At 66.5% G+C, this 112,624-nt stretch carries 110 protein-coding genes, 2 tRNA genes, 1 pseudogene and 2 riboswitches (2 of these 115 running past the window's edge); of the genes and pseudogenes, 52 read left to right on the top strand and 61 right to left on the bottom strand.

From position 1 onward, the window contains the following. The 3 genes from AB0L60_RS19795 to AB0L60_RS19785 all read right to left on the bottom strand — a co-directional run. Positions 1-756 carry the 5' portion of a glyceraldehyde-3-phosphate dehydrogenase gene (locus AB0L60_RS19795; protein ID WP_364615750.1) on the bottom strand. 726 nt of this gene lie to the left of the window's left edge, so 756 of the gene's 1,482 nt are visible here — the first part of the coding sequence; its start codon is at positions 754-756; its stop codon lies off the left edge, out of view. Positions 757-1,161: 405 nt separating this feature from the next. Beyond that, complete coding sequence (locus AB0L60_RS19790; protein ID WP_364615747.1) at positions 1,162-1,338, bottom strand: hypothetical protein; 177 nt, start codon at positions 1,336-1,338, stop codon at positions 1,162-1,164. Between the two features lie 112 nt (positions 1,339-1,450). Continuing rightward, entirely contained in the window at positions 1,451-1,693 is a 243-nt protein-coding gene (locus tag AB0L60_RS19785) for a hypothetical protein (RefSeq protein WP_364615744.1), read from the bottom strand. Positions 1,694-2,059: 366 nt separating this feature from the next. Here AB0L60_RS19785 and AB0L60_RS19780 point away from each other — a divergent pair, with 366 nt between their 5' ends. After that, a complete protein-coding gene (locus AB0L60_RS19780; RefSeq protein ID WP_364615741.1) occupies positions 2,060-2,692 on the top strand; it encodes a hypothetical protein in 633 nt (210 codons plus the stop codon). A gap of 106 nt (positions 2,693-2,798) precedes the next feature. Here AB0L60_RS19780 and AB0L60_RS19775 read toward each other — a convergent pair whose 3' ends face one another. Next, on the bottom strand, positions 2,799-3,215 hold the full coding sequence (locus AB0L60_RS19775) for a VOC family protein (RefSeq protein ID WP_364615738.1): 417 nt from the start codon (positions 3,213-3,215) through the stop codon (positions 2,799-2,801). Between the two features lie 54 nt (positions 3,216-3,269). Next, entirely contained in the window at positions 3,270-3,776 is a 507-nt protein-coding gene (locus AB0L60_RS19770) for a hypothetical protein (protein WP_364615736.1), read from the bottom strand. 191 nt (positions 3,777-3,967) lie between these two features. Between AB0L60_RS19770 and AB0L60_RS19765 the strand changes: the two genes are divergently transcribed. Further along, entirely contained in the window at positions 3,968-4,273 is a 306-nt protein-coding gene (locus AB0L60_RS19765) for a hypothetical protein (RefSeq protein WP_364615733.1), read from the top strand. Positions 4,274-4,383: 110 nt separating this feature from the next. Here AB0L60_RS19765 and AB0L60_RS19760 read toward each other — a convergent pair whose 3' ends face one another. Continuing rightward, on the bottom strand, positions 4,384-5,997 hold the full coding sequence (locus AB0L60_RS19760) for a DUF222 domain-containing protein (RefSeq protein WP_364615730.1): 1,614 nt from the start codon (positions 5,995-5,997) through the stop codon (positions 4,384-4,386). Positions 5,998-6,319: 322 nt separating this feature from the next. Here AB0L60_RS19760 and AB0L60_RS19755 point away from each other — a divergent pair, with 322 nt between their 5' ends. Further along, the gene (locus AB0L60_RS19755; RefSeq protein WP_364615727.1) at positions 6,320-7,276 is read left to right on the top strand and encodes a hypothetical protein; all 957 of its coding nucleotides are present in this window, start codon (positions 6,320-6,322) and stop codon (positions 7,274-7,276) included. Between the two features lie 162 nt (positions 7,277-7,438). Further along, positions 7,439-7,576, top strand: coding sequence for a hypothetical protein (locus tag AB0L60_RS19750; RefSeq protein WP_364615724.1), 138 nt, complete (start codon positions 7,439-7,441; stop codon positions 7,574-7,576). Between the two features lie 47 nt (positions 7,577-7,623). On the opposite strand, the gene AB0L60_RS19745 is transcribed toward AB0L60_RS19750, so the two are convergent. The 3 genes from AB0L60_RS19745 to AB0L60_RS19735 all read right to left on the bottom strand — a co-directional run bounded on the left by AB0L60_RS19745 (position 7,624) and on the right by AB0L60_RS19735 (position 9,892). Next, complete coding sequence (locus tag AB0L60_RS19745) at positions 7,624-8,058, bottom strand: nuclear transport factor 2 family protein (protein WP_364615721.1); 435 nt, start codon at positions 8,056-8,058, stop codon at positions 7,624-7,626. A gap of 192 nt (positions 8,059-8,250) precedes the next feature. Then, a complete protein-coding gene (locus AB0L60_RS19740; RefSeq protein ID WP_364615718.1) occupies positions 8,251-9,453 on the bottom strand; it encodes a lipid-transfer protein in 1,203 nt (400 codons plus the stop codon). After that, positions 9,446-9,892, bottom strand: a complete 447-nt coding sequence (locus AB0L60_RS19735) for an OB-fold domain-containing protein (protein ID WP_354838229.1) — start codon at positions 9,890-9,892, stop codon at positions 9,446-9,448. The genes AB0L60_RS19740 and AB0L60_RS19735 overlap by 8 nt, the downstream gene beginning before the upstream one ends. A gap of 132 nt (positions 9,893-10,024) precedes the next feature. On the opposite strand from AB0L60_RS19735, the gene AB0L60_RS19730 reads away from it, so the two are divergent. The 5 genes from AB0L60_RS19730 (at position 10,025) to AB0L60_RS19710 (ending at position 14,390) form a co-directional block, all read left to right on the top strand. Continuing rightward, positions 10,025-10,798 (top strand): GTP-binding protein, encoded by a 774-nt coding sequence (locus AB0L60_RS19730; RefSeq protein WP_364615714.1) that lies wholly within the window; start codon positions 10,025-10,027, stop codon positions 10,796-10,798. 296 nt (positions 10,799-11,094) lie between these two features. Next, positions 11,095-11,316, top strand: coding sequence for a hypothetical protein (locus AB0L60_RS19725; protein WP_364615711.1), 222 nt, complete (start codon positions 11,095-11,097; stop codon positions 11,314-11,316). A gap of 207 nt (positions 11,317-11,523) precedes the next feature. Beyond that, positions 11,524-12,132, top strand: a complete 609-nt coding sequence (locus AB0L60_RS19720; protein WP_364615708.1) for a hypothetical protein — start codon at positions 11,524-11,526, stop codon at positions 12,130-12,132. A 913-nt stretch (positions 12,133-13,045) separates the two neighbouring features. Beyond that, on the top strand, positions 13,046-13,459 hold the full coding sequence (locus tag AB0L60_RS19715) for a DUF732 domain-containing protein (protein WP_364615705.1): 414 nt from the start codon (positions 13,046-13,048) through the stop codon (positions 13,457-13,459). Between the two features lie 478 nt (positions 13,460-13,937). Then, complete coding sequence (locus AB0L60_RS19710; protein WP_364615702.1) at positions 13,938-14,390, top strand: hypothetical protein; 453 nt, start codon at positions 13,938-13,940, stop codon at positions 14,388-14,390. A 151-nt stretch (positions 14,391-14,541) separates the two neighbouring features. Here AB0L60_RS19710 and AB0L60_RS19705 read toward each other — a convergent pair. Beyond that, positions 14,542-14,615 (bottom strand) — tRNA-Ser (locus AB0L60_RS19705). A 376-nt stretch (positions 14,616-14,991) separates the two neighbouring features. Here AB0L60_RS19705 and AB0L60_RS19700 point away from each other — a divergent pair. From AB0L60_RS19700 to AB0L60_RS19685, 4 genes are read left to right on the top strand one after another with little or no spacing between them, the layout of a single operon-like run. After that, complete coding sequence (locus AB0L60_RS19700) at positions 14,992-15,453, top strand: SAV_915 family protein (protein WP_364615699.1); 462 nt, start codon at positions 14,992-14,994, stop codon at positions 15,451-15,453. Continuing rightward, positions 15,450-15,752: a DUF6317 family protein gene (locus AB0L60_RS19695; protein WP_364615696.1), complete on the top strand. Its 303-nt coding sequence runs from the start codon at positions 15,450-15,452 to the stop codon at positions 15,750-15,752. Before AB0L60_RS19700 ends, AB0L60_RS19695 begins: the two co-directional genes overlap by 4 nt. A gap of 21 nt (positions 15,753-15,773) precedes the next feature. Next, entirely contained in the window at positions 15,774-17,114 is a 1,341-nt protein-coding gene (locus tag AB0L60_RS19690) for a hypothetical protein (protein WP_364615693.1), read from the top strand. After that, positions 17,111-17,650 carry a hypothetical protein gene (locus AB0L60_RS19685; RefSeq protein ID WP_364615690.1) on the top strand — a complete coding sequence of 180 codons (540 nt, stop codon included), beginning with the start codon at positions 17,111-17,113 and terminating at the stop codon, positions 17,648-17,650. Before AB0L60_RS19690 ends, AB0L60_RS19685 begins: the two co-directional genes overlap by 4 nt. Positions 17,651-17,668: 18 nt before the next feature. On the opposite strand, the gene AB0L60_RS19680 is transcribed toward AB0L60_RS19685, so the two are convergent. Next, positions 17,669-18,316: a hypothetical protein gene (locus tag AB0L60_RS19680; RefSeq protein ID WP_364615686.1), complete on the bottom strand. Its 648-nt coding sequence runs from the start codon at positions 18,314-18,316 to the stop codon at positions 17,669-17,671. Between the two features lie 1,252 nt (positions 18,317-19,568). On the opposite strand from AB0L60_RS19680, the gene AB0L60_RS19675 reads away from it, so the two are divergent. The 5 genes from AB0L60_RS19675 to AB0L60_RS19655 all read left to right on the top strand — a co-directional run bounded on the left by AB0L60_RS19675 (position 19,569) and on the right by AB0L60_RS19655 (position 31,292). After that, positions 19,569-19,769 carry a hypothetical protein gene (locus AB0L60_RS19675; RefSeq protein WP_364615683.1) on the top strand — a complete coding sequence of 67 codons (201 nt, stop codon included), beginning with the start codon at positions 19,569-19,571 and terminating at the stop codon, positions 19,767-19,769. Positions 19,770-19,990: 221 nt separating this feature from the next. After that, positions 19,991-23,491, top strand: a complete 3,501-nt coding sequence (locus AB0L60_RS19670) for a helicase-related protein (RefSeq protein WP_364615680.1) — start codon at positions 19,991-19,993, stop codon at positions 23,489-23,491. 158 nt (positions 23,492-23,649) lie between these two features. After that, a complete protein-coding gene (locus tag AB0L60_RS19665) occupies positions 23,650-26,427 on the top strand; it encodes a DUF1156 domain-containing protein (protein ID WP_364615677.1) in 2,778 nt (925 codons plus the stop codon). 2 nt (positions 26,428-26,429) lie between these two features. Beyond that, positions 26,430-29,825, top strand: a complete 3,396-nt coding sequence (locus AB0L60_RS19660; protein ID WP_364615674.1) for a Swt1 family HEPN domain-containing protein — start codon at positions 26,430-26,432, stop codon at positions 29,823-29,825. Positions 29,826-30,617: 792 nt separating this feature from the next. After that, positions 30,618-31,292, top strand: a complete 675-nt coding sequence (locus tag AB0L60_RS19655) for a hypothetical protein (RefSeq protein ID WP_364615671.1) — start codon at positions 30,618-30,620, stop codon at positions 31,290-31,292. 87 nt (positions 31,293-31,379) lie between these two features. Here AB0L60_RS19655 and AB0L60_RS19650 read toward each other — a convergent pair whose 3' ends face one another. From AB0L60_RS19650 to AB0L60_RS19570, 17 genes are all read right to left on the bottom strand, one after another. Then, on the bottom strand, positions 31,380-31,586 hold the full coding sequence (locus AB0L60_RS19650) for a hypothetical protein (RefSeq protein WP_364615668.1): 207 nt from the start codon (positions 31,584-31,586) through the stop codon (positions 31,380-31,382). Between the two features lie 163 nt (positions 31,587-31,749). Beyond that, positions 31,750-31,926: a hypothetical protein gene (locus AB0L60_RS19645; protein ID WP_364615665.1), complete on the bottom strand. Its 177-nt coding sequence runs from the start codon at positions 31,924-31,926 to the stop codon at positions 31,750-31,752. Beyond that, the gene (locus AB0L60_RS19640; RefSeq protein WP_364615662.1) at positions 31,923-32,312 is read right to left on the bottom strand and encodes a hypothetical protein; all 390 of its coding nucleotides are present in this window, start codon (positions 32,310-32,312) and stop codon (positions 31,923-31,925) included. The genes AB0L60_RS19645 and AB0L60_RS19640 overlap by 4 nt, the downstream gene beginning before the upstream one ends. After that, positions 32,312-32,746 (bottom strand): hypothetical protein, encoded by a 435-nt coding sequence (locus AB0L60_RS19635; protein WP_364615659.1) that lies wholly within the window; start codon positions 32,744-32,746, stop codon positions 32,312-32,314. The genes AB0L60_RS19640 and AB0L60_RS19635 overlap by 1 nt, the downstream gene beginning before the upstream one ends. Further along, complete coding sequence (locus tag AB0L60_RS19630) at positions 32,710-33,312, bottom strand: hypothetical protein (protein WP_364615656.1); 603 nt, start codon at positions 33,310-33,312, stop codon at positions 32,710-32,712. Before AB0L60_RS19630 ends, AB0L60_RS19635 begins: the two co-directional genes overlap by 37 nt. 58 nt (positions 33,313-33,370) lie before the next feature. Beyond that, complete coding sequence (locus AB0L60_RS19625) at positions 33,371-33,712, bottom strand: hypothetical protein (protein ID WP_364615653.1); 342 nt, start codon at positions 33,710-33,712, stop codon at positions 33,371-33,373. Between the two features lie 2 nt (positions 33,713-33,714). After that, positions 33,715-34,182: a single-stranded DNA-binding protein gene (ssb, locus tag AB0L60_RS19620; protein ID WP_364615650.1), complete on the bottom strand. Its 468-nt coding sequence runs from the start codon at positions 34,180-34,182 to the stop codon at positions 33,715-33,717. Positions 34,183-34,454: 272 nt separating this feature from the next. Continuing rightward, the gene (locus tag AB0L60_RS19615; RefSeq protein WP_364615647.1) at positions 34,455-35,369 is read right to left on the bottom strand and encodes a hypothetical protein; all 915 of its coding nucleotides are present in this window, start codon (positions 35,367-35,369) and stop codon (positions 34,455-34,457) included. Next, positions 35,359-35,745 (bottom strand): hypothetical protein, encoded by a 387-nt coding sequence (locus AB0L60_RS19610; protein ID WP_364615644.1) that lies wholly within the window; start codon positions 35,743-35,745, stop codon positions 35,359-35,361. The genes AB0L60_RS19615 and AB0L60_RS19610 overlap by 11 nt, the downstream gene beginning before the upstream one ends. 27 nt (positions 35,746-35,772) lie before the next feature. Then, positions 35,773-36,228: a hypothetical protein gene (locus AB0L60_RS19605; protein WP_364615641.1), complete on the bottom strand. Its 456-nt coding sequence runs from the start codon at positions 36,226-36,228 to the stop codon at positions 35,773-35,775. Continuing rightward, a complete protein-coding gene (locus AB0L60_RS19600) occupies positions 36,225-37,118 on the bottom strand; it encodes a helix-turn-helix domain-containing protein (RefSeq protein WP_364615638.1) in 894 nt (297 codons plus the stop codon). Before AB0L60_RS19600 ends, AB0L60_RS19605 begins: the two co-directional genes overlap by 4 nt. Then, the gene (locus tag AB0L60_RS19595) at positions 37,115-37,291 is read right to left on the bottom strand and encodes a hypothetical protein (protein ID WP_364615635.1); all 177 of its coding nucleotides are present in this window, start codon (positions 37,289-37,291) and stop codon (positions 37,115-37,117) included. Before AB0L60_RS19595 ends, AB0L60_RS19600 begins: the two co-directional genes overlap by 4 nt. Further along, positions 37,288-39,369, bottom strand: coding sequence for a hypothetical protein (locus tag AB0L60_RS19590; protein WP_364615632.1), 2,082 nt, complete (start codon positions 39,367-39,369; stop codon positions 37,288-37,290). Before AB0L60_RS19590 ends, AB0L60_RS19595 begins: the two co-directional genes overlap by 4 nt. After that, on the bottom strand, positions 39,366-40,103 hold the full coding sequence (locus AB0L60_RS19585) for a hypothetical protein (RefSeq protein ID WP_364615629.1): 738 nt from the start codon (positions 40,101-40,103) through the stop codon (positions 39,366-39,368). The genes AB0L60_RS19590 and AB0L60_RS19585 overlap by 4 nt, the downstream gene beginning before the upstream one ends. 17 nt (positions 40,104-40,120) lie before the next feature. Further along, a complete protein-coding gene (locus tag AB0L60_RS19580) occupies positions 40,121-40,363 on the bottom strand; it encodes a hypothetical protein (RefSeq protein ID WP_364615626.1) in 243 nt (80 codons plus the stop codon). Then, the gene (locus AB0L60_RS19575) at positions 40,360-40,524 is read right to left on the bottom strand and encodes a hypothetical protein (RefSeq protein WP_364615623.1); all 165 of its coding nucleotides are present in this window, start codon (positions 40,522-40,524) and stop codon (positions 40,360-40,362) included. Before AB0L60_RS19575 ends, AB0L60_RS19580 begins: the two co-directional genes overlap by 4 nt. Continuing rightward, complete coding sequence (locus tag AB0L60_RS19570; protein ID WP_364615620.1) at positions 40,524-40,751, bottom strand: helix-turn-helix domain-containing protein; 228 nt, start codon at positions 40,749-40,751, stop codon at positions 40,524-40,526. Before AB0L60_RS19570 ends, AB0L60_RS19575 begins: the two co-directional genes overlap by 1 nt. 265 nt (positions 40,752-41,016) lie before the next feature. Between AB0L60_RS19570 and AB0L60_RS19565 the strand changes: the two genes are divergently transcribed. Beyond that, positions 41,017-41,619, top strand: a complete 603-nt coding sequence (locus tag AB0L60_RS19565) for a 2'-5' RNA ligase family protein (RefSeq protein ID WP_364615617.1) — start codon at positions 41,017-41,019, stop codon at positions 41,617-41,619. Here AB0L60_RS19565 and AB0L60_RS19560 read toward each other — a convergent pair. Then, positions 41,612-42,910 (bottom strand): hypothetical protein, encoded by a 1,299-nt coding sequence (locus AB0L60_RS19560; protein ID WP_364615614.1) that lies wholly within the window; start codon positions 42,908-42,910, stop codon positions 41,612-41,614. The two genes, AB0L60_RS19565 and AB0L60_RS19560, sit on opposite strands and share 8 nt — an antisense overlap. A 169-nt stretch (positions 42,911-43,079) precedes the next feature. Here AB0L60_RS19560 and AB0L60_RS19555 point away from each other — a divergent pair, with 169 nt between their 5' ends. Then, entirely contained in the window at positions 43,080-44,183 is a 1,104-nt protein-coding gene (locus tag AB0L60_RS19555) for a tyrosine-type recombinase/integrase (protein WP_364615611.1), read from the top strand. Here AB0L60_RS19555 and AB0L60_RS19550 read toward each other — a convergent pair. The 5 genes from AB0L60_RS19550 to AB0L60_RS19530 all read right to left on the bottom strand — a co-directional run bounded on the left by AB0L60_RS19550 (position 44,176) and on the right by AB0L60_RS19530 (position 46,932). Beyond that, positions 44,176-44,859 (bottom strand): hypothetical protein, encoded by a 684-nt coding sequence (locus tag AB0L60_RS19550; RefSeq protein ID WP_364615608.1) that lies wholly within the window; start codon positions 44,857-44,859, stop codon positions 44,176-44,178. The genes AB0L60_RS19555 and AB0L60_RS19550 overlap by 8 nt on opposite strands. A 224-nt stretch (positions 44,860-45,083) precedes the next feature. Continuing rightward, positions 45,084-45,155 (bottom strand) — tRNA-Val (locus AB0L60_RS19545). 63 nt (positions 45,156-45,218) lie between these two features. Then, complete coding sequence (locus AB0L60_RS19540; RefSeq protein WP_354838203.1) at positions 45,219-45,683, bottom strand: peroxiredoxin; 465 nt, start codon at positions 45,681-45,683, stop codon at positions 45,219-45,221. Positions 45,684-45,791: 108 nt separating this feature from the next. Then, positions 45,792-46,214 carry a DUF3052 domain-containing protein gene (locus AB0L60_RS19535; RefSeq protein WP_354838512.1) on the bottom strand — a complete coding sequence of 141 codons (423 nt, stop codon included), beginning with the start codon at positions 46,212-46,214 and terminating at the stop codon, positions 45,792-45,794. A gap of 160 nt (positions 46,215-46,374) precedes the next feature. Further along, positions 46,375-46,932: a hypothetical protein gene (locus AB0L60_RS19530; RefSeq protein ID WP_364615604.1), complete on the bottom strand. Its 558-nt coding sequence runs from the start codon at positions 46,930-46,932 to the stop codon at positions 46,375-46,377. A gap of 243 nt (positions 46,933-47,175) precedes the next feature. Here AB0L60_RS19530 and aceE point away from each other — a divergent pair, with 243 nt between their 5' ends. The 6 genes from aceE (at position 47,176) to AB0L60_RS19500 (ending at position 55,702) form a co-directional block, all read left to right on the top strand. Further along, entirely contained in the window at positions 47,176-50,043 is a 2,868-nt protein-coding gene (gene aceE / locus AB0L60_RS19525; RefSeq protein WP_364615960.1) for a pyruvate dehydrogenase (acetyl-transferring), homodimeric type, read from the top strand. 15 nt (positions 50,044-50,058) lie between these two features. Next, positions 50,059-51,390, top strand: a complete 1,332-nt coding sequence (locus AB0L60_RS19520; protein ID WP_364615601.1) for a helix-turn-helix domain-containing protein — start codon at positions 50,059-50,061, stop codon at positions 51,388-51,390. A 127-nt stretch (positions 51,391-51,517) separates the two neighbouring features. Next, positions 51,518-52,432, top strand: a complete 915-nt coding sequence (locus tag AB0L60_RS19515; protein WP_364615598.1) for an ACP S-malonyltransferase — start codon at positions 51,518-51,520, stop codon at positions 52,430-52,432. 99 nt (positions 52,433-52,531) lie between these two features. After that, a complete protein-coding gene (acpM, locus tag AB0L60_RS19510) occupies positions 52,532-52,837 on the top strand; it encodes a meromycolate extension acyl carrier protein AcpM (protein WP_033086997.1) in 306 nt (101 codons plus the stop codon). Positions 52,838-52,848: 11 nt separating this feature from the next. Continuing rightward, the gene (locus AB0L60_RS19505) at positions 52,849-54,099 is read left to right on the top strand and encodes a KasA/KasB family beta-ketoacyl-ACP synthase (RefSeq protein ID WP_364615593.1); all 1,251 of its coding nucleotides are present in this window, start codon (positions 52,849-52,851) and stop codon (positions 54,097-54,099) included. 172 nt (positions 54,100-54,271) lie between these two features. Then, positions 54,272-55,702 (top strand): carboxyl transferase domain-containing protein, encoded by a 1,431-nt coding sequence (locus tag AB0L60_RS19500; RefSeq protein ID WP_364615590.1) that lies wholly within the window; start codon positions 54,272-54,274, stop codon positions 55,700-55,702. Between the two features lie 152 nt (positions 55,703-55,854). On the opposite strand, the gene AB0L60_RS19495 is transcribed toward AB0L60_RS19500, so the two are convergent. From AB0L60_RS19495 to AB0L60_RS19480, 4 genes are all read right to left on the bottom strand, one after another. Next, positions 55,855-56,256: a hypothetical protein gene (locus tag AB0L60_RS19495; protein ID WP_364615587.1), complete on the bottom strand. Its 402-nt coding sequence runs from the start codon at positions 56,254-56,256 to the stop codon at positions 55,855-55,857. Between the two features lie 14 nt (positions 56,257-56,270). Then, the gene (locus AB0L60_RS19490) at positions 56,271-56,804 is read right to left on the bottom strand and encodes a DUF3145 domain-containing protein (protein WP_364615584.1); all 534 of its coding nucleotides are present in this window, start codon (positions 56,802-56,804) and stop codon (positions 56,271-56,273) included. A gap of 120 nt (positions 56,805-56,924) precedes the next feature. Then, complete coding sequence (locus AB0L60_RS19485; protein WP_364615581.1) at positions 56,925-57,737, bottom strand: serine hydrolase domain-containing protein; 813 nt, start codon at positions 57,735-57,737, stop codon at positions 56,925-56,927. A gap of 150 nt (positions 57,738-57,887) precedes the next feature. After that, positions 57,888-59,327, bottom strand: coding sequence for an amino acid permease (locus AB0L60_RS19480; protein ID WP_364615578.1), 1,440 nt, complete (start codon positions 59,325-59,327; stop codon positions 57,888-57,890). 162 nt (positions 59,328-59,489) lie between these two features. Between AB0L60_RS19480 and AB0L60_RS19475 the strand changes: the two genes are divergently transcribed. Then, positions 59,490-60,680: a serine hydrolase domain-containing protein gene (locus AB0L60_RS19475; protein ID WP_364615574.1), complete on the top strand. Its 1,191-nt coding sequence runs from the start codon at positions 59,490-59,492 to the stop codon at positions 60,678-60,680. A 387-nt stretch (positions 60,681-61,067) separates the two neighbouring features. Here the strand turns inward: AB0L60_RS19475 and AB0L60_RS19470 are convergent, their stop codons facing one another. Further along, a complete protein-coding gene (locus AB0L60_RS19470; RefSeq protein WP_364615571.1) occupies positions 61,068-62,123 on the bottom strand; it encodes a phosphotransferase family protein in 1,056 nt (351 codons plus the stop codon). A gap of 91 nt (positions 62,124-62,214) precedes the next feature. On the opposite strand from AB0L60_RS19470, the gene pabB reads away from it, so the two are divergent. Beyond that, entirely contained in the window at positions 62,215-64,347 is a 2,133-nt protein-coding gene (gene pabB / locus AB0L60_RS19465; RefSeq protein ID WP_364615568.1) for an aminodeoxychorismate synthase, read from the top strand. 26 nt (positions 64,348-64,373) lie between these two features. On the opposite strand, the gene AB0L60_RS19460 is transcribed toward pabB, so the two are convergent. Further along, positions 64,374-64,862 (bottom strand): hypothetical protein, encoded by a 489-nt coding sequence (locus AB0L60_RS19460; RefSeq protein ID WP_364615565.1) that lies wholly within the window; start codon positions 64,860-64,862, stop codon positions 64,374-64,376. A gap of 87 nt (positions 64,863-64,949) precedes the next feature. Here AB0L60_RS19460 and AB0L60_RS19455 point away from each other — a divergent pair, with 87 nt between their 5' ends. Continuing rightward, positions 64,950-66,560, top strand: coding sequence for an HNH endonuclease (locus AB0L60_RS19455; protein ID WP_364615562.1), 1,611 nt, complete (start codon positions 64,950-64,952; stop codon positions 66,558-66,560). A 200-nt stretch (positions 66,561-66,760) separates the two neighbouring features. Beyond that, positions 66,761-67,531 (top strand): SDR family oxidoreductase, encoded by a 771-nt coding sequence (locus AB0L60_RS19450; RefSeq protein ID WP_364615559.1) that lies wholly within the window; start codon positions 66,761-66,763, stop codon positions 67,529-67,531. An 82-nt stretch (positions 67,532-67,613) separates the two neighbouring features. Here AB0L60_RS19450 and AB0L60_RS19445 read toward each other — a convergent pair whose 3' ends face one another. Then, positions 67,614-68,372, bottom strand: a complete 759-nt coding sequence (locus tag AB0L60_RS19445) for a hypothetical protein (protein ID WP_364615556.1) — start codon at positions 68,370-68,372, stop codon at positions 67,614-67,616. A 109-nt stretch (positions 68,373-68,481) separates the two neighbouring features. On the opposite strand from AB0L60_RS19445, the gene AB0L60_RS19440 reads away from it, so the two are divergent. The 3 genes from AB0L60_RS19440 (at position 68,482) to AB0L60_RS19430 (ending at position 71,819) form a co-directional block, all read left to right on the top strand. Further along, the gene (locus AB0L60_RS19440; protein WP_364615553.1) at positions 68,482-69,723 is read left to right on the top strand and encodes an MFS transporter; all 1,242 of its coding nucleotides are present in this window, start codon (positions 68,482-68,484) and stop codon (positions 69,721-69,723) included. A 4-nt stretch (positions 69,724-69,727) separates the two neighbouring features. After that, on the top strand, positions 69,728-70,093 hold the full coding sequence (locus AB0L60_RS19435; protein ID WP_364615550.1) for a metalloregulator ArsR/SmtB family transcription factor: 366 nt from the start codon (positions 69,728-69,730) through the stop codon (positions 70,091-70,093). Between the two features lie 118 nt (positions 70,094-70,211). Further along, a complete protein-coding gene (locus AB0L60_RS19430) occupies positions 70,212-71,819 on the top strand; it encodes an NAD(P)/FAD-dependent oxidoreductase (protein WP_364615547.1) in 1,608 nt (535 codons plus the stop codon). A 65-nt stretch (positions 71,820-71,884) separates the two neighbouring features. On the opposite strand, the pseudogene AB0L60_RS19425 reads toward AB0L60_RS19430, so the two are convergent. Both AB0L60_RS19425 and AB0L60_RS19420 read right to left on the bottom strand, forming a co-directional pair. Continuing rightward, positions 71,885-72,857, bottom strand: a pseudogene (locus tag AB0L60_RS19425) (alpha/beta hydrolase family protein). A 277-nt stretch (positions 72,858-73,134) separates the two neighbouring features. Continuing rightward, positions 73,135-74,172, bottom strand: a complete 1,038-nt coding sequence (locus tag AB0L60_RS19420; RefSeq protein WP_364615544.1) for an alpha/beta hydrolase family protein — start codon at positions 74,170-74,172, stop codon at positions 73,135-73,137. A gap of 301 nt (positions 74,173-74,473) precedes the next feature. Here AB0L60_RS19420 and AB0L60_RS19415 point away from each other — a divergent pair, with 301 nt between their 5' ends. After that, a complete protein-coding gene (locus tag AB0L60_RS19415) occupies positions 74,474-75,859 on the top strand; it encodes a serine hydrolase domain-containing protein (protein WP_364615541.1) in 1,386 nt (461 codons plus the stop codon). Positions 75,860-75,955: 96 nt separating this feature from the next. On the opposite strand, the gene AB0L60_RS19410 is transcribed toward AB0L60_RS19415, so the two are convergent. From AB0L60_RS19410 to AB0L60_RS19395, 4 genes are all read right to left on the bottom strand, one after another. Then, positions 75,956-78,520 (bottom strand): FHA domain-containing protein, encoded by a 2,565-nt coding sequence (locus tag AB0L60_RS19410; RefSeq protein ID WP_364615538.1) that lies wholly within the window; start codon positions 78,518-78,520, stop codon positions 75,956-75,958. Positions 78,521-78,562: 42 nt separating this feature from the next. After that, a complete protein-coding gene (locus AB0L60_RS19405; protein ID WP_364615535.1) occupies positions 78,563-79,456 on the bottom strand; it encodes a class I SAM-dependent methyltransferase in 894 nt (297 codons plus the stop codon). Between the two features lie 104 nt (positions 79,457-79,560). Next, a complete protein-coding gene (locus tag AB0L60_RS19400; RefSeq protein WP_364615532.1) occupies positions 79,561-79,908 on the bottom strand; it encodes an NAD(P)-binding domain-containing protein in 348 nt (115 codons plus the stop codon). 154 nt (positions 79,909-80,062) lie between these two features. Next, positions 80,063-83,200, bottom strand: coding sequence for a BTAD domain-containing putative transcriptional regulator (locus AB0L60_RS19395; protein ID WP_364615529.1), 3,138 nt, complete (start codon positions 83,198-83,200; stop codon positions 80,063-80,065). A gap of 232 nt (positions 83,201-83,432) precedes the next feature. Here AB0L60_RS19395 and AB0L60_RS19390 point away from each other — a divergent pair, with 232 nt between their 5' ends. Further along, positions 83,433-83,855 (top strand): PaaI family thioesterase, encoded by a 423-nt coding sequence (locus tag AB0L60_RS19390; RefSeq protein WP_364615526.1) that lies wholly within the window; start codon positions 83,433-83,435, stop codon positions 83,853-83,855. A gap of 12 nt (positions 83,856-83,867) precedes the next feature. Here the strand turns inward: AB0L60_RS19390 and AB0L60_RS19385 are convergent, their stop codons facing one another. Continuing rightward, entirely contained in the window at positions 83,868-84,482 is a 615-nt protein-coding gene (locus AB0L60_RS19385) for a helix-turn-helix domain-containing protein (protein WP_364615523.1), read from the bottom strand. A gap of 98 nt (positions 84,483-84,580) precedes the next feature. On the opposite strand from AB0L60_RS19385, the gene AB0L60_RS19380 reads away from it, so the two are divergent. From AB0L60_RS19380 to AB0L60_RS19365, 4 genes are all read left to right on the top strand, one after another. Then, positions 84,581-85,474, top strand: coding sequence for a metal-dependent hydrolase (locus AB0L60_RS19380; protein ID WP_364615520.1), 894 nt, complete (start codon positions 84,581-84,583; stop codon positions 85,472-85,474). 155 nt (positions 85,475-85,629) lie between these two features. Beyond that, positions 85,630-86,649 (top strand): PDR/VanB family oxidoreductase, encoded by a 1,020-nt coding sequence (locus AB0L60_RS19375; RefSeq protein WP_364615957.1) that lies wholly within the window; start codon positions 85,630-85,632, stop codon positions 86,647-86,649. 39 nt (positions 86,650-86,688) lie between these two features. Continuing rightward, the gene (locus AB0L60_RS19370) at positions 86,689-88,164 is read left to right on the top strand and encodes an NAD(P)/FAD-dependent oxidoreductase (protein WP_364615517.1); all 1,476 of its coding nucleotides are present in this window, start codon (positions 86,689-86,691) and stop codon (positions 88,162-88,164) included. Then, on the top strand, positions 88,164-89,153 hold the full coding sequence (locus AB0L60_RS19365) for an SDR family oxidoreductase (protein ID WP_364615514.1): 990 nt from the start codon (positions 88,164-88,166) through the stop codon (positions 89,151-89,153). Before AB0L60_RS19370 ends, AB0L60_RS19365 begins: the two co-directional genes overlap by 1 nt. Before the next feature lie 298 nt (positions 89,154-89,451). Here AB0L60_RS19365 and AB0L60_RS19360 read toward each other — a convergent pair whose 3' ends face one another. Then, a complete protein-coding gene (locus AB0L60_RS19360; protein WP_364615511.1) occupies positions 89,452-89,661 on the bottom strand; it encodes a DUF397 domain-containing protein in 210 nt (69 codons plus the stop codon). Beyond that, the gene (locus AB0L60_RS19355) at positions 89,658-90,605 is read right to left on the bottom strand and encodes a helix-turn-helix transcriptional regulator (protein WP_364615508.1); all 948 of its coding nucleotides are present in this window, start codon (positions 90,603-90,605) and stop codon (positions 89,658-89,660) included. The genes AB0L60_RS19360 and AB0L60_RS19355 overlap by 4 nt, the downstream gene beginning before the upstream one ends. 162 nt (positions 90,606-90,767) lie before the next feature. Between AB0L60_RS19355 and AB0L60_RS19350 the strand changes: the two genes are divergently transcribed. Then, on the top strand, positions 90,768-91,127 hold the full coding sequence (locus tag AB0L60_RS19350; RefSeq protein WP_364615505.1) for a hypothetical protein: 360 nt from the start codon (positions 90,768-90,770) through the stop codon (positions 91,125-91,127). After that, the gene (locus tag AB0L60_RS19345; protein WP_364615502.1) at positions 91,114-91,434 is read left to right on the top strand and encodes a hypothetical protein; all 321 of its coding nucleotides are present in this window, start codon (positions 91,114-91,116) and stop codon (positions 91,432-91,434) included. The genes AB0L60_RS19350 and AB0L60_RS19345 overlap by 14 nt, the downstream gene beginning before the upstream one ends. A 42-nt stretch (positions 91,435-91,476) precedes the next feature. On the opposite strand, the gene AB0L60_RS19340 is transcribed toward AB0L60_RS19345, so the two are convergent. After that, positions 91,477-91,953, bottom strand: a complete 477-nt coding sequence (locus AB0L60_RS19340; RefSeq protein ID WP_364615499.1) for a Fur family transcriptional regulator — start codon at positions 91,951-91,953, stop codon at positions 91,477-91,479. 122 nt (positions 91,954-92,075) lie between these two features. Between AB0L60_RS19340 and AB0L60_RS19335 the strand changes: the two genes are divergently transcribed. Beyond that, entirely contained in the window at positions 92,076-93,197 is a 1,122-nt protein-coding gene (locus AB0L60_RS19335; protein ID WP_364615497.1) for a HoxN/HupN/NixA family nickel/cobalt transporter, read from the top strand. 48 nt (positions 93,198-93,245) lie between these two features. Here AB0L60_RS19335 and AB0L60_RS19330 read toward each other — a convergent pair whose 3' ends face one another. The 4 genes from AB0L60_RS19330 to AB0L60_RS19315 all read right to left on the bottom strand — a co-directional run bounded on the left by AB0L60_RS19330 (position 93,246) and on the right by AB0L60_RS19315 (position 95,405). After that, complete coding sequence (locus AB0L60_RS19330) at positions 93,246-93,449, bottom strand: zinc transporter Slc39a7 (protein ID WP_364615495.1); 204 nt, start codon at positions 93,447-93,449, stop codon at positions 93,246-93,248. Between the two features lie 231 nt (positions 93,450-93,680). After that, entirely contained in the window at positions 93,681-94,331 is a 651-nt protein-coding gene (locus AB0L60_RS19325; RefSeq protein WP_364615492.1) for a histidine phosphatase family protein, read from the bottom strand. Continuing rightward, positions 94,328-95,167 carry a CbtA family protein gene (locus tag AB0L60_RS19320; protein WP_364615489.1) on the bottom strand — a complete coding sequence of 280 codons (840 nt, stop codon included), beginning with the start codon at positions 95,165-95,167 and terminating at the stop codon, positions 94,328-94,330. The genes AB0L60_RS19325 and AB0L60_RS19320 overlap by 4 nt, the downstream gene beginning before the upstream one ends. A 22-nt stretch (positions 95,168-95,189) precedes the next feature. Then, the gene (locus AB0L60_RS19315) at positions 95,190-95,405 is read right to left on the bottom strand and encodes a CbtB-domain containing protein (RefSeq protein ID WP_354838114.1); all 216 of its coding nucleotides are present in this window, start codon (positions 95,403-95,405) and stop codon (positions 95,190-95,192) included. A gap of 38 nt (positions 95,406-95,443) precedes the next feature. Continuing rightward, positions 95,444-95,586: riboswitch (cobalamin riboswitch) on the bottom strand. Positions 95,587-95,722: 136 nt separating this feature from the next. After that, positions 95,723-95,952, top strand: a riboswitch (cobalamin riboswitch). Positions 95,953-96,088: 136 nt separating this feature from the next. On the opposite strand from AB0L60_RS19315, the gene metE reads away from it, so the two are divergent. From metE to AB0L60_RS19290, 5 genes are all read left to right on the top strand, one after another. Continuing rightward, the gene (gene metE, locus AB0L60_RS19310; protein WP_364615485.1) at positions 96,089-98,347 is read left to right on the top strand and encodes a 5-methyltetrahydropteroyltriglutamate--homocysteine S-methyltransferase; all 2,259 of its coding nucleotides are present in this window, start codon (positions 96,089-96,091) and stop codon (positions 98,345-98,347) included. A gap of 215 nt (positions 98,348-98,562) precedes the next feature. Then, positions 98,563-100,065, top strand: coding sequence for a 2-methylcitrate dehydratase PrpD (prpD, locus tag AB0L60_RS19305; RefSeq protein WP_364615482.1), 1,503 nt, complete (start codon positions 98,563-98,565; stop codon positions 100,063-100,065). Then, positions 100,065-100,979 (top strand): methylisocitrate lyase, encoded by a 915-nt coding sequence (gene prpB / locus AB0L60_RS19300; protein WP_364615479.1) that lies wholly within the window; start codon positions 100,065-100,067, stop codon positions 100,977-100,979. The genes prpD and prpB overlap by 1 nt, the downstream gene beginning before the upstream one ends. Next, complete coding sequence (locus tag AB0L60_RS19295) at positions 100,979-102,103, top strand: bifunctional 2-methylcitrate synthase/citrate synthase (RefSeq protein ID WP_364615476.1); 1,125 nt, start codon at positions 100,979-100,981, stop codon at positions 102,101-102,103. Before prpB ends, AB0L60_RS19295 begins: the two co-directional genes overlap by 1 nt. Positions 102,104-102,181: 78 nt before the next feature. Continuing rightward, on the top strand, positions 102,182-103,054 hold the full coding sequence (locus AB0L60_RS19290; RefSeq protein ID WP_364615473.1) for an alpha/beta hydrolase: 873 nt from the start codon (positions 102,182-102,184) through the stop codon (positions 103,052-103,054). Between the two features lie 57 nt (positions 103,055-103,111). Here AB0L60_RS19290 and AB0L60_RS19285 read toward each other — a convergent pair whose 3' ends face one another. From AB0L60_RS19285 to AB0L60_RS19265, 5 genes are read right to left on the bottom strand one after another with little or no spacing between them, the layout of a single operon-like run. Then, positions 103,112-103,411 carry a muconolactone Delta-isomerase family protein gene (locus tag AB0L60_RS19285; RefSeq protein WP_354838102.1) on the bottom strand — a complete coding sequence of 100 codons (300 nt, stop codon included), beginning with the start codon at positions 103,409-103,411 and terminating at the stop codon, positions 103,112-103,114. 29 nt (positions 103,412-103,440) lie between these two features. Then, on the bottom strand, positions 103,441-104,559 hold the full coding sequence (locus AB0L60_RS19280) for an LLM class flavin-dependent oxidoreductase (RefSeq protein ID WP_364615469.1): 1,119 nt from the start codon (positions 104,557-104,559) through the stop codon (positions 103,441-103,443). After that, positions 104,556-105,581 (bottom strand): MsnO8 family LLM class oxidoreductase, encoded by a 1,026-nt coding sequence (locus tag AB0L60_RS19275; protein ID WP_364615466.1) that lies wholly within the window; start codon positions 105,579-105,581, stop codon positions 104,556-104,558. The genes AB0L60_RS19280 and AB0L60_RS19275 overlap by 4 nt, the downstream gene beginning before the upstream one ends. Beyond that, positions 105,578-106,621, bottom strand: a complete 1,044-nt coding sequence (locus tag AB0L60_RS19270; RefSeq protein WP_364615464.1) for a phosphotransferase family protein — start codon at positions 106,619-106,621, stop codon at positions 105,578-105,580. The genes AB0L60_RS19275 and AB0L60_RS19270 overlap by 4 nt, the downstream gene beginning before the upstream one ends. Further along, complete coding sequence (locus AB0L60_RS19265) at positions 106,590-107,684, bottom strand: methyltransferase (RefSeq protein WP_364615461.1); 1,095 nt, start codon at positions 107,682-107,684, stop codon at positions 106,590-106,592. The genes AB0L60_RS19270 and AB0L60_RS19265 overlap by 32 nt, the downstream gene beginning before the upstream one ends. A gap of 162 nt (positions 107,685-107,846) precedes the next feature. On the opposite strand from AB0L60_RS19265, the gene AB0L60_RS19260 reads away from it, so the two are divergent. Further along, a complete protein-coding gene (locus AB0L60_RS19260; protein WP_364615458.1) occupies positions 107,847-108,701 on the top strand; it encodes an NAD(P)H-binding protein in 855 nt (284 codons plus the stop codon). A gap of 20 nt (positions 108,702-108,721) precedes the next feature. On the opposite strand, the gene AB0L60_RS19255 is transcribed toward AB0L60_RS19260, so the two are convergent. Beyond that, on the bottom strand, positions 108,722-110,254 hold the full coding sequence (locus AB0L60_RS19255; protein ID WP_364615455.1) for an MFS transporter: 1,533 nt from the start codon (positions 110,252-110,254) through the stop codon (positions 108,722-108,724). A 200-nt stretch (positions 110,255-110,454) separates the two neighbouring features. Here AB0L60_RS19255 and AB0L60_RS19250 point away from each other — a divergent pair, with 200 nt between their 5' ends. From AB0L60_RS19250 to AB0L60_RS19235, 4 genes are all read left to right on the top strand, one after another. Then, positions 110,455-110,790, top strand: coding sequence for an antibiotic biosynthesis monooxygenase family protein (locus tag AB0L60_RS19250; RefSeq protein ID WP_364615452.1), 336 nt, complete (start codon positions 110,455-110,457; stop codon positions 110,788-110,790). Next, entirely contained in the window at positions 110,787-111,689 is a 903-nt protein-coding gene (locus AB0L60_RS19245; RefSeq protein WP_364615449.1) for an MBL fold metallo-hydrolase, read from the top strand. Before AB0L60_RS19250 ends, AB0L60_RS19245 begins: the two co-directional genes overlap by 4 nt. A gap of 173 nt (positions 111,690-111,862) precedes the next feature. Beyond that, positions 111,863-112,525, top strand: coding sequence for a TetR/AcrR family transcriptional regulator (locus AB0L60_RS19240; protein WP_364615445.1), 663 nt, complete (start codon positions 111,863-111,865; stop codon positions 112,523-112,525). A gap of 47 nt (positions 112,526-112,572) precedes the next feature. Beyond that, a protein-coding gene (locus AB0L60_RS19235) for an AfsR/SARP family transcriptional regulator (RefSeq protein WP_364615442.1) crosses the window boundary here: on the top strand, positions 112,573-112,624 show its 5' portion. Its footprint extends 806 nt past the window's final position; the window shows 52 of its 858 coding nt (coding positions 1-52); its start codon is at positions 112,573-112,575; its stop codon lies beyond the right edge, outside the window.

The following is a 112,624-nucleotide window of genomic DNA, read 5'->3' as shown; positions in this document are numbered from 1 at the left end:
CTTCGCGATACCGGGACGCAGGTGCTGCTCGAGGCCCGCGCGGTCGCGCCACTTGCCGGTGTTGTCGATCAGGATCGCGTCGTTGATCCCGTACTCGGTGTAGTCGATCTGCGCCGGGGAGTCGCTGTAGATGAACCGAATCACGTTGCCGTTGGCGATGATCGTGTTGTTCTCGGCATCGACCTTGATGGTGCCGTTGAACTGCCCGTGCACCGAGTCCCGGCGCAGCAGCGACGCGCGCTTGACCAGGTCTTCCTCGCCACCCTTGCGCACCACCACGGCCCGCAGGTTCAGCCCGTTTCCGGAGCCGGCCTTCTCGATGAGCAACCGGGCCACCAGGCGGCCGATCCGGCCGAAGCCGTACAGCACCACGTCCCGCGGGCCCGGCGCCACGGCCTTGTTCCCGTCGAGCACCTCCGCCAGCACCGTCGCGGTGAACTCGGGGATCGACAGCCCGCGGTCGTCGGCGCGGTAGGCGTGGACCAGGCGGCCGAGGTCGATCTTGCTCGGTCCCAGATCCAGCTCGCTGAGCACCTCGAGGAAGGGCAGCGTCTCGTCGATCGACAGTTCCTCGCCCTCGATCTGCCGCGCGAACCGGTGCGTCCGCAGAATGCTGATCACCGACTTGTTCACCAGCGACCGGCTGTGCAGGAGGATCGTCACCCCCTTGTCGCGATACAGCCTGCCGATAATCGGAATCATCGCCTCCGCGGCAGCCTCGTGAGCGTTCCAGCGGTCAAGATGGTCGGTAGTCAACACAAATCCTCGGGGTTGCCTCGATGCGTACGTGCACCGATGCTATCCAGCCCCGCGGTATCACAAACCGCGGCTACCCGCATGTGAGATCCAGGTCGCGCCGGGGGCCCGCGAGGACGGCCCAGGCGCCGGCCCAGCCGAGTCCGTCGTGATCCAGATCCGCGGCGGTGAGCACGCGCGGGCTCCGTGGAATCGAGTCGACGCCCTCGGTACCACCTGCGCCCAGGCCCGCTCCAGCCAGGCCCGGCCATCCGGTTCGGCGAGCTCGATACCCTGGTCGTCCGGAGCGAAGTTCTCGAGCCCCTCGAGCGTGCGTTCCTCGATGAGCACCGGCCACAGCCCGGTCCGTGAATGCGCGGCGCGCACCCGCTCCCACGCATCGGCCGCCGGGTACCCCGCCTCGACCTATCCCACCCAGATCGCCCGGCCCGCAACCGTTCTACCCGCGAATGTCAGCTGCGGGACCTGCACGCCCGGCGCGGCCAGCAACCCGGTCGGGCCCTCCTCCCCGACCAGCATGGCAACCGCGTCGGCAGTATCCCGATCCGCCCGGAACGGCGGTACACCAATCGAATTCAGCACTCCCGAATCCACTCAGCCCGGACCGACAATCCGCCGCTGCCGGGTTCCGAACCGGAGGCGGTCGCCGCGACGACGACCGCCCGCTGTCCGATTCGCCGCTGCGCTGGGCGCCTCAGCGCTGTGCGGAGAGGCTGCTGAGCACCCCGCCCGCGTAGCCGCCGCCGAAGGCGCTGCCGAGCGCCGCCGCCGCACTACCGGCATCGACCGACCCGGCGCCCACGGCATTGCCCAGATCGGCGGCCGAGCCCGGCGTGATGTCGACATCCGTCAGCGGGAGCCCGTCCGCCGCGGCCGTCCCGATGCCCGCTCCGAACAGAGCGCAGGCCACCGCACTCACAAGAATGGTTCGTTTCATGAAGCTGTTCCTCTTATCCACGTCGCGAAGCAGGTGCAGTCTTCCCCTGCTCCGCGCGCCAGAGCATATGAAATATTTGTAATTCAGATGAGCGTTTTGGACCGTTTGGTATGCCTACCTCGCCCGACGCTCGATCGGCCCGCGTGGATAACACTGATTTGCGAATAGATCGCCGAGGCGCGTGCCCTGCGATTCCGAGACGTGAAGACCGTGGTTCCGGCGGCACGCCCCTGACGCGGAGTCGTTGCCCTCGGCGAATACCCATAGCCGCCAGCGCATTTTGGGACGGCGGTCACATTCGTGTTGTGCCGCGCCGGCCGCCGACGATGGGGGTGTGACAGCGGACGCTTGGAAAGGCGGATAGACATGGCAGGTCGGCATCGTGTGGTGAGCAAGCCCAGCAGAGTGCTGCGCGGACTTCCGGTAGCCGTGGTCGTCCCCGCCGCGGTCGGCGTCGCCGGGGTGGGGACGGCCGCGGCCGAGCCCGCCGCCCCTCGGGTCATCGAGCCCACTGCGATGGTGAACACCGTCGCGGGCGTCGCGACCGACAGCCCGGTCGCCGAGCCGATCGCGCTCGCCGCGGCCGCCCAGCCGTCCGTGCCGGTGGCCTTCGTCCCCGACGCCGCCGCCTCCGCCCCGGTCGTCGATGCCTCCGCCCCGGTCGTCGATACCCTCGAACCCGTTGCGTCCCAGCCCATTCCGTCCGCCGCACCGATCGCCACGGCAACCCCGATCGCGAGCCCCATCGAGAACGGCACCTACATCGGCCAGACAGCGGGCCAGATCCTCGGCGGCATCTCCGGCGCGATCCTCGGCGGCACCGCGGGCAGCGCCCTCGCCACCGCCCTCACCGCCGGCGCGGCACTGCCCATCGGTGCGATCGGCGGCGGCATCATCGGCGGTGTGGCGGGCACCTACATCGGCTACTACGCAGGCTCTTTCATCGGATCCTGGGTGGCCGAACAGGCCCCGCAACTGATCCCGAACGTCCTCCCCTGACCCGGTTCACCACCGGACGCGATAGTCGTTGCGTTGGAACCGAATACCATCGCAGCCGCAGTGGAAGAACTGCCCGAGGGTTGAGCGCCGCGATCCTCTCGCCCGCTCAGCCGCGGCCCGCGCGGTCGGGTTCGGGTGGCCCGAGCAGGTCCCATCGGTTTCCGGAGATGTCGAGGAAGACGGCAACCTGACCGTAGGGCTCGGAGCGCGGCTCGGTCACGAACTTCACACCGGCACCGACCATCCGGCGATACGTCCCCGCGAAGTCGACGACCCGGAGAAAGAACCCGACTCGCCCAGCGACCTGATCTCCGACAGCGCCGCGCTGCCTGTCCCCGTCCGCTTGCGCAAGCAGGATTCCGGTAGTCCCGGCGGGTGGGCGAACGACGACCCACCGTTTCGGACGTCCGTCATTGGTGAGCGACGGGGAGTCCTCGATCAGATCGAAACCAAGTGTCTCAACGAAGAACTCGATGGCGGAGTCGTACTCCTCGACGATGATCGTGATCAGCTCCAGATGCACGCCGTGAGCCTAGATGAGTGATTCCAAGGGGTGTGGTGGATCTCCAGCTGCTAGTCAGGACAGCGGCCGTTGCGGCAGTTTGTCGGTCCATTCGCGTTGCTCGGGGGTGTCGGGGACGGTGAGTCCACGAGCTTGTTCGAGTCGATTCCATGCTGTGTCGGGGTCGGTGCCGTTGAGGACGAGGAGCGCGGCGGCCAGCAGCGATGCGCGGCCGATGCCGAATCGACAGTGGGTGAGGACGTGTGCACCGTCGTTCAGTTCCGCCGCGAGGTGCTGGAGAGTCGGCAGCACGCTGGCCCGGTCGGGGACGCCACGGTCGACGATCGGGATGGAAACGAACCGCAGGCCCGCCTCGCGTGCTGTGCGCTCTTCGGCTTCAAGGTCGCACTCGTAGAGTTCAGCGGCGGTGAGCGCGCAGACCAAGTGGTCGACGCCGGACGCCTTCAGAGCAGTCATCTCGTCTTCGAGCCACTCTCCGCCGCGTGGCTTGGCCATGATGCTCAGCCGTCCGGGACCCCGATGGTCAACGGTGTAAAAGTTGGGGTGCATGCGCATGTTCATTGCCTCAGGTTGTGGTGGGTGCTTGCGGACAAGAACTACTTCGGCGCCGGGTTCGAGACCGGGCGTTCGGGTGAAATGCGTCAGCGGAAGTACTCGAACGGCGTATCGGCTACGAGATCTGCCGTCGGCGTGGCCGGAGGCCTTCACCGAGACGACGACCAGGTCGACCTCGGGGTGCGCGGCGAGTTCGCGTGCGTCGGCGAAGGCGTGCGCCCCATGGTTGCCTGTGCGTCAAGACCGTTCAAGCCTCAGGACCCGACGCACACGCCGTACGCCAGGAGGCCACCACCGCACGAAAAGCCGCCGAGGCCGCGCTACGCAGGCGGCTCGAGCAGGCCACCGACCTGCCGTCGAGCCACGAACCGGCCACCCTGGCCGCACTCGTCCACACGATCTCCGACGGCATCGCCGTCCAGGCCGCAGCCGGGCGCAGCCGCGACGAACTGCGACAGATCGGCGACTCGGCGCTGCGCGCCCTGCTGGACGAGGCCACCTAGACCACGCCGCCAAAAGTTCCGCGGCCCGAACAGCAGCCTTTCGCTGTCTGAAACGACCACGGGCCCCACTGGAAATTCAAACAACATAGATCATCTCGGACGGCCACGGGTCAGAAGGGCGGATCCTCATCACGCTGGGTAGCCGTGCGGGTGAGTGAGGCGATGGGCTTGGATGTGCGGTGGGCGCGGATGCGTGTTCGTGCTGTCCGTCGCTGGGCAGGCGTGCAGTAGACGTGCACCAGTTCGGTCATGGCGTTGGTCACCGGGCCCGGATCGATCAACGGCTGCACGGGTTCGACGTCGGGGAAGCCGGTGGCGCTGAGCGGTGGCACACGCAGTCGCGGGAACAGGAACTTCGCGCCCTCGGGGGTGGTGGTGACGGATCCGCCTGTGGGCGTGCGCCATTCGACGGTTCGGTCGGGGTGGTGGAGGACCTGCCAGCCATTGACTCCGTTGTCGGCCAGGGTCTTGAGCCGGTGATGTCGGCGGCACCGGCAACCCAGATTGGCTTCGACTGTGCGGCCGCCGTTTTCGGGGTTCGCGTGGTCGAATCGGTCTTGGTGGTCGAGATCGGTGGCGACGGCGGGCACCGCGCAGCCGGGCGCACGGCAGCCCCCATCCAGCGCCCGCACCCGTGCGGCGACCCGTGCACCGGGGCGGTACCGCAGTTCGCTGTCGACGCTGGGCTTTTCGGCGGTTGCGGCCGGGTCGACGGGAGCGCTGGTGCCTCCATCGGCGCGGGCGTCGGCACCGGAGCCTGTGCCGGTGGCGGCGGGGAGGGTGTCGGTGTCGGTGTCGGTGTCGGTGTCGGTGTCGGTGTCGGTGATGATGGTGAAGCGGGCGTGGCGAGCGATCTGGCGTGCCAGGTCCGCGTCGATGGCCCCGAACCCGGCCAACAACGCCGGATTGTCACGCAACCCGGCCAGGGTTTCAGCCGACACACCCACCTGCACCAACGCTTTACGCGCCAAGCGCGGTGGGTCACCGGCCGAGCCGCGCGGGCAGTCGGGCTGCCCGCAGCGGCAGGTGAGTTGGCCGCTGCCGTCGGCCAAGGCCACCAACGCATCGGCACGACGCTGGCTGCTGGTCCGCGGATCACGGCCGCAGCACTGGGTGACCGCCATCTCCCGCAACCGCTCATAGAGGGCTTGCCCGCCGGCGGCGGGCAGCACCGCCTCCACCTGTGCGGTGCCGTCGTCGGCGGCGGTGACCTTCACATACCGGTCGGCTTCGGCGGCCTTACGGCGGGCGGCCTGCCCGGCCGGGTCGGCCTCGAGCAACCACCGCCGCAGCGTGCGCCGCACCCGCTGCGGCTCAGCGGTTTCCGCGTATGCGGCGATACGTGGCTCCAGCGCCGCGACCAGGTCGTCGGAGGTGTTGGTGAGAACGTCGCTGATCGCACGCACCCGCGCCAGGTCCAGGCGCCCGGCTTCGAAACCGGCCCGGGTCACCGGATACCGGTGCGCCAACCCCAGCCCCACCCCGATCAACCCGTCCGCCGAGCGCTGTGACACCCGCAGCGCGATCCCGATCTCGGTGGCCGCATCCTCCCCCGCATACCGGGCTCCGACCCCGAGCGCGAGCTGCTGCGCGCGACGCAACCGATACAGCCGTGTCATCAAGCCGATCTCCTCGGCTTGGGCCATGGCAATCATCGAGTGCACGACCTGAAGCCGCTCCACCACCTCGGCGGCAGCAAGCATGTCATCAGCGGACTCGACCATGCATTCGATCATAGTTTCGAATCAAACGACACGACAGCAAGATCTACCCAACACGCGCGGTAAATCATTGGCTAACAGAAGATTTGGTCCACTGCGCACTGATCGACCGTCCCGACATGCGCGACCCGCGCGGTCCAACGCACCCACACGGGCAGCCCGGACAGTTCCAGGCCTCAGCCCATCTCGAGACGCAGCCAGCCGTCGGCAAGGCGCCATACTGCCGTATTTCATGCGCTTGCAGCCGAGCGGGAGGTCTGAACCGCAAACCTGTCCGAACCGGCCGCTACGGTGGTCGGTACACAATCGCTCATGGGGGCCAAATATGGGTTATGACATCAGCTTTCATCCTGTGGACATGCGGCTGGTCGAGGAACGGGTCATACCGTTTCTGGCCGGCCGGGGCAGCGACGCTGATCTGGACGATCTGATCGCCGACGCAGTGCGACAGGCGAAGGTTCGGTTTCGTGCGAACGCGTGGGGACTCGGCGTTCTGAAGGCATCCGGCAGCGGCGATTTCGACAGCGGCCTCTACCTCTGGGGCCGGCCGTTCTTCGTTACCGCCGATGATCCGGCGTCCGTCGCCGAAACCGTTGTGCGCTATTGCAATTCCGCTCTCGACGAGGTCGACGACCTGGCCCGCAGTCAGATCGACCTGCTCGATCCGGCCCTGTCGAAACACGTCGAGCCCGACATGGCAGGCACCCTGCCCGCCGGCCATCAGCTGGCCAAGGGCTTCCGCTGGAAGCTCGACCTGCTGCGGGTAGCGACGTCCGCAGTCCGCGCCGGCCGCCCGACCATCCGCAATGGCGATGGCGACGAGATCTCCGCCGCGAACGCATTGACCGGCAATATCCAATTCGTCTTGATCGAATTCCTCGCCGCGCTACTTCCCGGCTGGATCGAGCGCGGCCGGGTATGGCCCACCGAACTGGCCGAACAAGCCACAACCAACGGCTATCCGCCACTGGCCGACAACACCCCGTTGTTCGGTTCCTTCCCGGCCGAATTCCCGTCGCTGGATTGGGAATCCAACTGGACCATTCCCTCCAACTACGCGATCGGCGGCTACGCCGCGCCCTCGAACATCCAGCCCTTGCGAAACTGGCTGTCCCAGAATGTCGAAGCACTCGCCGCGGTGGGCGACCAATGGGACGATCGCCCCTACGTCCGCAAGGCCCTCCGCAAGTTCGACGAAGCCTTGGCCCTGGCCGAACTGACCGGCTCCGCCTTCGTCGAAGCCGCCGAGATCTACTGCCCCGGGATGGGCACCGTCAACTGACGCCCCAGGCCGTGGCTTTGTCCGTGGCACAGCCCCCACCCGCAGGTCACTGCGGGATACGCGCGACGCTGCCCTGCTGGCGGGCGATGGCCGGGTGTACACGAGCAGGTGCCTCACCGGAAACTGCGGCGTGGCACTTCCCAGATCACCGCGCTCGCAACCGTGAGCAACGACCACCGGTGGGAGATGCTGTTCCAGCTGCACCGTGAGAACCTGCGCGCCGTCGTGGTTCTCGACGGCGCGCTCGTCACACTCGCGGAGCTGCTCCCGATGCGGTGGCAGGAGCTTTGGGACGACTGATCCACCGCTCGCTCACATCCGATGGTCCTCGGGTAGAACGCCGCACCTCAGGCGGTCGCGAGGCGGGTGGGCAGGGGTGCGAGGGAGAAGTTCTGCCAGATGTAGGTGTCCATCTGGTGCTGGTCGAGGGTCAGGTTGTCGACGCGGTCCACCTTGCCGTCGGAGTCGAAATGCCACACCAGCGCCCACAGGGTGTCGACCCGGCCCTCGCCTTCGGTCGAGTAGCCGCGATGGATATCGACGACGTATTCGGCGTTGGCTTCGAGGAAGAACGTCTCGGCCTTCATGCCCGCCTTGGCCAGCTGGGCGAAGAAGGCCAGGACCTCGTCGAGTCCGTGCTTGGTTCCCGAGAGCGCGTGGTGCCCGGGCACCGTCCAGGCGATGTCGTCGGCGAGTACCGCCCTCATGCCGTCCAAGTCGTAGCGTGCATACGCCTCGAAGAAGTCGCTGATCGCCTGGATCTTCGGGTCCTGCTGTGTCACCGCGTGATTCCTTTCGGAGAGGGGAATCCGCAGTCTGCGTCCGGTCGCTGACAGAACACTGTCAGGGGTTGACAGCGACGGACACCCACATCACGACCCGAGCGGCGGCCCTCGAATGAAAAACCGGCAGATACCGTGCGGTACCTGCCGGTTCAGCGTCAGTGCGACGAGTCGACCCGGATGCCTTCGAGGTCAGCGAGTGGCGATGATCGCCGAGCCGTGACCGAACAGACCCTGGTTCACCGCGATACCCGCGCGCGCGTTCTCCACCTGCCGCCCGTCGGCCTGGCCCCGCAACTGCCAGGTGAGCTCGCAGATCTGAGCGATGGCCTGTGCGGGGATGGCCTCACCGAAACAGGCCAGGCCACCACTGGGGTTCACCGGGACCCGCCCGCCCAACGTGGTTGCGCCACTGCGCAACAGCGCCTCGGCGCCGCCGGTTTCGCAGAGCCCGATGTCCTCGTACCAGTCCAGTTCCAGCGCGGTGGACAGGTCGTAGACCTCCGCGAAGGACAGTTCGTCGGGCCCGAGCCCGGCCTCCTCGTACGCGGCCTGCGCGATGGCGGAGCGGAACGCGTGCGGCGGGGCCTCGACCGCCACCGCGGAATCGGTGGCGAAATCCGGCAGATCGATGACGGTCTTCGGGAACGTCGGTGTGACCGTCGACAGCGCCCGAATGCGGACCGGGTCGGCGATGCCGTGCCGGCGCGCGTAGTCCATCGACGTCAGCACCAGCGCGGCGCCGCCGTCACTGGTCGCGCAGATGTCGAGCAGCCGCAAGGGATCCGACACGATCGCCGAGGCCGCGACCTCCTCGGCCGCCACCTCCTTGCGATACCGGGCATACGGGTTGTTCAGGCCGTGGCGGGCGTTCTTCACCTTGACCGCGGCGAAATCCTCGAGCGTGGCACCGTGCAGCGCCATCCGGCGGCGGGCGTAGAGCGCGAAGTAGATCGGGTTGGTCGCGCCGAGCAGGTGGAAGCGCAGCCAGTCGGGATCATCGCGGCGTTCACCGCCGACCGGCTGGAAGAAGCCCTTCGGGGTGGTGTCGGCGCCGATCACCAGCGCCACATCGGTCAATCCGGCCAGGATCTGCGCACGCGCATTGGCAATGGCCTGCGCACCCGAGGCGCAGGCGGCGTAACTGCTCGAGATCCGCGCACCCGACCAGCCCAGTGCCTGAGCGAAAGTCGCGCCCGCGACGAAGCCGGGGTACCCGTTGCGGATGGTGTCCGCGCCGGCGATGTACCCGACATCGAGGTGGTCCACCCCGGCATCGGCCAGCGCCGCACGCGCCGCGACCAGCCCGTACTCGACGAAGTTCCGCCCCCACTTGCCCCACGGGTGCATGCCCGCGCCGAGGACGGCGATGTCCCGATCGTTCGTGTCAGTCATTGACCGGCCTCCACATCCACACCGTGTGCTCTGCCTCGTCGTCCTCGTACAGCGTGCCCACGGCCAATTCCACCGGCATGCCCACGGCCAGATCGTCCACGGTGAACCCGCGCACGACCTGTCCGAGAATCACCATCTGCTCGACCTCGAGCTCCACCGCCGCAACGACGTACGGCTCGAACGGATCCGCCGAGACATAGGGCGCGGGCGGCTTGTACCGGGCGTCCGCGTACGACCAGATCCGGCCACGCGTGGAAAACAGGTATTCGGCCAGCTCGGAGCCGTCCTTCGCACCGGCACAGCGCGGGTTGCGACAGGCCAGCGTGTTCCGCGGGAAGTACGGTGTGCCGCAATCCTTGCACCGGCTCCCCTTGAGCCGCACCACACCGTCGTCCGCAGTGAACCAGTCAGCCACAGCGGGGCGTTGTTCTTTCTGCACAACCCCGACGGTATAGGAACACGTTCTACTTTGGGGCCGAATTCCACTCCGCGAATCCGCGCCCGGAGGTACGGTGACTCCAGATGGAGGATGCCCCGACACCCTCGAGTCGATCTGGAGTACCACAACGCGATGGGCACCAAAGCCATTGACCCACAGTCGATCCGCAACGTCACCCTCCTCGGCGACCCCGCCGACACGGCCCGACTGGCCCACCACCTGCGCCGCGGTTCCGGCAACCCCACCTCCAGCCCCGCGACCACGCTCCACTGGGCAACAGACGGCATCGAGCACACGATCCGCCTCGCTGAACTGTCCACCCAAGCCCCCATCGCAGCCCTGCAGCGCTCCATCCGAGTAGCCGACGGCGTGATCGCCGTGGTCGACGCCGCCGCAAACCTCGCCCCGCGCCTCGAAACCATGCTCCGAATAGCGGACGACCACCAGGTCGCCCGCCTCTGCCTCATCACCGGCCTGGACCACCCCGACGCCGACTTCGATCGCTGCGTCCGCACCATCGCCGACACCCGCGGCGCGGTCCCGCTGCCCCTGCAACTCCCCATCGGCACCGGCACCCACTCCGAAGGCGTCATCGACCTGATCTCGCTCTGGGCCCTGGCACCGCTGGCCGCCGACATCTACGGCCCCCAATGGCAACTCGCCGAACAGCAATACCGCACCCTCGTGGCCACCGTGATCGAACCGAACGCCACCCTCGGCCCGCACGAGTTCCCGCTCGAATACCTGCATCACCGCATCCGCCACCTCACCCGCATAGGCGACATCGCACCCATCCTGTGCAGCCCCACCCCCACCAATGACCCCGCCCATCTCCTCGACGCCATAACCCGCTACCTCCCTTCTCCACTGACCGTCTGCCAGCCGGAACACGCCCTCGACTACTGACCGGGGCGGGCCTGTCGGGTCAGCCGACGCTCATCCGGGCCGGGCACGGTCGGGTGAGTTCACGCAGGGTCCGGTGGCAGGCCGACGCCGCCGCACATGACGGCGGCACGGTTCGTCGCCCACCCTCTGCCCGACCGAAGATTGCCACACGAAAAACATTGGCCGACATGCGTTTTCAAGAGGCATCCCAACAGATCTCGGCTCCGATCCCGCCGTCGAGATCGGGCTCGCCCACATAGCCATCGAGCGCAAACTCGAGGCCCCCACACGGGCTCGGGATTTCCGGGAGCGCACGCGTGGTTGATCCCGATTCATGCGTCATCGCAGGCGGACTGTTCGCGGGGCTGTACAGCGCATCCAGCCGACAACTGGGCACAAGTGCTTTACAGATCCCAATCGGTTACACCCAGGACGGCAACATTCTTACCCGACTCGAACAGGCCACCTCTCCATCAAGCCCTTTCAGCACCTCGGCGGCCAATCACCGCGTGCCGAATTCTCAATATCGCGTAGGCTGAAAGCGACGCGCCGTACTGGTCACGCGGCGCCCGGAAACTACTCGCATCGAGGTGAAAGAAGCATGGCCTCCGATGTTTTACTACGGCCCAGGTGAACCTGGTCCAGCTAATTGTTTCGCCGGCAGACGAAAACGCCAGTAGTTTCTGGTTATATCCTGCTCGGGCCGGGCCGAACCCGGAGGTAAGAACAAAGAAGAAAGTACGATCATGCGTAGAGCAACGGCGCTCTTCGCCGCATTACTGTTGGCCATCCTCTTTTCCATCACGTACGCGATCAGCCCGACGACCCGGGCCGCCGGCTGCACCGGCAACTGGGCCATAGGAATCGGCGGCTCAGGTGATCCGTCGGTGTTCGCTCCGTACGTCGATCAGTCCGTCGGCTACGATTTCGCCGATCCGATGTCGGCGTTGAACGAAATCGACCGGCTCTTCTGGTCACACCGCAACGAATGTCCACGCGACCATATCCGGTTGATCGGGCACAGCGAGGGTGCGGGCATACTCCATGCCTGGGTCACCGCCCACCAGAATGTCGGCAATGCGAACGCCATCTTGTTGTCGGATCCCAAGCGCGCTCCGGGACCCGGTTCGGGTGGACTGTCGTCGACTCCTTGGAATTGGATCGTCGGTTATCCACTGGCCGGCGTCGACGATTGGTTCGGCAACACCCCGGTGCTCACCGTCTGCAACCACGACGACCAGATCTGTGACACATCAGCTGGTTGGGTGGGCTACGCGTTCGCGGGTGCGCACGATCGCTACGATTTCAACGTCTGGGACTACGGCGATCAGGATTCCGGCGTCTGGTACCGGTAGTCGCTCATTCGCGATATCGGAATCGCCAGATGCATCCGGTGGCTTAAATGGAACGAAATTCGCTATCCGCAAATTGAATTGATTTCAGCGCCCATCGCCCCACGACGCGCTCCGCAGGGACACGAATGTCCGGTGATGCGGTCAAGGAAGTGACAAGCGAGTTGCGGCGGGGCTGATACCCCGCCGGCACCAGCCGTCGTGGTGACGACACCGGTCGCCGAGGCAGGCGCACCTGGACTCGGCGAGCTGTCCACAGTGGTGCCGCAGCCCGCGACCAGCATGACGGCTCCACATGCGATGGCCGCGAGATATCGCCCGGGCGCAAACCTATCCCGCATCGAGAGCTGTTGAACCTTCTGGGTTTTCGGACTCATGGTCTGTTCGTCGGATGATTCCCCGGACTCCATTAGCGAAACTAACTGCCCCCAAAAGTCGGGGCTTTGACCGTGGGAGCCGAGCCCCGGCCGAGCAGAGTGGGCAGCCACCCGGGCGGTGCTGATCCCAGGAGACCCTCGCCCACGGATGGACGATCAGTATCGGCGGCGGTTCGTCCATGGTGTCCAGGCTCCCGACCATCAACGGGCGAGCCTGGACCACCGTTCGCGTGCGAATTGGCGGGTCATGCACGCATGTCCGGAAGGCGGTGTCCGAAAGATGGGCGCCGGCAGGCGCTTCGACCCCACGAGTGATGGAGCCGGCAGGTATGCAGTTGCTTGTCCGACACACCCTGCACAAGCCGCTCGGTCGAGGGAAGCTCCTCGAACATCGAGGGGACCGCCGATGGAACGGATGGCGACTTCGGTCACCCGATCCAACTCCCGGGTGGAGGGCCAGCAGCGATAAAGTCGCGCTTACTGTAGCGGTTATCCGCGCATGACGTGATCGTGATGTGCCCGTATGTATGGTCCGGGCCATGCACAAGATTGCGGTGGGGATTGCCTTCCTGATCCTGATTTCGGGTTGCGACAGATCCGATGATGCGCAGAATCTGCCGGTAACGGCATCCCATAAACCCATCAAGCCGGTCATCCCCACCATTGTCGATCTTCTTCCGGACGGCCCTGAATCGGAGAATCTCTATATATCCACCCTACAAAAGGACGGAATCCAGTTCCAGGACAGGACCAAAACGGTGTCCATGGGCCGAACGGTATGCGCCGCACTGCAAACGAACACGGTCCTGGGCGTGACCGCCGACCGGCGATCGCTGGATCACATTTCCGATCGAATCATAAAGGGCACGGATTACACGCTCGACCAGTCCGCCCTCATCATCGGCGCATCCATCGGCGCATTCTGCCCGGAGTTCTCCTATCTGGGGAATTAGCGCCTTTCCCGGCGATTACTGTAGCGCCGGATTTCACTCCTCTGGCCGTCACGCCCCTACCCCGACAGGGACGACCACCGGCAACTGAATGCCGTGCGGAAGTGCCGTCGACGACTACCTGTTTTCGCGCGACGCTGAGACGCAAACCTTTTCGTAGAGTTACCGGCGAGAATTCCCCTTCCCACCGGTAACCGGGGTCGGCCACTCCACGGTGAGCCGCAGATGGCCGTATCGGGCTCGGGCGGCGCCGGCGGTCAAGGGGTTGAGGGACAAATCTGCGAAAAATCACGCTGAGCAGCCATCTGAACAAGAACTCCGTCGGTGGGCGGCCCTGTGCTGCCAAACCCGCCGCCTCACCGACCTGAAAGCTACTTTGCGGCTGGGATGGCTTCCAGAGTCCTGGGCCTCGTCGCCGGTCCCCTTTACCGACAGCGTGTTTCCCGGCGCCCTCCGCCGATGAAATTCATCGTCTGGCCACATGGCGCCGCGGCTGGGCGCGCTCGCCCCGGCGGCAAATGCCACAGACCTGGCCGAAGGGGTGTCGTGCAACGATCGCAGTTGCCGCAACGACACCGACGACATCTACCGCGTGCAGGCCCGGGTGCGGTGCACGGACACCGTTGGCCCACACGAGATCTCGGTCTTCGTCAACAGCCACTCCACCCAACATGTCAGTGCCTCATGCCCGGATGAGCGGCCCGGGACCGGCGGAATCATCGATTGGAACGACGTGAGGGGTATCGACTACTCGAGCGCCACGGTCGACAACAGCAGCCGTCGCCCGCTCCAGCACCCACCGGGCCCTGATGCCTCCCCCATCGCATCCGATGGAGGAGGCCCGGAGTTGTCTGTACGAATCGCTCCGGGCCGCCCGCACTGCGGCGACGTCTCGGCGGTCATGAACACGCGGCCAGCTCCCGCGCTGGACTGATTCACGGGTTTGGCGGTGGTGATGAAGGTTTCGAGCTTCTCGCGGACCCACTGCACATCAACATCAACAAGCCGCCCTCACCCACACCACGCACGACCGGCGTCGGCTGGACAAGGTCCGCGGCATGGCCGATTGACCTGTACGAATAAAGTGGGCGCAGAGGGGATCGAACCCCCGACCGCTGGTGTGTAAAACCAGTTTGACGAGTCCAGCTCATCCATGCCCTTGACGTGCTGATCGTCTGTCGTCTCCAGGCGCAGGTCAGGCAGTTCGCAGTATGAGGGGATCGGACAGGACTGGACTTGAGAATCCATGTCTAGACACCTGTCTGCAACATGTTTCGCTACATTCGATTCGCCTGCTGCTACACGCCAGCAGGCGAGAAGATGCCATCGCAGAGACCTCAGTAGGCCGGTTCGGTGGTCACAGGCACTCTGCGAGACCTGAATCTTGCGACCGCAATCCATTCGGCAAACTGCCCCGTTGTTCTGGCGATCAACTGCCTGACCTGCGGGTTCGACAACTCGCCATGTCTCGTGAGATTGTCCGCAACCTGGTCAGCTGATACGTTATCGCGAGTTCGCATCAGGGTTTCAGGGGGTTGTTCGACGCGATGGCGATTCACTACTCGAACTTCGGCAACTTTGACGATGACTGGGATGACGAACCGGCACCTGCACCACGCCCGGTCAAGCCCGCCGAGGTAGAACCACCGACCAGGATCGGAGTCGGACTTCCCGCAGTTGTCGTAGTCCCGGTACATCCACGGTTGGACGACGGCGGCATCTCGATCGAACTCAGCGCGGAAGTCTCCGGAGATCCTGTCGCGATCATCTTCTCGACAGTCGAGCGGCTGATCGAACGGTTGGGACGACATCAGCCCTGGGTGATGATTCCCGCGGTGGCACTACCCGAATTGCTTGGTACGCCGGCCATCTCGATCGTGCTCGATCCTCTGCCGAAGACATGTCGCATCTGGTGGACCAGCGATCGGCTCAAGCAGCTGGACTTCCACCAGGACGAGATAGAGGAACCCGAGCTCAGAGGGGACATCCGCGCATGAGTGCTGGATTCGAAGTCATTCTCGATGACTTGAAATCCATGGCCAAGACCTTCGGCGACGAGGCCACCGCGTACGAAGGACTGGTGCCCAGTTTCCTCCCGGCGGCAGTGGATTCCGGTGATGCCGTACTGAACGAGGCGATGAAGGGTGGGCTCGAATTGTTAGAGCTCCTTCATCATCAGATGGTTCGAGCTATTCAAATCCATGCGGAAAAGCTCGCGTATGCTCGGGACTCCTACGAGCGTCATGACATCGACAATCGCAAGCTCTTCGACGATCTCACCAAGGATCTGGACTAACTAGCGAGAAAGGAACACCGGATGAGTTGGATCGGTGGCGATCTCGCCGGTCTTCAGGCCATGGGCACGGCAATGAAATCCGCAACGGATTCCACCGATCCCGTTGTAAAGGCTTTGAGCTCCAAAGTCGACACAATTGTCGGCGATGTAGGCTGGTCCGGGGGCGCAGCGGATTCGTTCCGCAAGGCATGGACAGAGACATCGATACAAGTCGGCGCACTGGCCACAGTCAATAGCAACTGCGGGAAGATTCTCGGGGATCTGGGCGACAATCTGCAAAAAATCGAGGCTGACCTTGTCAATGCCGCACATGAAGCCCAGCAGAAGGGCGCACAGATCGGTGATGACGGCAAACCGGGCACTCTCGTCATCACCGGGGACCCCGATTCCCAAGCCGCCAAGGACGCTCGCCAGGCCCAAACCGACTACACCAACACCTATAACGCCGCACTCAAGCTTGCCCGCGGATATCGACTACAAGCCGCCAAGGAATTCACTGGCGCGATCAACCTGATCAAACCTACTGGCAATGAAAGCGATTTCAGCTGGGACAAGCGCGTCACCCTAGCGGACTACATCCGCGGCCTGTACGTCATACCCAACGAGAAGAACAGCGAATGGGCGAATAAACTTCCCGACAAAATCAAGGCCGCCGAATCCGATCTCGACCAGGCTTTCAAAGACTACACCAAAGCACACGACGAGTACCTAACCAAGGGTGAGCAGATCCCATTCGACGATCCCCGCTTTACCGCCACATTCGATGCCACCAAGGATCTATCGCAGCTGGAATCGAAATTGTCTGCAGTGGAGGCCGGGAAGGGCGAAGCTCCTTTATCCAACGTCCTCAATATCAAAATCAAGGATGCGGACAAGCTGATCCCGGCGCTCGAGAAGGTCACGCCGAAAGGACTCAACTTCCTGAAGGAGATCCCGGTTGTCGATGTCGCGGCTTCCGGCGTGGTCGCCGAACTTCAAGCGCAGGACGACATCCAGAAAGGCCAGAACCCCACCTCTGCCCGCGCATACGACTACGGTGCCGCAGCAGCAGGTCTTGCGGCAGGTGCCGGTGTCGTCGCCGGTGCTGCCGCATTGTCGGCCGCCGGCGTGGTCAGCGCGCCCGTGTGGGCGACAGCCGTCGTGGCGGGCGGGGTGGTTGTCGGTGTCGGCGATGTCTTCTACGAGGGATTCCACGAGCACTGGGCCGAAGATATCCACGATCGAGGAGTTATCAGCGGCATCACGCACGGAACAGGAAGCATGTTCTCCAACACCGGACATGACATCAAAGACCTAGGCACTAGCGCCTGGGATGCTACGAGTAAAGTCACGTCCAAACTCTGGCATGGAGTCTTCGGATGACCGATCACACAACCGATTTTCAGCCACCGATCCCAACGATCCCTCTGTTCGGACAGTCCTGGTACGAGCGAGGTTTCGGGTACTGGACGAAGCGAGCGCTGATCTCGATCGCCCTCGGGCTCTTGCTACTGCTGTCGGTCGTCTTCATCTGGGCCGTTGTAGCAACGATCATCGATAAAGCAAGCTCCTGGCCACGAATTGCGCTGGTGCTGCTTGTAACCGCAGGCATCGCGTGGAGTCACTACATCGGCTTCAAACAGGTTCGGGCACGCAATATCAATCCAACTTTGAACACCGCAGCTGGATCGGCAGGGCTCGTAACCGGTGCCGCCGCATACGGCGGTTCGGGCCTTGCCGGAGGTCTCATTCTCCTTGGCCAAGTCTTTGTAGTCGGATGGGTCACGGCGAATTTCGTTTACTCACTTCGACGCTACGTAAGCCCCTTCGAGGTTCGCGCGGTGCGGCAAATGCAGGAATGGTTCACACAACACCCAGAATTGCCAAATAGCCAGCGCCCTAAGCAATTTCAGAAATAGGTGTACCAAACAATTTGATCACCGCGCCAATCGTTCGCTTTCCGTAAAAGCACTTCCGCATATTCCGCATTCGATTGGTCCGGCGTCGTAGACGGTGCGTGATAGTCGGATTTTTCGGCCACAATCGCATTCTGCGGTCAAACCGTTGTTGCTGGACTTGCGTCCGCCTCGTCGTTCAGGCTCGCGTCGGCGGTAGGCGACCAGTGCGAAGGCCAGCTCGTCCAGCTCGTAGCGGTATTGCTCGCGCGTCGCGTCGCGGACAGTGGTGATCGACCATCCGATTTTTGGATGGTACGTGACGTCGAGCCCGAGCTCTTTGCCGAGTTCGCGGTATCGCTCATTGTGCCATCGGCCCTGGCGGCTGGTGTCCTTGATCCCGCGCACGACGGCGATACCGTGGGCCGCCTCGTGCAGCAGGGTGGCCAGCAAGTCGACTGCGCCGCGCTGAAGTCCTTCCCCGCCGACGAACAGCTCGTGTAGCTCGTACTCGCCGCGTATCCATCGGTTCGGCGCGAAGTACCCAAGGGTCAAGTCGCTGCCGCCGGTCGACCCAGCTCCCACAGTGAGCACCACATCAGGTACATCGGGGTGGTGGGATCGGATTGCGGCCCAAGCATTTTCCACGGCGGTCACGAGTAGGCCAGTGATGGTATCGGAGTCGGTCATGATCTCCGGGGTCCTTCCGGATGGCTTGACACGTACGTGTCAACCGGCGGCCCAACGGTTTTGACACGTACGTGTCAACGGGAATGGGAGGCCCGCGAGAGCGTGGATTCCCTGGGCGCGCGCCGCGCTCTCGTGGGGCAGGCCCCGCGGCCTGCCCTCAACGCCTGCCCAGGGGCCACAGAGGCTCCAGATTCCGGGGAACGCGCCAAAGCGTGCGCGACCGAATTCCCGTCCCCCACCGTCAAGATGATTGTCGACCGCAGGCTCGGGAATTCGGTCGTGCCGGGCGCGGACCTTGGAATCTGGAGGAGTGGTCCCGCACAATGCGGCGTCCGCCCAGGGAATCCACCAGCCGCACAGCACCTCCGGACCCTGCTCCAGCACCGGACCGGCGAACGCAACCATTCCTGCCGGACTCGTCCACCTCGACGCAACTCCTCGTACCGAACGACACCACCGCGCCAGCACTCCGGACCTCACCACCTACGCCACAGCCACGTACGCACCCCACGTCCCGCACACAACCACCTACCCAACAGCAACGCTCATTACCCAACGCAACCACTCACCACCTACCCCCTGAAACCCATTACCTACTTACCGATTACCCCCGACACACAGACTCTCTTACTCACCTGCTCCCCTCGCACAGATCACCAAGTACACATTGATGTGTGTACTTGGTGATCTGTGCGAGGGGAGAACACATCACCGCAGGTCAGTCTGCGTGTCGGGGGGTGCGAAACCCGGGTCAAACTAGGTGACCGATCTGTCTACGTTTCGCACACGTTTTTCCGCGAGGTGACGAGCAAATCACAGGTTTCGCACCTCAGAGGGTCAGCTTTCACACGCCTTAAACAAGGGTTTCGACACCACGGATTAGCTTGATCAACAACGGATTCCAGTATTTGCGCGTCGTGGCCGGCCCCGGCATGTGGTCCTGTCCTGACTGCCCGTCGCGTCCGGGGTGGGTAGGGGCGCGCGATTTTAACGGCACCGCCCCTCCGCGCCCGAGGACGAATTTCCCTGTACAGCACGTAGTCACGTGGCGGCCCGGAATCGGGAAATTCCTCCTCGGCCGGGAGCCTCTGCGGTGCCGAGACGGGCAGGGTGCCGGGCAGGCGAGGGCCTGCCCGCCTGGTCCACGCGCCCCCACCCCACCCCTCCGCAAACATCCCGCAGGCAGAGTTCGGGATATGCACCGTGACGGAAACCTGTTGCATACCACCAATCCACAAGCAACAGCGACGCCGTGGTTTCAGAGGAGGAGCGGGCCGCGATCGCCCGGGTACGGGCGATATTCGACGATGTCCTGCGTTACGGCCTGGATCCGGGTTGGGTGCGGGAAGCCAGCGATGCGGCCATCGATGAGATGGTTAGTAGACAGAACGCTGTTGCCGTCCCCGCGGCCTGGCGCGAGATCCTGCGTTTGATCGGTGATCGGAACGGTTAACTTTTCGGCCAGGAGGAGTTTGTCGGGTCAGGCTCGCAGGTTCCGGCGGATGAGGCCGACGGGACGCCATCTTTGGTAGAAAACGCGTGCCGCTACCTGCCCGCGTCGGCGACAAGTTCGTCATAGCCGACGAATCCCGCACGCTCCCAACTCAGTCCGGTCCCCACTGTCTGCCGAGTCTCGTATCCTCCAGACATGGCAGCGTGGAACAAGCAGGCCCGATGAGCGGGCGAACAGCAGAGGGATTGTATGCCTGCCTGGAGGATCTTCAGCCGGGTCTCATCCTAGCGGGGCTTCTGCCGCAGCCGGTGAACATCCTGGCAGTGAAGGCGCACGGCAAGGACGCGCTCACTCTCACCTATCAAGGAGCTGACGGCGTCCTGGGACAACGGCTCCTCTACCGCGCCGACGAGACCGGCCTCTCGATCCAGTCGCCGACATCCCGATGGCGGTTCGACGCCGACCCGGTCGAGTTCCGCCTGGCGGCTGAGGCATTGCGGATCCGGATGGCTGGGCTGCACGACCCGATGGTGGCGGTTTCCTCGAGCGCGGTCGACCCGCTGCCGCATCAGATCCGCGCCGTCTATGGCGAACTTCTTCCCCGCATCCCATTGCGGTTCCTCCTCGCGGACGACCCGGGCGCGGGCAAAACGATCATGGCCGGTCTCTATGCCAAGGAGTTGCTCCTGCGGGGTGATCTGGCGCGGCTTCTGATCATCGCTCCCGGCAGCCTCGTCGAGCAGTGGCAGGACGAGCTCGCCACGAAGTTCGGGATCACTGCCGAGCTGTTGTCACGGGAGATGATCAGCGGGCTTGTCGACGGGAATCCGTTCGCCCGTTACCCGATGCTGATCGCCCGGATGGACCAGCTGGCCCGCAACGACGACCTGCTCACGCTGCTCGACGAAAGCGAGTGGGATCTGGTGATCGTCGACGAGGCGCATCGGATGTCGGCGAACTGGTGGGCCGGAGAGCTGGATACGACGCGCCGCTACGAGCTCGGCCAGCGGCTCGGCACAATCACGCGACATCTGCTGCTGATGACAGCGACCCCGCACTCAGGTAGCGAGTCGAACTTCCAGGCGTTCATGGCGCTGCTCGATCCGGACCGGTTCGAGGGTGAGTACCGCTCCGGCGCGCATTCGACCGACACGTCCGGGCTGATGCGACGGATGGTCAAGGAGGAGCTGCTCACCTTCGAGGGCAAGCCCTTGTTCCCGGAACGGATCGCCGAAACCGTCCCCTATCAGCTCTCAGACGCCGAACAGCACCTGTACGAGGAGGTCACCCGCTACGTGCGGGAGGAGATGAACCGCGCCGAGCGGCTGGGCAGTGACAACCCCCGCGCCCGCACCGTCGGGTTCGCCCTCACTGTGCTGCAGCGACGACTCGCATCGAGCACCCACGCGATCCTGCGGTCGCTACAGCGCCGCAGCCAAAGGCTCGAGAGCAAGCGCCGAGAAATGCTCGAACCCCGATACTCGCGCGTCGAGAACGATCTCGCGGCCATGACGTCATGGGATCGGCTCGCCGACCCCGACGAGCTCGACGCAGAAGAGACCGAGCGGCTCGAAGAGTCCGTGGTCGACGCGGCGACCGCAGCACAGACCATCGCCGAACTCGACATCGAAATCGCCCAGCTCACCGAGCTGGTCAACCTTGCCCGCACGGTGCGTGACAGCGGCGAGGACCGCAAGTGGAGTGAGGTGCGCTCGCTGCTTCTCGACGAACCGCTGCTGTCCGGACGAGATGGAACACCACGCAAACTGATCGTCTTCACCGAGCACAAGGACACCCTCAACTACCTGACCGCGCAGATTCGCAACGTGTTCGGCCGTGAGGATGCGGTCGTCACCATCCACGGTGGCACTCGTCGTGACGAGCGGCGAACCATCCGCGAAGACTTCACACACAACCCTGACGTGCGGGTGCTCGTCGCGACCGACGCGGCCGGTGAAGGCCTGAACCTGCAGTCGGCCCACTTGATGATCAATTACGACCTGCCGTGGAACCCGAACCGGATCGAGCAGCGATTCGGTCGGATCCACCGTATCGGACAGCGCCACACCTGCCGGTTGTGGAATCTGGTGGCCGAGGACACCCGCGAGGGCCAGGTGTTCACCCGGCTGCTGCAGAAGATGGAGACACAGCGCCGCGCCTACGGGGGTCGGCTCTTCGACGTGCTCGGCGAGGCGTTCAAGGACCAGCCGCTGCGCAAGCTGCTGGTTGAGGCCATCCGCTACGGCGACGATCCCGCCCGCTTCCAGGAGCTGAACCGGATCGTGGACGCCGAAGTCTCCAAGGGCCTCGACGATCTTCTCGCCGAGCGCGCCTTGGCAAAAGAGTCCCTGACCCCGCATCAGCTCGACCTGCTTCGCCGGCAGATGGACGAGGCCCGCGCCCGCCGCCTGCAGCCCTACTACGTCGAGCTGTTCTTCCGGGACGCGTTCAAACATCTCGGTGGGCGCATGGCCCGCCGTGAGAAGGGCCGCTACGAGATCGCCAACGTGCCTGCCCCGATCCGACAGCGGCAACGCCCCGGGTCAGCCCTGCCGATCGCCACCCGCTACGAACGGGTCACCTTCGATCCTGAACACGTCGACGCCGACGATATCCGCCGCGCCGAGCTACTCGCTCCCGGACACCCGCTGCTAGACACCGTCCTCGACGCCACCGTCGAAGCCCACCGGGCGGCTCTCGAAGCCGGGACACTGCTGTTCGACCCATCCGACCCGGGTACCGAACCACGACTGATCGTCGCCTTGACCGGCGAGATCCTCGATGGCACCGGTCAAGTGGTGTCAAAGCGTTTCGAGTTCATCACCCTCACCCCGACGGGTGGGGCAGCCGTCTCAGGACCCGCCCCCTACCTCGATTTGCAGCCGCTGGCCGACGATGCTCGACCGTTCGCCGACTCCGTCCTCTCGGGTGCATGGTTGACCGCCGGCGTCGAGCAGCTGGCCACATCGTGGGCGATCACCCACTCCCAGCCTGAACACCTGCAACACGTGCGCCAGCAGCTGCTCCCACTGATCGACAAGACCCGCGGCGCCGTCACCCAGCGACTGAAGCAGCAAATCAACTACCTGTACTCGGAGGCAACCCGGCTGCGCGACACCCCCGGTACCGGCAAACCAGGACGTTCCCGCAAACAACGCCAAAGCCCCGACCGGCTCGAAATCCGAGCCCGCGACCTCGAAGCGAGACTCGAGCACCGCACTAGCCGCCTCGACGCAGAGGCACAGCTGGCGGCGACCCCGCCAACAGTGATCGGCGCAGCACTGGTCATCCCTGCCGGGCTCGTCCCCGGCGAGACCGCCCGCCACGCCCAGGAGACAGCCCGGGTCGAGCGCCGCGCCATCGACAAGGTCCTCGAAGCCGAGCGCGCACTCGGGCGCGATCCAGTCGAGATGCCGCACAACAACCCCGGCTACGACATCCGCTCCACCACCGCGGACGGACGTACGGTGTTCATCGAGGTCAAGGGACGCATCGTAGGAGCGGAGGACCTAACCATCACCCTTAACGAGGTATTGCTCGGCAAGAACGTGCCCGCCGCCCACCGCCTCGTACTCGTCGAGGTCAGCCCGCACGGACCCGAGCACGACCAGCTGCGGTATCTAGCCGAGCATTTCCGCAACATCGACCTTGGCGACCTCGCCGCCACCAACGTGCGCCTGCACTGGGCAAAAACATGGGCCCAAGGCACTGATCCTTGCTGAACTGCCGAACCCTGCGACGCATGGCAGTGTGTCCCGGTCTCGTTGCTACCGTTCGTCCCAACCCATCACACCCGACCTGACCTTTGGAGCTCACTACCAATGACCCGTCCTAGCCTGACCCGCTGCGCGGCCACCACCGAATCGTGCAGGTGCCGGGCATGAGCACACCGAAACGCAAGCTCATCGAGGTCGGTATCCCGTTGAAGACGATCAACGAGGAGGCCGCGCACGAGAAGTCGGTGCCAAGGAAGGGACATCCGGCGACGATGCATCTTTGGTGGGCACGTCGTCCCCTTGCAGCGGCACGTGGACTGCTGTTCGCGCAGCTAGTTGACGACCCATCCTCGCACCCAGAGAAGTTCCCCAGCGAGGAGGCGATTACCGCCGAACGGGCCCGCCTCCACGAATTGATCGAGGACCTGGTGGTTTGGGAGAACTCGAACGACGAGAGGATCCTGGCGCAGGCTCGTCACGAGATTCTGCAGTCGACCAACGGTAATCCTCCGCCGCTCCTCGACCCGTTCGCTGGTGGCGGCACCATTCCGCTCGAAGCTCAACGACTCGGGCTCGAAGCGCGTGCGTCGGACCTCAACCCGGTCGCGGTTTTGATCAACAAGGCACTGATCGAGATCCCACCGAGGTTTTCGGGCCGCCCACCGGTGCACCCGGACGTCGCAAAGGAGCAGCTGGAATCGTCGTGGCCGCGGGCGACTGGCCTCGCTGAAGACGTTCGCCGATATGGGCAGTGGATGCGTGATGAAGCGGAAAAACGGATCGGAAAGCTCTACCCGAAAGCCACCTTGCCCAACGGGTCGCAGGCGACGGTGATCGCATGGCTGTGGGCGCGCACCGTTACCTGCCCCAACCCCGCCTGCGGAATCGCCATGCCACTCCTCCGAACTTGGTGGCTAGCCAAAGGCAAGGGAAAAGAGTCCTACATCGTTCCCACCGTTGTAGACGGCAAGGTGAGTTTCACCATCGGCCACGACCCCAAGGCTGCACCGACCTCCGACCTGGACGGCACGGTGGGACGTAGTGGGGCTACCTGCATCGGCTGCGGAGCCGCTGTTGAACTGAAATATATCCGCGCTGAAGGCAAGGCTGAGCGGATGGGCGAACAACTGGTTGCAACCATCGCCGAAGGTGACCGCAAGCGCATCTACCTTGCGCCCACGGCTGAGCATGAGGCTGCCGCATTGGTGGAGCGCCCTGACGCACCTGCAGAGGGGGCGCTTCCTGCTGAGGCGCTCGGGTTTCGTGTCCAGGCTTACGGCTTCAAGGACTTTTCGGACCTTTTCTCACCACGACAGCTGACTGCGCTGACCACGTTCAGCGATCTAATCACCGTAGCCCGTGACCGAGTCCTATCAGACGCGGTCGCAGCCGGTGGGGTATGCCGAGATCACGAAGGGCCGTCTTCAGACGCAGCCGCCTACGCCGAAGCGGTGGCCACTTACCTTGCATTTGCGATCAGCAAGGCAGCAGATTGGTCTTCCTCATTCTGCTCATGGATATCCAACGTTGAGAAAGTCCGCGATACCTTCGCGAGGCAGGCCATACCGATGGTGTGGGACTACATCGAGATCAACCTGTTCTCGAACTCAGTTGGTAACTTTGGCACGCACACCCCGTGGATCGCGGATGCAATCGACCGCCTGCCCGCAGTGCCTACTGCGAGCAAAGTCGAGCAGACCGATGCGTCTCGGCGAGACTTTTCCAGCGCGCTCATCTCAACCGATCCGCCGTACTACGACAACATTGGCTACTCTGACCTTTCCGACTTCTTCTACGTGTGGCTGCGTCGATCATTGCGCACCGTTCACCCGGAGCTACTAAGCACGATGCTTGTCCCGAAAGCAGACGAGCTTGTCGCGAACCCATTCCGACACGGCGGCAAGGATGGTGCACAACAGTTCTTCGAGGAGGGATTTCGAGAAGTGTTCCGGCGGGCCCGTGAGTCGGCGCTACCGGACTTCCCGATCACGGTGTACTACGCGTACAAGCAGTCTGAGACTACCGAGGGCGGCGAGGCATCGACCGGTTGGGAGACCCTCCTCGAAGGCATGATCCGTTCCGGCTGGTCGGTTACCGCGACCTGGCCGCTGCGCAGCGAGCGGGGCGGTCGGATGATCAGCGTCGGCACCAACGCGCTCGCGTCATCGATCGTATTGGCGCTGCGTCCCCGCCCGGAAGACGCGCCCCGCACGGACCGCCGACGGTTCATCGCCACCCTTAAGGCGGAGTTGCCGAAGGCACTCAAGGAGTTGCAGCAGGGGGCGATCGCGCCGGTGGACATGCCGCAGGCGGCGATCGGCCCTGGTATGGCGGTCTTCTCCCGCTACTCGGCGGTATTGGAGGACGACGGATCAAAGATGCGGGTGCCTGCGGCGCTGGCGCGGATCAATGAGGTTCTCGACGAGGTGCTGACCGAGCAGGAAGGTGACTTCGACCCGGACACCCGCTTCGCGATCGCCTGGTTCCGCCAGTACGGGTTCGATCCAGGCACATATGGGGACGCGGACAACATTGCTCGTGCCCGCAACGCGTCGATCGACCACCTCGATCGCGCCGGGATCCTGACCAGCCGGGCGGGCAAGGTCACCCTGCTTGCTCCGGACAACCTCGACAAATCCTACGACCCAGCCACCGATCCGTCGATCAGCGTGTGGGAGGTCGTGATGCACCTGACCCGCGTCTTGTCCGCCCAGGGCATCCCAGCCGCCTCTGCGCTGCTGGGTCGGGTACCCGCGTCGATCGAGCGGGACCTGTGCAAGGAGCTCGCGTTCCTACTGTTCTCCATCGCAGAGGACCGCAAACAAACCAAGATCGCTGTCGACTTCAACGCGCTTGGTACCAACTGGAACGAGATCGCCGCAGCCGCCCCCGCGGCAGCCCCGCAGCCCTCCCAGGCGACGTTCGAATTCGAGGAGCAGTAGACGTGGCGAAGATCAGTAACCGCGACCGAGTGCGCCGCGCCCTGGAACTGCTCGGTGAGTCTCTGGACTCGTTCATCACTTCAGCGACCAGCGACAAGCTGCCTGAGGGCAAGCATTGGACGATGCTGCTCGCCGCGAAGGACGCCGGCAAGGGTGCCAGCGAATCCAAAATGTACAACCCGGTAGACCCGCAGAACGGGCTGCGGATGCTCACTGAGAACATCACAGGCAAAGCCATTGCCGGCTGGTTTCCGTTCAGGGGCCTGCTATCGCGGGCGGAGCAGAGCCTGGCGAGTGAGCTGCGCGACGTCCGTGACAGGGAGGCTCATCACGAGCCGTTCTCCGCTGATGACGCCTACCGCGCCCTGGACACCATCGAGCGGCTGCTGCGGGCGATCGGGGCACCGGACGCCGCCGACGAGGTCAAGCGCTCACGCATCGATCTGCGGCGAGTCTCCTCCGAGCAGGAGGACCGCAAAGTGGTTAAGGCCGCCGGGGCCACCGAGGTCGGCTCTGCGGGGCTGCTGCCGTGGCGTGAGGTGCTGCGTCCCCACGATGATGTCGCCAAGGGCAACTTCCGTGCCGCCGAGTTCGCCGCCGACCTGGCCATGGTCGCGCGCGGCGAGGGTGACCCCGAATACACCGACCCTGTCGAGTTCTTCCGCCGCACTTTCCTCACCGGCGGCCTGCAGGACCTGATCACCCGCGCCGTCGCCCGTATCTCCGGGAACAAGAACGCCTCCCCGGTGATCAACCTGCAAACCAACTTCGGTGGCGGCAAGACGCATTCGATGCTCGCCCTGTGGCACCTGGCGTCCGGCCGGCCGGTCACGGACTATCCGCAGGAACTGCAGGACCTGCTCGGCCCGATCCGACTCGATCGCAAAATCGGTAGGGTCGCGCTCGTCGGCAACCATCTCGAACCTTCCGGGCTGAAACCCAAGCCGGACGGGACGAAGGTCAACACACTGTGGGGGGAGCTGGCCTGGCAGCTCGGCGGGCGTGAGGCCTACGAGATCGTCGCCGACGCAGACCGCACCTCCACCAACCCGGGCGACAGCTTGCGTGAGCTCCTCGCCACGTATGCGCCGGCGGTCATCCTGATCGATGAATGGGTGGCCTACGCTCGCCAGCTCTACGGAAAGGACGATCTCGCCGGCGGCAGCTTCGACACCCAGTTCACCTTCGCCCAGACCCTGACCGAGGCCGCGAAAGCAGTGCCCGGCGCGCTGGTGGTGATCTCGATTCCCGCCTCTGCTCGCGACGACGACGGGCACAGCGAGATCAGCGAGGAAGAGGTCGGCGGCGAGAACGGGCGTGAGGCACTGCGCCGCCTGCAGAATGTCGTCCGCCGCGTGGCCGACCAGTGGAAGGCCGCCAATCCCGAGGAATCGTTCGAGATCGTTCGACGCCGGTTGTTCACCGCACCGGACGGGCAGGCGCTCGCACAGATCGGCGCGACCGCGCAGGCGATGGTCAAGTTCTATCGCGACCACCACGGTGAGTTTCCCAACGAGGCCATCGACAACGGCTACCTCGACCGCATCCGCGCCACCTACCCGGTACACCCCGAACTGTTCGACCGGCTCTACCAGGACTGGTCGACCCTGGATCGGTTCCAACGCACCCGCGGTGTGCTGCGTCTGATGAACACCATCGTCGGCACTTTGTGGCGCGCTGGTGACACTGCGCCGCTAATCATGCCGGGTTCGGTGCCGCTGCGGGAACCGGAGGTGATGACCGAGATCACTCAGTACCTCGAAGACCAGTGGAAAGCGATCATCGACGCCGATGTCGACGGCCCCCTTTCCGCTCCCGCGCAGGTCGACCACGCCAGCCCGGACCTGCTCGGCAGACGCTTCATTACCCAACGCCTGGCGCGCACAGTGTTCATGGGCGCCACTCCCACGCTGCACGGCTCCCACAAGGGTGTCGACAAGGCGCGGGTGTTTCTCGGCACCGCGCTGCCTGGGGATGTTCCTGGCAACTTCCACTCGGCGCTGAACCAGCTCGCCGACAAAGCAACCTACTTCTATGGCTCGGGCACGCAGTTCTGGTTCGACACGCAGGCCAACACCACCCGCACCGCCCGCGACCACGCCGAGCGGCTGCACCCGGAGGAGGTATGGGCCGAGATCACCCGGCGGCTGCAAGACCACCGCAGCCCCACCGGACACGGATTCGCCGCCGTGCACATCGCCCCCGACTCCTCCTCCGACGTGCCCGACAGCCAGGAGGCACGGCTGGTAATCGTGCCCCCCTCGCACGTCTACGACCGCCGCCAAGGCTCGGAATCGCCGGCCTACACATGGTCGAGCGGAGTCCTCGATCGACGCGGCAGCGGGGCCCGCACCCACCGGAACATGCTCGTATTCCTGGCCGCGGACTCGGCCCGCTACGAGGAGCTGCAAGCATCGATTCGCGACTTCCTCGCCTGGAAGTACGTGCGTGACAACGCTGACGGCATGCTCGACCTCACCGCCCAGCAGAAAAAACAAGCCGAGGACCGACTCAAGCGGGCCGATGCGACCGCCCGTGATCGACTCCTCGGCACGTACCACTGGGCGCTGGTGCCCAACCAGCCGGACCCGACCCGCCCACTGCACCTGGATGCGATCAAGGCAGAAGGCAGCGCCGGCACCCTGGCCGAGCGGACCGCCAAGCGGCTCGTGGACAAGTCCGAGCTGGTGCTCAAGCGTGCATCCGCGGCGATTCGTCTCGACCTGGACACGGCCTTATCCACATTGTTCGAACGTGATGGCCACATCAGCCTTGGTGCGCTGTGGGACTACTACACCACCTACCCTTACCTGGCGCGGCTGCGTGACCGTGGCGTCCTCGAAGACGGTGTGCTCTCCACACTGGACACCCCCATCGATTGGGAGGGTCAGGGCTTCGCCCTCGCCGAGGGATGGGACGGCCAGAACTACACAGGCTTGCGGCTCCCGACAGATAGCACACCCGCGCCCGCGACAGTCGACGCACTGCTTCTCGTCGAACCACGCCGCGCCACACAACAGCGGGAACGCGATCTCGCCCAAACCCAGCAGACCGAGCCGGACCAAAACGGGGATCCGGTGCCACCGACCCCAGACCGCGGGCGCCCGACAGCTGGTCCTTCGGTGCCCAACCGTGCGGTACCCCCACAGCCCGAACGCAAGTCGAAGACCCGCTACTTCGGGACCGCCACGCTGAACCCGGACTTCTATGCCCGCGACTTCGGAAAAGTCACCAGCGAGATCATCCAACACCTCGCCGCTGTCGAAGACGTCGAACTCGAAGTCCGACTCGAGATCACCGCCGTCGCCAAGAACGGCTTCGATGAGGCCAAGGTGCGCACCGTGTCCGAGAACGCGCACACGCTCAAGTTCGAGCAGTCCGAGTTCGAAGAAGAGTAGCGGCTAATGCGGCCCTCAGCAGCTATTCACGGATGCTGAGGGCCGCAATGCCCAGTTCACCGGCAGCGTCGATGGCGACTCGCACACCGCTACTTCGAGCCAGGCAGACCCCTACTTACGGCCCGGTTCAGTTCTGTTCCTCGATCCGCTCGGCCTCGTTGGTGTCGTTGGGAGACATGGTCTGTCGTGGCGTGCCAGATTGAGCAGGATCGGTTGCCGGACAACAGGTCCTGAGTAGGCTCGGCCGCACGAAATGATCACCGCATCGGTCCAGGTTCAGGCTTGGGGATTGGTTCCTGCGCCCTAGTGAACGGCAAGTCGGCGTGATGATTGCCTCTCGCCCTTGCCAGCCGCCCGAATGCCGAGTTCGGTACCGTGCTGATGATCAGCGGATCAACTAGAGGTTCCGACATGGCCACTAAACACGTCATCGTATTGTCCGCCATACCAGCCGTTCTCGCAGCCGCGCATACTGTCGCCGCGGCCGAACCTGGGCAGCCCGGGCTTGCTGTCCCCGGTGACGGGCAACCCGGACTCAGTACCTCCCCGTTGGCGCCAGCCGCGCCGAGCATGGCCGACTACATCCCCGATCCACCATCCCCGCCCACATCGCGTCCTCGGCCACGGCAGCAGACCGCACCTCAAGCTAACACCCTGTCTGAGCCGCAATCGCCTGATCTCACCTCCGACCCGGGCGCGGAACCACAACCGGCGTCGTCCGATTCCCTGAGGGTTCCCGCGGATCCGCACACACTGCGACTGGGCACAACCACTGTGGAAACACCCGATTGGGTGGACATACGGCTGCGAGACAAGGCTCAGGCGTACCTGGATGTCGCCGAGTGGCAGATCGCCGCCACCTACGACAAGATGGGTTTCCCGCGTGAGGAATCCGATCGCCGTGCCGCCTCTACCATGATCGGCGGCGGGATCGGCGCCTACGCCGGCGCGGTGGCCGGGGGCTTGTTCGCCCTCAAAGGCTGCGCCACAGGCATGGTCCTCGGCGGAGTGATCGGCGGTGTCGCCGCGGGCATTCCGACCGCCGGCACTGCCTCCGTTCTCGGTGCCGCGGTCGGCGGCACCGTGGGTTGCATGATCGGCAGCGTGGTTGAAGGCGGCACCGCCGCGGTAATCGGTGCCGCGGCCGGGGCCGGAATCGGTGGCACGGCAGGCGGCGCACTCGGCGACGGCGTCGATGTCCCGGCCCCCGCACTCATCGATGAGGTGGTCTCAGTGCCGGATCCAGCACCCGCGAATACGGTTCCGCACGACGCGGTTTCCGATGATGGGCTCGGCACCACGATTCGACAGGCCGCCGATACCGTCGCCGAGATCAGTCCTGAAGCCGACACGGCGGTCACCTCGTTGCGGACTGCCATCGCAGCCATGCCTCTGGTGTCCCCGGACCTGCTCGGACCGCTGGCCACGCCTGTCTCCAACCTGATGGCTGCGCTGACCACGCAGTGAGGTCTGATAGAAAAAGGGCGGAGCCCGTGCCTGGCTGAAACAGGCACGGACTCCGCTTGATCAATATTCAGTTGTTGTCCGGAGTGTTCAGCTGAACAAGGTCAGCTGATTCTCGTGGGCTTTCCGGTCACAGTCTTCCCGGTAGGTTCTGGCCAGTCGCTGCGCCTTGTACTTCGGTAAGTCGAAGTCCACGGCGATCGCGGTCCAGCTGGCACCCCGGTCGTACTGTTCCTGGATCTCCCGCCCGAGCCGTAGCTCCGTTCGGCGGCTCATCGGTTTTCTGGCCTTGGCCATGATCGGACACCTCAACCTTCGTAGGCGTCTTCTCGCTGGCACTCGCCGTCCTGAATCTCGCACCCTGCCTCGTTGCAGAGCTCGCACAGGATCAGTGCCGTTCCCGGTCCGACGACGATGTCGAAGCAGTCCCGGCAGCCACACCACTGATATCCCGAACCGCTCATGATCGGCCCTCCTGCAACCTGCCGTCACTACTGGCAGTGGGGTCTTCGTCGACATCCCACGGTTCGTAGTGACCGCACTCGTAGCAGTACATGAGGTACTCGAACGGCGCGTCCTGCGAACGAGCCGGTACGAGGCTCATTGGCGTACCGCAGCATTCGAGATCGACGGTCATGCCGTCACCTCCTGGCTGTCGGTGAACACCGTCCACCGGGCCTGGATCGCCGACACGATCATCTCGTCCGCGACATCGATGTCACCGACGATCACCCCGAGTTCACGCAGGTACTTCAGCTGGGTCCCGATCACCGCAGACAGCTGCGATAAATCGATCACCCGAGCCTCGGCCACCGTCGCGCCCGTGCTCGGGGTCCGTGCCCACTCCCATTCCTTGGGCAGAAAGCCGCCCTGGGACAGCCACTGATCCAGCCCGGACACGTGGTCGGTGAGTTCGATGAGAATGCCGATCAGGTCCCGCAGGTCGTGGACATCCCACACACCGATCTCGTTGTACTGCTTGATCAGGTTCCGGATTTCGGTGAGAGCCGCGTTCGGGTCCATTACCGCCTCCTAGCTTTCGCCGGCGGTTTCGGGCACTGATCGTGCTGGGTCTGGAGCGCACCGAGATCCCATTGCAGGCACTGCACCTGATCGAGCAGTTCCTTGCACTCGTCTCTCAGCTCGTCGCGTTCCTTGATCAGCTCAGCCACCCAGACCGAATGGGCCTTCGCGTCCGCGACGACGGGCTCACCGTCGGCCACCGCAGTCCCGTCCTGGAGGGCATCGCCGATGGCCCCCAACAGATCCGCGGTGCCGGACCGGGACAGGTCGGCCGTCACCGACCGGTACTGCCCGCCCATCGAGTAGACGAACGTGAACCGGAACTTCGATCCCGGCTCCATCCCGATCAACAGCCGCCCGAGCCGGTCGGACCGCTGAATCATCTGGCTGGTGTTCATCACGCCACCTCCTCGTTCGAGGAGATCGGCGTCCAACTCGGGGTGGCGTCGTGGCCCGGTGTCTGATCGATGGCATGTACCCACCAGACCTGGACTCCGTCGTCGATCAGGTCAATCTCCTCACCGCATCGTGCACACGCGATCGCTTGCCCCTGGACGGGCTCGTGATCGTTGACCGAATGCGGTTCGTGGGTCCACCAGTAGTCGATGCCGTTGAACACCAACACGATCCGGCCACCACACCGGCGGCAGTGCACCAACTCCTCCCGCGGCGTCAGCACGGCGCCGTCCACGTTGACGGGTACCGCGTCGCTGACCTCGTTGTCGATGACGCCGGGGACGGTGCCGGTGAACCTGTCGATGGCCGCGGTCAGGTTGTCCCGCAAGGTGCGGGCCTCGTCGACGGTGAGGTCGGCGAGAATGCCTTCCCAATCGGGACGCAGATGCCAGCGGATCTCGATGTCACCGCGGGTATCTCCGGCCGTCAGCAGCTCGACCGTCGCATCGGGCATGTTGTGCCAATGCAAGTGGACCTGCCCGCTTCCGCCGCGTCCGTACTCGCCGTTGGAAGCAGCTTTCGCTTCCGTGTGCAGGTACGCCATGATCAGATTCCTTTCCGAGTGATGTGGTGAATGACGTTGCGGCACAGGAGGGTGTTCATCAGAACTCCTCCAGTGGCCGCGCGTCGGGACCGAAGTACGGCGGGATACCGTTCGGACGGGGATCACCCACCCGATCCGGCATCGAGTCCTGCTCGTCATCGCTGAGCAATGACTCACAGTCCGCCAGCGCCGAAACCAGCGCGCTGGCGAGCGCAGCAGCCTCGGGGAGACTGAGGTACGTCTGTACTCCGGTCTCGGGATCGGGCTGCCACACAATGGCGATCGAAAGCTCGGCCTCGCCCAGCTCCAGGAACACCTGGGTGGGGAGTTCGTGCCAGTGGATCGTCATCTTCTTCTCGCCGCCGTGGGGCTCGTCGGCCCGGCTCAAGACGCACGCCATGATCAGGCCACCTCATCCTCATTCGGCTGGAAACTGGCCCACGGGTCATCACTGGCCCCGAAGTTGTTGTCAGCCTTCGAATTCGGTCGGCCACTACTACGGGCCTTGGTCCGGACGGGTTTGGCCACTGCGTATTTCAGCGACACCCCTACCTCGTCGGCCACCAACTCCATGACCTGGCGCTTGATGCCTTCGCGGTCGGTGTACTCCCGCTGTTGCAGCTTGCCGACCACCACGACGCGCGATCCCTTGATGAGGGAATCGGCGACGTTCTGACCAGGCTCGCGCCACTGGGTGCAGCGCATGAACAGCGCCGGACCGTCCTTCCACTGCTTGGACTTCGCGTCGAAGACCCGCGGGGTGGAAGCGACCGTGAAGTTGACCACCGCGTCACCCGTATCGTTCATGAAACGGATGGTCGGGTCGGCGGTCAGGTTGCCGATGATGGTGAGAGTCGTCTCTCCAGACATTTCAGATACTCCTGAAAGTTGTTGAAATAATTCGGTTTCCGAGACCTAGGTCTCGGTGAGGTTGTCCAAGCCTCATAGCTGTGATGCCACAGACATCACGGGCGTTCAACTGTCGTAGCAGTTACCTCCTTTCTGATTCGTTGTTAAAAATCTGTGGGGCATCCTTTTCGGGTATAAATGGAAGCCCTTGCCATTTAAGGAAACTCGCTATTGACCGCGCAGAACACGGCACATCGATGAGCACACAATGGGCAGGGGGCACAAAATCCCGGTCATGCCTCGGCCTGCATCTGGGCGGTCGATTCCGCCTGAGCGCTGGCCTGCTGGCTCTGCGCGGCGGACGGCTCGCCTGCTGTCGAGTGCTGGCCTTGTTCGGCTTCGGCCTTGGCCTCGGCTTCGGTCTCGGCCCGCGGAATCGCGCCATTGCCGTTCTGGGCTTCGGCGTGCTGTTGAGCGTGCTGGCGGGCCTTGTGGTCGTTGCGGGCCGGGCCGTGGCCGTTGGTGGCCTCGGCGGTCGCGGTCTGCTGGGGTAGCAGTTCGTTGATGCGTTCTTCCAGTGCTTCCAGTCGTCCGGCGAGATCATCGAACCGGCGCGTGTTCTCGTGCCGCAGTTGGGTGATCTCCGAATTCGCTGGCTGGGCGGCAGCGGTCGCAATCTGAGTGAGTTGCTGCCGATGCTGGGCGACCTTCTGCTCACTGGCTGCTGCCGCATACCGAGCGCGGACCGCCGCGTTACCAGTGACGGGTTCGAATACGTTGCGCGCTACCGGCTTCGCTGGGTCACGGTCGACGGCGTCGAGGGCCTGCACGACTTGGCCGCGTTGTTCGGGGGTGAGCACGGTGTCGTGAATGGTGTGCTCGATGCTGGCGCGCAACCCGGACACGTACGCGGTCACCTTGGCCTGCTCCTCCGGGGAAGTGCCAGCCGCGGCGCGGGCCTTGGCGGCAGCCGACTCACGCTGGTAGTCCTCAGTGCGGGCCTGATACCACGCCTGGGTCGTGGCGATCTCGTGGTTCAACATGTTCTGGGCGTCGCGCAACTCGGTGACGAACTGCTTGTAGTCGGTGCGGGACAGGCGGATCGATCCATCGGCGCTGGCGCGCTGGATGCGCTGCAACAGCTGGAAGATCAGTGCCGCCAGCTGCGGCCAGTTGCGGACGGCCTCGTCGACTTCGTTACCGGACATTGGAATCAGCTCCTGTCCCGGCGGCGTTCATGTCGGCGGCCAGGCCCTGCAGCATCATGGCCAGCTCGGTCACGATCGGCGGCTTGGCCGACTGCAGCACTGCCACCTCGGCGGCAACCTGTGGATCGCTGGTCCACGCGGTCGTCAACCAGTCCGGGTCGATGCGTTCGATCAATTCCGGCATCGACCGCGGCGGGCTGGTATCGGGGGCGGCGCAGGCCAGATTGAGCACGAACACGCGGGCATCCGCAAAGTACTGCCCGGCGAGGCCACGGGTGTGTTCGTCGAACATTTCCGCGAACTCCGCCGCCATGGTGTAGCCGTTCATGGCCCACAGTTCGGTGAGAAAGTTCGGATCAAAGAATTTGCTGCACATAGTGATTGGCTCCTTTCCAGTGGTCAATCAGGCGATGGTTGGCATCGAGGCGACCTCGGTACGGTCTCGATTGCGTGCGGCCCGCCAAGCCCGCCAGCGGGCACGCAGGGGACGGGAATGGGCAAAGTAGAACCGCGACGCGGCATGGAATCCGGCGGTCCCGAGATCACGGGCGGTATGGGCGGTGATGCTCCACTCCGGGCGGCCCAGACTGATCCACGCGCCGTACCCGATCCAGCCCGCCAGCCACACCAGCACCGGGAGCACAGCCGCCTCCGGTGCCCCCGACGCCGCGGTCAGCCACATCAGCGGCCCCATGATTACGACGGCGGCCATGAACGCGCGGGCTCCGAGAATTCGGCGGCGCGCTCGCGCAGTCCATTTCGGGCGGACCAGTTCGGCGAGCTTGATGCCGGAGGACTCCATGAGCGCTTGCAGCTCACCGTCCCAATCGATGCCCTTGCCGTTGTTGTTGGTGCTCATGCCAGAACTCCTTCGTGGTTGTCGTGGTGGTTGGTGTCGATGCCGCTGAGCCACTCCGCGGGCAGTGGGCTTGCGGTGTCCGCCGGAACTGCGGTGTCCTCGCTGCTGTCCGCGTGGCCACCGGTGGCCAGATCGGTGTCCGCCCCGGGGGACACGTAGCGGCGGACGGTGCGCTTGCTGACCCCGAGTTCGGAGGCGATGCGGCCATGACTCCAGTTCTGGGCGTGCAACTCTCGCGCCCGCTGGCGACGGCTGTCCGTCTCGCTGTCCTCGGTGCTGTCCGCCCCCTTGGCCGCCTGTCCGGACACCGTGGCCACGCTCGCGGGGGCTGGGCGGACAGGTTCCCCGATCGCCTCGATCTGCGCGGTCAAGGGGATCTCGCGTGCGGCAGGGGAACTCGACGAGAGCACCCGAACAGGCCGGACCTCGGCCGCATTCACTCGGGCCTGGATCTGCGGAGCGTCGCCTTCGGACGGGTTGAGGGACAGCAGCGCGAACCCGCACACCACCATCAGCCCGTCGAGGGTCAGTGGCCCGAACTCGGCGGCCGGATGTCCATATCCCCAGGCCAGCAGCACGTCTCGGACGTGGCTGTACGAGATCACCGCCGACCCGAACGCGACAGTCCCGGCCCCGCCGAAGCGCGCCAGCGCCCAACCCCGGCCGCGTCGCCATGCCACCCGGGCCAGTACCTCGATGCTCAGCAGCAGCCCGAGCGGCCAGACCGCGGACCCGATGCGGGCCGCGATCACCAACGCCAACCCGGAGGGCATGTGGACGGTCGGCAGATAGGTGTGCAGGACATTGGTGGCCACCGAGGTCAGCGACCCGAACACGAACCCGGCCTGCGCGACCCGGTGACCGCGCGGTTTGTCGGTGCGTTTGGTCATCGTGTCCACCCCGTGTCCGCCTCGCTGTCCGGGGTGTCCTCGGTGGTGTCCGCTCGGTTGTCCGGGGCGGTCACACGGTCGGGCGTGGCCTGTCCGGGGTGGCCATCACCGGGGTGGCGATGGCCAGTCTGGGTGGCGACGTAGGCGGCCATGGGGCGCAGGTAGTCGGTCATGCGACCTCACCGCCCTCGCCGTCGATACCGAAATCGGCACGGCGGGCACGCCCGGAATCCAGATCCCGCACCGCCCGCAGAGAGACTCGCGGCTTCGTGTTCGTGGCCCAACGCTCCGGGTGCGGGTCCGCGGGCAACGGAGTGATCTCGTCCAGCTCGACCGGGACCACATGGCCCCATTGGGCTTTGAGGGCGTGCACCCACACCACGTCTCCGCAGCCGAATTCGGCGAGCCGGTTCGGGTCGATGAAGAAGGTTTCCCGGTTGCCCAGGGTCCCTTCGTCGCCGACCTTGCCACCCTTGGAGTGGCGGGAATTCTCGGTGACCGGGCGCGTCCCGAACACCTCCGACACCTTGCCCGGACCCTCCTGCACCATCAGTAATCCACCGGACGGGCAGGACTCCATCAGGCGGCGGCGCTCATCGGGGGTTTGGCCGAGCCCGTATTGGTTCTGGGCGGCAAAGATTGCCACAACACCCATCCCCAAAAGCCGTTCGGCGATGGTGAATTGGTTGATGCCGCCGGTCTTGTCGGCCACAGCCGACATCTCGTCAATGATCAAAATGATTTGCCGGTCATGCTCACCACACGCGAACTGGGAGATCAGGGTGGTGATCGCGGCGACCTGGGCGCGGGCGTACTCGCCGCGGACGGTCCCGGGCACCGTCGCATACACCACGTCGAAGGAATCCAACGGTCGGCCGCCGTCGAAGCCTTCGCCGATCGCGTTGAAGATGTTGCGGAACTTGCCCGCCACGTCCCCGATCGCGGGCGGCTTGTTCTGCTGAAGATCATCGATCTCCGCCAAGATCGCCTCATGGCCAGCCCAGGCGTCCTTGAGCCATTTCAGCGACAGCCGTTGCAGGAAGTCCTCTCTACTCTTCGGTTTCCCGCCCGGGGCCTGCACCGCCAGCTGCACCACCCGGATGCGGTTCTGTTTGAAGTGCTCTGCGCCCGCGTCGGTGGCCTGCACCGGATTGATCATCGTTTCGAGGGTGGCGGTCTGGTCGCCCTCGTCCATTGCCCACATGTCGAACCGGTTCGTGATGGGCCACAACGCGATCCGCTGCGGCAGAATCCCTTGCCTGTGGGCGATCTTGACCACCTGGCGGCCGGTCGCCAGACCCGCCTTGCCGCCCTTGCAATCCACGAAGATCAGCAACGGGCGCTTCTCCCCGGTCCGCACATACCGCCGCCAATACGCCTCGTACAAGCCGGTGCCGTAACGGACCAGAAGAGTGGTCTTACCTGCCTTTTGAGACTTACCGAGAACGAACTGGTGTCCCAGGCCCTCGATCGGGATCTCCAACTTCGCCGACCGCTTCGCCACCAACTGCGTGATCGTCGTCGGCTGCGTTGCATCGGTCTTCTCCGACAGCGTCCCGAGCACCACCCGGTTTTTGAGCCAGCCGGTCGCCAGCGGCGCACCGTACTTCGCGGCCCGGCGTGCGGCGTCGGCCTGCCCGTGCTGCTGGCGGCGCAACAGCCGCCGGGTCTTCCACGGTGAGTCCACACCTTCGGTACCCAGCCGCGAGAGGAACCGCGACCGGTACACCGCCGCGGCACCCCATGCGAGCGGCAGGCACCCCGCGGTCATCGCGACCAATGCCCCGGACCCGGGACCCGAACGCGTGAAAACCTGTGTGCCCTGCCACCACAACGAAGGAGCCGCGAACCAGGAGTTCGCGATGCCCATCGCGCCGATCGGCAGCACCAGTGCACCGAACGCATAGTTGCGGACCTGCCGAGCATCCCAGCGCCGCCAGTGCGCCACCCACACCATGGCCACCGCCAGCCCGACCAGGAACCCGAGCCCCAGCAGCAGCGTGCCCAGCCAGGCCAACACATCGGTCACGCTGGAGATGTGCAGGTGCCAGTCCGGTGCATGCCAGCCGTTCGGCAGTGAGGAGTTCTCGAACTTCTCCGGCGAAGGTGTGTGCGGGGCAACCGAACCCACCACGACCTCCGGCGGTGACGACGGCGGAACGGGCACCGGGGCGACAGAGGTCGGCGCGGGCGGTGCGGCGAGCGTAGTGCCACAGTCCTGCGGGGTGATCAACGGGACACATTCGCTCATGACCGCATCCCCTTCTGCGCCAAAGTGATGTCCAAGTCATGAATTTCGAGATTCGGCAGATGATCGACATCTCGCTGATGCGCGAGCCGGGTCGCGGCAACTTCGACTGCGCGACGCAGACCGGCACCGCGCACGAAGTACAGGACGCCGGCCAACTCGCTGCGGTCGGCAGCGTCCAATGCCGCCGACAAGGCCCGGGCCAGGCGCCCCTCGCCGAACTTGCGCGACAGCTCGACCTCGACCGCCCACACCTTGTCCGCATCGGTGAAGTCCCGCACCCACGCGTCATGGATGTGAACTTCGACCCGCCCGGTTTCGGACTTGAGCCGCCGACGTAGCAGCCGCTCACTGGTCCACACCCGCGGGTCGGTGTCCAGACCGGTGAGCGCCAGCCGCAACTCCGTCACGGCGGTCAGATGCGCCGTCGTTGATGCTTTCGGCCGCCACTCCCCTGGATCGAATTCCAGGTAGCCCCAGGCGATCGGACGTTCGGAAAAGATCCACAGCGGACCGTGCGGAACCTCGCCCGGGTCATCGAAGTTCGCTGAGTTACGCCACGGCCCCGGGGACCCGCAGTCCACCCGAGCCACTTCCGCACGCCCAGTCTTCTTCAACCGCTGCGCCAGCTTGCTGGCCGCCCGCGGCCCCTTACCAATCGCCTTGGTCAGGGTGTCGAACGACAGCCCATACTGCTGTGCGATGAATTCCTCGAGCCGGGTCTCCCACGGCTGCAACCGAATCTCCGGCTTGCTCATGGCGTCACCGCCTCACGCGGGCAGCCCTTCGGCCACACAGCCACCTGCTGTGTCCCCGGCGCAGGACACGTCACCACAGTGGTCGGCAGGCTCTCGCGAGTACCGAACAGCAGCACGCCCAGATACAGACCCGCTGCGAACACGAAACCGAGTAGCACCAGTACCGCCAACGCCAGCGGCGACATCGGCACACCCACCCGAGCACGGTCGCGATCGTCGAACATCAGGTAGTCGTTCATCGCCGACCACCCCGGCGACGACGGTCGAACGGAACCCGATAGCTCCAGACGGCGCCCACGACACCGAGCAAGAAGATCGTGATCAGGAGCAGCACGGCCACCTGGGGCACGAAGATCCCGATCGCCAGCAAGATCCCAATCAGCAAGAACGAGGTGCGCATCATACCGCACCACCAGGGAAGTTCGCCTCAACTGGCTTCGCGACCGCCAGCAGCTCGCTACGTTCTACCCGCAGTAGTCGCGGCCCCATCCGATAAGCGGTCAGGTGTCCGCCGTCTATCCAGCGGCGGATCGTCTTGATGTCGACCTGGGCGAACGCTGCGGCGTCCCGCAGGCTCATCAGCTGGCTGCTCGGGACGCGCATGTCCGGAGTTCGTCTCTGTGTCATGAATGTGCCTCCTTGATCTGGCATGGCGTGAAATGCCTTGCCAGATCAGGAAACTCGCGAACGAAGGCTGCAAACACGGCACATCGAAGGGCACATTTCGGCCCAACGGCACAAGTAGTCTGTGGTGGTGGCGGACGAACAGAGCTCAGGACCGATGATCAGAGACGCAAGATCGGGGACGTTCCCCCCGACGCTTCCAGCCTCCCTGTCGGATCGCAGGTCCATCTGCGAGAACGATTGGGAAGCATTTCGAAACGTCCCGCAGATGATCGATCATTGGGGGCGTCGCGACTGGCCCGCCGATCATGAAACCTACTTCTGGTACTTGACGTTTCGCGACCTAGAACTGATCGAGTTGGCGCGACACTGCAACAACGAGCTCAAGCTAGACGGCATCGATTTTGCGCCGCTCGACGGGTTGCACATCACCATGCTGCGGATCGGTGATCTGGACGAAATCAAAGATGACGACATCCAAGCTCTGGCGGGTAACGCCAAGCCTAAGCTGAACGACGTTAAGTCCTTCACACTGGAGATCGGCCCGCTTGCAGGCTCCCGCGGTGCTATCCGATTCAGTGTGTCGCCATGGACCGAACTGTTCAACCTGCACCAGGTAATTCGTGACTCGACACAGCAGATATTCCCGTCGATTCCCATCGCAAGCACCGAGAACTTCCGGCCGCACCTTGGAATTGGGTACAGCAATCGGCGGCAAGATGCCGAACCTATCATCAAACAAATCAGCTCCATCCGTGACCTTAGTACCGCCACAGTGCAGGTTGAAGCGATCAAGATCGTTCGACTTCGCCGCGAGTCGCAGGCATACCGTTGGAATGATGTCGCGACCCTGGAACTCGGGGCTAGCTAGCTTTCGCCGATGCCGAGAATTCCCTGACCCGATCAGACCAGTCACGAAGTACAGTTTGGTAGTCCCGAACCTCGGATGCGTCGAACGACTGTGTGGCAGCTCCGAATTCATGCGCGCGCTGCCACACCGATCGTATCGGCCGCTCTTCTGAGAAAGTCAGTGCTTCAGCGCCGAGGAACACCGCCTGCTCAACATCCGGGCTGGATGACTTCACCAAGGCCGTGGCAATATCCAGCCTGACCAAAGATCGACTCCAAACCGAATCAGACTCATCTACTAGCGATTCCACTTGATGCCCGTATTCGAGAGTCTTCTGATAGTCACCCGCCGACAAATACGCAGTCGCTGCGTTGGCAGCGAACCGTGCGTGGCTGTAGGGCTCGAACGAGAGCGCTGGCGTCAGCCCGTCCGGAATCGCCAGCGTCTCAGCGAGAGCGTTCGCCCGGTCGATCGCCGCATGAACTCCATTGAGATCACCGACCTTGCCCAGTGCGCGCGCTAACCCATTGGACAGCAGTCGAATTGCCTGCGGGCTCTCGGGTGCATAGCGCAGCCCTTCTTCAGCCAAGGCAACAGCCATACCGAACTTGCCCATGTAGTAGGCACAGAAGCTCTCGGTCCCCTTGATCCAAGCCTGTAGCTCAAGGTCATCGATCAGGCTGGCCACATACAACGCTTCTTTGGCGTACATCCGCGCATGAGGGAACCGGCCTCTGTTTACGGCCATGTAGCTCAGCATTCCCGATAGCTGGGCCGCCAGACGGTACAGGCGTTCAAGTTGCTTCGGATGCTGCTTCTGCCGCGCAAGCTCATCTATCCTGCGGCGAAGCGAAATGACTGTCGGGGAGAGCTTTCGCGGACCCTCAACTTCGTAGCGATCAACAATGTCTTCCAGCGCAAAGTCCACGATATCCAAGACAGAATCATCGACGTCGATCTCCCCCAGCCTCTGAAGCCTTTCGGATATCAAGAGTGGATCTTCGAATGACTCCACGATTGCCAGCGTGGGCTTCTGATCCAGCTTGATGTCCGGGTAGCCAATGTCTGCGGGCTTCAGGTCCCGACCTACCAACTCGCTCAGAACCTTGAGCATCACGGCACACTGGCGCGCTACAGGCTGGCCGGTCGTACCGTCCCTCCACTTGCCGACGTTCGTGTGTGAGGTCTTCACCGGCTTGCCACCGTCGCGGAGACTCGCCTCCTGCATCTTGTTCGCGAGCCCGTGATTCTTGATGCCGGCCTCCTCCATGACAGCCATCAGCTTCCGATTGGGCTGCACGACTTGCGCCATGGATGGAACACCTCGATCCCCACCACGAATAGTTCGTCATGTCAGTATACGACCCCAAATGTCCACTCACGCCGACGTTTTCAGCAATCTTGTGGCTTCGAAGTTCATAATGTCGTGTAGCAGTCGATGCCCTGCTACACGTGATCGAATCTTCCAAGGCGGGTCTGACATGGGATGGGCTCAGAAGCTCCCGAGCGGTCGATACAGCGGTCTCTACCGTGACGCCGCGGGCAAAACACGCAGGGTACGAGGCACTTTCGCCAAGAAGTCAGTCGCGGAGCGCAAGGCCACTGCGGCTGAGGATGCGATCCGTGAACGCAAGTATCACCCACCTGAGCAGATGACCTGGAACGAATGGCTTCCTCGGTGGACGCTACGTCGAGTAGTCGACGAGGGCACCCAGAAGATCGACACTCATCGGATCAATAAGCATCTGGTGCCCAAGTGGGGCACGGTCTTGCTCGAAGACATCACCCAGCCTGACGTCCAAGAGTGGGTTTCGGAAATTCGAAAAACGATGGCTCCCACTTCAGTTGAGAAGTGTTACCGCCTCCTGAGCGCCTCGCTGCGGTCAGCCTTCAAGGCGGAAATCATCCCGGTGAACCCGTGTCACGACATCAGTTTGCCCAAGCCTGGACCTACTCCGGAGCGATACCTCGAAGACGATGAGTTCGAAGCCCTCCGGAAACCTCTCGATGAGTTCGATCAGCTCGTCGTGGACGTGCTGATCGGTACCGGTATGCGGATGGGCGAAGCGCAGGGCCTCCACCGGGAGCACATCGACCTCAAGCGCAAGACGATCAGCATCGAATGGGCATGGGACAAGGCCGCCAAGCGAATGAAGGCCCCAAAGGACTACGAGCGCCGCATAATCCCCATCGGAGACCAGCTAACCAAGATCCTGGCGGCGGAGATCAAGAAGAAGGGGCTCGGCACACCAGCGCCAGTGAAGTACGTCGATGATGGCCGGACGGTCCGGAGCGGCTTGCTACTGGCACACACCGACAATCGCCCCTTCGATCAAGACAATTTCAGGGACCGGTTCGTAGCGGCGACTCGGGTCGCCTGGGTCGGCGACGATGACGACAAGCGTCGGCTGGGTTCGGTACGCCCACACGACCTTCGCCACACCTACGCCGGCCGTCTAGTGCGTGCACGCGTCCCGCTCCAACAGGTGCAGGAACTTCTTGGGCACGCCTCGATTCGGACTACCCAGCGATACGCCAAGCTCGGTGACAGCCAATGGGATCAGGTCCGGCAGGCACTTACGTAGGCGCGTTCATGCGGATCAGTAAGTCTCGCAACCAGTTTTGAAGCCTGCGCGACCACCGGGCCGCATACCACTGGTCGATCTTGCGAGCAACGTGCACGACCTGATCGGCAGTGATCCCTTCGGGCGGGACGATATCTGGCCCGAGCGCCTCATCGACCCAACGGTTAATCCTGCGCCTTCCCGGCGTCCACGACAGTAGCGGCCAAGGCGAGATTGGCGGGAGCGTAGGGAGATCGTCACGATCACCGAGACGGATGAACAGCAAGCGACGGCCGTCGAGTCGACCGATCATATTGATTCCCATCGCGATTGTCGCTATAGCCGCGGGATACGCACAGATGCCGATGATCTCGGTCAAGAGCGATGGCCACAGCTGTGCAGACACGATCGGCAACGCCACCAGCACTACCGCACACGCAAAAAATCCCAAGAACGTTGGAGAATCCGTGTCCTCGGGGAGGATCGTATGGTGGGCCACCAACTCTCGCCGGGCGCGAGAGCGCTTCACGATCAATTGCTGCGGACATTCGTCATCCAGCGCCTCGACGACCTTGGAAAGGTGCTCTATCTGTCGCAGCAGGCGACGATCGGACCACAGATCGTCTCGTATCGCCCGCCATGCGACGACAGCACCCGGTACCGCAAGCGCAGGCGCAAGAACCGCGGCGACGTTCATGGTCCCCGCCCCTTCCCAGCCAGTGCCTGGTTGTGATCGATAGTCTCGCACATCGTTCCGGCTGGATCATGGGATACAGAGCGCGGGCGTTGCCTGATTAGGAAGAGACAACCAGCGACAGCTAGCACTTGGTTATCAATTGCTGCTACACGATTGCCAACACGAGCGGCTTCCAAGATCGCAGCTGATACATGAAAACCAGGCTTGACCTGGGTTTTCTGAAGTGGGCGCAGAGGGGATCGAACCCCCGACCGCTGGTGTGTAAAACCAGTGCTCTACCGCTGAGCTATACGCCCCGGATGCCCGACTTGCGCCGGGATCGGACGTGCCGTCTGACCCCTGGGGCCGTGGGCAACGGATTATGAATCTAGTGTGGCGAGGGCTTTTTCCCAAGCGTGCTGGTCACGGGGCTCGCCGGGGCCGTTCATTTCGGCGAAGCGGACGATGCCGTCCTTGTCGACGACGAAGGTGCCGCGGTTGGGGTAGCCGGATTTCTCGTTGAAGACGCCGTAGGTCTGGGCTACGGCGCCGTGCGGCCAGAAGTCGGAGAGGAGGGGGAAGGTGTAGCCCTGTTCGGCTGCCCAGATCTTGTGGGTGGGCGGGGGGCCCACGGAGATGGCGAGGATCTCGGCGTTGTCGTTCTGGAACTTGGGGAGTTCGTCCCGGACCTTGCAGAGTTCGCCCTGGCAGATACCGGTGAAGGCCAGGGGGTAGAAGACGATCAGGACGTTCTTCTCGCCGCGGAAGCTCGACAGCGTGACTTCCTGATTGTTCTGGTCCTTCAGCGTGAAGTCCGGTGCGACCGAACCGACCTCGAGCGGCATACCTTCCCCTCCATCCTCATGTCCTGAGCGCAGCACCGAGCGACGCGGCGTGGAGACACGCGGAATCCACCGTTGTCACTCGGCTTACCTGAAACCTTAGTGGAGGCCTCAGCGCTGCTTGGAAGGTGTCTTGGGCTGGGTGAGTTTGGTGCCCGTCCAGGTGCCCAGGGAGACCGGGGTGGTCGCGGTGAGGCCGGCGGGGGTCGCCGACTCGCCGATTTCGCTCGGATCGACATGGCCGGGTTGACCGGTCTTGGGGGTGAGCACCCAGACGACGCCGTCGTCGGCTAGCGGGGTGATCACGTTCAGCAGCTCATCCACCAGGTCACCGTCACCCTCACGCCACCACAGCAGCACGACGTCGACCACCTCATCGGTGTCTTCGTCGAGCAGCTCGGAACCGGTGGCTTCCTCGATCTCGGCGCGAAGCGCGTCGTCGGTATCTTCGTCCCAGCCCAGTTCCTGAACCACCATGTCGTGTGAAATGCCAAGCTTCTGAGCGTAGTTCTGCGCGTCCGCCGCGGCGACCACGGTGGTGTCCTCCTCAACTCCCGACAATAGGTAGTTGCAAGCGAACATGGTAAAAGCGCCCAGCGCAAGCCGATCGGCCGAAATCGCACCCTAAATGTCGTATGTGAGACCGTTGAGATCCCTTGGACAGCCCGGTTTCACACCGCGTGAACGGCCCGATTCACTTGGCCGGGCAGGCGTTCCGGACCGCGGTCAGAGCATCGTTGACCTTGCGACTCGCGTCGTTCAGCGGCGACACCGACGAGCTGGTCGTCATCTTCCGCACCTCCGCGGCCAGTGACCGCGCCGCGGTCACGTAGTCGGTGAACTTCTGCCCCAGATCCGCCTGCAAGTCGGAGCCCGACGCGCCCACCTGAGTCTCGACGGTCTTCGCGGCGTCCTCGAGCGCGGACGCCGCCGTGTCGCGTTTGGCGATCTGGTCGGCCGCGTTCCCGTCGTGCGCGTCGACGAACTCGTTGTAGCGATCGACAGCGGTCCCGGTGATCTTGCGGAACGGATCGCAGTTGTCGGCGGTCGCCTTGGCAGTCGCCGCGGCCGCCTTCGAGGAGGCGGCGGCAGCCGAGGACGACGCGGCCTCGGCCCTGTACGACGTCACCTGAACCTGATTGGCGGTCGGAGTACCCTCGACCGTGTTCGCGCACCCGGCCAGTACCAATCCACCCGCCACCGCCGCGGACGCGCACACCAGTCCGAACCCCCGCGGGTTCAGCAGCTTCACTTGGTTCCTCCCCGATCCAGCCCGGCGGTGTTGGATGGCGTCGCGAGCGGCGCGATTCCCTGCGCAACCGTACTGGATTTCCGGCTGACATGATGACCTGGGCCGCATCATCGGCAAGGATGTGAGATGCGCCCCAGACCAGTCGTTACGGGTATGCCGCCCACCAGCGGATATCCGGGGTATTGACGCCACACCAGATGTCCCACCCCATGTGTACGAGGAGCAAACGTCTTGACCGACTTGATGCACCCGACTTCGTCGAATTCCACCAATGGATCGACACGCAAATCCCCGGCGGGAGGCCGGGTTCGAGTGATTCGCGAGGGGGTGGCGTCATACCTGCCGGACATCGACCCGGAGGAGACCAGTGAATGGCTCGACTCCTTCGACGAAATGCTCACCCGCGAGGGCCCCGGCCGTGCCCGCTACCTCATGCTGCGCCTGCTCGAACGCGCCGGTGAGCGCCATGTCGCCATCCCCGCGCTGACCTCCACCGACTACGTCAACACCATCCCCACCGAGAACGAGCCGTGGTTCCCCGGCGACGAGGAGGTGGAGCGCCGCTTCCGCGCCTACATCCGCTGGAACGCCGCGGTCATGGTGCACCGCGCCCAGCGGCCGGGAATCGGTGTGGGCGGCCACATTTCGACCTACGCGTCCTCGGCGGCGCTCTACGAGGTCGGTTTCAACCACTTCTTCCGCGGCAAGGACCACGCGGGCGGCGGCGACCAGGTGTTCATTCAGGGCCACGCCTCCCCCGGCATCTATGCCCGCGCCTTCCTCGAAGGCCGCCTCACCACGGACCAGATGGACGGCTTCCGCCAGGAGTACAGCCACGGCGGTCCGGGCCACGGCCTGTCGTCCTACCCGCACCCGCGCCTGATGCCGGACTTCTGGGAATTCCCCACGGTGTCAATGGGTCTGGGCCCGATGAACGCCATCTACCAGGCCCGCTTCAACCACTACCTGCACGACCGCGGCCTCAAGGACACCTCGGACCAGCACGTCTGGGCGTTCCTCGGCGACGGCGAGATGGACGAGCCGGAGTCGCGCGGCCTGATCCAGGTGGCCGCCAACGAGGGCCTGGACAACCTGACCTTCGTCATCAACTGCAACCTGCAGCGCCTCGACGGGCCGGTTCGCGGCAACGGCAAGATCATTCAGGAGCTGGAGTCGTTCTTCCGCGGCGCCGGCTGGAATGTCATCAAGGTGGTCTGGGGCCGGGAGTGGGACGCCCTGCTGCAGGCCGACCGCGACGGCGCGCTGGTGAACCTGATGAACAGCACGCCCGACGGCGACTACCAGACCTACAAGGCCAATGACGGCGCCTACGTGCGCGAGCACTTCTTCGGCCGCGACCCGCGCACCAAGGAACTGGTCAAGGGCCTGTCGGACGCCGAGGTCTGGAACCTCAAGCGCGGTGGCCACGACTACCGCAAGATCTACGCCGCCTACGCCGCGGCCATGGCGCACCAGGGTCAGCCGACGGTCATCCTGGCCAAGACCATCAAGGGCTACGGCCTGGGCAAGCACTTCGAGGCCCGCAATGCCACGCACCAGATGAAGAAGATGACCCTCGACGATCTGAAGGCGTTCCGCGACGTGCAGCGCATTCCGATCACCGACGCCGAGCTCGAGGCCAACCCTTACCTGCCGCCGTACTACCACCCCGGCCAGGACGCGCCCGAGATCCAGTACATGATGGATCGCCGCAAGCAGCTGGGCGGTTTCGTCCCCGAGCGCCGCACGCTGGCAAAGCCGCTGCAACTGCCCGGCGACGAGGCCTACCGTTCGGTCCGCAAGGGTTCGGGCAAGCAGTCGGTGGCCACCACCATGGCGTTCGTGCGGCTGATGAAAGAGCTGTTGCGCGACAAGGAGATCGGCAAGCGCATCGTCCCGATCATCCCCGACGAGGCCCGCACCTTCGGCATGGACTCGTGGTTCCCCTCGTTGAAGATCTACAACCGCAACGGCCAGTTGTACACATCGGTCGACGCGGATTTGATGCTTGCCTACAAAGAGTCGAGCGTCGGCCAGATCCTGCACGAGGGCATCAACGAGGCCGGTTCCACCGCGAGCTTCACCGCGGTCGGCACCTCCTACGCCACCCACGGCGAGCCGATGATCCCGCTCTACATCTTCTATTCGATGTTCGGCTTCCAGCGCACGGGTGACGGCCTGTGGGCGGCGGCGGATCAGATGGCGCGCGGCTTCGTGCTCGGAGCTACCGCCGGGCGAACAACGCTCACCGGTGAGGGCCTGCAGCACAACGACGGTCACTCGCTACTGCTGGCGTCCACCAATCCGGCCTGTGTCGCCTACGATCCGGCCTTCTCCTTCGAGATCGCCCACATCGTGCGCGACGGCATGCGCCGCATGTACGGTGGCGGCCCGGCCCAGGGCTACCAGGAGGCGCTGCCCGGCACCGATCCCGAATCGCGTTCGGTGCACCACGAATTCGGCGGCGAGGACATCTTCTACTACATCACCCTCTACAACGAGCCCTACGTCCAGCCGGCCGAGCCGGAGAACCTGGACGTGGCGGGCCTGCTCAAGGGCATCTACCTGTACCGGCCCGGCGGCGCCGGCGACCTGCGCGCCAACATCCTGGTCGCGGGCGTCACCATGCCCGACGGCATGCGCGCACAGGAGATGCTGGCCCAGGAGTGGGGTGTGCAGGCCGATGTCTATTCGGTGACCTCGTGGGGTGAGCTCCGCAAGGAGGCCCTCGCGAAGGAGATCGCCAAACTCCGTCACCCCGACCAGGATCCGGGCCTGCCCTACATCACCGAGGTGCTGTCCAAGGCGCAGGGCCCGGTCGTCGCCGCCTCCGACTGGATGCGCGCGGTGCCCGACCAGATCCGCCAGTGGGTGCCTGCCGAATACATCACCCTCGGTACGGATGGTTTCGGTTTCTCCGACACCCGCCCGGCCGCACGCCGCGTCTTCAATGTGGATGCCGCGTCCATCGTGGTCGCCGCGCTGCAGGGTCTCGCTGCTCAGGGCCGGATTTCACCCGCCACGGTGGCCGAGGCGGCACGCCGCTACGCCATCGACGACGTGAACGCCGCGCCGAAGGCGGCACCCGGTACCGAAGGCGGCGACGCATAACCGAACATAAATACCGTGGAACGTAAACCGCCGAGACCGCGCCGGATCAACGAAGACGGCACCTCCTCCCATGAGGTCTATCTCCCGACCGGCGCGCTCTCCCCGAATCGGCAGACGCGCGACCCGCTTCCGGACACCCTCCTGAAACGGGTCAAGCAGTTCTCCGGTCGCCTGTCCACCGAGGCCGTGGCCTCGATGCAGGATCGGTTGCCGTTCTTCGCCAATCTGGACGCCGCCCAGCGGGCCGGCGTCCAGATGCTGGTGCAGACAGCGGTGGTGAACTTCCTGGAGTGGCTGCAGGACCCGGAGTCGGATATCCGCTTCAGTCTCGATGCCTTCCAAGTGATTCCGGACGATCTGGCGCGGCGGCTGACGCTGCGCCAGACCGTCGACATGGTCCGGGTGGCCATGGAGTTCTTCGAGCAGTGGCTGCCGGCCCTGGCGCGCAACGACCGTCAGCTGGTGGCGCTCACCGAGGCGGTGCTGCGGTACGGGCGGGAGCTGGGCTTCGCCGCCGCCTCGGTGTACGCCTCGGCCGCGGAGTCGCGCGGCGCGTGGGACACCCGATTGGAGGCCCTGGTCGTCGATGCCGTGGTGCGCGGCGACACCGGCCCCGAGATGCTCTCCCGTGCGGCCACTCTCAATTGGGACGCGACCGCCCCCGCGACGGTCCTTGTGGGCACTCCCCCCAAGGATCAGGTGGCTGTTGTCAGTTCCGTACATAGTGTGGCCGGCCGGCACGGCCGCAACGCGCTCGCCGTGGTGCAGGGTTCGCGGCTGGTGATGGTAGTCAGCGGACATCTCGGCGATCCGATGTATCCGTCGCAGTTCCTGGCGGATCTGCTCGCCGAGGCCTTCTCCGAGGGTCCGGTGGTGATCGGCCCGACCATGCGGGCGCTGTCCGCCGCGCACGTCAGCTCGGTGGAGGCGATGGCCGGCATGGAGGCCGTGGTGGGCTGGCGGGGTGCGCCACGCCCGGTGCACGCCTCCGAACTCCTGCCCGAACGCGCCCTGCTCGGCGACCGCGCGGCCATAGACGCCCTGAACGAGCACCTCGTGCTACCGTTGGCCGCCGCCAGCGCCGATCTATCGGACACGCTGGACGCGTATCTGGATTGCGGTGGAGCCGTCGAGACCTGCGCCCGCCAGCTGTTCGTTCATCCAAATACGGTGCGCTATCGGCTCAAGCGAATCGCCGACATCACGGGCCGGGATCCGATGAACCCGCGTGATGCCTATGTGTTACGTATCGCGGCCACAGTAGGTCGGCTGACACGAACTCGTAACGAATCACCCACTCCTGCCACCGATATGACTCCCGTCACAGATCCTAAGGATGGGGTGTAACGAGATTCGGGCATCGGGCGATCCGCACAGCCCACGTGGTCTTTTGTGGACTCCTCACAAAACTGCCAAGCAAGCTTCATTCGCGCCGACATCTCGTGAGAGCGGCCTCACAGTGTTTTCTTGAGTCGTGATCGCATTGCTCGCCCCTGGACAGGGCTCTCAGACTCCCGGCATGCTCACCCCTTGGCTCGAACTTCCCGGCGCTGCGGACCGCATCGCGCTGTGGTCGAAGGCCTCGGGGCTGGACCTGCTGCGGTTGGGCACGACTGCGACCGCCGATGAAATCGTCGACACGGCCGTCACCCAGCCGCTCGTCGTCGCGGCTGCCCTCATGGCTTTCGCGGAAATCCCGCAGGATTCGCTTCCCGCGGATACAGTCGTCGCCGGACACTCGGTCGGCGAATTCGCCGCCGCTGCCGTCGCCGGAGTCATCTCCGCCGATGACGCGGTGGTCCTGGCCGCCATCCGCGGAGCGGAAATGGCCAAAGCTTGCGCACTCGAGCCGACCGGTATGTCCGCGGTGCTCGGTGGTGACGAAGCGGAGGTGCTCGCTCGTCTCGATGATCTCGGTCTGATTCCGGCCAATCGCAATGCGGTTGGTCAGATCGTGGCCGCGGGTAAGCTCGAGGCGCTCGAAGCCCTTGCCGCGAACCCGCCCGAAAAGGCCCGCGTCCGTGCACTTCCGGTCGCTGGCGCCTTCCACACCGCGTTCATGGCTCCCGCCCAGGACGCGGTCGCGGAGGCCATCGCCAAGATCGCGCCCAGCGCGCCGGTCTGGACCCTGCTGTCGAACTTCGACGGGCAACCGGTCAGCTCCGGCCAGGACGCGGTCGACAAGCTCGCTGCCCAGGTCACACGCCCCGTGCGCTGGGACCTGTGCACTGAAACGATCCGTGCGGCAGGGGTTTCCGCGGTGGCAGAGTTGCCGCCGGCGGGCACCCTGGTCGGCATCGCCAAGCGGGAGCTCAAGGGCACCCCGAATCTGGCGCTGAAGACACCCGCGGACCTCCCCGCGCTCGCCGAACTCACCGCGGCAAGCTAGCTTGGCTCGCGGCCCGCTCCTATCAACGGCGATGGAGCAACCGGGTCGCAAACAATTGAAAATCCACCCTCTACAAGAAATAAGAAGGGAGCCACCACAGTGGCCGCTCTGACCCAGGAACAGATCGTCGAAGAGCTCGGGAAGATCATCGAAGAGGTGACCGGTATCGAGCCCTCCGAGGTGACCATCGAGAAGTCCTTCGTCGACGACCTGGACATCGACTCGCTGTCGATGGTCGAGATCGCCGTCCAGACCGAGGACAAGTACGGCGTCAAGATCCCCGACGAGGACCTGGCGAGCCTGAAGACCGTTGGCGACGCGGTGGCGTACATCCAGAAGCTCGAGGCCGAGAACTCCGACGCGGCCGCTGAGCTGAAGGCCAAGTTCGGCGCCGAGGGCGAGTAGGAACCGACACCGTGACCACTCCTTCCACCTTGAACGGGAACTTTCCCAACGTCGTCGTAACGAGCATGGCGGCGACCACGTCGATCGCCGGTGACGTCGATGCGACGTGGAAGGGCCTCCTCAATGGCGAGAGCGGCATCGACACTCTCGAGGACGACTTCATTGCGGAGTACGACCTTCCAGTTCGAATTGGCGGCCACCTGAAGGTGTCGCCGGACACGCTGCTCGATCGGGTCGAGATCCGTCGCATGGCGTACGTCGAGCGACTGGCGACCGTGCTCGGTCGCGAGGTGTGGAAGAACGCCGGCTCTCCCGAGGTCGACCCGCTGCGGCTCGCCGTGGCCATCGGCACCGGTCTCGGCGGCGGCGACGCGCTGATCGATTCGGTGGACAAGCTGAAGAACGGCGGCTATCGCAAGATTTCGCCGCTCGCTGTTCAGATGGTCATGCCGAACGGCCCGTCCGCCGTGGTCGGTCTCGAGCTCAAGGCCCGGGCGGGAGTGGTCACTCCGGTCTCGGCATGCTCGTCGGGTTCGGAGGCCATCGCCAACGCGTGGCGAATGATCGTCATGGGTGACGCCGACATGGTCGTCACCGGCGGCGTCGAGGGCTTCATCGACTCGGTGCCAATCGCCGCGTTCTCCATGATGCGGGCCATGTCGACCCGCAACGACGACCCGAAGGCGGCCTCGCGCCCCTTCGACAAGGATCGCGACGGCTTCGTCTTCGGCGAAGCGGGCGCGCTCATGGTCATCGAGACCGAGGAGCACGCCAAGGCTCGTGGCGCCACCATCCACGCCCGGCTCATGGGCGCGGGTATCACCTCCGACGGGTTCCACCTGGTGGCCCCCGATCCGGAGGGCACTGGTGCGGCTCGCGCCATGCAGCGCGCGATGCAGACCGCCGGGTTGTCCCCCCAGGACATCACCCACATCAACGCCCACGCGACTGCCACCCCCGTCGGTGACACCGCGGAGGCCAACGCGATTCACAAGGCCGGCGTCAAGCATGCCTCGGTCTACGCACCCAAGTCGGCCCTGGGCCACTCGATCGGTGCCGTCGGCGCCCTCGAGTCGGTACTCACGGTGCTCAGCATCCGGGACGGCATCGTCCCCCCGACGCTGAACCTCGAGAACCAGGATCCGGCGATCGACCTGGATGTCGTGCATGGCGCGGCGCGCCAGCAGGACATCCAGTACGCGATCAACAACTCCTTCGGTTTCGGTGGGCACAATGTCGCGCTCGCCTTCGGCCGGTACTGACACGGATTCATCCCGGTAAACCGGAAATCCGGCTCAGCTTTACCGGTCAGTAAGACAAGCGGTCCCGGCGGGGATTTTCGGATGGACGATCCCGCACCCGAAAATCCCCCCGGGACTTAGACATTCGCAGCCGCTCTCAGCGACCGCCTTTCCCCCATGAGGAGAGTTTGCGATGACCATAATGGCCCCCGCTCACGCCGACACCGCTACCGATCCCCGTGACCCGCTGGGTCGGTTGCAGCGCTTCTTCGATCCCGGAACCGTTCTCCCGCTACACCCGCGCGACAAGTCCGGTGTGCTCGCCGCCATCGGTGAGGTCGACGGCGTCCGCACCGTCGCCTACTGCTCCGACGCCACTGTGATGGGCGGCGCCATGGGCGTGGAGGGGTGCAAGCACATCGTCGACGCGATCGACACCGCCATCGATTCCAAGGTTCCCGTTGTGGGCCTGTGGCATTCGGGCGGCGCCCGGCTGGCGGAGGGCGTCGAGGCCCTGCACGCCGTCGGCCTGGTCTTCGAGGCCATGGTCCGCGCGTCCGGCCAGGTCCCCCAGATTTCCGTGGTGCTCGGCTTCGCCGCCGGCGGCGCCGCCTACGGCCCCGCGCTGACCGACATCGTCATCATGGCTCCGGAAGGCCGCGTCTTCGTGACCGGCCCGGACATCGTGAAGACGGTGACCGGTGAGAGCGTGGACATGGCGACACTCGGTGGCCCGATCACCCACGGCAAGAAGTCCGGCGTCTGCCACATCGTCGCCGACGACGAGTCCGATGCCATGCACCGCGCCCGGCGCCTGGTCTCGATGTTCGCCGAGCAGGGCGAATTCGACCTGGCCGCAGCCGAACACGGCGACGTCGACCTCAAGGCCATGATGCCGGAGTCGGCCAAGCGCGCCTACGACGTCAAGCCGATCATCAATGAGCTGCTCGACAATGTCGACGGCGAGAGCACCTTCGAGGAGCTGCAGGGCGGCTACGCGCGCTCCATGGTGGTCGGTCTGGGCCGGCTCGGCGGCCGCACCGTCGGCGTGCTGGCCAACAACCCGATCCGCCTGGGCGGCTGCCTCAACTCCGAAAGTGCCGAGAAGGCTTCGCGTTTCGTGCGCCTGTGCAACGCCTTCGGTATCCCGCTGATCGTCGTCACCGACGTGCCGGGATACCTGCCGGGCGTCTCGCAGGAGTTCGAGGGCGTGGTGCGCCGCGGCGCCAAGCTGCTGCACGCCTTCGCCGAGGCCCGTGTCCCCCGCGTCACCCTGGTCACCCGCAAGATCTACGGCGGCGCCTACATCGCGATGAACGCCCGCTCGCTGGGCGCCACCGCCGTGTACGCCTGGCCGGGTTCCGAGGTCGCCGTCATGGGCGCCAAGGCCGCGGTCGGCATCCTGCACAAGAAGGCTCTCGCGGCCGCCCCGGAGGAGGAGCGCGAGGCCCTGCTGGAGCGTCTGACCGAGGAGCACGAGCGCATCGCCGGTGGCGTCCAACGCGCCATCTCGATCGGTGTCGTGGACGAGGTCATCGAGCCCGCCAAGACCCGCTCCACCATCGCCGCCGCCTTGGCCGCCGCCCCGGCGCGGCCGCAGCACAACAAGAACATTCCGCTGTAATCGGTTACGCGGCAACGCGATAGCGGGCGGTCTCCTCGGAGACCGCCCGCTTTTCGTTGGCCGGGAACAGGTTTCGCTGTCAGGCGGGGGAATGTTGGCGTTGTGGTGGAAGACGTTGTCGGGGTCCCAGGCCCGCGATCGCGGATCCCGCGTCAGGACTGGAGGCGGACCTTCTCGGCGGACTCGTTCTGGCTGGCGCATTCCTGATAGGGATTGGGGGTGCCGGGGCGTTCGCCGCAGATCCACCGGACGGTACCGACGGTGACGGCGATGTCGCCGGTGGATTGTTTGGCGCGTTGGTCGGCGTAGGCGGTGACGACGGAGAGCGCGGTGGGGCAGAAGCCGGCGCCCTTGGCGGTGGAGACCACGACCGCCAAGCCCCAGGGGCCGGTGCCACACTGCACGACCTCGTGGCCCGCGGCCGGGAAGGCGGCGGAGGTGGCGGGGTGGGACGAGGGGCCGGAGGCGACGGTGGGGCTGTTGTCGTTGCAGGCGGTGAGGACGAAGGCCGTCGCCATGGCCAGGGCAGTACCCGCGATCGCTGTGGTCCGCACGAATCCTCCTGGTATCAGCCGACGTCGCGGCGCAGCCAGGTGACTTCCGCGCCCTCGCCGCCGAGGCGGTAGGGCTCGAGGATATCGTCCCAGGCGGTACCGAGGGCGCGGTCGATCTCCGCGGCGATCTCGGCGGCGGAGCCGCGGCCGGGGGCGCGGGCCTCGGCGACGATGGCGCGCAAGCGCATTTCACCGACCATGACGTCGCCGCAGGCGCCGGTGGCGCCGCTCCAGAGGCCGAGGCCGGGGACGAAGCTGAAGCGGGCGCCGTCGACGCCCTCGCTGGGGTCCTCGGTGACTTCGAAATACAGCACGGGCCAATCACGCAACGCTCTGGCTAATTTCCCTCCGGTACCAACCGGGCCGCACCAATCGGTGGTGGCGCGCAGCTGTCCGGGATCGGCCGGCTGCGCGGTCCAGCGCAGTTTCGCGGGGGCCTTGAGTGTGGAGGTGAGAGCCCATTCGACATGCGGGCACAGCGCGGCCGGCGACGAATGGATATAGACGACTCCAGACGTCGCCTCCGCGAACTGACTCGACGCATGCACCACTGACACCTCCGGCTCGACGAGGGACGTCTTCCCCAACGGCCCCTTCTGAGCTCGGCGTTGCCCGAGTTTACTGGAGTGCCCGGTGTTGCGTGTGTTACTTGCTGCCTGTGTCGGCCGCTACGCGAACTCCGCGATAACGGCGTCGCTGAGCGGCGGCCACGCCGCTCGGGCCCAGTCCCCGAAATTCTCGTCCGCCAGCGCGAGACACGCCATGCCGACTTCCGGATCCACCCAGAGAAATGTGCCGGACTGCCCGAAGTGTCCGAAGGTCCGCGGCGAGTTCGCGCCACCGGTCCAGTGCGGCGATTTGTGGTCGCGGATTTCGAAGCCCAATCCCCAGTCGTTGGGGCGCTGCGACCCGTAACCGGGAAGGACGCCATTGCATCCCGGGAATTGCACTCTGCTTGCTTCGGAAACCAATTCGGCACTTACGACAGCAGGTTCCAGCAATTCCTCGGCGAATCGCAAGAGATCTGCGACCGAGGAGCGGGCGGCATGTCCGGCCGAACCGACCAGCGCCGAGGAGTTCATGCCCAGCGGCTCGAAGACGGCCTCGCGCAGGTACTGGTCGAACGGGATACCGGTCTGCGCCGCAACGAAATCCGCGAGCACCTCGAACCCGGCGCTGGAGTAGATCCGCTTCGCGCCGGGCCGGGCCAGCACCACGGTGGTGTCGAAGGCCAGGCCGGAGGTATGGGCGAGCAGGTGCCGCACCGTCGATCCGGGCGGCCCGGCGGGCTGGTCCAGCTCGATCGCACCCTCCTCGATGGCCACCAGAACCCCGTATGCCACAAGGGGTTTGGTCACCGAGGCGAGCCGGAAGACGTGCGCGGCGTCCCCCTCGGCGTCCACCACGCCCTTGCCGCGGACGACGACACCCGCCGCCGCGTTCCGGACCGGCCACTGTCGAATCTGCTCCAGCGCTCGCACATATCGAGAGTACTGTGTCTGATTTTGCCCTCCGCTTCGCTCCAGGCGGGTTCGCGGCCCTGAGGTCTCGATTCTTCGCTCCGCCGCTCCTCCGCTTCGCTCCGCCGGTCCAGAATCGAGACGGCCGCGAACCTCTGGGCTGTCCGCCGGTTACGAATGCGCCTGTGAGGTAGCGGGTTCGGCAGGCATGGCATTGTTCAGGGTTGACCTTGGCCGCCCGTAGCCGAAGTACACCACCAGCCCGACCGCCGACCACAGTGTGAACGCCAGCCAGGTCACTCCCGGCAGGTGGATCAGCAGCCATACGCACATGGCGACGCCGATGACCGGCACCAGCGGCACCAGGGTCCGGAACGACCGCGGCAGCTCGGGTTTGGTGCGGCGCAGCACCAGCACGCCGATGTTCACCAGCCCGAAAGACACCAGCGTGCCGATATTGGTGGCGTTCACCAGTTCGCCCAGCGGCACCAGCGCCGACAGCACCGCCACCACGCCGCCCACGATGAGCGTGTTGACCGTCGGCACGCGCTTCTCCCCGACCCGCGACAGTACGGCGGGCATGAGCCCGTCGCGGGACATGGAGACCAGGATGCGGGTCTGCCCGTAGAGCACGGTCAGCACCACCGAGGCGATGGCGATGACCGCGCCGCCCGCGAGGATGGTGGCGGGCCAGCCGCGCCCGGTGACCTGTTCCAGCACGGTGGCCAGCGACGCGCCCGAGCTGCTGACGGCGTCCACGCCGACCGCGCCGACGGCGGTCAGCGCCACCAGCACGTACACCAGCGTCACGATGCCGAGCGAAATGATGATGGCGCGCGGCAGATCTCGCTGCGGATTCTTGGCCTCCTCGCCGGCGGTGGAGGCGGCGTCGAAGCCGATGAAGGAGAAGAACACCATCGAGGCCGCCGCCCCGATGCCCGAGACCCCGGCCGGCGCGAAGGGGTGCAGGTTCGGGGAGTGGAAGGCGGTGACCGCCACGGCCACGAAGAACACCAGCACCGCGATCTTGATCATGGTGGTGACGGTGGTGACCCGCGCACTCTCTCGGATGCCGCCGAGCAGCACCACGGTGGCCAGCACCACCACGATGGCGGCGGGCAGGTTGACCACCCCGCCGTCGCCCGGCGGCTGTGCCAGCGCGGCCGGAATCCGCCAGCCGATGGTCGATCCCAGGAACTCGTTGAGGTACGCGCCCCAGCCGACCGCGACCGCCGCCACCGACACGCCGTACTCCAGCAGCAGGCACCACCCGCAGATCCAGGCGATGATCTCGCCCAGCGTCGCATAGGTGTACGAGTAGGCCGATCCGGACACCGGCACCGCGCCGGCCAGTTCCGCGTAGGACAGGGCCGAGAACAGCGCGGCCAGCGCGGCGATGACGAAGGAGACGACGACGGCGGGCCCGGCCAGCGGTGCGGCCTCGCCCAGCACCACGAAGATGCCGGTGCCGAGGGTGGCACCGACCGACAGCGCGATCAGGGAGATCAGGCCCATGCTGCGCCGCAGTGCGGTGTGTTCTCCATCGGAGGTGAGCTGTTCGACGGGCTTGGTCCGCAGCAATGATGCGGTAATCCGAGGGAGTCCGGGCATGTGCGGCCACGCTACCGGGTCGGATCAGTCGAAACGGCATCAGGGTGGCCCGCCCATCGGGCGATACGCACTGCTCACAGCTATGCACTGGCGTCGCAGTGGCATCACCGCCGTCACTGCGACCCCGCACAGACCGTATGCCCGGTTACGATCGGACCCATCATGAGTGAGCAGGTCACGATCCATGGCGAGGTGGACGCGGGTTTCGGCCCGGTCGCCGACGCGTTTCGCCGCAACTTCCGCCGGCACGGGGAGATCGGTGCGGCGGTGGCGGTCTACGACGGGGATCGGCCCGTGGTGGACCTGTGGGCGGGGCATCGCGATCGCAAGCGCCGGGTGATGTGGGAGCGCGACACCATGGCCCCGGTGTGGTCCTCGACCAAGGGCATGACCGCGTTCGCGGTGGCGTCGGTGGTGTCGCGGGGACTGCTGGACTACGAGGATCCGGTGGCGCTGCACTGGCCGGAGTTCGCCGCGCACGGCAAGGAGTCCATCACCGTGCGGCAGCTGCTGGACCATCAGGCCGGGCTGGCGGCGCTGGATCGGCCGTTCCGGCTCACGGATATGGCCGATCTGGATCGGATGGCGGTGGTGCTGGCCGGGCAGAAACCGTTGTGGCGGCCGGGAACCCGGCACGGTTATCACCCGATCACGGCCGGGCTGTATCAGGGCGAGCTGCTGCGGCGGGTCGATCCGGAGCATCGCACGCTGGGCCGCATCTTCGCCGAGGACATTGCCGGACCGCTGGGTGCGGAGTTCTATATCGGCCTGCCGGAGGAGGTTTCGCTGGATCGGGTGGCCGCACTGTCGGCGACCGGGGGCCTCGACATTCTGCGGTATGAGCGAGATCTGCCGGTGCGCATCGGCATTCAGCTCTACAGCAAGCGCGGTCTGTCCTTCCGCGCGCTGAACAGCCCGCAGGTCGGTGCGCCCGCCCGGGCCGCCCGCCGCGAATTCCTCGCGGTGGAGAGCCCGGCCGCGGGCGGTGTCGGCACCGCGCGGGCGCTGGCGCGGGTGTACGGCGCGGCGGCGGGCCGGACCGGTGAGCTGCCCATCGAGGCGAGCCTGCTGGACCGCCTGGGCTCTCCCGACACCGCCGACGACGTCCCGGCCGAGGACCTGGTGCTGCTCACCCCGAGCCGCTACCACCTGGGCTTCCGCCGGTCGCGCGGCGGTTTCCGGTTCGGCTCCGACAAGCGCGCCTACGGCACCACCGGCTATGGCGGCTCGTTCGGATTCGCCGATCCGGCAACGGGTCTGGGGTTCGGCTATGTGATGAACCGCCTGGGCATGGCGGTGCTCGACGATGTCCGTTCGCGCAATCTCCGTGAGGCCCTGCTCCGCTGTCGCTGACCGAAGGAATAGGTCCATGCCGAGGCAACCATGGGTGATGCCCGACGAAGGACAGCCACATCGGCGGACCTGGATGGCCTTCGGGGCCGATGAGCGGGTATGGACACCCGAGCTGCTCCCCCGCATTCGCGAGAATGTGGCGGCCCGGATCGCCCGTTGGTGGTGGCCGGTCGCGAGGACGGTGTGGACTGCTACGACAACGACGTCACCGCCGCCATCTCGCCATCCTCCAGGACTCCGCCGATGCCCTGGGCCGCCCGTTGCGAGTGGAGGTGGTTCCCGGCCCGGCGCGGGGTCGAATCCGCACTCGGCGCAGGCGCGTTCGAGCGCCCACGTTCAGTCCTTGGCATCGGGAACGATCGGCATGAGGACCAACTTACGGTGCCGTCACTCCATCAGCTGGTGTGCCTTCTCGAACAGTTCGAGGGTGATGGCGTGCAGGAAGTCGCCGACCTGCTTGGGGGCCTTGCCCGCGCAGGCCCGGGCGTGCGTGCCCTCGAGCACGATGCCCAGCTTGAAGCAGGCCAGCACGGTGTACCAGGTGACGTGGGTCAGGTCGCGGTCGGAGAACTTCGCGTAGTGGGCGATCATCTCCTCGGGTGTGGGCAGGCCGCCGACCGCGCCGAGGGAGCCGACCAGCGCCGCGCCGGTGGTGCCGGGGACCGGGCGGGTGGCGATCTGCCAGCCCAGGTCCAGCAGCGGGTCGCCGATGGTCGACATCTCCCAGTCGACCATGGCCACCACCTCGGGGCCGTCGTAGGAGAACATCATGTTGGCGAGGTGGCAGTCGCCGTGCAGGATGCCGGCTTTCGGCTGGGCGGGGCGGTTGCGGTCGAGCCAGTCGCCGACCTGGGCGACGCCGGGGATCTCCGGGCCGGGGTAGCCGTCGTTGACGCTGTAGGAGTCGAGCTCCTTGAGCCAGCGCGGCACCTGGCGTTCCAGGAAGCCCTCCGGCTTGCCGTAGTCGGCCAGGCCGAGCGCCTCGTGGTCGAGCGAGCCGAGGCGGGCGATGGCCTCGACCGCGGACAGGCCCATCTGCCGGCGCACCTCGGGGTCGGAGGCGTGCGGTTCGGGTAGTTCGTTCTGCGGGTTGAAGCCGACGATCGGCTCCATGAGGTAGAAGGACGCGCCGAGCACGGATTCGTCGGGGCAGGCGGCGATCACCTTGGGGGCGCGGATCTCGGTGTCGCCGAGGGCGCCGAGGATGCGGGATTCGCGCTGGATGACGGTATTGCTGGCGGACCGCAGATGCTTGGGCCCGCGGCGCAGCACGTACTCGCGGCCGCCGCGGCGGAAGCGGAGCATGATGTTCTGGGTGCCGCCCCCGAGTGGCTTCACCTCCTCGAACTCCCCGCCGGGCAGGCCCTGCTCTTCCATCCACTTTCCGACGATGGCGAAATCGACGACGTCACGATCCACTTCGACCGGCTGCGCAACAGACATGCCGCCTATTCTGCCGCAGCGGTCCACACGAACTGAAGGCAGTCGCCAGCAGTAACTGCGCAATTGGACAGAGCGTAATGTGCGTGGTCAAATGCGCACCCTGTTGATCGACAACTACGACTCGTTCACCTACAACCTGTATCAGCTGATCAGCGAGGTGAACGGGGTCGAACCCGTGGTCGTGCGCAATGACGAGGCGGCTTCGATCGAGAAGCTCGGGCTCGGGGAGTTCGACAACATCGTCATCTCCCCCGGGCCCGGACGGCCGGATGTCCCGCGCGATTTCGGCATCTCGGCGGCCCTGATCGCCCGAGCCGAGCTGCCGGTGCTGGGAGTGTGCCTGGGGCATCAGGGCATCGTGATCGCGGCGGGTGGGCAGGTGGTCACCGCACCGCAGGCCCGGCACGGGCACCCGGATCTGATCGGCCATGACGGGCGGGACCTGTTCGCCGGTGTGCCGCAGGGCTTCTCGGCGGTTCGCTATCACTCGCTGTGTGCGGCTCGACCATTGCCGGAGGACCTCGAGGTCACGGCGACCACGCCGGACGGGGTGATCATGGGCGTGCGGCACCGCACCCGGCCGCAGTGGGGCGTGCAGTTCCATCCCGAGTCGATCTCCAGCGAGCATGGGGAACTGCTGCTGCGCAATTTCGCCGAGTTGACCGCGGAATATCAACGGCGGCAGGACATTTCCCGACAGCCCACACGGACGATGCCGGCGCGCCCCCGGATCGGAGCCGAGACTTCGAGACCGCCCGCCGTCGGCGCGCCCGTGCGCTATCGGGTCGAGCAGACGGTCGTGGAGCGGGCCGTCGATGCCGAGGCGGCCTTCGACGCGCTGTATGCCGGTTCCCCACATGCCTTCTGGCTCGACAGCGAGCATGTGGAGCCGGGGCTGGATCGCTTCTCGTTCCTGGGTGACGCGTCCGGGCCGCTGGCGGAGGTGGTGCGGTATCGGGTCGGCAGCGGCCGGGTCGAGATCGAGTCAGCGGCCGGGCCGCGCACGGTACCGGGCGGGGTGCTGGATTATCTCTCCGCGGAGCTACGCCGCCGGGAGATCGAATTCCCGGATGTGCCTTTCGATTTCGCCGGTGGCTATGTCGGCTATCTCGGCTACGAGATGAAGGCCGACTGCGGCGCCGAGGCCGTGCACCGCGCGGCCACACCCGACGCCCAGTGGATCTTCGCGGACCGGCTGATCGTGGTCGATCACGAGGCGGGCCGCACCCATCTGCTGGCGCTGGCCGAGCCGGATGCCGCTGCCGCCGCACAGGATTGGCTGGCGGCCACCCGGGCCGTGGTGGAAACCCTTCCGACCTGGGAGAATCCGCCGGACCTCGAGCTGCGCGCGGACGAGGGCACGGTCGCGCCGTTTCTCACGCGCGGCCGGGACCGCTATCTCGCCGATGTGGCGGCCTGCCGGGAGCAGCTGCTCGCGGGCGAGTCGTACGAAATCTGCATCACCGACAGCGCTCATCCCCCGGGCGACGCCGACGGCCTCTCCGTGTATCGCACGCTGCGCCGGTGCAATCCGGCCCCCTACGCGGCATTCCTGCGTTTCGCCGGGCTGGAGGTGGCGTGTTCCTCGCCGGAGCGCTTCCTCAAGGTGGATCGCTCCCGCACGGTGGAGAGCAAGCCGATCAAGGGCACCGCCCCGCGCGGTGGCACCGCCGTCGAGGATGAAGAGCTGAGAGCCGAGCTGGCCCGCAGCCCCAAGACCCGCGCCGAGAACCTCATGATCGTGGATCTGCTGCGCAACGACCTGGGCCGGGTCTGCGAGATCGGCTCGGTGCACGTCCCCAACCTCATGGCCGTCGAGACCTACACGACCCTGCACCAGCTGGTCTCCACCGTGCGCGGCACGCTCCGCGCCGACCTGGACGTCATCGACTGTCTCCGAGCCTGTTTCCCCGGCGGTTCCATGACCGGTGCCCCCAAACTCCGCACCCTCGAAATCATCGACTCCCTCGAAACCGAGGCCCGCGGCGTCTATTCCGGCACCATCGGCTTCCTCGGCCTCGGCGGCACCGCCGACCTGAACATCGTCATCCGCACCGCCGTCCGCCACGACAATCGCTGGCGAGTCGGCGCGGGCGGCGCGGTCGTCCTCGACTCCGACCCGGCCGACGAGTACCACGAAATGGTCTGGAAGGCCGCCGCGGCGCTGCGCGCTCTCCCCGGATTGGGCGTCCCGCCCCGCGACCGCATTCCCTCGGCCAGATAGATCCGGCGCGATGGCGTCCTGCGGCGTCACTTGCGGCGGGAGCGGCGGAACTTGCCTTCGGGCGGTTCGGGTTCCGGATTCTCGCGGGTTCCGGTGAGGCGGCCGAGCAGGGAGACGCCGGGGAGTTTGTCGAGGCGGGTGAAGACCTCCTCGCCGAGGACGGTGACCGCCTCGAGCCGGGTGAGGATCTTGTCGTAGGCGACGAAGGCGGGTTCGGCCAGGGCGAGGGTGCGATCGAGGCGGTCGATGGTGGAGTTGAGGCGCTCGACGGCGATGGTGAGGCTCTGGATCAGGTCGGGCAGCTGGGCGGCGAGCTGAATGGAGGCGGGCGGGAGGCGAACGGCGGTGTCGAAGGCGGTGGACGCGGTCACCTGGGCGGAATCCAGGGCCTGACCGGCCGCGCTCTGCGCGGCTTCGACCGCGGCCTGGGCCGCCGCCAGGATGTCCCCGGCGGTGGGGACGCGCGAGGTCGAGGGTTTGGCGGACTGACGGTCGCTCCCCTTGGGGTTGGTCATACCTCTACTGTGCCGCACGATTTTCAGATTTGCCGGAAGGGCCGGGCATGCGGTTTTGTCGGAGGGGCGTGGCATAGTTCGACCACGATGAAACTGACCTTGGGTGGCCATACGACGGTTCCGACATCGCTTCTGACGCTTGTGCTTTCGTGGCGGTCGGAGCATGCGGTGCGGGTGCAGGCCGTGCTGGTGGCCGAGCACGGGCGGGCCCGGTCGGACCGCGATTTCGTCTGGTTCGACGCGCCCCGGCACGTCTCGCAGGCGGTGACGCTGGATCGGGAGCCCGCACCGGGGACGGCACGACTGTCGGTCTCGCTCCCGCGCACCGGGCCGGACGTGGCGGGGATCGTGGTCATCGCTTCGGTGCCAGGCGGTTTCGCCGATGTCGCGGGCCTGCGGCTGACCGTGTTCGACCACGACCATCCGGTCGCTTGGTACGACATCGACACGCCGGACCCGGCACCGGCCCTGGTGCTGGGTGAGTTCACGCGCGCCGAGGAGAGCTGGGAGTTCCGGGCGCTGGCCGACGCCGGGGTCAGCCTGGCCGGGCTGGTGCGCGAGTTCGGGGTGCGGATCGATCCCGCGCACGGCTTCGAACCCGAGCCGCGTCGCACGCCGCCGCCCCCGGATCCCGAACGGGCGGAATGGCATCCGGATCCCCGCGATCCGGCCCGCCTGCGCTGGTGGGACGGCACGACCTGGACGGCGTCGGCCCGCCCTGCCCCGCCGCGGGATGCCCGCCACTGCCCGCGCTGCGGTACGCCACGCCGCCGCCTGTTCGGCGCGGCGCTGTTCGGCGCCACACCGCTGTGCCGCGAATGCGCCACCGAGACAGCCGAATACCTGCGCACCTGGCGGCCCCGCGCCGAGCGCACCCTGCGTGGCCTCGCCCCACACGACGACTGGGAGACGCTCTGGGCCGCGCTGCGCTTCCAGCGCGTCGACCGCGCCGCCGCCCTGGATCTGCTGCGCCCGCTCGCCCTCGATCAGCTGGAACGCCTGGTCGCCTTCACCTTCGCCGACGGCGTGGTGGACGAGTCCGACGTGGACGACTTCGAGGACACCGTCGCGGAGCTGTCCCTGTCGGGCCCGGTCATCGAGGACATGCGCCGCCGCCTGCACCGCGGCCGCCTGCTCACCCGGCTGCGGTCCGGCGAGCTGCCGCAGCAGCCCGCCACAGGCCTGCACCTGGATCCCGACGAGCGGGTCCACCTGAACCTCCCCGCCGTGCACATCCGGCAGCTGGCCCGCGGCCCCAAGCGCACCGAGGGCCGTCTGATCGTCAGCAACCGCAAGCTGCGCTTCACCGGTGCGGATACCGGCACCGAAATGCCCTGGGCCCGCGTGGTTTCGGTGACCGCCGCCGATGGCCTGGTCGAGGTGTCGGCCACCTCCTCGCGCGGCGGCGCGATCCTCGAGGTCGCCGATCCCGACTTCGTGGCCGCCGCCATGGAGGGCGCGCTGCGTATCGCCAAGCGCCTGGCCCTCACCCCCGGACGCCGCGACACCCGTTCCATCCCACCGGATGTCAAGGCTGTGGTGTGGCAGCGCGACGGCGGCAAATGCGTCGAATGCGGCGACAGCCACTACCTGGAGTTCGACCACATCATCCCGATCAGCCGCGGCGGCGCGACCAGCCCCGCCAACCTGCAGATCCTCTGCCGTGCCTGCAACCGCACCAAGGGCGCGCACATCTGACCGGAGCCGTCGGTCGAACCACCCGGATTCCGGCCCGCGACAGACTCGTTCGACCTCGGTGACGTGGCCCCACCCGGCCGCGTCAACACGCGGCGCAGGGTCGAATGTGGGCAATCCGACGGCGTGCGATGAATCATGTTGAGCGGCACACGGTGTGGTTCTAGCGTCCGAGGAGGGCCGGTCGAGGAAGGGGATCCGACATGCAGGTGGCGGTTGTGGGCGGTACCGGGACGCTGGGCACACCGGTGGTGCGGGATCTGGTGACGCGCGGGCATGCGGTGCGGGTGCTGAGCCGGTCCGCGCCCGCCGAGCCGGTGCCGCGGACCGAGCATCACGCGGTGGATCTGGCCACCGGCGCGGGGCTGGATGCGGCACTGGAGGGCGTGCACACGGTAGTGGATGCGGTCTCACACCGTGGGCTGCGCGGCGCGCCGGTGATGGTCGAGGGCGTGCGGACCCTGCTGGCCGCCGAGCGGCGCGCCAAGGTCGGCCACCATGTGGAGATCTCGATCGTCGGCTGCGAGCAGGTGCCGTTCAGTTACTACCGCACCAAGGTCGCGCAGGAGCGGGTGGTCACCCAGGGGCCCGTTCCGTGGACCCTGTTGCGCGCCACCCAGTTCCACGAGCTCGTCGACGAAATGCTCGGCGGGGCCGCGAAGTTTCGCATCGCGCCGCGCACCGGCATGCGGTTCCAACCGGTGGACGTGGTCGCAGTGGCGGGCCGGCTGGCCGACGCGGTCGAGGCGGGCCCGTCCGGCCGTGTACGCGATCTGGGCGGTCCGGTCGTGCAGACCCTCGGCGAGCTGGCCGAACTTAGGGGTCACGCGCTGGGGCAGAGGCTGCTGCCGCTGCCGGTGCCGCCGGTCGGCCGGATCGTGCGGCGGGTGCGCGACGCTGCGCTGTGTCTCGACACCGATGGCGAGACCGTGTCATACGACTATGCCGAGTGGCTGCGGCGGCAATACGGATAGCGGTGAGCTGACCTGTCCGATCGTCGTGGGAGCGGTGATCGGCGCACCCGGGGCCGCGCGCTACCAGAGCGGTACCCGTGGATCAGCGCTTCACGCGCAGCACGGTGGGTTCGGCACAGAACTGGCCGGTCGCCTGGTCCAGACTGAGGCCCGTGCGGTTCAGCCCGCCGCTGTCGATCACCGTGCACTCGCTGCCACCGACGCGCCCGGTCCCGTCGTCGAGGAGCCGGACCTCGGCGGTGACCAGGGGTTGGAGCCGATCGGCGTCGAAGGTCCAGAATTCGATGTTCCAGAGTTCGTAGCTGTCGCGCGCGGTGACGACGGTGTAGCCGGCCGCGGAGGTGTCGATGCCGATACCCGCGAGTTCGCCCGCGCGCTGGAGCTGCCCGTCGGCGGCCGCGTGGTAGATGACGTAGCGAGTGTTGGCGCTGGCCAGCATGATCGGGATGATCAGCTCGTCGCGGCCGTCGTTGTCGAGGTCGCGCAGTCGCGGCTCGGTGGTGCCGACGGCCTGTTCGGTGAGGGTCTGCAGCTGTGCGCCGACGGGGTCCAGCACGGTGATGGCGACCGACCCCTGCTGTCCCGTACCGCGGTGCCGCACTTCGAAGGTCAGCCCGGCGGCGTCGTGGGATTGCAGGTAGCAGTCGGGAGGCGTGGCGGCCGAGGCGATATCGCCGCAGGGCGGGAGGGCGGAGACGGGGGTGACGGGGCCCGGGACGACGTGATCGCTGGTGTGCGGGAAGAGGTTTCCGGCCATGGGTGCGGTGGCGGGGTGTTGTGCGCACGCGGCCAGCGTGAGCGTGGCGGCAGCCAGCACCGCGGCCACGAGATTCCTCCCCATGGAAGCGAGGATAGCGACGAATGCACAGCAATCGGACCGAGCGAGGCCGACCGCACATATATCCGACATCATGTGCACAACTGCGCACATATAGGCTTATAGTAGGTGAGTGCTCGACGTGCTCCGCGATCCCCGGTTCCGCAAGCTGTTCACCGCCCAGGTGGTCGCCCTGATCGGCACCGGACTGCTCACCGTGGCCCTGGGCCTGCTCGCCTACGAGGTGGCCGGGGGCCAGGCGGGCGCGGTGCTGGGCACCGCCCTGGCCATCAAGATGGTGGCGTATGTGGCTGTCGCGCCGGTGATCTCGGCGCTCACCCTGCGGCTGCCCCGGAAGCTGGTGCTGGTGTCGGCGGACGCGGTGCGCGCGGGGATCGCGCTCATGCTGCCGTTCGTCACGCACACCTGGCAGATCTATGTGCTGATCGCGCTGCTGCAGTCGGCCTCGGCCACCTTCACGCCGGCGTTCCAGTCGCTGATCCCCTCGATCCTGGTCGACGAGGAGGACTACACCCGCGGGCTGTCGCTGTCGCGGCTGGCCTACGACATGGAGTCGCTGCTCAGCCCGGTGCTGGCGGCCGCGCTGCTGACGGTCATCAGCTATCACTCACTGTTCGTGGGCACCGCGGCCGGTTTCGTGGCCTCGGCGCTGCTGGTGGTGACCACCCGGCTGCCCCGGCTCGCCGCGCCGGAGCGGTCCGCCCCGCTGCTGCGGCGCATCACCGAGGGCGCCCGGATCATGATGAGCCGGCCGGTGCTGCGCGGGCTGCTGGCCATGAACATGGTGGTGGCCGCGGCCACCGCGCTGGTGATCGTGAATACCGTTGTGTACGTGCGGGATCAGCTGGGCGGCTCCAATACCGCGGTGGCACTGGCGCTGGGCTGCTTCGGATTCGGCTCCATGGCGGTCGCGCTGTCGACCCCGCGATTGCTGGCGCGGGTGCCGGACCGCGGTTTCATGATGACCGGCTGCGTGCTGCTGCCACTGGGCCTGATCGCGGCGTCGCTGCCGACCCTGCTCCCCCGCGGGGCCGGTGCGCTCGTGCTGGCGATGACCTGGGTGCTACTGGGCGCGGGCACCTCGATGATCAACACCCCGTCCGCCCGCCTGCTGCGCGCCCAGTCCGAGCCCGACACCCGCACAGCCGTTTTCACCGCGCAGTTCTCCCTCTCGCACGCGTGCTTCCTGGTGACCTACCCGGTCGCGGGCAAGCTGGGCGCGCTGGCGGGCCTGCCGACCACGGCGATCGTGCTGGCCGCCGTCGCTACACTGGCAGCTACGACGGCGGCCCGCGCCTGGCCCGCACACGTGCCGACGGGCCCTGAGGCGGTGACGGCGGCGGCAGGAAGGTGAACTGGTGAGCGAGGAGACCGAATCGGCGCCTGCCGCACCCAGCCTCATCCACCCGGTCCGTCCGGATCAGCCCCATCTGGACGTGGCCACCGCCACCTTCCGCATGCTGTCGGATCCGACGCGGCTGCACATCCTCTGGATCCTCGCCTCCGACGAGGCCGATGTGACCGCCCTCACCGAGGCCTGCGGCGCCTCCCGCACCGCGGTCAGCCAGCATCTGGCCAAACTCCGATTCAGCGGCCTGGTCGACACCCGCCGCGAGGGCCGCCGCATCATCTACCGCATCCGCGACGGCCACCTGGCCCGCCTGGTCCGTGAGGGCTTGAACCACGCCGATCACATCGTGACCGGCGAGCCATCGCACGCGTAGCGGGCGTTTCCCGGGACTCGGCTCCTGGTCAGTGGGACGTGGTATCGCCGAGTGCCCGCATGCGCCGCGACGATATGCCTATTCGAAATATCTCGAGACGAATAGTGAGAGGTCGCGCATGCATCCCGAGCAGGGCAGCCCATTCGATGTGATCATCATCGGTGCCGGATTCGCCGGACTCTACGGCGTCCACCAGGCGGCGAAGGCCGGATTGAACGTGCTCGGCCTGGAGGCGGGCGAAAATGTCGGCGGCACCTGGTTCTGGAACCGCTACCCGGGTGCGCGCTGCGACGTGGAGAGCGTCGACTACTCCTACTCGTTCGACGAGGACCTGCAGCAGAGCTGGACCTGGACCGAGCGTTTCGCCGCCCAGCCGGAGATCCTCGCCTACATCAACCATGTGGCGGACCGCTTCGAGCTCAAGCAGCGCTACCGGTTCGGTCAGCGCGTCGTCGGCGCCCGCTTCGACGACGAGGCGGCCGTCTGGACGCTGCGCACCGAGGCCGGCGACGAATTCCGCTCGCAGTTCGTGGTTTTCGCCACCGGCTGCCTGTCCGCGCCGATCAAGCCGAGCATCCCCGGCATCGAAACCTTCGCGGGCGAGGAGCTTTTCACCGCGCAGTGGCCGGAGCAGGGCGTGTCCTTCGAGGGCAAGCGGGTCGGCGTCATCGGCACCGGCTCCTCGGGCATCCAGGTCGCGCCGATCATCGCGCGGGAGGCCGAGGCGCTCACCGTCTTCCAGCGTTCGGCCAACTTCAGCGTCCCGGTGCCCAACCGGCCGTGGACCGACGAGGAGCAGAGCGAGATCCGCGCCACCTACCGGCAGCGGCGCGAGAACTCCTACTACGCACCGGCCGCCACCCCGCACCGCTCGCTGGAGACCAAGGCCCTGGACCTGACCGCCGAGGAGCGCGAGCAGGCCATGCAGGACCGCTGGGACGGCGGCGGCGTGCTGTTCAACAAGGTCTTCCCCGACCAGAACAGCGATCTGGCCGCCAATGAGCTGGTGCGCGAGTTCGCGGTCGCCAAGATCCGCGCCAAGGTGGACGACCAGGCGGTGGCCGACGACCTCATCCCCTACGACCACCCCATCGGCACCAAGCGCATCTGCACCGACTCCGGCTACTACGAGATGTTCAACCGGCCGAACGTGTCGCTGGTGAACCTGCGCCGCGAGGCCATCGAGGAGGTCACCCCCACCGGCATCCGGACCGCCGACAAGTTCATCGAACTCGACGCCCTGGTCTACGCAACGGGATTCGACGCCATGACCGGTGCGCTGCTGCGCATCGACATGCACGGCGCGCGGGATGCCCGCCTCGGTGAGCTGTGGGCCGACGGGCCGGTCACCTACCTGGGCTTCGGCATCCCCGGCTTCCCGAACATGTTCAGCATCAACAGTGTCGGCACCCCGTCGGTGATGGCGAACATGGTCCTGCACTCCGAGCAGCAGCTGGACTGGGTGCTGGCGCTGGTGGAGCACTGCCGCGCCAACGGGATCCGCAAGGCCGAGGCCCGCACGGAGGCGGCGGTCAAGTGGACCGATCACCTGCTCGAGGTCGCCGAGGGCACGCTGTTCGTGAAGGCCAATTCCTGGTACATGGGCGCGAACATCGAGGGCAAGAAGCGCGTATTCATGCCCTACATCGGCGGTTTCGGCAACTACCGCCGCTACTGCGACGAGGAGCGCGACAACGGGTACCCGAACTTCGAGCTCACCGCGTAGTCAGCCCGGACCCGGCAGAACCGGCTCGCTTCCTCTCGGCGGCGAGCCGGTTTCGTCGTCCGCGGTCAGGCGGGCAGGCCCAGACCGGCAGCCAGGACGGGCCATGACCGCTTCATCGCGTCCTCCCAATAACCCCACGAGTGGGTGCCGGTCGGCGTGAAGTCATAGGTGGCCGGAATACCGAGGCCGTCGAGCTTGGCCTTCAGATTGAAGGCTGCAGAAGTCGGTGGCGGCCTCGATCCCGCCACCGATGATCAACTGCTGGAGCCAGCCGTCCATCCCCGGCAGGGTGTGCGGGCCGCCGGGGGCGTCCCACCGGCCCGGCAGTCCGGAACCACTGGAGATGAACAGATTCAGGCCGCGCAGCTGGTCGGCGTGTATATAGGGATCGTTGACGACCCACTCGGGATCACCCTCGGGGCCATACATGTTCGCGCTGTCCCCGCCGCCCTTCGTGACCACGTCATTGGCGAAGTGATATCCGATGGGGTCACTGATCTGGGCACAGCCGCTGTAGACCGCAACCGACCGATACAACCCGGGCGCGGCGATGGCCAGCTGCAACGCCGAGGTGCCCGCCATCGACAGACCCGCGATCGCGTTGCGCCCGTTGGCATTCAGCGCCTCGTCGACGAGCGGGGGCAATTCCTCGGTCAGGAAGGTCTTCCACTTGTTCACGCCCAGAGCGGGATCCGGGGCGCGCCAATCGGTGTAGTAGGTGAAATCCCCGCCGATCGGCTGCACCACATCGACGTTCTTCTCGGCCAGAAAGTCCAGCACATCGGTCTGCGTCTGCCAGGTCACGGCGTCGGCGGCGCCCGCGCCACCGAGCAGGTACAGCACCGGGGCGGGCTGGGAGGTGCCGGACGGACGGTGCACATCGACCTGAATGCTCTTGTCCATGGCGGCCGAATAGACCTGCAGAGTCACGAGACGGGTGTCGGTGATCGTGCTGGAGACGATGCGCGAGCCGTCGGCGGAAGTGCCGGTGTAGGTCACCGGGGTGTCCGGTCGGGCGGAGGCCGTGCCCGCGGCCATCGACACCAGAACGGTTGCGATCAAGGCCGATACCGCGCTGCTTAGGGCAATTGTGGAACGCACGCTGTCTCCTCCGGCAGGTTCCCGGTTGTCACGAGTCAGCACTTCAGCGTTGCCGAGCGGCTCGGAAAATGCTGGCCCGGAACTGAACTGACTCCGAGAGTACGTTTCCGGCCGTAGGGTCAGGGCGCGATTCCCACCCTCGTTACCACACGTGTACACAAGACGAAACCGGCTCGCTTCCCCTGAAGGCGTGCCGGTTTCGTCGATTTACCGGTCAGGCCGGCAGGCCCAGACCAGTAGCCAGGACGGGCCACGACTTCTTCAGCGCGTCCTGCCAGTACCCCCACGAGTGGGTGCCGGTGGGCGTGAGGTCGTAGGTGGCCGGAATGCCGAGGCCGTCGAGCTTGGTCTTCAGGTTGTGGGTGCAGTAGTTGGTGGCGGCCTCGAGTGTGCCGCCCAGGGCCACCTGGTTCGCCCAGCCGCCCGCGCCGGGCAGGGTGTGCGGGCCGCCGAGGGTGTCCCACGGGCCCGGCAGGCCGGAACCGCTGGAAATGAACAGGTTCAGGCCGCGCAGCTGGTCGGCGTGCACGTAGGGATCGTTGGCGGCCCACATGGGATCGGAGTGCGGGCCGTACATGTTCGCGCTGTCGCCGCCGCCCGCGCCGACCACGGTATTGACCATGCTGTAGCCGAGCAGATCGCTGATCTGGGCGCAGCCGCTGTAGGCGGCCACCGACTGGTAGAGGCCGGGCGCGGCGATGGGCAGCTGCAGCACCGAGGTGCCCGCCATGGAAAGACCGGCAATGGCATTGCGGCCGTTGGTGTTCAGCGCCTGGTCGATGATCGGCGGCAGTTCCTCGGTGAGGAAGGTCTTCCACTTGTTCACGCCCAGTGCGGGATCCGGCTCGCGCCAGTCGGTGTAGTAACTGAAGCCGCCGCCGATCGGCTGCACCACGTTGACGTTCTTGTCGGACAGGAAGTTCAGGACGTCGGTCTGCTTCTGCCAGGTCGCGGAGTCGGTGCCGCCGCCCGCGCCGTTGAGCAGGTACAGCACCGGGGTGGGCGCCGAGGTATCGGCGGCGCGCTGCACATCGACCTCGATGTTCTTGTCCATGGCCGCCGAATAGACCTGCAGGTTCAGGGTGCGTGCGTCGGTGGCCTTGCTGGAGGCGATGCGGGAGCCGTCGGCGGAGGTGCCCGCGAAGTTCAGCGAGGTCCCCGAGTCGGCGGAGGCGGCGCCCGCGGCCACCGGTAGCAGAACGGTTGCGGTCAAGGCCAATACCGCGCTGCCCCAGGTCTTCGTTGAACGCACGCTTTCTCCTTCGGCAGTCTTTCTCTGGCGTGACGAGTCGTTTGTGCAGGTGTCACGAATCAGGCCCCCACGTTGCCCACAGCCGCTTAGCAATTGCTGACTCGAAGCTGAGCTGCGGCTGAGAGGGTGGTGAGCCCCCGGTCAGAGCCGGAAATCGGCTCGGGTGACTTCACTCACAGCAGCCGCTGACCGGGATCCACGCCACTGACGGGCGGCGGTCAGCGCACTGTCGGCGGGCTGTCAGCGCGGGTCGGCATCGTCATGGACACACACGAACAGCCACCACCGAAAGGCACCGCGAATGTCCGCGAACGCGCACACCGATTCCGCCCTGACCGAGTTCGTCGCGGCCACCGCCGCCGAATATGGGATGCCCGGCATGGCCGTCGGTATCTGGGTCGACGGGCGGGAGATCCACGCCAATGTCGGTGTGACCAGCACCGAGAACCCGGTGCCGATCACCGAGCACACGATCTTCGCGATCGGCTCGACCAGCAAGACCTTCACCGCCACCGCCCTGATGCAGCTGGTCGCGGCGGGCCGGGTGGATCTGGATGCGCCGGTGCGCACCTATGTGCCGGAGCTGAAGCTGATCGACGAGAAGTCCGCGGCGACCATCACCGTGCGGCAGCTGCTCAACCACACCGCCGGGCTGGAGTGGAACATCATCAACGACACCGGCGACGGTGCGGACGGGCTGGCCGCCTTCGTGGCCACGCTGGCCGAGTTGCCGCTGATCGGTGCGCCAGGCGAGCGGGCGTCCTACAGCCAGGCGGGGTTCAACCTGCTGGGCCGCGTCATCGAGAAGGTGACCGGGGAGTCGTTCGAAAAGGTCGTCGCCGACACGGTTCTGGAGCCGGTGGGGCTGGCCGAGAGCTTCTACTTCGAGGGCGATGTCATGACCCGCCGCTTCGCCGCCGGACACGAGCGGCAGCAGGACGGAAAGCTCGAGGTGTCGCGGGCCTGGAAGGGCAGTCGCGCCAACAACCCCGGTGGCGGGCTCGGGTCCACCGTGTCGGACCTGTTGCGCTGGGGCCGATTCCACCTCGGTGACGGCCGCACCGAGAGCGGCGCGCCGGTGCTGCCCGCCGAGCTGATGCACCGGATGCAGCAGCCGACCATCGAGCTGCGGGCCAGCACCCTCGCCGACGCCTTCGGCCTGTGCTGGATGCTGCGCGATGTGGACGGGGTCCGCACGGTCGGCCACGACGGTTCCGGCTTCGGCCAGTTCGCCAACTTCCAGCTGGTGCCCGAACGCGATTTCGCGGTGGTCGTGCTCTCCAACGCCAGCCCCGACGGCATCCCCGCCAACCAGGCCATCATCCGCTGGGCCCTGGAGCACTACCTGGGCGTCGTCGACCAGGACCCCGAACCGGCCCCCTTCGACGCCGCGCGCGCCCCGGAACTGTTCGGCGTCTACGACATCGACGCCATGACCATGACCTGCTACGCCGCCGGCGACCAGCTCTACCTCGACTGCAGGGTCAAGCCCGAAATCCGCGCCGCCGCCGGCGCCGAAATCCCCCAGGACCACCCGCCCTTCCCCTTCGGCCTCCTTCCCGGCAGCGACGAATACGTCATCACCGCAGGCTCTTTCAAGGGCCAGCGCGGCTACTTCACCCGCGACACCAACGGCGACATCACCGCCATCGACCTCGCGGGCCGTGTCTTCACCCGAGTCTCCTGACACCTCTGAACGAGAGGGCGCCCCCGATACCAGGCAGGCGTCCTCTCATTGGCGTGTCGAGAGCCGGCGGACAGCCGATCGCCGAGTGCGTCCTGCTCAAATCTGGGCGGGGCGGGCGCCGCGGCGGCGTGGCCGCATCTGATGCAGGCGATACCAGGCCAGCGCGAGGAAGATCACCGCCAGGCCGGCGACGACTCCCATATCGAGCAGCCACGTGCCGATGGTGTGTTTCCACAGCGGGTCGGGCCCGCCATCGTGCGGCGAGAGGGTGTCGAGGTCGATGCTGGCCGCCGCAGCGCCGTAGCCCCAACGGGACGGCGACAGGTAGGACAGCTGTTGCAGAACGGGCGTGCCGGGAAGCCGCACCAGCCCGCCGGTGAGCACCAGTTGCGCCATCGACAGCACGATCAGCAGCGGGAGTGTCTTTTCCGACGTGTCCACCGCGGCCGACACCAGCAAGCCCAACGCCAGCGACGCGATGCCCAGCATCGCCATCGCCATGATCAACTCCAGCTGGACCGAGGTGAATATCCCCTTCGGCGGGAAAGTCTCACCGATGGTGCCGATCAGGAACAGCACCGCCGTCTGAAGGACGGTGATCACACCCAAGACCAGCAGTTTCGACATCAAATAGACCCCGGCCGACAGTCCTGCCGCGCGTTCTCTGCGATAGATCGTCTGTTCCTTGACGATCTCGCGAATCGCATTGCCGGTACCGACGAAGCAGGCACCGAATATCAAGATCATGAGCTTGGTCGAGGCGTCGGTGTTGGTTCCCGGCGCCCCGGTGAAACCGGCGCCCGATGGCACCGCGGCGATCAGGCCGCCCAGCAGCAGCGGCATCGCGCCGAGCAACGCCAGATAGCTGCGGTCCGAGGCGATCACCGCCAGATACCGCCGGCACAGTGTGCTGAGCTGGCTGAGCTTGGACTGCGGCGCGGGCGGCGGCGCCGGTGTGTGCACCTCCGCCGGTCCGATGTCGTCGGGCTCCCCGACAGCGACGTAGGTCTCGAAGCGCGGGGAGTTCCGGAACTCACCGGCCCAGTCGCGGTCCTCCTCCCGGTCGAATGCCTGGAACACCTCGGCCCAGGTGCGCTGCCCGAACTCCTGCAAGCCCTCTGCGGGCGGCCCGTAATAAGCAAGCTTGCCGCCGGGCACCAGCACCAGCAGGCGGTCACAGTAATCGAGATTCGCCACGCTGTGGGTGACGACGATGACCGTCCGCCCGTCGTGGGCGAGTTCGGACAGCATTTCCATGACCGTCTTGTCCAGGCCGGGATCCAGGCCGGAGGTCGGTTCGTCGAGGAACAACAGCGACGGTTTGGTCAGCAGTTCCAATGCGACGCTCACCCGTTTGCGTTGCCCGCCGGAGAGCCGATCGATGCGGGTGTCGGCGTGCCGCGACAGGCCGAGTTCGTCGAGGACTTCGTCGACTCGCTGCTCGCGCTCCTCGCTCTGTGTGTCACCGGGGAAGCGCAGCTCGGCCGCGTAGAGCAGGGCGCGTCGCGTCGCTAGCTCTTTGTGCAGGATGTCCTCCTGCGGAACCAACCCGATCCGGTGCCTCAGCTCGTCGTAATCGGTGTACAGGTCGCGTCCGTCGTAGCGGACGGTCCCCTCGGTCGCAGGCCGCAGCCCGGTGACCGCGCCCAACAGCGTCGACTTGCCCGCTCCGCTGGGGCCGATGACCCCGACGAGTGAGCGCTGCGCGATGGGGAAGGTCACGTCGTCGAGCAGCACTTTGCCGTCCGGTGTCCGGACGATGAGGTTCTGGACACAGACCGAGATGTCACCGGTGTCGACGGACTCGCGCAGTTCGTTGCCGACGAGCCGGTAGTTGGTGTGTCCCATGCCGATCAGGTCGGATTCGGACAGATCCGCGGTCTCGATCCGGTGGCCGTTGACGTAGGTGCCGTTGTGGCTGTCGAGGTCGACGACTCGATATTTGCCTTCGGCGATCACCTGTAGTTCGGCGTGATGGCGAGAGACCATGAGGTCGGGCACGACGATGTCGTTGTCGGCGGCGCGCCCGATCCGGAGCGTGCCCGAGACGATCCGTACCGACGCGGTGGGCTGGGTAGCCGGAGGCGACGACCGCGACACCCGCCGGGGCAGGCCCGGCTCGAACTTGGTGACCGTGGCTTCATCGTCGAGGTCATAGCCGGGATTCGGGACGACCATCGTGTCCCCACCGAAATCGTCATCGGGCTCGGGCTCGGGCTCGGCTGATGCTTCCAGCGAGCAGGACAGCCGCGCACCGTCTTTGGCATGCCCCAGCTTGAAGGTCTCGTCGTGGTCGATCAGCATCCGCTCGACGCGCTGACCGTCGAAGAAGGTGCCGTTCAGGCTGTGCGCGTCCTCGATTTCCCAGCCGTGCGATCCCTTCTCCAGCACGGCATGCAAGGCCGAAACACGCGGATCGGTGACAACAATGTCGGCGGTCGGATCACGGCCGATGTTGTATGCACCCCCGGCGCGTAGCCGATAGACGTGTTCTCGCGTCTGCACCACGAGAACGGGCGACTCGGGGAATTCCGTGGAGGACCGCTCATCCGCCATAACGGGAGTATACGACCGGACCGAACCGTCGCGGCGAATGCCAATGGGATTTGAAATACTAATCCGACAGAACCTGACGCAATATCGAAGCCGAATATTTCTCAACTTGTTTCATGTACCGAATTTTGTTACATCCCAGATGCGAGTTCACCGGCGCTTTTCGGCGCTCACATAGTGCGCCTGCTGCAAGAGGTCGAGCAATTCGGCGGGCATGTCGGTGATCGGGTGGCCGTAGCCGGCGGCGAGGTCGACAGGGGCCGTGCTCTGGACCGACCAGCCGTGTCGTGCCAGCCAGTCGCCGGGAACAGCGCGGGCGTCGTCGTACCAGAGGTCGCTCACGTCCAGGTTCCCGAAGGGGTTGCTGCCGAAGAACTTCTCCTCCGTGTCTTCGAAGCGTTGCGGGTCCAAGCCGCGGCCGAAGTCGTCGGTGGCCACGCTGCTGCCGGGCGCGGACAGCGCGTCGATGCGTTCGAACAGGGCGTCGTGTGCCGAACCCGGCAGGAACGGCAGCAGCCCCTCGGCCGACCATGCCGTCGGCCGCTCCGGATCGAATCCCGCGGCGGTGAGCGCAGCGGGCCAATCGTCGCGCAGATCGACCGCCACCACGCGCCGATCGGCCTTGGCCACAGCACCGTGCTCGGCGAGAACCTGGTCCTTGAACTCCAGCACCCGGGGCTGATCGATCTCGAAGACGACCGTGCCCGCGGGCCAATCCAGCCGGTACGCGCGCACATCCAGGCCGGATGCCAGGATCACCGCCTGCCGCACACCCTGCTGCCACGCCGTGGCGAAGAACTCGTCGAAGAACCTCGTCCGGATACCCATGAACCGCCCGAAGCGCGCCATGTTGCCCACCGACGCCGGGTCCTCCAGCATCTGCGTGAAGTGCGGTTCACCCGCCGCCTCGACGAACCACGCCGCGTAGTCGTCGCGGATCATCGGCTCGGGATCGATCGTCTCGAGTGCACGAAACGTGGCGACGCCCAGGGCGGTCAGCCCCACGCTCGTCACGATGTCCCAGCTGTCCCCGTCGGTTCGCATCAAGGTCACCTCGTGGTGTCATCGATCGCCTGAACTATCTCGACCGGAGCCGACGCCCCGCTTCCACTCGCTCGATTCTGCTCCCATACAGAACCTTTCGGCAACTAACTGGTTATCGCGCTCCGGCCGAGTCGCCCGGGATGGACCCGGGCGTCAGCCGACGTCCTGAAGCAGCAGGTGCCGCGCGTTGAGCGGACCGTCCAGTCGGTGAGCCCGCTCGGATCCGGCACGGCGAAGAACGGCACCGCGAGGAACACGAGTTCCGCCTGCGCCGCCTCCCCGGCCGTCACCGCGTGGGCCTTCGGCCCCAACTGCTCCACGACGGCCCGGAGCGTCTCCGGGCCCCGGCTGTTGCCGATGAGTACCTCGTGGCCATGACGGACGACCTTGTCGGCGACCGCCTGGCCGATATTTCCTGCTCCGAGAATGCCGATGGTGCTGTATGTGGTCATGGCGCTCATCCTCGATCGGATGGAGATTATCGGTTACGAATTAACCAATTTCCCGATGCCGCAAGACGTAATTCATTGAGGGGGCGGCGAGCTCTGGTGATCAGAGTACAGCGTCCAGCGTTTGGAGAGTCGCGGGTCGACTTCTTGGTTTCGATTACGGGGCAGGGATGGCCTCCGTCGCGAGGCGGGCCAGGGCCTCTGGTCGAGGGAGGTCTGCGCCGAGGTGGTAGGCGCGGTGGTATTCGGTGTCGCCCAAGCGGTTTGTGAGGGTGGCGGTCAGGGCGGTGAGTTCGGGCTCGCCCTGGTCGGCGGTGCCGCGGATGACTTGGCCGAGGCCGAGCGCGGTGGCGGCAGCGGACGGGTTGCCTTCCAGGAGAAGGAGTTTCGCGAGGAGTTCGGCGGCGTGGGCTTGGGCCAGGGCGGTGGTGGCGGAGTCGCCGTAAGTGAAGGCGCCTTCGATGGCGCGGGGTAGCAGGGCGCGGGCCGCGACGGGTGCGCCTTCGGTGAGGCGGTTGCGGAGGCGGGCGACGGTTATGTGGTTGGCGGCCATGACTTCTGGATAGGGCAGGTGGCGGAAGCGGTGCTCGAGTTGGTCGAGTTCTCGGTCGGAGCGGGTGATATCGCCGGTGCGGCGGTGTAATTCGGCGCTGGTGAGGAGGATGACGGCGGCGAGGCGGGGGAAGCCCTGGTCGGCGGCGAGGCGCTGGGCGGCGTCGATGTCGCGGGCGGCTTCGGCGAGTTCGCCGGAGCGCATGCGTTCGTCGGCGAGGGCGGTGCGGGCGGCGACGATGTCGTCCTCGGTGCCGAGTTCGGAGGCGAGGGTGACGGCGCGGGCGTAGGCGGCGCGGGCCTGGTCGTGGTCGCCCTGCAGCGAGTGGGCGCGGCCGACGGCGAGCAGCGCCATACCCAGACCCCAGCGGTCGCCGACGATTTCGAAGCCGCGCAAGGCTTCCCGTCGCGCGACGGCACCCTCGTGCAGGCGCCCCTGCCCCGTCAGGGCGATGTCGCGGGCGAGCTGCGCGCTGGCCCGTACCCACGGGTCCGGCCAGGTCAGCGCCTGTTCGAGCTGCCGTTCGGCCAGCTTCTCGTCGTCGGAGCGCGCCGCCAGGAGGGCCGTCCACAGTGGTACGGCCACATGGAATTCCAGCCCGCCGGCCTGCACGCAGTCCTCGATGAGCCCGGTCAGCGAGCTCCCGGCAGGCGGCGAACCGGCCATCAGCGCGATCACCCGGAAGGCGGCCCGCGCGGCCGCCGGGAGCTCGTCCCCGAACCGCAGCACCGCATCGAGCGAGCTCTCGAATTGGCTGCTCATCCCGCGGATTCCCCAGTACCAGAACATGGCCCGCACGAGTCGCATCGCCGTCTCCGGGTCGGGTCTGGTGCCGAGGGCGGTACGAAGTGCCGCAGCGAGGTTGGCGTGTTCGGCGTCGAAAAGGGCTATGGCGGTGAGCTGTTCGGTGCCGCGGAGGTGGGGTTCGGCCTGTTCGGCGAGGGTGAGGTAGTAGTCGGTGAAGAGCGGGGTCAGGTCGTCGGGTGAGCGGGTGAGCTGGTCGGCGGCGTAGGCGCGGATGGTTTCGAGCATGCGATAGCGCGGCGGGTGGTCGGGGGTGACGGTGACGAGGGACTTCTCGACCAGGGCGTCGAGGAGGTAGACGACGTCCTCGATGGGGAGGTCGCCGTCGGCGCAGATGGCTTCCACGGCTTCGGCGGTGGCGCCGCCGGGGAAGGCGGAAAGCCTTCGGGCCAGGATCTTTTCGGGTTCGTCGAGGAGGTCCCAGCTCCATTCCACCAGGGCGAGCAGGGTGCGCTGCCGGGGCTGGGCGGTGCGGCTGCCGGAGGTGAGCAGCCGGAAGCGGTCGCCGAGCCGCCGGGCGACCTGGTCGACGCTCATGGCGCGCAGTTTGGCGGCGGCGAGTTCCAGCGCCAGTGGGAGGCCGTCGAGTCGGCGGCAGATCTCCACCACGGGGGCGACGGTGGCATCGTCGAGGGTGAAGCCGGGGCGGATGGCGGCGGCGCGGTCCGCGAACAGCCGCACCGCTGGTGCACTCTGGGCCACAACGGGATCCGCTGTCTCGACCGGAACGCCGAGTGGTCCCAGGTGGCACAGCGCCTCGCCGGTGATGGCCAAGGGTTCCCGGCTGGTGGCCAGTACGCGCAGCTGCGGCAGCCGATCCAGCAGCTGTTCGGCGAGGGCCGCCGCGGCCGCGATGAGGTGCTCGCAGTTGTCGAGCACCAGCACCGCGGGCCCGACGTCCAGTAGTTCGGTCAGCCGGGCGGTCTTGTCCGGCCGCGCGGCGGAGTCGCTGTCGAGCGCCCCGGCCACCGCATCCGCGAGCTGGTCGGGCGCGCCCAGTTCGGCCAGCGCTACGAAGAACACCGCCCCGGTGGCCTGCCGGTCCATGGCTTCCAGCGCGAGCCGGGTCTTGCCCGCTCCGCCGGGCCCGACAATAGTGACCAGCCGCGAATCCGCCAGCAGCCCGGCCAGTTCCGTGAGTTCCGCCTCGCGTCCGATGAATCCGGTCAGCCGCAAGGGCAGCGTCCGGGTCACGGATTCCCTACGCGGAGCGGTGATTTCGAGCTCGCCCCGCAACAGCGCGAGATGCGTGTCCCGCAGCATGGTCCCCGGATCGATGCCGAGTTCCTCGTCCAGCCGCTCCCGCATCTCCTCGTACACGGCCAGCGCGTCCGACTGCCGACCCGCCGCCGCCAGCGCCCGCATGCGCAGCGCGGCCAGCCGCTCGCTGAGCGGATTGTCCCCTCCGGCGATCTCGAGATCGGTGAGCACATCGGCGTACCGGCCCAGCCGCAGTTCGGCGTCGAACCGGTCCTCGACCGCGGCGGCCCGCAAATCGTCCAGCCTGGTCGCGGCGGCTTGGGCGAACGGTGCGTCCTGCACATCGCCGAGCGCGGGTCCGCGCCACAGTGCGAGGGCCTCGCCCAGCCGGCGGGTGGCCGCCTCCGCCCGCCCGGCGGCCAGCTCCTGACGGCCCTGCCGCACCAGGTCCTCGAACCGATCGGCGTCCAGCGTCACCCCGGGCAGCCGATAGCCGCCGGTCCCGAATTCGACCGTGCCCACGCCGCGCAATGCCTTCCGCAGCCGCGACACCGCGGCCTGCAGCGCTCCGGCCGCCTCGGCGGGCGGCTCCTCACCCCAGAGTCCGTCGATGAGCGCGGCCGCCGGCACGTCCCGCCCCGATTCCAGAGCGAGCCGCGCGAGCAGCATCCGCACTCGCACGCCGGGGATCTCCACCGGCGTCCCATCCTCCGCTTGGACCCGAACGGGCCCGAGCACACCAACCTGCACTCCTCCGCCTCTCTCCTCCGCCTCTCCGAGCCTTCAGCGGACAGCTGAGAGCCGCTATCTGTTGCGCACCCGTGCCGGCGGTTGGGTACCGAACCACTTCTGGACGTACCCGGTGAGTTACCCCGACCGTCACGAAATCAGTTGTCACGTTGGCATACGCAACATCCGATTACCCGTAAGGTAATCGACTCACGGCTCGGCGTCGGGCACAGTCGGTCTCATGACCGACACCAACGCCGAGATCACCACCGCTCCGACGGGAGCCCAGCTGTTCGCCACCATGCCGTTCACCGAGGGCCTGGGCGTCCAGGTCCTCGAATGCGGCCCGGAGCTGGTGCGCAGCCGCCTGGAGTGGCGTGAGAACCTGTGCACGCTGGGAGGATCGATGCACGGCGGCGCGCTCATGTCGCTGGCCGACGCCACCGCCGCGGTGTGTGCCTTCCTGAATCTGCCGGCGGGCAAGCAGGGCACGACCACGGTGGAGTCGAAGACGAACTTCCTGCGGGCCCTGCGCTCGGGTCACGCCACCGCCACGGCCCGTCCGCTGCACGCCGGGCGCAGCTTCATCGTGGTGGAGACCGAAATCCGGGACGACGCGGGCAAACTCGTCGCCAAGGTGACCCAGACCCAGGCGGTGCTGTAGCCGGGCGTCCGCCTACCCGGCGAGGATCGGCACCAGATACGTGCGCGCGAATTCCCCCAGCTCGTCCGGGGTTTCGAGGGTGGCCGCGCCGCCGCCGACGAGAATCAGCGAATGCACTATGCGGCAGCCGATTTCGGTGCGCGCGGCCAGATCGGCCGGGGCCTCGAACAGGCCCCGGGCGGCGGCCCGCTCCAGGATCTGGATGGTGGCCGCGACGGACATGGCGAAGGTGGTCGCGCCTTCGACGGTGAGTTTGACCAGGATTCGGTCCGGCTCGACCGCGAGCAGCCGTTCCACCAGCGGATGGGCCCGCCAGCGGGTGATGACGGTGACGAAGATGTCGGCAACCAGTCCGGGTAGGTCGTCGTGCCGGTCCGGCATGCTCGACAGTTCGGCCAGCAGGTTGCCGACCTCGCGGCTGACGACGGCCTGCACCAGGTCGTCGCGGGAGCCGAGCCGGCGGTAGACGGTCACCCGGTCGACGCCGGCCTGCTTGGCGACGTCCTCGATCGTCGTCTTCTTGACCCCGACCTTCTGGAACTGCACGAGTGCCGCGTCGAGGATGCGCGTCTCGATGTCATCGGCGGCATCCGTGCGGGTCAGCGGGTTTTTCGACGCGGTCGTCACCGGATCTACGCTAGCAGGCACCACCCCCGATGCAACAATCTCGGACATTTTGTAGCTGCAACATTGCAATAGGATTTGTTGCGCTGTACGGTTCGGTCATGGCTGACAAGGCTGGCGCGACGCAGCGCCACTACCGCGACGAGGCGCACGCCATCTCCGCCCGCGATGTGCGGTTCGATTTCGATTCCGTTCCGCTGCACTACATTCCGGGCGAAGTCCTGGCAACCCACATTGTCGATGTCATGCACCTGGTGCTGCCGGAGGGCGAACGGGCCATGGCGCAGACGCTGGCGGAGGCCCTCCCGCACATCCACGAAGAGCGGCTGCGGGAGGAGGTGACCGGGTTCATCGGGCAGGAGTCCATGCACGCCAGCAGTCACGAGGCGGCGCGCCGGCACCTGCAGTCCCTCGGGCTGGACGTCGACTCCTATGTCGATGCGATTGCCTGGCTGGTCGATCGGATGCTCGGCGATCACGGACTGAGCGGCCGGGCGCGTGAGGAGTGGCTCAAGGAGCGACTGGGCCTGTTCGCCGGGATGGAGCACTACACGGCCGTCATCGGCGAATGGCTGCTCAATGCCGACATTCTGGAGGCCGAGGGCATGCATCCGGCCATGCTCGACCTGGTGCGCTGGCACGGGGCCGAGGAGGTCGAGCACCGCAGCGTCGTCTACGACGCGTACATGTACCTCGACGGCGGGTATCTACGGAAAGCGCGCACCGCGGTACTGGCCAGCGCGACACTGCTGCCGCTGTTCATCATTTCGGCCGGATATCTGTACCGGAAGGATCCGTCGCCGCGAAAGGGCCGGTTCTGGGCTCGGCAGTTCCTGAGCGCGACGCGGCGCGGCGTGATTCCCAGCTGGACGGTGTTCTTCACCGAGATTCCGCGGTATCTGCGACCGGGATTCCATCCCTCGCAGCTGGGCCCGATGGATGTGGCGCTGCGCTATCTCGCACACTCCCCAGCTGCGCGCGCGGCTGCCGAGTGAGCCCGGAGAACAGCGTGGGCACGCGAATCCAATTGGACGCCAAGAGCCGAACGGCCGTCCCTGCCCGCGTCGGCGCGGCGCGCCGGTCCGGCAGCCCGGACCAGGCGAGCACGACCGGCCGGGCATATGCGGTCGACGCCGTGGATGCGGGGACGATGCCCGCGAGCCTGCGGATGCTCGGCGGGATGATGGACGCCTACAAGCAGCTGTTCGTGAGCGGCCGCGCGGCGCGGCTGTTGTCGCCGTCGAACCCGGTGCGCCACAGCGGGTTCGAGCTGGACACGGTGGTCGAGCGGCTGGAGCGGCCCGCACCCGATGTGCTCGCGGTGACACTGCGGGCCCCGGACGGACGGGACCTGCCGAGCTGGCGGCCCGGGGCGCACGTGGACGTGTTCCTGCCGTCGGGGCGGCAACGGCAGTACTCGCTGTGCGGAGATCCGCGGGATCGGACGCGGTACCGGATCGCGGTGCGGCTGATCTCGGACGGCGAGGGCGGGTCGCGCGAGCTGCACGAGTCGCTCCGGGTCGGTGACCACATGCGAATTCGTGGGCCACGCAATGCTTTCACGCTGGTGGACGCGCCGTCGTATCTGTTCCTGGCGGGCGGGATCGGCATCACCCCGATCCTGCCGATGGTGCGGGCCGCGGGGTCGCGCGGGCGACTGGTGTACGCGGGGCGGTCGCGGGCGACGATGCCGTTCCTGGACGAGCTGCCCGACGCGGAGATACGGCCCGACGACGAGGTCGGACCGCCCGATGTCGGCGCGATCATCGCGAGCGCGGAACCCGGAGCGGCCGTGTACGTGTGCGGTCCGCCCGCCATGCTGGCGGCGGCGCAGCGCTGCCGGTTCACACTGGATTCGACGGGATCGCTGCACACGGAACGCTTTTCGGCGCCGCCTGTCGTCGACGGCCGGGCCTTCGACATCACCCTGGCGCGCAGCGGCCGGACGGTCCGGGTCGGCGCGGAGGAGACGGCGCTCACGGCGGTGCGGCGGGTGCTGCCCGATGTGAACTACTCCTGCCGCCAGGGCTTCTGCGGCACCTGCAAGGTCGGGGTCCGCGCGGGCGGCGTGGACCACCGCGACCGGCTGCTCACCGCGGCCGAGCGGGAGAACCGGATGCTGCTCTGCGTGTCCCGCGCCTGCGGCGACGCGCTCGTGCTCGATCTCTGAACGCGGGGACCACTCATGTCGATTGATACGGAAACAGCTGTGGTCGAACCCGATTCGGCACCGCCCGAACATGTCGGTATCGCTGTCGTCGGGGCCGGATTCGGGGGCATCGGCCTGGCGATCAAACTGCGCGAGGCCGGGTTCGAGGACCTGGTGATCCTCGAGCGCGCCGAGGATCTGGGCGGGACCTGGCGGGCCAACACCTATCCTGGCTGCGCGTGCGATGTCCCCTCGCAGCTCTACAGCTACTCGTTCGCCCCGAATCCGGACTGGTCGCGGACCTATGGGCGGCAGGTGGAGATCCTGGAGTATCTGCGCCGGGTCGCCGCGGACCATGATGTGGTGCGGCACATCCGATTCGGCGCCGAACTGCTGGACGCCCGCTGGGAGGAGGAGCACTCGCGGTGGCGGGTGGAGACCAGCCGCGGTGCGCTCACCGCCGATGTCCTGATCTCCGCGGCGGGCATCTTCGCGGAGGCCAAGTATCCCGAGCTGCCTGGGCTGGATCGGTTCGCGGGCAATGCCTTCCACTCGCTGCACTGGGATCACGACCATGACCTGACCGGCGAGCGCGTGGCCGTGATCGGCACGGGCGCGTCGGCGGTGCAGTTCGTGCCGGAGATCCAACCGGTGGTCGACCGGCTGCTGCTGTTCCAGCGCTCCGCGCCGTGGATCGTGCCGCGGATGGACCGGCGCACGCTGAGTCTGGAACGGACGCTACTACGTCGGATTCCCCTCGCCCAGAAAGCGATCCGTGGCGGCTGGTACGCCGCCATCGAGGGATTCGGCCTGATCTCTCTGGTGGACAAGCGGTTCCGCCATCCATATGAGGCGCTGGGCCGGTTGCAGCTGCTACGGCAGGTGCGCGATCCGGCGCTGCGCAAGACCCTGACCCCGGACTATGTCATCGGATGCAAACGCGCCATCTTCTCCGACGCCTATCTGCCCGCGCTGGACCAGCCGAATGTCGAGGTCATCACCGACGGCATCGCCGAGGTGCGCCCGCATTCGATCGTGCTGCGCGACGGCACCGAGCACGCGGTCGACACCATCATCTTCGGCACCGGCTTCACCTCGATTCCGTCGGCGTACCACCGCTATGTCGGACGGCACGGGCAGTCCATCGCGGACCTGTATCACCATGAGCCGCAGAGCTATCTGGGCGCGGCCGTCGCAGGATTCCCCAACTTCTTCTGCACGCTGGGCCCGTTCGGCGCGGCCGGGAACCAATCGGCCGTCTACATGATCGAATCCCAGATCGCCTACATCGTGGATGCGGTGAAGACCATGCGCGACAGGGGAATCGACCGTATCGAGCTGCGTCCCGAGGTACAGGACGACTTCCTCGACGAGATGGATCGCCGCAGCGCCGACACCGTGTGGCTGACCGGCGGCTGCCAGAGCTACTACACCACCGCCGACGGCCGCAATGCCGGCCTGTACCCCAACTGGAGCTTCGAATACCGCCGGCGCACCCGGCGTTTCGACTCCGACTCATACGAAATGAGCCGCTGATGTCCACTCCGCGCTGTCTCCCCGGTCCCGGCCCCTTCCGTCCCGAGGGGCGGGTGGCCCTCATTACCGGGGCCGGTCAGGGTATCGGCCGCGAACTCGCCGGGGTGCTGCACCGGCGGGGCGCGTCGGTGGCCATCGTCGATGTCGACGCCCGGGCCGCCACCTCGCTGGCCGCCGACCTGGGTGATCGGGCGCTGCCGGTGATCGCGGATGTCTCGGACCGGGCCGCCATGGCCGAGGCGATTCCGCAGGTGGTCGCCTACTTCGGGCATCTCGACATCGTGGTGGCGAACGCGGGCGTGGTGCCGTCCCCGGCGACGCTGCGGACCATGGAGCCCGCCGAGTTCGACCGGGTCATCGGCATCAACCTCACCGGGGTGTTCAATACCGTGCACCCGGCGCTGGACCACATCATCGCCGCACGCGGGCATGTCGAGGTCGTGTCCTCGTGCGCCGCTTTCGCTCCGGGGATGGGCGGTGCGCCGTACATGATCAGCAAGGCGGCGGTGGAGCAGCTCGGCCGGGCGCTGCGGGTCGAGCTGGCGCCGCATGGGGCGTCCGCGGGCGTCGCCTATTTCGGGATCGTCGACACCGAGATGACCCACTCGACCCTCGACCGGGACGAACTCGGCCGCCGCATCGAGGCGCTGCTGCCGTGGCCGCTGAGCACCCGCATCACCGCCGAGCACGCCGCGCGCACCATTGCCGACGCCATCGAGCACCGCGCACCGCAGGCCATCTCGCCGCTGGCCTGGATGCCCTACTCGCTGCTGCGCGGCGTGATCAATACCGTGCTCGATTCCCGCCTGGCCCGTGACCCGCGGGTGCACGCGCTGCTGCGGGAAGTCGAGCGCCGCAGTCTCGAGAAGCCGCTGACAGCGCCGGGTTCAATTCCATTGCAGGTCCCGCGAATACAGATCCAGCCAGGTGCCGATATCGATGGCACGGTCGAGACCGACGCGGACCTGCGGGGCCATGCGGTCCAGTAGCTGGCGGACGAAGCGGGTCAGATGCAGATGGCTTGTTGCCATGCAACGGCTTTGATCATGCTCGCGCCCGAAGGCCCGGATCCACCCCGAACACTCGCCGTCCCGTGCGAGCCTCGGCCACCCGCTTCGAATGAGTAGGTGCGGTGAGTAGTTCGGCGGACGTCCGGAACCGGCAGCTGTCCATACGCTTCCCAGCAGACATCGGTACCACTGCGGTGCCGAGCCCTCGGAAGTTGCGCCTCAGGCCGAAACCCGATGATCTACTTGACCTGTCACCGCAGCATCACGGCGATCCAGGTCAGGCCGAATGACCGAACTTCCCGCCGACCACACCGGACGTGAAGGCATCCCACTCCCCCGGCCCGAAGACCAGGGCCGGACCGGTCGGATTCTTGGAGTCCCGGACGCCGACCACGCCACCGTCGAGATGCGCGACCTCGACGCAATCCTGGCTGCCCCCACTGTGGCTGCTCTTGAACCATCGAGCATCGGACAAGTCAAAGTTCATTGGGCATGCTCCTTGCTCACTTGCCGCAGCCGATCACGGCTTTGACGTTCATCCAACGCTACCCGTCGCATCGCCTCGTGCGCTGTCCGATAGCGATCGATATTTTCGTGATCATCGAAGTACATTGCACCGGTGTAGCTTTCGACGTAAACCACGGTCGGCTCGAAGGGTTCGCGGGCCGCATCTCTGAAGTCGAGGATGGTGAACGGCCCGGTCAGATCGCCCAGCGGGATGCCCGCAGAGTACGGGAGGACGCGGATGGTGATATTCGGCCGAGTGCTGAGATCCGCCAGGTAGCGAAGCTGGGCGGCCATAATCTTCCGGTTTCCGATCACGCGGTGCAGGACCGATTCATCGAGGATTACATCGAGATTCGCAGGTTGGGCGCGGCGGGTGATCAACACTTGGCGGTGCATGCGCAGCTCGATGCGACGCGTGATCTCACTATCCGGTTCGCCCGGATGCACCGACTTGATCAGCACGCGAGCGTATTCGGGAACCTGCGCCAGCCCTGGCACCAACTCCTGAAACGACGTCAACGATGCGGCGGCCGATTCGAGGCCCATGTACACATCGAAGTTCGCCGGGATGAGGTCACCATATTCGTGCCACCAGCTCTTGGCATTACCTTGCTGGGCAAGCCCCTTGAGAGCGGCGGCTTCAGTTTCGCCGGCACCGAGGACCCGGCACAGAGCCTCGATGTCCCACAGCCGAATTCGGTCGGCCTGCCCGGTCTCCAGTCGTTGCAGCGTGGTGGCACCCCTCTCGATTCTCCGCGCGACCTCGGCGATCGTCATGCCGGACTGCTGGCGTAGTTCACGGAGATAGCGGCCGAGCTGCCGACGCGGAACAGTTGAACCGGTATCTCCCATGACGACCTCCCCGTTGGACGACGTGCCCACGACTTTTGGATGACGCTGTAGCCGGATGTGGATGATTGTCACCGGGCCCGAGGATCCGATGCTGGGTCTTCGAATGAATCGGCGTGGATTATCCGATTTCGACTGTCGTGCCGGGCGCCCTGGCGTGTCCTGGGTGACGTTCCCGACCGAAAATCCCGACGACCGAAGGGAGTTCGCGAGATGTCACGAAATAGCCAATGGTCGGTGCAGGCGATCATCGACCGCATCGAAGGTGAGCGGAAGGTTGCCGACTCCAACCGTATGAATGCCGAGCGCATCCGCGGCGGGTATGCGATCCGCGGGCTGTGGTCCTGTTATTCGGATCCCGGCGAACTCACTGCCGCGCAAGCGCATACGGCCATGCAGCTGCATCTCGGGTGCGGCGTGGATACCTGCCGGGTGCGGCGGCGGGCACGGACCGCGCTGGTCGCGGCCGGACGTATGGTGCTGGACCCGCGTGCTACGCGCACCCGAGCAGCCCGGAGATCACCGCTCGCCATGCTACGCGATGCGCTCTCCGGTTGGGGTGCACTGTTTCTCGGCGGTCGCCATGCCCTGCGATGACTGCGACCGGGATGACTACGACCGGGTCGAGATTCAGGTGATCAAGGATGTTCTCGATATCGTCGAGGTTCGCTTGTGCGAGCGCGAGCGGTGCGGGTGGCGACTGACCGTGGCCCGCTCCCAGATCTACGCAACCGTGTTGCACGCGGTCATCGTCAGCGCGCGTGAATCACACCGAGTCCCGGCCACTCTCGACCGGGCCGCCATCCTCGACTCCATTCTCGACGGCGCCGATCCCCCGGATTCCGGGTCGACCCGGCACCCGGTCGACGACGTCATCCGACACCACATCGCGAACATGAACTGACCCACAGACCTCATCGAGTGGTCGACCGCGATTCCTGCGTGGTCAGTGCTCGGTGTCCTGCTGGCAGGCCGGGCACAGTCCGTGCAGCGTGAGTCCGCCGGTGTCGGGCAGGGCGAAGCGGCTGCCGTTGCGTGCTTCGGCCAGGGCCACGGTGAGATGTGCCGAGGGGACCTCGTCGATCGCGCCGCACCGGGTGCACACCGCGTGATGGTGCGGGATGTCGGTGAGTCCGTAGCTGGTGATCCGTTCGTCGACGACCAAGGCGTGCAGCACTTCCGCGTCGACCAGGGTCGCCACCGTCCGGTAGACGGTGGTGAGGTCAACCTCGTGACCGGCCGAGGCGAGACCCTGCTGGATCTGGGCCACGGTCAGGTGTCCCTGCTCGCGCGAGCCGTCCAGGATCGACAGCACAGCCAGTCGCGGTGCGGTGCAGCGCAGTCCATGGCTGCGCAGCAGACGGCGAGCGTTGTGCTCACCGGTCGGCGCCGGGGCGTGAGTGAGGTGCGAAACGCGCGCCATGGCCCCCAGTCTGCCGTTTCGACCCGCTCAACCGCCAACCCCCGTCTTGCCAATCAGTTGCAACAAGGCGGAATGCGTTCTACCTTCGATGAATTCGAAGCGTCCGGAGAGGGCATATCGTGATGTCTGCAATCCTGAAGCCCTTTCGCGCGGTCACCGATCGGCTGGCGTTGACCCGCCCGGAATGGCTGCGGCTGGCCGCGATGGCGGGGGTCATCATCGGCTTGCACGTCCTGGGCTGGTTCACCCTGGTCGCGTTCGTCGCTCCGCAGCATTTCAGCCTGGGCGACCGGACCCTGGGTGTCGGCGTCGGCTTGACCGCCTACACGCTGGGCATGCGGCATGCCTTCGATGCCGACCACATCGCCGCGATCGACAACACCACCCGCAAACTCATGCACGACGGGCAACGACCGCTGTCGGTCGGATTCTTCTTCTCCCTCGGCCACTCCAGCGTCGTCTTCGCTCTGGCGCTGCTGCTCTCGATCGGCGTGGAGGCCATCATCGGGCCGGTCGAGGACGACTCCTCGGCGCTGCACCATTACACCGGACTGATCGGCACGACCGTCTCGGGGACGTTCCTCTACATCATCGCGATCATCAATATCGCTGTGCTGGTGGGCATTCTGCGTGTGTTCCGGCGCATGCGCGGCGGTCATTTCGATGAGGTCGAGCTGGAAAACCAACTCGCACAACGCGGTTTGGTGAACCGGCTGCTGGGTCCGGTGATGAGGTCGGTGACCAAGCCGTGGCAGATGTACCCGATCGGGCTGCTGTTCGGCCTCGGGTTCGACACCGCCACCGAAGTCGCGCTGCTGGTCCTGGCCGGCACCAGCGCCGCGGCGGGCCTGCCCTGGTACGCGATCCTCTGCCTGCCGATCCTGTTCGCCGCCGGCATGAGCCTGCTCGACACCATCGACGGCAGCTTCATGAACTTCGCCTACGGGTGGGCCTTCGCCAAACCGGTACGCAAGGTCTACTACAACATCACCATCACCGCGCTCTCGGTCGCGGTCGCCCTCATCATCGGCACCATTGAACTTCTCGGCCTGCTCGCCGACCAATTCGGCTGGACCGGAGGCTTCTTCGACTGGATCAGCGCCCTGGACCTCAACCTGATCGGCTACCTCGTCGTCGGCCTGTTCGTCGCGACCTGGGCCATCGCGATCCTCGCGTGGCGCTATGGACGCATCGAAGAGAAATGGACTGCCGGACTCCAGCCGCGAACCGACCACCACGACTGATCAGCTGACGCCCAGCCACATCTCAGCGGTGTTCCCGTGCGGCTCAGCTCAGTCGTGGGTGTGTGAATGATCGTCGAGTAGATCGCTTTGATGCACATGGCGATGCGAATGCACGGTCCCATCCTCGTGTGTATGGGTGTGTTCGTGTTCGCTGTGGTCATGCTCGTGGGTGCTGTGGGCGTGGGTATGGGTCTGGTTGCCGTGACTGTGTGGGTGGGTATGGGGCTCGACGTGGGAGTGTTCGTCGGTCATATCCCGGTTCCTTTTCTGTATCGGGTGAGTTTTACGGCAATGCATGCATACCAGCACGCCGCCGTGATATCCGGGATGCCCGGACCGTCGGCGGGTGCGCGCGAGCTGTCGGACCGGCTGCTCACGCGAATGCCTGCCGCCACCATCGTCGGCGTGGACGTGGATCCGCTACTGCTGACATTGGCCGAGATGACCCTGGGGCCACCGCGATTCCGTACGGTGAACGCTGATCTACGCGAGCGCGATTGGCTCGGCAGACTCCGCTTGCGTGAGCGACGGCCGCTGGAGGTCCGCACTCGCCACCGACGATCGAACGACGAGGTCGTGGGCGGTGGTCCGCAGGGTCCAGGCGGGGGCGCGATGGTGGAGCGTGGTGGCCGTCAACGGCGGGATATCGATGCGCCAGAAGGACTCCGCGGGAGCGTTCAAGGTGAGCAGCACCGCGGCTCGGACCACGGCGGGGTGGGTGATCGCGACGATGCGATCACCGCGGCCGGCCAGCGTGGTCAGCCAGGAGCCGACGCGGTCGAGGAGTCCGATGATGGATTCGCCGCCGTGAGCGCGGTAGGCGGGATCGGTGAGCCAGGCCATCAGCTGGTCCGGCGGGAGTGCGTCCATCGACCGGCCGCTCCAGGTGCCGTGGTCGATATCCCGGAGGGCCGGCTCGGGAGTTCCGGTCAAGCTCAGACCGTGAGTGGTTTGGACCGTACGGATTTCCGGGGCGTGGTAGACGACGGCGGGTTCGAGGCCGGGGAGGCCGCCCGCTTTCTCGACCGACCGCGACCCGAGCGGGTTGAGCGGTTCGTCGGCCGGGAAGCGGGCGGCCTGCACGGCGTCGGTGATCGCGTGCGTCACCAGCGTGAGGCGGGTGACCACGCTCATGCGGCCAGTTCGGTGGCGGTCGAGCGGTCGCCGAGCAGGCGCGGGGCGAGCCAGGCGAAGCCGACGCCGATGACCGCCCACAGGATCAGCTGGGCGGCGAAGGAATACAGCCGGAAGTGATAGAGATCGTCGGCGGGGAAGCCGGGGTACACGATCGTTCCGGACGGGTCCTTCAGCGGCTGCGGGGTTTCGGTGGCGAAGTCGCCGTACTCCTTATTGGCCGAAAGCTTCCCGAGGGAGGGGAGCAATGCCATGACCGCGCCCATGACCACCACGAAGGCCGCGGAAGCCGCGATGGTGGCGGTCCAGTTGCCCAGCCGTGCCGCCAGTTTGCGGCCCAGCCAGATGGCGGCGAGCAGGACGACCGCGCTGATCACGATCATGCCCACGAACAGCGCCGTCCGTTCCTTGATGGTCTCCGGATGCCCGATCGAGGGCGGATTGGCCGGGTATTTCAGGAACGGCACCGCGTACAGCACCAGGAACATGCCGCCCGACACCAGCAACGCCAGATTGCGGGGGGCGATCTTGCCGGCCCTGCGCAGCGCCAGGAAGTAGACGACCGCGAACAGCGCACCCAGCGCCGCGCCGAACACGATCACGCCGAAGCCCAGCCCGATGTTCTCCTGCTGGGTGCGGGTGAAGAGCTCGGGGCCCATGTCACCCATGGGTTTTCCGGCTGCCTTGTCGAGGGCCATCTGCGCGTCGTCGCGGCCGGATTCGTAGTCGATGGCCCGATTGATGATGGGCTCGGCCAGGATCCGGGCGAAGACGAACGCCAGCAATCCGCCGAGTGCGCCCAGCAGGACTCCTCGGCCGATGATTCGCTTTTCCATTGTGGTGACTCGATTCCCGCGACTAGTGGCAGGGGAACCCGAGGAAATGCCGTCCGTCGTGCACGAACTCGTGGACGTGCATGTCACTGCCGAAGATCGACACCGCACCCTGGTCGATGCCGATGAAGTAGATCGCCAGCAGCGCGAGCAGGGTGGTGCCGACCAGCCACAGGGCGGTGGTGGGGAGGGCGAGAGCGCCGGTGCCGAGACCGGAACGAGGAGCGTAGGACGTAGCCACGGTGACCCCTTTGAGTCAGGGGGATTTCGCGTCCCCACAGTCGATCGAATTCACGATGTGAGGGTCTGACTCGCACCCCTACCGGGATGCTCACAGTGGCGCGACCGCTCCGGAATTGCACCGGATTCCTCGAGACATCGTCGAACAACCATACGAGGACACATCCACGCTGGTCAATCTGTGTGCGCGTGACCGTACAGCTGATGGGATCGCACCGGCCGCGCAACGGGTTCGTGCGAACCTTCGCTATATTCGCCATCGCAGCTGGTTCGCCGGAGGTGGAGTCGAGGAGCCCCTGATCCATCCGATGGCGTCGAAGCCCGGCGGCGCGTTCGCGTGCCGAGCGGGTGAGAGGGAACCCGGTGAGAATCCGGGACTGTCCCGCAGCGGTGAGTGGGAACGACAGCCGTCATTCGCACTGGGCGCATGAAGTGATGCCTGGGAAGCGACGGCCAGTAGGACCAGCCCCGGCCTCGAGCGCCGGGGCCGACCCTTCCCGGGTCGATGCCCACGAGTCCGAAGACCTGCCCGTTGCGCCGGATACGCCGTATCCGGCGGTCGTCGCCTCGTGGATTGGGCGGTACGCCGAGTGGGACCTGGGCACGGGATCGATGCTTTACGGGCTCCGTCAGCGTGCGTTCTTAAGGGCGGCGGCCATCGGCTACTGACCAAGGAGTTCACCAATGCTGAACCCTGACAACACTTTCATCGCCACGGTGCTCGGATTGCCACGCATCGGGCCCAACCGCGAGCTCAAGCGCGCGGTCGAGTCGTACTGGGCAGGGCGGATCGACGCCGCTGCGCTGCACGACGTCGCGGCGGGGCTGCGCGCCGCACAGCTGCTGCGGATCCGCGACACCGGCCTGGATTCGGTTCCGGTGGGGACGTTCTCGTACTACGACCATGTGCTCGACACCGCGGTGCTGCTGGGCGCGCTGCCCGACCGGGTACGCGGCATCGAGGACGAGCTGGACCGGTATTTCGCCGCCGCGCGCGGCACCGCCGAGGTCGCGCCCTTGGAGATGACCAAGTGGTTCGACACCAACTACCACTACCTGGTGCCGGAGCTCTCGGCCGCGACGGAGTTCTCGCTGCATCCTGCCAAGCCGCTGGCGGAGCTGAAAGAGGCGCTGGCGCTGGGTGTTCCGGCCCGTCCGGTGATCCTGGGACCGGTCACGTTCCTGAAGCTGGCCAAGTCGGTGGACGGCAGCGACCTGCTGGACCGGCTGCCGGATCTGCTGCCGCTGTACGACCGGCTACTGGGCCTGCTGGCGGACGCGGGCGCGCGCTGGGTGCAGCTCGACGAACCGGTGCTGGTCACCGATCTGAGCGAGACCGAGCTGGCACTGGTGCACACCGTCTATCGCCGGCTGGCCGAGGTGTCCGCGCGGCCCGCGCTGCTGGTGGCCTCGTACTTCGGCCGCTTGGGTGAGGCCCTGCCGGTGCTGGCGGCGACCGGTGTCGAGGGCATCGCCGTCGACCTGGTTGCGGGCGGCGACGCGGATGTGGCTGCGGCGCAGTCGCTTCGGGACACGCTCGTCGTTGCCGGCATCGTCGACGGCTACAACGTGTGGCGCGTCGATCCCGATCGCGCGCTTTCCCGGCTGGCCGCCCTGAGCGAGGGCGGCGCGCCGCTCGCCGTGTCGAGTTCCTGCTCGCTGCTGCATGTTCCGTACAGCCTGGACGCCGAGACCGCGCTCGAGCCGCGGCTGCACTCGTGGCTGGCCTTCGGCGCGGAGAAGATCGCGGAGATCCGGATGCTCGCGAGCGCCCTGTATGAGGGGCAGGAAGCGGTCCGTGAGCAGCTGGAGACCGCGCGAACGGCCGTGCAGGACAGGCGATCCGACACCCGGCTGCACAACGCGACCGTGCGGGCCCGCTTGGCCGGGGCGACCGACACCCGGCGCGCCCCGGCCGCGGAGCGGCGGACCCTCCAGCAGCAGCGACTGCACCTGCCGTTGCTCCCGACCACGACGATCGGCTCGTTCCCGCAGACCGGCCGGATCCGGGTGGCGCGCGCGGAACTGTCGCGCGGGGAGATCGATCGGGCCGAATACGAAGCGCGGATGCGGGACGAGATCGCCGAAGTCGTTGCGCTGCAGGAGGAGATCGGCCTGGACGTGCTCGTGCACGGCGAGCCGGAGCGCAATGACATGGTGCAGTACTTCGCCGAGCAGCTCGACGGATTCGCCGCCACCGTGAACGGCTGGGTCCAATCCTACGGCACCCGATGCGTCCGGCCTCCGATCCTGTTCGGCGACGTGGTGCGCCCGGCGGCCATGACGGTCGGCTGGAGCACCTACGCGCAGTCGCTGACCACCAAGCCGGTCAAGGGCATGCTCACCGGACCGGTCACCATCCTGGCGTGGTCCTACGTCCGCGACGATCAGCCGCTCGCGGACACCGCACGCCAGATAGCGCTGGCGATCCGGGACGAGACGGTGGATCTCGAGGCCGCGGGTATCGGCATCATCCAGGTGGACGAGCCCGCGCTGCGGGAACTGCTGCCGCTGCGCCGCGCCGACCAGCCCGCCTATCTCGACTGGGCGGTGGACGCGTTCCGGCTGGCGACCTCCGGCGTCGCGGACGCCACGCAGATCCACACGCACCTGTGCTACTCGGAGTTCGGCGAGATCATCGGCGCCATCGCGGAATTGGATGCCGACGTCACCTCGATCGAGGCCGCCCGCTCGCATATGGAGGTGCTCGACGACCTCACGGCAGCCGGCTTCGACCTGGGTGTGGGGCCGGGCGTGTACGACATCCACTCGCCGCGCGTGCCGAGCCCGGACGAGATCGAGCAGTCGCTGAGCCTGGCGCTGAAAGCCGTTCCGGCCGAATGGCTCTGGGTCAACCCCGACTGCGGCCTGAAGACGCGTCACACCGATGAGGTGACCGCCTCGCTGCGCAACCTGGTCGCGGCGGCGCAGGCGCTGCGCTGACCGCGCGCCGGGGCGCTCCACACCGCGCGGGGCGCCCCGGCGTCGTTTTCACGGCCCAGCTGAAGACACGGCCGACACGCGGTGTCCCCGCAGCTTTCACAGATTCGCAGGGTCGGGTCCGCAAAAGTAGGCAATTGCGAGGTATTCAAGCCGAATGCGGCGCTCGGTAGCGTCCGGAATGTACCGGTGAAATCGACGTCTGGGAGGACCCGCCCGTGAAGCACCATCTCGTCCGCACCCACCGCTCCGCCGAGCACTTCCCTCGAGAGGAACACCTCGCGTGGCGGATCGCCGAGGTTGCCGCGGATGCCGTGGAGGTCGCTCCGGAGGTGGAGGCGATGATCGTCAACCGGATCATCGACAATGCGGCGGTCGCGGCGGCCTCGATCACCCGCCGCCCGGTCGCCAATGCCCGTGCGCAGGCATTGGCCCACCCCTATCGGCCGGGCGCCACCGTGTTCGGGGTCGAGGGCTCGTACTCCCCGGAGTGGGCGGCGTGGGCCAATGGGGTCGCGGTGCGCGAACTCGACTTCCACGACACCTTTCTGGCCGCCGAATACTCGCACCCGGGCGACAACATCCCGCCGATCCTGGCCGTCGCGCAGCACGCCGGGCGCACCGGCCGCGACCTGATCCGCGGTCTGGCAACGGGTTACGAGATCCAGGTCGACCTGGTGCGCGCGATCTGCCTGCACGAGCACAAGATCGACCATGTCGCCCACCTCGGGCCGTCGGCGGCCGCCGGCATCGGCACGCTTCTCGGCCTGGACACCGAGACCATCTACCAGGCCGTCGGTCAGGCGCTGCACACCACCACCGCGACGCGTCAGTCCCGCAAGGGTGAGATCTCGAGCTGGAAGGCCTACGCACCGGCCTTCGCCGGGAAGATGGCCGTGGAGGCCGTGGATCGCGCCATGCGCGGCGAGGGCGCGCCCGCGCCGATCTGGGAGGGCGAAGACGGCGTGATCGCGTGGCTGCTGGGCGGCCCGAAGGCGGAATACTCGGTGCCGCTGCCGGGTCCGGGTGAGCCCAAGCGCGGGATTCTCGACACCTACACCAAGGAGCACTCGGCCGAATACCAGAGCCAGGCCCCGATCGATCTGGCGCGGCGGATGCGGGCGCGGATCGGCGACCTGGACCAGATCGCGTCGATCGTGCTGCACACCAGCCATCACACCCACTACGTGATCGGCACCGGGTCGAACGATCCGCAGAAGTTCGACCCCAAGGCTTCTCGCGAAACCCTGGACCACTCCGTCATGTACATCTTCGCGGTGGCGCTGCAGGACGGCACCTGGCATCACGAGCGCTCCTACGCGCCGGAGCGCGCGCAGCGTCCGGACACGATCGAGCTGTGGAACAAGATCTCCACCGCCGAGGATCCGGAGTGGACGCGGCGCTATCACTCGACAGACCCGAACGAGAAGGCGTTCGGCGCCCGCGCCGAGGTGACATTGAAGAGTGGTGAGGTGATCATCGACGAGTTGGCCGTCGCCGATGCGCATCCGCTCGGCGCGCGTCCCTTCGCCCGGGATCACTACATCGCCAAGTTCCGCACTCTCGCCGAGGGTGTCATCGCGCCCGCCGAGCAGGACCGCTTCCTCGAGGTGGCCCAGCGCGCGGGCGAGCTGTCCGCGAACGAGCTGCCGGAGCTCACGTTCACCGTCTCATCGGACGTGCTAGCCCGCGCGCTCCCGTCGCCGAAGGGGCTGTTCTGATGACCGGCCTGCTCGCCGCCGCCACCTCGGCCGCCGACAAGCGCGCAGCGTTCAGAGCGGGGCTGAGCTCCGGCACGATTCAGCGGTTGCCCGGTGCGTTCAATCCGTTGGTGGCCAAGCTGATTCAGGAGATCGGCTTCGAGGGCGTCTACGTCTCCGGCGCGGTGCTCTCCGCTGATCTGGGCTTGCCCGATATCGGGCTCACCACGCTGACCGAGGTGGCCGGACGCGGTCACCAGATCGCCCGGGTCACCGACCTGCCCGTGCTCATCGACGCCGACACCGGGTTCGGCGAACCCATGAGCGCCGCGCGCACCGTCACGGTCATGGAGGACGCCGGCATCGCCGGGCTGCACCTCGAAGACCAGGTCAATCCCAAGCGCTGCGGCCACCTCGACGGCAAGGCCGTGGTGCCCACCGCCGACATGGTGCGCCGCCTGCGTGCGGCCGTGGCTGCCCGCCGGGACCCGGACTTCGTGATCTGTGCCCGCACCGACGCCGCGGGCATCGAGGGCATGGACGCGGCCATCGACCGGGCCAAGGCCTACGCCGACGCCGGTGCCGACCTCATCTTCACCGAGGCGCTGCGCACCGTGGCCGACTTCGAGAGGTTCCGGGCTGCTGTGTCGATTCCCTTGCTGGCCAACATGACCGAGTTCGGCAAGTCCGAACTGATTCCGGCCCAGACGCTCGAGTCGATCGGCTACAACGCGGTCATCTACCCGGTGACTACGCTGCGGCTGGCCATGTTCGCCGCCGAAACCGGATTGCGGGAGATCGCGGCGACCGGTACCCAGTCCGGGCTGCTGGACCGTATGCAGCACCGCAGCCGGCTCTACGAGCTGCTGCAGTACGAGCGCTACAACGAATTCGATTCCGACATCTTCAATTTCACACTTGGAAGGAATCAGTAATGGCGGAGACCACGATACCGACCATTTACAAGGGGCTCGCAGGCGTCGTCGTCGACACCACCGCGATCTCCAAGGTGGTGCCGGAAACCAACTCTCTGACCTACCGCGGCTACGCCGTCCAGGATCTGGCCGCGCACTGCAGCTTCGAACAGGTCGCCTACCTGCTCTGGTACGGAGAACTGCCCAACGACACCCAGTTGGCCCAGTTCCTGCAGCAGGAGCGTGCCTCGCGGCGCGCGGATCGCTCGCTGCTGTCGCTGGTGGCCAAGCTGCCCGACAACTGCCACCCCATGGACGTGGTACGCACCGCCATCAGCTATCTCGGCGCCGAGGATCCCGCCGAGGACGACCACTCGACGAAAGCCAACCGCGCCAAGGCACTTCGCATGATGGCCGTGCTGCCGACCATCGTGGCCGCCGATCACCGCCGCCGCCGCGGCCTGGATCCCATTGCGCCGCACTCACATCTGGGTTTCGCCGAGAACTTCCTGAACATGTGCTTCGGCAAGATCCCGGCGCCCGAACTGGTGAAGGCCTTCGAGGTCTCGCTGATCCTGTACGCGGAGCACAGCTTCAACGCCTCCACCTTCGCCGCCCGCGTGGTCACCTCGACCCTCTCGGATATCTACAGCGCGGTCACCGCCGCCATCGGCGCGCTCAAGGGTCGGCTCCACGGCGGGGCGAACGAGGCGGTCATGCACGACATGCTCGAGATCGGCGATCCGGCACTGGCCGAGGAGTGGATACGCAACAAGCTGTCCCGAAACGAAAAGGTCATGGGCTTCGGCCACCGGGTCTACAAGAACGGCGACTCCCGGGTGCCCACCATGAGAAAGGCTTTCCTCGACATCGCCGCCGCCACCGACGGCGGCACCTGGGTGCGGATGTACGACATCCTCGAACGCACGATGAACGAGGCCACCCGCATCAAGCCGAACCTCGACTTCCCCACCGGCCCCGCCTACTACCTGCTCGGCTTCGACATCGAAGCGTTCACCCCCATCTTCGTCATGAGCCGCATCACCGGCTGGACCGCCCACATCATCGAACAGAGCGCCTCCAACGCCCTGATCCGCCCCCTGAGCCAATACGTCGGCGTCCCACAACGTTCCGTCGTCGCCTGACAGAGTTGCCGCCAGGCTTCCAGCGGGGCTGTAGCGAGGGCGTAGGGAGAGTGGACCCGGGGTTCGTAGGTTCGGGCTATGACTACTTCGACTCATGGCACCGCAGTGTCGTTCGATGGGGCCGAGCTGGCGTTCGAGGCGATCGGATCGGGGCCACCGTTGGTCGTGGTGCCGGGCGGACCGCGGGATTCGCGGTATCTCGAGGACCTCGGGGGGCTCGCCGCGAGCCGGACCCTGATTCGGTACGACGCGCGCGGCACGGGATCCACTGCGGCACCGGATAATCCGGCCAAGTACGCCTATCCGTCGCTCGCCCGGGACGTGGACGCGCTGCGATCCCATCTCGGGGTGGAGTCGATCGATGTGCTCGGCCACTCGTCGGGGGCGGTGGTCGCGGCCGTGTACGCCGGGCATCATCCGGATCGGGTGTCCCGCTTGGTGCTGGTCGTGCCGGGACCGGACTTCTTCGGCGGGGGTGGCGATATCGCGAGCCTGCTGAATGCCCGCGCGGACGAGCCGTGGTTCGACGAGGTACGTACCGCTGCCGGGGAATTGGCAGCGGCCGGGCCGCAGGACTCGCCCGAGGCCGTGCTCGACCTCCTGGACCGCTACGTCCCGGCCGCGTACGGCGGGTGGGGTGAGCGGCAGCGCGCGCATGCCGCGACACAGCGCGAACAGTTCTCACTCGAGGCGTGGAAGCACTTCCACGGCAATGGCGATCGCACCGAACCCGAACGCTTCCTGCCGACGTTCGGGCAGGTCACCGCACCCGTCCTGGTCGTGACGGGCGCCGCGGACGCGCTGACCGGTGTGGAGGCCGGAAACGCCGCCGCCGCGCTGTTCCCGGTCGCGACGCACGTGTCGATCGCGGGAGCGGGCCACTATCCGTGGGTCGACAACGCGCCCGAGTTCAGCTCCGTCGTCGAGACGTTCCTGGCCCGCGGCCGATAGCCGCGTGCACGAAAGCGGGGTGGTCACCGGTCGGTGACCACCCCGCTTTCGCATGTCCTAGTCCCGCGTGGCGAATTCGTCGACATCGAACCCACCCGGGTCCGACAGCGGGAAGACCTCGAACTCCAGGTGCGAGGACAGCGGGTTGCCGTACAGCGCGTCGGTGAGTTCCTCGTGGCTGGCCACCTCGTAGACATTCAGCCCGCCGGACTGTCCGGCAATGATCCAGCTGTGCTTGATGATGCCCCGCTTCACGAGATCGACGTGGTGTGCGAATCCCTCGGGCAGCCGGTGCCGGAATTCGTCGGCGCTGATGCCGATGGGGTGCTGCTTGGTGAAGACGGCGAAGAGCGCCATGCTCGAAACTCCTTCTGATGCGGTGTTTTCTATCGGCCCGGCGCGACAGCCGCCGCCGCGACGCCGGGGGCTGTGCCGTCGAGTGCGACGGGCGCCGAGAAGTGCGGCAGCACGTCCTCGGCGAAGAGTTGCACCGAGCGCCGCACGACGGCCTCGGGCGCGGTGCTGGGCGGCGTCTGCAGGCTGATCGTCACGTCGCCGAACGCCTCTCTGATACGAGCGATCTGATCGACGACCTGGGCCGGCGTCCCGACTATGGTCTTGTCGGCGGCGAGCTGGGTAGCGAAGGTCCCGCCTGCGACCCGGTCGACGATCTTCTCGTACCCCTCGTACTGGGTGCTGCGGGCGGTCGACCAGCCGGAGACGGCCCGGGCCAGCGCACGGTGGTTGGTGTTCGCGAACTGCTCGCCGAGACTGCGCGCCTCGTCCGCGTCGTCGGCGAGAAACGAGCTGTAGCTCAGGTGCACTTCGGCTGTGGCGGGGTCGAATCCGGCGGCTTCCCGGGCCACCCGGTACCGGGCGATGATGTCCTGCACCTTCTCCCGCGGATTGATCGACGGCACCAGCAGCAGCCCGTACCCGGCCGCACCGGCCCGCTCGGCGGACTCCGGGGTGATCGCCGTGGCCACCAGGATGCGCGGGTGCGGACTCTGAAACGGACGCGGCTGCAGCGTCACCGGCCCGAACGAGTGGAAACCGTTGTCGATGGTCACGTCGGATCCCGTCCACAGCTCGACGATCGCCGCCACGGTGGCGTCGAACCGTGGCCGCGAATCATCCAGGGACAGTTGGAAAGCCGCGAACTCGTCCGGCAGGAATCCACGTGCGACACCGACATCGAGCCGCCCGTGGCTGACGTTGTCCAGCACCGCCAGCCGCGCTGCGAGTTTGATCGGATGATCGAACGCGGGCACCACAGCGCCGGTGATCAGCCGGATCCGCTCCGTCCGGGCGGCGACGGCGGTCAGGAAGGTGGTGGGATCCGGGCTGTAGCCGCCGTATTCGAAGAAGTAGTGCTCGACGGTCTTGACGTGGTGATAGCCGAGCTCTTCGGCATAGACCGCGATCGACAGCGCGTGATCGTAGTAGTCGACCGGCGCCTGGTCGTGCGGGCCGACGGTGGGAAAGAGGTTGATGCCGAACTTCATCGCGTCACGTCCTGGAGTGCAGAGGTGGCGGCCGGCAGCGCGAACTCGGCGGCCAGGAGTTCATAACTGCGTACCCGTGCCTGATGGTCGTGCACCGTGGTGACGACGATGATCTCCTCGACGTCGAGACTCGAGGCGAGCGAACGGATTCGGTCACCGACCCGGTCGGGCGTGCCCCAGAAGTACCGGGGCCATTCGAAGTTCTCGTTTTCGAGGATGTCGCCGTAGCGGGCCAGCTCCGCCAACGCGGTGTCCGGCTCCGGAATCGGCCGGACATCGTTGCGGAACAATCGATTACGCACCGCGCGCTGGGCCGAGTACAGTCGCGCGGCCTCGGCCTCGGTATCAGCGACCACCGCCGTGATCGCGACGATCGGCGACCGCCCGGGCGCGAGCCGGTGGTACGCCTCGATGGACTCCCGGGTCGCCCCCGGATTGATGAAATGCGCGAACGCGTAGTCGATGTCGGCCCGGCCCGCCGACACGGCGCTCCCGGGGCTGCTGCCCAGCAGCCAGATATCCGGTGCGGGCGCGTCGAGCGGGACCGCGAGCGGGGCCCGGCGCGCCCCGTCGACGGCCGGGGAGCCGGCCAGATACGCGCGCAGCTGTTCGACCTTCGCGTCGATCGACGGTCCGCGTCCCGCCTCGGGCACCGGTCGCAGTGCGAGGGTCTCGACCTCATCGGCGCCGGTGGACCGTCCGATGCCGAGGTCGATGCGGCCCGGATGCAGGGCCGTCAGCGTCCGGAACGTCTCGGCCACCTTGAACGGGCTGTAGTGCGTGAGCAGCACCCCGCCCGATCCGACCCGCAGCGTCGAGGTCGCCGAGGCGATCGCGGTCACCAGGATCTCGGGCGCCGAGATGGCGTGCGAGTACATGGCATGGTGTTCGGCGACCCAGTAGCGGGTGTAGCCGAAGCGTTCGGCGTGGCGGGCGAGGTCGAGAGAATTGGCCAGGGCCTGCGACTGGGGCGTGCCCTCGGGCACCGGAGCCTGGTCGAGGATGGACAATCTGATGGTCATAGCGCCTCCAGGGTTTCGTCGAGCAGGGCTACCGCATTGCGGTGCAAGGGAAATGGCGTCTCCGAGGGCAGTCCGGTTCGCTCCGCGCGGCGCGTCACCGCCGCGGTGATGAGCGCGAATTTGAATCCGGCCAGCACCTCGTAGAAGGTGAGATTGCGCAGGGTCCGGCCGGACAGCGCGGCGTACGCCTCGACGGTTCGGTCCCGGTCGGGCAGCCCGTACAGTCGCTGCGCGCCGATCCCCCGGCTCAGGTGCCGGTCCAGGTACAGAAACCAGGCGAGATCGCTCTCGGGTTCGCCGTATCCGGTCATCTCCCAGTCGACGAGGGCGGCGACCTCGGTATCGCGGTAGATGATGTTGCCCAGCCTGGCGTCACCCCACAGCAGCACGTACGGCGACCGGTGGACCGGAATATTGCCCGCCAGCCACCGCTCGGCCCGCCGGATCACCGGATCGTCAGCGCAGCGATAGAAGTCCAGCGCATCGCTCCAATACCGCACCTGCGCAGCGGGACCCGCAGGACCGAGATCGGGCAGATCGGCGGTGTCCGCCGTGATCGAATGCAGTCGTTCGAGCGCGGTCAGGGCCGCCCACCAGACCGCCGTGCGTTCGCTGGGCACCAGGTCGGCGACCCAGCCCGACCGGTGGTAGGACGGAAAGTCCGGCGGGACCCGGCCGTCGACGAACTCCATCAGGAAGAACGGCGCGCCCAGCACGGTGGCATCGGGTTCGATGGCCAGCACCTCGGGCACCGGCACATCGCTGTGGCGGCGGACCGCCCGCAGCGCATCGGCCTGCGCCACAATCGATTCGGTGGGATAGATCCTCTCTCCGGTGGCGCCGACCCGGATGATCGAACGGTGAGTGCCGCCCGCGATATCGCGCGCGGTCACCTGAATGGTCTCCGCCGAGAAACCGTTGCGCGGCAGCGAGATATCGACGCTGTCCGGATCGATGTCGTACCCGGTCGAGGTGCGGGACAGCCAGCCCAGCACCAGATCCCGGGTGCTATCGCGCGATCGCTGCAGTGGCACCGCCATGATGTGGCCTTTCGCCGGTGATGAGCGTGGATGTCGGACCGAGCGGAGCCGCGGCGATATCGACGAATCCCGCCGCGCGCAGCCAGGTTTCGGCCTCCGCGACGGTGTACTCGCTACCGCCGGAGGACCACACCAGCATGTTCAGGCTGGCGAGCAAGGCCGGTGGGGTGGGGCTGACCGGATCGAGCACCGGGTCGTAGATGGCGATGGTGCCGCCCTCCGGCAGCGCCGCGTAGGCGGCGGCGATGAGCTGCTGCCGACGGTGAACGGGCCAGTTGTGCAGGACGTGCCCGAAAATGAGCACATCGGCGCTGGGCAGCGGATCGGTGAAGAAGTCGCCGGGGCGGAAGGCGATCCGGTCGGTCAACCCCAGTTCGGTGATGTGGGCGTCGAATTCGGGCTCGACCTCGGGCAGGTCGAAGACCTGTGCCGTGAGGTGTGGGTGGGCGCGCACCAGTTCCGCGGCGATATTTCCGCGCGCGCCGCCGATATCGGCGAAGGTGGTGCGCTGCGACCAGTCCAGCCGCGACAGCGCCGCGCCGATGGGGACGTTGAGCACATCCATCGCCTCGAAGAAGGCGCGACGATCGTCGGCGTCGGTGAACAGGGTGCCGTACGGATCACCGTCCGCCGCATCGGAATTGGCCGGCTTCCCGGATTTCAGGCTGGCGGCGAGCCCGGTCCAGGCCGGATGCAGGGTCTTGTCGAGGAAACGCAGGAATCCGCCGAGATAGTGGGGACGGCCACGCACCAGATAACGGTGCGCATCGGGACTGTTCGCGTAACGACCATGATCGGTGATGAGCAGTCCGGTGGTGGCGACGGCATCGAGGAAATCGCGCGACCATTCGGGTTGAATTCCGGTGATAGCGGCGATTTCGGCTGCCGGAAGCTCTTTGTCGGCCAGTGCGGTGAACAGGTCGAGCTCCACCGCGGCCAGCACCACCTGGGCGCGGCGGGCCCCGGAGACCAGGCCGAGAATGTGTGCGGGCGATCCACCGGAATCGGTGTTGTCGAGGGTCTCACCGGGAGCGGGGATCAGCGGTGTGGAGACGTGACTCATCGAGTTCTCCTGAGGTTTGGCGTCGGAATCGACCGTAGAAAGCGCTGCTGCACAGCTCCTGGAGGATCTCTGGAGCGTGGATCCGGCATTCGACCGTGCGCCAGAATTGCCGGATACGCTCCCGCCGTCGCAGTGAATCGCAGTGCAAGGGAGAAGATTCGAATGATTCTCGTGGTCGGAGCCACCGGTATCGTCGGCACCGCGACGGTGCGGGAATTGTCGCGCCGGGGCGCGAAGGTTCGTGCCCTGACCAGGAATCCCGGCCGAACCGCCCCGGTGGCGGGAGTGGAATTCGTGGCCGGGGACCTCGATGTTCCCCGCACACTGGATCCGCTACTGGAGGGCGTGGATTCGGTCTTCATCGCGACCTCCGCCCACCTGAAGGCGAGGCAGGACGCTGCCGTGGTCGCGGCCGCCGCGGCGGCGGGCGTGCGGCGGGTGGTCACGGTCTCGTCGCTGGCAGTGGACGAGAATCCGGACGGCGCGCTCGGCGGCTGGCATGGCGCGGGCGAGCGAGTGGCCGTCGAGTCCGGTATCCCGTCGATCGTGTTGCGGCCGAATGGGTTCTATTCCAATACATTCGCGTGGATCCCTTCGATTCTCGGCACCGGCGTGGTCGAGGTGGCGCTGCCCGATCTGCCCGCGGCCCACCTCGATCCCCGCGATATCGGGCGGGTGGCGGCCCGGGCGCTGTCCGCGGAGACCGACCCCGCCGGCGCACCGGTGCTGCGGCTCAGCGGCCCGCGGGCGGTGAGCCCGCGTGAGCAGGTGGCCGTCCTCGCCGAGGTGCTCGGCCGGCCGATCGCCGTGCGGGAGATCTCGATCGACCAGGAGCGGGAGCGGCTGGCCCGCCGGGTGCCCGCGGCAGTCGCGGACGCGGTCACCGCGGCCCGTGTCGCCGCGGGCCCGGTCCGGGGCCGGATCTTCGATGACGTCGAAATGCTCACCGGGACACCGCCGATCAGCTATGAGAAGTTCGTGCGCGACCACCGGGCGAGGTTCCTCGGCGACTCGTGAGGACCCTCGCCCGGCGCCGGTCATGGGCGGGCGGGACTGCTTTCGGTGGTCTCCAGCGCGGTATCGGACTCAGGTGCGTCGATCTCCGGCTCCGCCGGGGTCGCCGCCGCCGGTGCGGGCGGCGCGGCGGTCCGCAGCCCGAAGGTGAACACCAACGCCACCACCGCGAAGACCGCGCCGACACCGAACGCGGCGTGATAGCCGGACAGCAGTTCAGCGTGCGACGGCGGGTGGCCGCCGCTGCCGGAACCAGTCCGGGAGGCAGCGATGGTGGCCAGCACCGCCAGTCCGATGGCTCCACCGAATTGCCTGGTGGTGTTGATGATTCCGGAGGCCACGCCGGCCTCGGCGGGCGCCACGCCGCCGGTGGCGGCAATGACGAGCGGCACCATCACCAAGCCCGCACCGAGGGTGATCAGGACCTGGGGGATCAGCACATGCAGCGCGAAGGAGCCGTGATCCGGGACGAACGCGAGCCAGATCAAGCCGAGCGCGCTCAACGCGGGCGCGCCGGTCAGCAGCGGGCGGACGCCCCCGAAACGCTTGACCAGCGGCGGACCCGAGTACGCGCCGATGGTCATCGCCACCGCGCCGGGCAGGAACGCGATGCCGGTGCGGAAGGCGTTGTAGCCCAGGATGTTCTGCATGTACAACGACAGGAAGTAGAAGTGCGCGATCACCGCCGCGCCGATCCAGAACATGACGATATTGGCGAAGGCGACCGAACGGATCTTCAAGACGTACAACGGAATCAGCGGCGCGGACGCGACCTTCGCCTCGTGCACGGTGAACCAGACCAGCAGCACGGCCGCACCTGCAATCGGCCCCCAGGTCGAAGGTGCGGACCAGCCGTGGTTCTGGGAGTCGACCGCACCGAACACCAGCGCCACCAGCGCCGTGGTGACGAGCACCGCGCCGACCCCGTCGAGTCGCTTGCCCGCCGCGCCCCGGCTCTCACCGAGCAATGGATAGGTCAGTGCCAGGGCCAGCGCACCGAGCGGGATATTGACGTAGAAGATCCACTGCCAGCTGGCGATATCGGTCAGTACGCCGCCGAGCACCGACCCCAGTGCAGCCCCGGCCCCCGAGATCGCACCCCAGGCCGCGGTGGCACGGGCCCGCGCCTTGCCCTCGGTGAAGGTGGTCGACAGGATCGCCAGGGTGGCCGGCGAGAGCAGCGCGCCGCCGAAACCCTGGATGACGCGGGCGATCACCAGCCATTCCGACGACCTGGCCAGCCCACCGGCCAGGCTGGCGAGGGTGAAAATGGTGAGGCCGATGAGGAACACCCGCCGGCGGCCGATCAGGTCGGCGACCCGGCCGCCGAGCAAGAGGAAGCCGGCGAAGGTGATCGCATAGCCGTTGACCACCCATTGCAGTCCGGCGTCGGAGAAGTCGAGCGAACCCTGGATGGCGGGCAGCGCGACATTGACGATCGAAAGGTCGAGGACAACGATCAGCTGCCCCAGGCAGAGCAGGCTCAGCACCGCCCAATCCGGCGGATGAGAAATCCGGGACCGTGTGGTGTCGAGCGACGGAGACGGTGTGGACATGGATTGGGCTCCAATTCCCTTGGATATAAAGGCGATTCGAGTCCGATGGACTCATGGGTCCAATATCTGGACTCGTGAGTCCACCGTCAATCCGACTCCAGCGGGACTCCAGCGAGACTCCAGCGGGACTCCAGTGGCGCTGCAGATCCCGCGCACATGCTGGAGACACGTGTTCGATCGATGAGAAGTGGGGACGATCGATGTCCGATCCAACGACCGACCCGGTAGCGGCCGGGCAGTCCGAGTACGTCTTCGTGAACGTCCTGCGCCTGGCGGGTCCGGCGGAGCGATTCGAATCGATCTATGCCGATGTCGCGGACTATTTCTCGCGGCAACCCGGTTTCCGGCATTACGAATTGCTCAAATCCGAGAGCGATCCGGACGTCTACATCAATATCGCTCGCTGGTCCGGCCGCGAGGCATTCCTGCGCGCGACCTCGAATCCGGAATTCCGCACCCGCACCCGGGTCGGTGAGGTGGCGGCCGGAGATCCACAGCTGTGCCGGATCATTCGATCGGCCGGTCAGTCGGGGTGAGCGCACTCGACGAGGTCGCCGACGACGTCTTCGCCTATATCGAGCGCCCCGGCGGCTGGTGCGTGAGCAATGCCGCGCTCGTCCGCGCTGACGGCGAATCCGTTCTGGTGGATACATTGGGCACCGAAAGCCGGGCCCGCGGTTTGCGTTCCGCGCTGACGCGGATGGGCGCGCGCTCGCCGGCGATGGTGATCAACACCCACTGGCACGGGGACCACACGGCGGGGAACGCGCTGTTCGCCCCGGCTCCGGTCGTCGCGCATCGAATGTGCCGGCCGGCGATGGCTCGCAACGGCTGGGCGGTGCGGGCCCTGTGGCCCGAGATCGATTGGGGGGACCTGCCTTTGGTGCTGCCCGGTGTCGGGGTGGGTGATCGGGCCGTCCTGCACGCCGGTGAGCGCGAGATCCACCTGCTCACCGGGGGTATCGGACACACCGACGCCGATCTGGCGGTATGGGTGCCGCACGCGCGGGTCGTCATCGCGGGTGATCTCGTCATGCCCGGCACGACACCGTTCCTGCTGTCGGGTTCGGTGCACGGCATGCTCGACTGGATCGATCGGCTGCGGGACCTGGCGCCCGAGATCATCATCGGCGGCCACGGCGAGGTCGCCGACCGTCACGCCCTCACCGAGACCCGTGACTATCTCGACTGGCTGCTCGCGGTCGCCCGGGACGCGATGCCGTCCGGCGCGACGCCGCTCGAGGCGGCCCGCCAGGTCGATCCGGCGCGACTGGGCGACCATCCGTGGTCGTCGTGGAATGAACCGGAGCGTTTGGTGGCTAATCTCCATTGTGCGTACGCCGAGATCGCGGACACCGCCGTGCGGATCCGGTCCGGACCGGTCCTGGCGGATATGGCGGCCTTCCTGGGGCATTCGATCCCGGCCTCAGCCTGACCTCGGCACGCCCACCCGCCGATTGCCGATCAAGCCACCAATTCGACTGTGCCGTAACAGATTATGAAATACTAACGAAGCCTTCCGATCACCGCGAGCGGGACGATTCCGCACCCGGCGGACGCTGGCTAGCCTGTGGAATCGGATCGCATTTCGAATGAAGGAGTGTGCCCATGGTGTCAGCTTCGTCCCGGGCCGCAGTCGCGCTGGAATCACGCGCGGCGAGCAAGCGGTCGGTGATCGTGGCTGCCGCCACGGACTCGTTCCTCGAATTCGGTTACGAGCGAACCAGTGTCGAGGCCATCGCCGAGCAGGCCGGCGTGTCCAAGCAGACGATCTACAACTACTTCGGCGACAAACGGACCCTGTTCCGGGTGGTACTCGCCGGGGTGCGGGCGGCGGCCGATACGGCCGACGAACTCGATCCGCGCCTGCTGCGGAATCCGGACACCGTCTTCGAGGATCTGGTCACGGTGGGGCGTTTGTTCCTCGCGGTGACCCTGTCCGAACGGGTGTCCGCGGTACGGCGGCTGATCGTCGGTGAGGTGGCGCGGCATCCGGACCTGCATCAGGTCTGTGCCGACCAATCCGTGGCGCAGGGGCCGCGGATCGCCGGGTGGCTCGCCCATCGCTTCGAAGTGCTCGCTGCGGCGGGCATTCTGGAGACGACCGAGCCGACGGAGGTGGCGGGCCAGTTCTTCGCGCAGCTGTCCCACGACGGCCAGCAGGCCTCGGCCTTCGGCACCATCGCGCTCACGCCGGACCGGGCCGCAGAGATCTCGGCGCGCGCCGCACGACTGATTCTGCGCGCCTACGCGATCGAACGACCAGCGTGACCGGATTTCCGGCGCGCTGAAATCTTCATACAGCTCGGGAGCTACACATGATCAAATTCGGGGTATTGGGATCACTGCAGTGCTGCATCGACGGTGTCG

It is taken from the genome of Nocardia sp. NPDC051981 (assembly GCF_040680715.1).
Lineage (GTDB): Bacteria > Actinomycetota > Actinomycetes > Mycobacteriales > Mycobacteriaceae > Nocardia.
Note: the sequence above shows the minus strand (reverse complement) of the source record. Positions and strands in the feature narration are given on the sequence as shown.

Excerpts from the sequence above, each read along its gene's own strand:
- AB0L60_RS19375 (WP_364615957.1), top strand. The coding sequence starts at position 85,630 with ATGCCCGCGAGCCTGCGGATGCTCGGCGGGATGATGGACGCCTACAAG.
- pabB (WP_364615568.1), top strand. The coding sequence starts at position 62,215 with ATGCGCACCCTGTTGATCGACAACTACGACTCGTTCACCTACAACCTG.
- AB0L60_RS19690 (WP_364615693.1), top strand. The coding sequence starts at position 15,774 with ATGAGTTGGATCGGTGGCGATCTCGCCGGTCTTCAGGCCATGGGCACG.
- AB0L60_RS19760 (WP_364615730.1), bottom strand. The coding sequence starts at position 5,997 with ATGGTCGAGTCCGCTGATGACATGCTTGCTGCCGCCGAGGTGGTGGAG.
- AB0L60_RS19360 (WP_364615511.1), bottom strand. The coding sequence starts at position 89,661 with ATGAACTTTGACTTGTCCGATGCTCGATGGTTCAAGAGCAGCCACAGT.
- AB0L60_RS19445 (WP_364615556.1), bottom strand. The coding sequence starts at position 68,372 with ATGGGGAGGAATCTCGTGGCCGCGGTGCTGGCTGCCGCCACGCTCACG.
- AB0L60_RS19610 (WP_364615644.1), bottom strand. The coding sequence starts at position 35,745 with ATGTGCAGCAAATTCTTTGATCCGAACTTTCTCACCGAACTGTGGGCC.
- AB0L60_RS19680 (WP_364615686.1), bottom strand. The coding sequence starts at position 18,316 with ATGACCGACTCCGATACCATCACTGGCCTACTCGTGACCGCCGTGGAA.
- AB0L60_RS19575 (WP_364615623.1), bottom strand. The coding sequence starts at position 40,524 with ATGCGCACCTCGTTCTTGCTGATTGGGATCTTGCTGGCGATCGGGATC.
- AB0L60_RS19470 (WP_364615571.1), bottom strand. The coding sequence starts at position 62,123 with ATGTCTGTTGCGCAGCCGGTCGAAGTGGATCGTGACGTCGTCGATTTC.
- AB0L60_RS19755 (WP_364615727.1), top strand. The coding sequence starts at position 6,320 with ATGGGTTATGACATCAGCTTTCATCCTGTGGACATGCGGCTGGTCGAG.
- aceE (WP_364615960.1), top strand. The coding sequence starts at position 47,176 with ATGCACCCGACTTCGTCGAATTCCACCAATGGATCGACACGCAAATCC.
- AB0L60_RS19475 (WP_364615574.1), top strand. The coding sequence starts at position 59,490 with ATGAGTGAGCAGGTCACGATCCATGGCGAGGTGGACGCGGGTTTCGGC.
- AB0L60_RS19270 (WP_364615464.1), bottom strand. The coding sequence starts at position 106,621 with ATGGCGGTGCCACTGCAGCGATCGCGCGATAGCACCCGGGATCTGGTG.
- AB0L60_RS19555 (WP_364615611.1), top strand. The coding sequence starts at position 43,080 with ATGGGATGGGCTCAGAAGCTCCCGAGCGGTCGATACAGCGGTCTCTAC.
- AB0L60_RS19340 (WP_364615499.1), bottom strand. The coding sequence starts at position 91,953 with ATGGCGCGCGTTTCGCACCTCACTCACGCCCCGGCGCCGACCGGTGAG.
- AB0L60_RS19460 (WP_364615565.1), bottom strand. The coding sequence starts at position 64,862 with ATGACCAACCCCAAGGGGAGCGACCGTCAGTCCGCCAAACCCTCGACC.
- AB0L60_RS19335 (WP_364615497.1), top strand. The coding sequence starts at position 92,076 with ATGTCTGCAATCCTGAAGCCCTTTCGCGCGGTCACCGATCGGCTGGCG.
- AB0L60_RS19540 (WP_354838203.1), bottom strand. The coding sequence starts at position 45,683 with ATGCCGCTCGAGGTCGGTTCGGTCGCACCGGACTTCACGCTGAAGGAC.
- AB0L60_RS19730 (WP_364615714.1), top strand. The coding sequence starts at position 10,025 with ATGGGCACCAAAGCCATTGACCCACAGTCGATCCGCAACGTCACCCTC.
- AB0L60_RS19780 (WP_364615741.1), top strand. The coding sequence starts at position 2,060 with ATGGCAGGTCGGCATCGTGTGGTGAGCAAGCCCAGCAGAGTGCTGCGC.
- AB0L60_RS19390 (WP_364615526.1), top strand. The coding sequence starts at position 83,433 with ATGACCGACACCAACGCCGAGATCACCACCGCTCCGACGGGAGCCCAG.
- AB0L60_RS19565 (WP_364615617.1), top strand. The coding sequence starts at position 41,017 with ATGATCGATCATTGGGGGCGTCGCGACTGGCCCGCCGATCATGAAACC.
- AB0L60_RS19255 (WP_364615455.1), bottom strand. The coding sequence starts at position 110,254 with ATGTCCACACCGTCTCCGTCGCTCGACACCACACGGTCCCGGATTTCT.
- AB0L60_RS19625 (WP_364615653.1), bottom strand. The coding sequence starts at position 33,712 with ATGGCGTGCGTCTTGAGCCGGGCCGACGAGCCCCACGGCGGCGAGAAG.
- AB0L60_RS19550 (WP_364615608.1), bottom strand. The coding sequence starts at position 44,859 with ATGAACGTCGCCGCGGTTCTTGCGCCTGCGCTTGCGGTACCGGGTGCT.
- AB0L60_RS19595 (WP_364615635.1), bottom strand. The coding sequence starts at position 37,291 with ATGACCGACTACCTGCGCCCCATGGCCGCCTACGTCGCCACCCAGACT.
- AB0L60_RS19290 (WP_364615473.1), top strand. The coding sequence starts at position 102,182 with ATGACTACTTCGACTCATGGCACCGCAGTGTCGTTCGATGGGGCCGAG.
- AB0L60_RS19240 (WP_364615445.1), top strand. The coding sequence starts at position 111,863 with ATGGTGTCAGCTTCGTCCCGGGCCGCAGTCGCGCTGGAATCACGCGCG.
- AB0L60_RS19275 (WP_364615466.1), bottom strand. The coding sequence starts at position 105,581 with ATGACCATCAGATTGTCCATCCTCGACCAGGCTCCGGTGCCCGAGGGC.
- AB0L60_RS19330 (WP_364615495.1), bottom strand. The coding sequence starts at position 93,449 with ATGACCGACGAACACTCCCACGTCGAGCCCCATACCCACCCACACAGT.
- AB0L60_RS19785 (WP_364615744.1), bottom strand. The coding sequence starts at position 1,693 with ATGAAACGAACCATTCTTGTGAGTGCGGTGGCCTGCGCTCTGTTCGGA.
- AB0L60_RS19480 (WP_364615578.1), bottom strand. The coding sequence starts at position 59,327 with ATGCCCGGACTCCCTCGGATTACCGCATCATTGCTGCGGACCAAGCCC.
- AB0L60_RS19600 (WP_364615638.1), bottom strand. The coding sequence starts at position 37,118 with ATGACCAAACGCACCGACAAACCGCGCGGTCACCGGGTCGCGCAGGCC.
- AB0L60_RS19455 (WP_364615562.1), top strand. The coding sequence starts at position 64,950 with ATGAAACTGACCTTGGGTGGCCATACGACGGTTCCGACATCGCTTCTG.
- AB0L60_RS19325 (WP_364615492.1), bottom strand. The coding sequence starts at position 94,331 with ATGAGCGTGGTCACCCGCCTCACGCTGGTGACGCACGCGATCACCGAC.
- AB0L60_RS19720 (WP_364615708.1), top strand. The coding sequence starts at position 11,524 with ATGCGTAGAGCAACGGCGCTCTTCGCCGCATTACTGTTGGCCATCCTC.
- AB0L60_RS19560 (WP_364615614.1), bottom strand. The coding sequence starts at position 42,910 with ATGGCGCAAGTCGTGCAGCCCAATCGGAAGCTGATGGCTGTCATGGAG.
- metE (WP_364615485.1), top strand. The coding sequence starts at position 96,089 with ATGCTGAACCCTGACAACACTTTCATCGCCACGGTGCTCGGATTGCCA.
- AB0L60_RS19260 (WP_364615458.1), top strand. The coding sequence starts at position 107,847 with ATGATTCTCGTGGTCGGAGCCACCGGTATCGTCGGCACCGCGACGGTG.
- AB0L60_RS19640 (WP_364615662.1), bottom strand. The coding sequence starts at position 32,312 with ATGGACCCGAACGCGGCTCTCACCGAAATCCGGAACCTGATCAAGCAG.
- AB0L60_RS19500 (WP_364615590.1), top strand. The coding sequence starts at position 54,272 with ATGACCATAATGGCCCCCGCTCACGCCGACACCGCTACCGATCCCCGT.
- AB0L60_RS19345 (WP_364615502.1), top strand. The coding sequence starts at position 91,114 with ATGCCCTGCGATGACTGCGACCGGGATGACTACGACCGGGTCGAGATT.
- AB0L60_RS19250 (WP_364615452.1), top strand. The coding sequence starts at position 110,455 with ATGTCCGATCCAACGACCGACCCGGTAGCGGCCGGGCAGTCCGAGTAC.
- AB0L60_RS19715 (WP_364615705.1), top strand. The coding sequence starts at position 13,046 with ATGCACAAGATTGCGGTGGGGATTGCCTTCCTGATCCTGATTTCGGGT.
- AB0L60_RS19770 (WP_364615736.1), bottom strand. The coding sequence starts at position 3,776 with ATGAACATGCGCATGCACCCCAACTTTTACACCGTTGACCATCGGGGT.
- AB0L60_RS19630 (WP_364615656.1), bottom strand. The coding sequence starts at position 33,312 with ATGGCGTACCTGCACACGGAAGCGAAAGCTGCTTCCAACGGCGAGTAC.
- AB0L60_RS19645 (WP_364615665.1), bottom strand. The coding sequence starts at position 31,926 with ATGACCGTCGATCTCGAATGCTGCGGTACGCCAATGAGCCTCGTACCG.
- AB0L60_RS19450 (WP_364615559.1), top strand. The coding sequence starts at position 66,761 with ATGCAGGTGGCGGTTGTGGGCGGTACCGGGACGCTGGGCACACCGGTG.
- AB0L60_RS19590 (WP_364615632.1), bottom strand. The coding sequence starts at position 39,369 with ATGAGCGAATGTGTCCCGTTGATCACCCCGCAGGACTGTGGCACTACG.
- AB0L60_RS19740 (WP_364615718.1), bottom strand. The coding sequence starts at position 9,453 with ATGACTGACACGAACGATCGGGACATCGCCGTCCTCGGCGCGGGCATG.
- AB0L60_RS19430 (WP_364615547.1), top strand. The coding sequence starts at position 70,212 with ATGCATCCCGAGCAGGGCAGCCCATTCGATGTGATCATCATCGGTGCC.
- AB0L60_RS19605 (WP_364615641.1), bottom strand. The coding sequence starts at position 36,228 with ATGAGCACCAACAACAACGGCAAGGGCATCGATTGGGACGGTGAGCTG.
- ssb (WP_364615650.1), bottom strand. The coding sequence starts at position 34,182 with ATGTCTGGAGAGACGACTCTCACCATCATCGGCAACCTGACCGCCGAC.
- AB0L60_RS19710 (WP_364615702.1), top strand. The coding sequence starts at position 13,938 with ATGGCGCCGCGGCTGGGCGCGCTCGCCCCGGCGGCAAATGCCACAGAC.
- AB0L60_RS19665 (WP_364615677.1), top strand. The coding sequence starts at position 23,650 with ATGAGCACACCGAAACGCAAGCTCATCGAGGTCGGTATCCCGTTGAAG.
- AB0L60_RS19695 (WP_364615696.1), top strand. The coding sequence starts at position 15,450 with ATGAGTGCTGGATTCGAAGTCATTCTCGATGACTTGAAATCCATGGCC.
- AB0L60_RS19570 (WP_364615620.1), bottom strand. The coding sequence starts at position 40,751 with ATGACACAGAGACGAACTCCGGACATGCGCGTCCCGAGCAGCCAGCTG.
- AB0L60_RS19415 (WP_364615541.1), top strand. The coding sequence starts at position 74,474 with ATGTCCGCGAACGCGCACACCGATTCCGCCCTGACCGAGTTCGTCGCG.
- AB0L60_RS19280 (WP_364615469.1), bottom strand. The coding sequence starts at position 104,559 with ATGAAGTTCGGCATCAACCTCTTTCCCACCGTCGGCCCGCACGACCAG.
- AB0L60_RS19295 (WP_364615476.1), top strand. The coding sequence starts at position 100,979 with ATGGCGGAGACCACGATACCGACCATTTACAAGGGGCTCGCAGGCGTC.
- AB0L60_RS19380 (WP_364615520.1), top strand. The coding sequence starts at position 84,581 with ATGGCTGACAAGGCTGGCGCGACGCAGCGCCACTACCGCGACGAGGCG.
- AB0L60_RS19580 (WP_364615626.1), bottom strand. The coding sequence starts at position 40,363 with ATGAACGACTACCTGATGTTCGACGATCGCGACCGTGCTCGGGTGGGT.
- AB0L60_RS19650 (WP_364615668.1), bottom strand. The coding sequence starts at position 31,586 with ATGGCCAAGGCCAGAAAACCGATGAGCCGCCGAACGGAGCTACGGCTC.
- AB0L60_RS19405 (WP_364615535.1), bottom strand. The coding sequence starts at position 79,456 with ATGCGAACCGACGGGGACAGCTGGGACATCGTGACGAGCGTGGGGCTG.
- AB0L60_RS19400 (WP_364615532.1), bottom strand. The coding sequence starts at position 79,908 with ATGACCACATACAGCACCATCGGCATTCTCGGAGCAGGAAATATCGGC.
- AB0L60_RS19365 (WP_364615514.1), top strand. The coding sequence starts at position 88,164 with ATGTCCACTCCGCGCTGTCTCCCCGGTCCCGGCCCCTTCCGTCCCGAG.
- AB0L60_RS19265 (WP_364615461.1), bottom strand. The coding sequence starts at position 107,684 with ATGAGTCACGTCTCCACACCGCTGATCCCCGCTCCCGGTGAGACCCTC.
- AB0L60_RS19670 (WP_364615680.1), top strand. The coding sequence starts at position 19,991 with ATGAGCGGGCGAACAGCAGAGGGATTGTATGCCTGCCTGGAGGATCTT.
- AB0L60_RS19320 (WP_364615489.1), bottom strand. The coding sequence starts at position 95,167 with ATGGAAAAGCGAATCATCGGCCGAGGAGTCCTGCTGGGCGCACTCGGC.
- AB0L60_RS19285 (WP_354838102.1), bottom strand. The coding sequence starts at position 103,411 with ATGGCGCTCTTCGCCGTCTTCACCAAGCAGCACCCCATCGGCATCAGC.
- AB0L60_RS19615 (WP_364615647.1), bottom strand. The coding sequence starts at position 35,369 with ATGTCCGGTAACGAAGTCGACGAGGCCGTCCGCAACTGGCCGCAGCTG.
- AB0L60_RS19685 (WP_364615690.1), top strand. The coding sequence starts at position 17,111 with ATGACCGATCACACAACCGATTTTCAGCCACCGATCCCAACGATCCCT.
- prpB (WP_364615479.1), top strand. The coding sequence starts at position 100,065 with ATGACCGGCCTGCTCGCCGCCGCCACCTCGGCCGCCGACAAGCGCGCA.